Source organism: Atopomonas sediminilitoris, from assembly GCF_022601735.1.
GTDB lineage: Bacteria > Pseudomonadota > Gammaproteobacteria > Pseudomonadales > Pseudomonadaceae > Atopomonas > Atopomonas sediminilitoris.
In genome coordinates this window covers 114,004-227,881 of the sequence record NZ_JAKUMM010000005.1, presented here as the reverse complement: position 1 = coordinate 227,881, position 113,878 = coordinate 114,004, and the positions used below count along the sequence as shown (strand labels likewise).

The following is a 113,878-nucleotide window of genomic DNA, read 5'->3' as shown; positions in this document are numbered from 1 at the left end:
CGATACGCTGGGACATCAGCAGTTACTCAACTGGCACGGTCGGCGTTACGAGCTCAATGTCGCCCCGCTGCGCGACGGCGCACATCAACTGCAAGGTCATACCTTGGTTTTGCACGACCTGCACGAGCGCCTCACCCTAGAAGCGCAACTGCGCGCGCGCAATGACGAGCTCGAACAAGCCTATCGCCACCTCGAGCAAACCAGCCTCACCGATCCGCTGACTGGCCTGCGCAATCGGCGCTTTGTGATGCAGCAAATCGGCCGTGACTTACAGCGCTGTCGTGAGCGTTATCTGAGCTGGCTGGCCGAACCGGAGCAAGCCGCGCCGGAGGATGCCGATTTAATCGCCTTCTTAGTCGATCTCGACCACTTCAAACAGGTCAATGACCAGCATGGTCATGCCGCTGGCGACGAGCTGCTGCAGCAAGTCCAAGCGCGCTTGCAAAGCGTGTTCCGTGAAGATGACTACTTAGTGCGCTGGGGCGGCGAAGAGTTTTTAGTGGTCACGCGCCACGTGCCACGCGGCCTTGCCCCGCAACTGGCCGAGCGCTTGCGCTTAGCCTTTGCCCAGGCGCCGTTCCCCCTCAGTAACGGCACGCAACTGCATAAAACCTGCTCGATCGGCTTTGCCTGCTACCCCTTTCTCGCCAGCGAGCCGCACGCCCTCAGCTGGCCGCAAGTGATCGATTTAGCCGACCAAGCGCTGTATCAGGCCAAACAGCAAGGCCGTAATCGCTGGTACGGCTATCAAGCGGCTCACGACAGCCGTGGTGAAGCCATTCGCCAGTTCTTGCAGCAGCCTGATAGTAGCGCCTCGCCGCTAACCCTCATCAGCCAAGCCCACATCGCCGAGTAGTCCGCATGCCCTTCACCCCGCTTCACCTTGGCCCCGGCTTAGCCTGCAAAGCTTTGCTCGGTCGGCACTTCAGCGTGATGGTGTTTGGCGGCACGCAAGTGTTGATGGATATCGAGCCGCTGATCGGCATACTGCGCGGCAGCAGCGTGCTGCACGGCCCCAGCCATACCTTGCTCGGCGCGCTGCTGATTGGCCTTATCGCAGGGCTCAGCGGCAAACCCATCAGCAGCTGGGTACTGCAGCGCCTACACATCCCGCACTACCCGCTGAGCTGGCGGGTTGCCTTCGCCAGCGCTTGGTTGGGCAGCTTCTCCCACATCGCCCTCGATGCGGTGATGCACAGCGATATGCACCCCGCCTGGCCGCTGAGCCTGCACAACCATTGGCTACACGCCTTGCCGCTCGATGTCTTACACGGCCTGTGCTTAGGCCTTGGCGTGCTGGCGTTACCGATCATTGCTTGGCGCTGCGCAAGCAGCTCACGCCGGTAACGCGCGCATAACTCGCCGATAAACGGCTGCGCTTGCCTATCGCCACCTCAACGCGTAACCCCTGCAGCAAAACGGGCGACCTGATGGCCGCCCGCTTATGTATTACTGCCCGTAGACCTGCTGCGGCAGCCACGTGATGATTTCAGGGAAGAGGTAAGCAATCACCAGCATCAGCACTTGTATGCCAATAAACGGGATGACCCCACGGTAAATCGCCGTGGTGGGGATCGACGGTGGCGTCACCCCGCGCAAGTAGAACAAGGCAAAGCCAAATGGCGGGGTAAGGAAAGAGGTCTGCAGGTTGAGGGCGATCATCACGCCGAGCCAAATCGGGTCTAAGCCCATGGCCAGCAAGATCGGGCCGACGATAGGCACAACCACGAAAGTGATCTCGATAAAATCGAGGATGAAGCCCAGCAAGAAGATCACCAGCATCACCACGAAGAACGCCCCGAGTACGCCGCCGGGCAAGCTGGCGAGCACGTCTTCGATCAGCACTTCGCCACCGAAGCCGCGGAACACCAGCGAGAACAGCGACGCGCCGATCAGGATCAAGAACACCATGCTGGTGATCTCGGTGGTGCTTTGCGCCACCTCACGCAGTTTGCTGATGTTGAATTGGCGCTTGAACACCGCCAACAAGCCCGCACCCACCGCGCCCAAGGCCGCCGCTTCGGTCGGGGTGGCCGCCCCGGCGAGAATCGAGCCCAATACGGCACCAATCAACGCCAACGGCGGTACTAAAGCGCGCAGCAACTGCGACCAATCGATGGCTTCGCGCTGATCTTTGGGGATCTGCGGCAGCTTGTGCGGCTGCAAGAAGGCCACGGCGACTAAGTAGGCAATGTACAAGCCTACTAGCATCAACCCCGGGATCAGCGCGCCGACAAACAAATCACCCACCGACACCGTTTTCGGCGAGAAAATGCCCATCTTCAATTGCGCTTGCTGGAAGGCGCTGGACATCACATCGCCGAGCAAGACCAAGACGATCGACGGCGGAATGATTTGCCCCAAGGTGCCGGTAGCGCACAAGGTGCCGGTGCAAATGGCGGGGTCGTAGCCACGGCGCAGCATGGTCGGCAACGCCAGTAGACCCATAGTGACCACCGTGGCGCCCACGATGCCGGTGCTGGCCGCCAGCAACGCCCCGACGATGCACACCGAAATCGCCAAACCACCACGGATACCGCCAAACAGCTTGGCCATGGCTTCGAGCAAGTCTTCGGCAACGCGGGATTTCTCCAGCATTACGCCCATAAAGACGAAGAACGGCACCGCCAGCAAGGTTTCGTTGTTCATGATGCCGAACAAGCGATTGGGCAGCGCCGTGAGGTAGGTCGGATCAAAGGTGCCGGTGGCCACGCCGAAGCCGGCAAACAACAGCGCCATACCACCCAAGGTGAAGGCCACGGGGTAGCCGGCCATTAAGGCCAGGCAAATGCTGACGAACAGCAGAATCGACATCAACTCAGCCATGCTGGCTATCCTCCGTGGTCAAACCCAGCACGGTGTAGCCGTGGCGAATAATCTCGGCGATGCCTTGCAGCACCAAGCTCACCACCAAGACCAAGATGATGCTTTTTTGCAAGTAGACAAAGGCTAAGCCACCGGCCTCGCGCGAGCGCTCGTGCACTTGCCACGCCTCGGCGACATAGCCCCAACTGTTAATGCCCAAATACAAACAAATCGGCAGCAAGAACAACAGCGTGCCGAGCAGATCAACCAAGGCTCGGCGGCGTGGGCTCATCTTTTGATAAAAGATGTCGACGCGCACATGGGCATTGCGCTGAAGCGTCCACGCGGCAGCGCCCATAAACACCAGCGCATGCAGGTACATCACCGACTCCTGCGCGGCGATGGCGCCGGTATCAAAGCCGTAACGCAGCACCACAACCACCGCGGTGACCAGCACCATGGGCACGGTCAGCCACGCACACCCAGTGCCGAGGCGATGATTAAGCGCATTGATCAAATGAGCCACGCGCAATAGCGCGGGCGGAGCGGTTGCAGACATAGCGGGGCGTCCCTTGTTCTTGTACGTGGCCACCCAAGGGTGGGCGGGGCGGAGACATTCTAGTAAGTTGGCCTGACCAGTCACAATGTCACTGCAACTTTGGTCGTAGAGTCTAAGCTTGCCCGCAAGCCTATGCTAACGCGACCGTTGGGTTGGCCAACGTACGCACACATTGAGCCACCTGCATAGCGCGTGCTGGTTGCCGGCGATCCCGGCGAGACAAAACAACAACAAAATGGAGATACCGCATGAAACGTCGTGACATGCTCACCGCGGCCGGTTTAGGCCTTACCGCTGTTGCTCTGGCCGGCTGCCAAAAGCAGGAAGCCAATTGCGACACCGCAGGCGCTGCAGCCCCGCAAGCCGAACAGCAGACCTTTAACTGGAAGTTAGTGACCTCGTGGCCGAAAAACTTCCCCGGTGTGGGCGTCGGTGCCGAGCGCTTCACTGAACTGGTCAAGGCCATGAGTAACGGCCGTCTGAACATCAAGTTGTTCGCCGCAGGCGAGCTGGTGCCGGCACTGGAAGTGTTTGATGCGGTATCACGCGGCACCGCCGAGATGGGCCACGGCGCCCCGTATTACTGGAAGGGCAAAATCCCCGCCACGCAATTCTTCACCGCGATTCCATTCGGCCCTACCGCCGAAGAAATGAACGCTTGGTTATTCCAAGGCGGCGGCATGGCGCTGTGGGAAGAAATTTATAAGCCGTTTGGCGTTGTGCCGCTGGCGTGCGGTAACACCGGCGTGCAAATGGCGGGTTGGTTTAATAAAGAAATCAACAGCTTGGCCGACCTCAACGGGGTCAAGATGCGTACTCCCGGCTTAGGCGGCGAAGTGCTGTCGAAGGTCGGCGTGACCGTGGTCAACCTGCCGGCGGGTGAGATTTTCACCGCCCTACAAACCGGCGCTATCGACGCCACCGAGTGGATCGGCCCGTACAACGACCTCGCGCTGGGGCTACATAAAGCCGCCAAGTACTACTACACCCCGGGCTGGCAAGAGCCGAGCGTGGCGTTTGAGCTGTCAATCAATGAGCAGGCCTGGCAACAGCTGCCGGATGACCTCAAGGCCATCGTCAAAGTCGCCGCGCGCGAGATCAACAGCTCGATGTTGGATGAGTACAACGCCCGCAATATGGACGCCATGGAGAAGCTCAAAGCCGAAGGCGTTGAAGTTCGTCGCCTGCCGGATGAAGTGCTCGCCAAACTCAAAGAAATCGCCGCCGAAGTGGTGGAAACCTCCGCCGCCAGCGACCCAGCCAGCGCCAAGGTCTGGGCGGCGCAGAAGGACTATCTGGCCCGCCTGCGTGGCTATAACGACGCAACCGTGCGCGACATCCTTAACGTGCGCGAATAAGCACGGCGCGCTTAAACCACAGGGTCGGCTTGCCGGCCCTGTGGCGTTTTTGCCCCCAGCGGCACGGGTTCAAGGCATACTGCTCGCTGATATCGCCGAGCACTGCCCATGAGCCCAACTCACCAGCCGCCTCACCACAACGCTAACGACACACCGACTAACAGCAACCCGCTGCACGGCGTAACGCTGGAGCACATCGTCACCCAACTGGCCGCCCACTACGGCTGGGCTGAGCTGGGCACGCGAATCAAAATTCGCTGCTTCACCCACGAGCCATCGGTGAAATCCAGCCTGAAGTTTTTACGCAAAACCCCGTGGGCCCGCAGCGAAGTAGAAGCCTTATACGTACGCACCCTGCCAAAACTGGCCCCGCCGCCTAATGCGTAGGCGATAAAAAAGGCGAGTCGCACAGACTCGCCTCTTAAGTAGCAAACAACCGCCACAGCGCGACCAGCCACAATGCGCCTTACAGCTGCTTCAGCGCTGCCTCTAAGCTGGCCACGCTGCGAGCCACGTTGTGCAGCTTATCGAGGCCAAACAAGCCAATGCGGAAGGTCGAGAAATCCGCGCCTTCGTCGCATTGCAGCGGTACGCCACCGGCCACTTGCAAGCCAATCGCAGCAAACTTGCTAGTGTTTTTGATTGCTGGGTCGCTGGTATAGCTGACTACCACGCCCGGCGCCTCGAAGCCTGGCGCGGCCACGCTTTTGTAGCCGTGTTCGGCCAATAAGCGGCGCACTTCGCGGCCCAACTCTAATTGCTCGTTGCGCACTTTTTCAAAGCCGTAGTCGGCGGTTTCGCGCATGATGTCCGCCAGTTGTGCCAAACCGTCGGTTGGCATGGTGGCGTGGTACGCGTGGCCACCGTTTTCATAGGCTTGCATGATCTCCAGCCACTTGCGCAGGTCGCAGGCAAAGCTGTTGCTGGTGGTTTGCTGGATACGCGCCAGCGCCCGCTCACCGAGCATCACCATGGCGCAGCATGGGGTGGCGCTCCAGCCCTTTTGCGGCGCGCTGATCAGCACATCCACGCCGGTGGCGCGCATGTCCACCCACACACAACCGGAGGCAATGCAGTCGAGCACAAACAAGCCGCCAACCTCATGCACTGCATCGGCCACCGCTCGCAGGTAGTCATCCGGCAGCAACATGCCCGAGGCGGTTTCAACGTGCGGGGCAAAGACCAGCGCCGGCTTCTCGCGGCGAATAGTGGCAACCACCTCGTCAATCGGCGCAGGGGCAAAGTGCGGGTTAGCCCCTTCTTCAACGGGGCGCGCTTTGAGCACATCGACCTGCGAGGGCAGCTTGGCCATGTCGAAGATTTGGCTCCAGCGAAAGCTGAACCAGCCATTGCGGATGACCAAGCAGTGCTGGTCTTGCGCAAACTGACGGGCCACGGCCTCCATACCAAAGGTGCCGCTGCCGGGGACGATGGCGCAGGCCTCGGCGCCATACACCTGCTTAAGGGTGCTGGATAGCTCACGCATCACGCCCTGAAAGCGCTGTGACATGTGGTTGAGCGCGCGGTCGGTGTAGACCACCGAGTATTCCAACAGGCCGTCGGCATCGGGTTGCGGCAACAGTGCAGGCATGGCGTGGTTCCTTGTACGTAAGCAAAGAGCGCCAGCTTAGCAGACCTCGCGCGCAGGCTTTAAGCGCTTAAGCCCTGCGCGCGCCACAGCAGCACGTAACCCCAACTGAGCAGCGGCCACGCCAGCCATGGATGAAACACCCAGCGCCATGGCCGACTAACAGGATCAAAGCCGACGCCGTGCACAATCGCGCCGCTCAACCCCAGCATCACGCCCATCAACGCGCCGTGGGCGTAGCGACCATCGGCGTGCACAAACAAGCCCGGGTGCAGCAATAAAATCAGCACCAAGGGCGTGGCCAGCAGGCACGACAACAGCCGTGCCAGCGGGTGCGTCCACGGTTTAAACATCGTCCTCGGCGTCGCTGTCGAGGTTTTGCGTGGTTTCTAACCACAGCGCGTTAATGATGCCGAAGCTACAAGCCAGCAACACGCCAAGTACCCAAGTGAAGTACCACATCGTTCAGACTCCTCAGTACAGGCCGTGGGGGTTGTTTTGGATATGCTCGGTACGCACCTTGCCCCACATTTTCACGTAACCCCACAGCGTGTAGCTGAGGATCAGCGGCAGAAAAATACACGCCGCCACCAACATGATGCCCAAGGTTTTTTGACTGGAGACGGCATCCCAGACCGTGAGACTGGCGGCCAAGTTCAGGCTCGACGGCATCACGAAGGGAAACAAGGCAAAGCCTGCCGTGCACAGGGTGCCGATGATCGCGAGGCTAGAGCCAGCAAACGCCAAGCCCGCCCAGCGCGCGCTCGCCGCCAGCCCAGCCAACAGCGCACCGGCAATGCCGAGCAGCGGCGCCCAGCGGGTTTCTGGGTACAGCTGATAGTTAGCCAGCCAACCGGAGTTGCTCGCCTGCACGGTTTTATTCAGCGGGTTAAGCGCGCTATCGGCTGCCCCCATTTGGCTGATCTGCAAGCCAACAATGTCGCCCTGCCACAGCCACAGGCCGCACCCGATGAACGCCAGCAAAAACAGCAGCGCCAGCCCTTGTGCGGCGTGGCGGCTGCGCACGGCAATTGCGCCGTCGCTGCGCATCATCAACCACGTGGCACCGTGCAGCGTCAGCATGCTCAAGCTGACCACGCCGGCCAGCAAAGCAAACGGGCTGAGCAGCTGCCAGAAGTTGCCTTGGTAGGTCGAGCGCAGGGTGTCATCCAAGCTAAAAGGCAAGCCGAGGAACAAGTTGCCAAACGCCACGCCAAACACCAGCGAGGGCACCACGCCGCCGACAAACAGGCCCCAATCCCAACTTTGCCGCCAGCGGGTGTTGTCCAGCTTGCTGCGGTAGTCAAAACCCACCGGCCGCACAAACAGCGCGAACAACACCACCAACAAAGCCCAGTACAACCCCGAAAACGCCGCCGCGTAAACTAACGGCCACGCGGCAAACAACGCGCCGCCTGCGGTGATCAACCACACTTGGTTGCCATCCCAATGCGGGGCGATGGTGTTAATCACCACTCGGCGCTCGTCATCGGTTTTCGCTACCACCGGCAACAACGCCGCGGCACCCAAATCAAAGCCATCGGTGAGGGCAAAGCCAATCAACAACACCCCCACCAACACCCACCACACCAGCTTGAGCACTTCGTAATCAAACATGGCAAAACTCCTTAGGCGTGAGCCTGCTCAAAGTGATAACGACCGGTGTGCAAGCTCGATGGCCCAAGGCGCGCGAACTTGATCATCAAGTACATTTCAATCACCAGCAGCACGCTGTAGAAGGCGATCAGTGCCAGCAACGAGCCCCACACATCGCCTTCGCTGACGCTGGAGGCGGATAGGTACGTCGGCAACACTTCGGCAATCGACCACGGCTGACGGCCATGCTCGGCAACAAACCAACCGGTTTGAATCGCCAACCACGGCAACGGCAGGCTGAACAGCGCCCACTTGAGTAGCCACGGTTTGCGCTCTTCGTTTTTACGCGCCGAAGCCCAGAAAGCGCAGGCAAACAACGCCAGCAGCAAAAAGCCCGAGCCGACCATGACGCGGAAGCTCCAGAACAAGCTGAACACGTTAGGAATGGTGTCCAACGTGGCCTGTTGGATCTGCGCCTCGCTGGCATCGACCACATTAGCGGTGTACTTCTTCAGCAGCAGGCCGTAACCCAAGTCGTCTTTCACCGCGTCGAACGCCGCTTTGGTGGCCGCACTGTCGTCACCTTCGCGTAGCTGTTGCAGCAAGCCATACGCCGTCATGCCGGTGCGGATCCGCGCCTCGTGCTGCACCAGCAGATCTTTGATGCCCGAGACCTGCTTATCCAGCGAACGCGTGGCAATGATGCCCAGCGCATAGGGGATTTTGATCGCGTAATCGGTGCGCTGCTCCGCCTGATTGGGCCAACCGATCACAGTGAACGAGGCCGGTGCGGGGTGGGTTTCCCACTCAGCCTCAATCGCCGCCAGCTTGGTTTTTTGCACATCGCCGACTTCGTAGCCAGACTCATCGCCGAGCACGATCACCGACAGAATCGAGGCCAAACCGAACGCCGAAGCAATCGCAAACGAGCGCCGCGCAAAGCCTTGGTCACGTTTTTTCAGCAGGTAATAGCTGGAGATCGCCAGCACAAACACCGCGCCGGTGACATAGCCCGCCGCCACCGTGTGAACAAACTTGACCTGGGCCACGGGGTTAAACAGCAGCGCGCCAAAGTCGACCAACTCCATGCGCATGGTTTGATAGTTGAACTCCGCGCCCACGGGGTTTTGCATCCAACCGTTGGCGATCAAGATCCACAGCGCCGACATGTTCGAGCCAATCGCCACCAACCAAGTCACCGCGAGGTGCTGCAACTTGGACAGGCGATCCCAGCCAAAAAAGAACAAGCCGATGAAGGTCGACTCCAAGAAGAACGCCATCAACCCTTCGATCGCCAGCGGCGCGCCGAAGATGTCGCCCACGTAGTGGCTGTAGTAGGCCCAGTTGGTGCCGAACTGAAACTCCATGGTCAGCCCGGTGGTCACGCCCAGCGCAAAGTTAATCCCAAACAACTTGCCCCAGAATTTGACCATGTCTTTGTAGACCTGCTTGCCGGTCATCACATAGACGGATTCCATGATCGCCAGCAAAAAAGCCAAGCCGAGCGTCAAGGGCACGAACAAAAAGTGATACATGGCCGTCATGGCAAATTGCAGACGGGATAGATCCACCACCGCTTCTGAAATCATTGCGGTTGTTCCTCATGGCTAACGGGAGATTCGGCGGGTACGCGGCTGAGCAGGCGCTCGGCGACGCGCTCGGTGCCATCGACTGGCACCACGGGTTGATCAAACCAATAGGCACGAATGCCCAGCAGCAAGGCGAGTTTGAGCAACAAAATGACGGCTAATTCGCGCACCAAGGGGATGCGCCACCAGGCTCGATCAGGGGACGGCAGTGCAGGCATGGCCGCACTCCTCGGGCAATGCCCTGTGTACTTCAGTAACAAAATCTTACGCCGATTAGCTGTCAGCTAACCTGCGGCTAAATGTCGCAGCAGCGCCGATCTTGATTCTGCGCATAGACAGGTTAGTCACATTCTAGAAGCGGCGCTGACCATCACCACCATGACTCTGCGCGCGCATTCTGCGCACGAGTACCGACAGCCTTGGCCATAGTGGGCTACAGTGCGCGCTGGGCGAGGAGTGCTCCAAGGATAACCATGAGCGAAGTGACCCGCGAACAAGCGCAGCAACGGGCTGCACAAATACAAGCCTTTCATGACGAACTCAGCCTGCTTGAGCGCCAGCAGGTCTTGAACCTGTCTGAGGGGCAGCGCCAACAATTGGCGCAACATCATCAACAGTTGCTGCAGCGCTTTGCCGAGCAACTGGATATCGATACCAACCTACACAGCCAGCAGCTCTCGCTGGGAATGCGGATTGCCTCGCTGTTTGGCGCGCTCACGTTGGCCTGTGCGCTGTTCTTTTTGTTTTATCGTTTTTGGGGCGTCTTCAGCACGCCACTGCAAGTCGCCGTGTTGATTGGCACCAGCGTGGCCAGTCTTGCCCTGACCTTGGGCATCAGTCGGGTGGATCGCAGCGGTTACTACAGCAAGCTCGCGGCGTTGCTGTGCTTTACCGCGTTTGTGCTCAACCTCAGCTTGCTGGGGCAAATGTTCAACATCACCCCCAGCGACAAAGCCTTGTTGCCGTGGGGGGCGCTCGCCTTGCTGCTGGCCTATCACTGTCGTCTGCGCTTGTTATTGGTCGCTGCCATTGTGTGCGGCACAGCGTTTGTCGCCGCGCGCGTGGGCGCTTGGGCCGGTATCTATTGGCTGAGTTTGGGCGAGCGGCCAGAAAACTTCTTCCCTGCCGCCGCGCTGCTGTTGGCGATCCCCAGCCTGCTGAGCCAACAGCGCTGGCATGGCTTTGCCGCCACGTACCGCATCAGCGGCCTGCTGTGTCTGTATCTACCGCTGCTGGTGCTGGGCTATTGGGGCGATGGCAGTTACCTGACATGGCATGCCGCCGCGATTGAGTACGGCTACCAAATCGCCGCCTTTGTGCTCAGCGCGCTGGGCGTTGCCGCCGGTATTCGCTGGCAGTTGACCGAGGTACGCAACACCAGCTTGGTGTTCTTGCTGTTGTACCTGTACACCAAGTTCTTCGATTGGTGGTGGGAGTTACTGCCCAAGTACTTGTTCTTCTTGCTGCTGGGCTTGGTGTCACTGCTGTTGATCGTGGTGTTTTCACGCTGGCGGCGCGTCAGCCAAGGAGGTCAATCATGACCCCTCGCAAGCCCTGGCTCACCGGCAAACGCACGCTGCTGCTAGCGCTGGCGCTCATGCTCGGCTGCAATGCCCTACTCTTAGCCGGCGTGGCCTATAACCGCAGTGGCGTCCCCGACAGTGTATTAACGCTGAGTGAGCGCGAGTTAATGCGCGATAGCAGCCGTCTGCTCGATGAAGGCGACGACAGCAGCCTGCGCCTAGAGCTGCAATGGCGTTATCCACACGACAGCGCTCAGCGCGGCTACTACCTCAGTGACTGGCTGAGCCGCGAACGCCTGCACGAGCTCGGCTTTAGCGTGCCGGCCGCCCACGACCGCCCTGCCCGCCGCCAGTATCAGCGCCAGCTCAGTCGCACAGCCTATTTAGTGCTGGAGTTCGACGGCCCCGCGTACCAAGCCTTGCTGCAACATGCCCACGACAAACTCAGCGAAGCCAAGGCAACGCTGGCCAAGCAAGGGCAGAAAAAACGCTGGCAAGACGAACTCGACGCAGCCGAAGAGCACCATCAAGCGCTGCACCAGCGCCACAGCCGTTTAGTGTTGATCGATGCTGACCTCAGCGCCCAACGCTTGCGCCAGCGCTATGCCGATCGCAGCCGCTACTTGATCGTGCCGGGGCAGCTAGCGCCGCGCTTATTGCACCCCGATCGCGCGCCGTATTACAGCGCCCAAGCCACTCTGCTCAACCCGCACATACAGATCCCCACCGAGCTACACGCTGCATTGCAGGATTGGCCCGAGCGCTGGACCAAGAACCCCTTGCCACAGCGCGTGCAGATCAGCACGGGGCAGCGCTATGAGTCATGGCTCAGCGCCGTGCTGAAACCGCCCAAGCCAGCGCCATAACCGCTTAACTCTTTTCATCGATAACAGGACCATCGCCCGGCAGGACGCCGCAGTACCAAGAGCCTATTGCCGTATGTTGCACCGTGTATTGTTGTTCCTCAGCGCGCTGGCTGGCCTGATGTGTTTCGGCGCGCACGCCGATCACACCGGCTTGACCCTGTATACCGAGAACTTTCCGCCTTACAACTACCAAGGCGAACAAGGCACCCCGGACGGTTTTAGCGTGGCGGTGCTCAATGAAATCAGCCGCCGTTTAAAGCAGCCGGTGCATATTCGCGTGGTGCCGTTTAAGCGCGCCATGAAGGACGTGGAAGATCAGCCCAATCGCGGCGTTTTTTCTCTGTATCGCACCGAAGATCGTGCTTTTCGCTACAAATGGGTTGGCCCGCTGACCAGCGCCAATGTGGCCTTGTTGGCACACCGCGATAACCCCATCACCCTCGGCAGTCTGACCGACGCGCGGCGTGTCGGCAGCATCGGTGTGCAAGAAGGCAGCGCCTACCACTACCAGTTAATGAGCCTCGGCTTTGCCAATCTCGACACCACCGCGGCGGCGCTACCCGACATGGCCGGCACCCCCAATATCCACCGCTTGTACAAGCATCGCATTGACCTGTGGCTGGCCACCGTCAGCAGCGCGCGGGCAAAGGCCCGAGCCATGCACTACGACCCCAACGAGATGCAGATCGCCTGGGTAATCGCCCGCGATGACTTGTATCTGGCCTTTAACTTAGACACCGAAGACGCGCTGATCCGCGACTGGCAAGCAGCACTGGATCAGCTGAAACGCGAGCCGTTGTGGCTGCAGTGGGAGCAGCAGTATCTGCACTGAGTGCAACCTAAGATTGCGCCGGCAGTAAGCGAAACCAGAAACACGTGCCATGTTCGGCATCGCTGCTAAAGCCGATTTCACCGTGCATCGCTTCGACCAAAGCGCGGCTGATACTCAGGCCAAGTCCGGTGCCCTGCCGCTGGCGCACATCACTGCCATCGGCTTGGCGAAATGGCTGGAAGATGTGCTCACGAAACGCCTGCGCAATCGGCTCACCTTGGTTGCGCACCGCCACTTGCACGCACTCATCCTGCGTACCGGGTTGATGCACGCTCAGACTCAGCTCGACCTCGCTGTCGGTGCTGGCAAATTTGGCGGCGTTGGACATCAAGTTGCTCAGTACTTGCTGCACCCGCAGCTGATCACCCAAGGCATACAACGGCGCCTGCGGGGGCGTAAAAGCAAAGCGCACTTGATACTTCTGCGCGTAGGGCTGCAGGTTGCTCAAGCTTTCAGCAATCGCAGCGGCCATATCCATGGGCTCGACTTGTACCTCCAAACGGCCGGCGCGCAATTTTTCCAAGTCCAAAATCAGGTTGACCAACTCGCCTAAGCGCTTGGTGTTACGGCTGGCAATCTCCAACAAATTGCGCCCCGCCTCTGGCAACTGTTCGCCTTGGGTGTGCTCAAGCAGGTCGAGAGCCCCGCGCATGGCGGTGAGCGGTGTGCGCAGCTCATGGCTCACTGTGGCGACAAACTGGCTCTTGAGCTGATCCAACTCTTTTTGCGCGGTGATATCCCGCACCACGCCCCACCAGCGCTGCTGCCCGGTGCCACGCGATTCAACCCGGCCGAGCACCTGCACAATGCGCCGAGCCTGCCCGGCGGGGCAGTACTCCAGCTCCAGCTCCCAGGGTGCGCCGCTGACGCTGGCTTTTTGCAGTGCGCGCGCCAATAGCTGGCGGCTACTGAGGGCAAAGCTGGGCAGCAGTGACTCCCAGCTGCACGGCGTTTTCAGGGCCAAAATATGGCTGAGCTGCGCCGACCAATACACCTCGCCACTGGGCCACTGCTGCTCCCACGCGCCCAGGCTGGCTAAGCTGCCGGCTTCTTCCAGCAGCATGCCTTGGTGAGCGAGCGCCCGCTCGCGCTGCCGACCCTGTTCCAAGGCGCAGGCCAACAACAAGGGCGCCAACACCAAGGCAATCATGGGCAAGAACAGCCACAAGTTTTGCCAGTGGGTAGTGATCGGCGGCGGCACAAACTCACCCAGCGCCAGCAACAGCGCCATGCTCAGCGTCACCAGCCAGACCGCCAAAGCGGTTAATAGCACCGGCGCTAACATGGCACACAGCAATAAAGGCAACAGGACAAAGGCAAAAGGGAACGGCAATTGACTGAGCGCCAGCACCGCCACCGCCACGCTCAACAAGCACAGGCTGGCGCACTCCAACACACCAAAACGCTGTAAGCGCTCCAGCTGAATACGGTTAAAGCCTAATAACAGCGGTAACAGGGTGATCATGCCCAGCGCATCGCCTAAGTACCAACGCAGCCACAGCTCGTCGTAACCGAGGGTCGCATTGAGCGACAGCACCGCCGCACCGACCGTCGCACCCAGCAAGGGCAACAGTAGCGCGGCCACCGCCAACACCGCCAACATGGCTAAGGGGCTGCTCCACAGCTCTTCCACTTTGCCGCTGCGACGCAATAACCACGCCGCACACAACACTTCCAACAGATTGCCCGGCACAAACTGCAGTGCACGCAACCAGCCACTGCCCATCACGGCATTACTCAGCGCATTGCCCAACGCGATAGCGGCCAGCAGTAGCCACCACTCACGCTGTGGGTAGGCCAACAACAAGGCCACCGCCAAGGCATTGGCAAACCAGAACCCCGCCACCGAGCTCGGCTGTGCCGATAGCTGCATGCTCAACACCGCCAGCAGGGCATAACCGCCACAAGCCAGCAAGGCCGCCGCAGGGCGTGCCAGCCGCAACGCGCTGCCGCGCATCACATGCCCACCTGACGCCGCTGCCGGTGCCACAGAGCCAGCGCGCCGAGCAGCACGGCCAGCACCAGCGTCAATAAGCCCAGCGTTTCTAGGCTCAGGCCGCGCTGCTCCTGCCGTGGCACGCCATCGTCGGGCATCCAGCGCTGCAAAATTTGCAGACGTTGCACTTGGTCGATAGCCGCCAAGCCTTGCTCCAAGGCCTCACCTAGGGCTTGATCCTCTTTGCGATAGGCCATGCTGAGCGGGTAGTCAAAGCCCACCGGCGCACCAATCAGCAAGCCTTGCATGCCTTCTTGGCTGGCGATGAAGTTAACGCTGGCGATGTCCATCACCACGGCGTCGACCGCACCATTAAGTAACTGCTTGAGGCCGACGCTGTCTGAAGGCACGGTCTGCCATTGAATCTGCGGATAGGCTTGGCGCACAAAGGCTTCAACCGCGTAGCCCTCACCCACGGCCACCTGCGCCTCACCTAAGGCGCCCAAATCTAGCCGCTGCGAGCTGTCATAGCGCCCCACTACCACCGCCGGAATCTGCACATACGGCGCAGTAAAACCCAGGTATTTAGCCCGTTCAGGGGTCGGCCGCAGCGAGCTGACCACATCCACGTCGCCCGCAGCCACGGCTTGCATGATTTTCGCCAACGGCTGCGGTTCAAGGGTGAGCAGGGTTAATCCGGCATTGCGGCTGATTTGCTCGAGAAACTCCAACGACAGACCGGCGATCTGCCCTTGTTGATTTTGATAAATGAATGGGCCGTAGTCCGCCTCGGGCGCAAAACGCACGGTTTGCCCCTGCGCCACAGTGACCAGTACGCACGCTAGCAACACGCCCAGCGCTGCTTGTTGTACCCGTTGCCACCTTGTCATGCCTGACTCCTTGCCTAATTTGCCGCGCAGCGCAGAACGCTTTTCCTCATCAACTATAGGCAGGCTTGGGCCAGACAACAAAAAATCCCTGCCGCATTAACGGCAGGGCTTAGCGCAGCGCGGGGCTAACTTAGGCGCCGATCACGCCACCATCTTCGCGAGTGATGACGATCACCGAGGAGCGCGGCATGCCGCCATGCGGGAACGTCGACGGTGCTTTTTCTTCGCCCGGATGCTGAACACCAACAAACAGGGCGGTTGAGTCGGGGCTAAAGGTCAAACCGGTGATTTCACACGCCACCGGCCCCGTCAGGAAGCGTCGTAACTCGCCGCTGTTGGGATCAGCGCAAAGCATTTGGTTGTTGCCCATGCCAGCGAAGTCGCCTTGGTTGGAGTAATCACCGTCGGTTTGAATCCACAGCCGGCCGGCTGCATCAAAACCGATACCGTCTGGGCTGTTAAACATCAGCTCGGCGTTGATGTTGCTGGTGCCGGCGTACGCGGTGCCCGGATGGACCTTAGGGTTGCCAGCCATAAGGAACAAATCCCAGCTAAAGGTATCGCTGCTATGGTCAGCCGCTTGCGGCGCAAACCGCAGGATTTGCCCGTAATGGTTAGCCGCACGCGGGTTAGGCCCACCCACCGGTTGGCCTTCCGTGCCACGGTTTTTGTTATTGGTCAGGGTGCAGAACACTTGCTTGCCGCTGGGATGCACGGCCACCCACTCGGGGCGATCCATGGTGGTAGCGCCCACTTGGGTGGCGGCCAAACGTGCGTGAATCAACACGCTGGCTTGATCGGCAAAGCCATTGGCGGCGGTAAGGCCGTTCTGCCCGTGAATCAAGGGCAACCAACGGCCCTCACCACGAATCTCGCCGTCTTTGGCAGTGAACTGCGCCACGTACAAGGTGCCGTCATCCAGCAGATCGCGATTGGCCTTGGGGTTTGCGCGGTCCAACGCCTTGGCCGAGACAAACTTGTACAGGTGCTCGCCGCGCTCATCGTCGCCCAAATACACCACGACACGGCCATCGGCATTGATGTGGATAGCGGCGTTTTCATGCTTGAAGCGGCCCAAGGCCGTGCGCTTGACCGGTACCGACTGTGGATCATGCGGGTCGATCTCGACGATCCAGCCATGGCGATTGCACTCGTTGGCCTCTTTGGCCAGATCAAAGCGCGGATCAAACGCGTGCCAGCCAAAGCCTGCATCCACCGCTGCAACGCCGTAACGCTGCTGCGCGGCGCTGGGCGTCACCGCGGCAGCGCTGCCGAAGTAACCGTTAAAGTTCTCCTCACAGGTGAGGTAAGTGCCCCACGGAGTCATCCCGTTGGCGCAATTGTTGAACGTGCCCAGCACTTGACGGCCGCTCGGGTCCGCTTGGGTTTTCAACAAGGCATGCCCAGCCGCTGGGCCGCTGATGTGCATCGGTGTGTTGGCGGTGATGCGACGGGTGTACCGGCTGTCCAGCACGCGCTGCCATTGCCCGTCTTGTAGCGCGATCTCGATGATGGAGACACCGTGCGCCGCTTGATCCGCGCGCACATCCGCCAAGCTCTGCACTTTGCCGGCGGCGAACAGGTATTCCTGATTGGTGTATTCGTTGTTGATCGCCAGCAGCGCGCGCGTGTCGCTCAGCGGGAAAAAGCTCATGCCGTCGTTGTTATCGCCAAACTGGCGACTTTGTGCCGCTTCGCTGCGCTCGGTTTCACTGAAGGCCGGTGCATCAGCAAACAGCGGATCACCCCACGACACCAGCACTTGCCAGCGATAACCCGCCGGCAGCTGGATGGTATCCGCCGTCGAGGCGGCAATGCTGTTAAAGCCCAACAGTGGACTACCAGCACTGGCGGCCAGCGCTTGATTCAGCGGATTTAAGGTTAAGAAACTGGCCGCGCCAGCGGTGGCACCCACGCCTAAAAAGCGCCGGCGACTCAGGGCACGATCAATCAAGCCAGTCAGTGCAGGGGTGGCGTGGCGGGGATGGTTTAATTCGTCTTGCAGATCAAACTGGCTCATCGGGCGTCCTTTTAATTAGGCCATCTAAGGCGCCCAACGATGGCGAGCCTTGATGACAGTTAAACGACAAACCGATGTGTTTTTAGTGACTGGTCAATCACCACCGACGGCAAAATTGGGCAAGCTGTTAACCGGCTGGCTGAAATCGAACGGAATCGACTCCACCGCCATGCCGACATTGCGCTGCACCACAAAGTGCAGATGCGGGCCCGTGCTGTTGCCGGTATTGCCCGAGCGTGCCAATTGCTGACCACGCTTAACCCGCTGCCCCTCCATCACCGCAACCGAGCCGCGCATCAAGTGCAAGTACACGCTCATGGTGCCGTCTTCATGCAGCACGCGCACATAGTTGCCGGAAGGATTGTTACCGCGTCCGCTTTGCTGGTTTTCAGTTTTTACCACCACCCCGCCGCGCGCCGCCACGATGGGCGTGCCGACCGGCATGGCGATGTCCATGGCGTAGCGACCTTTGGCGGTGAAGTGGCTGTACTTACCATTGGCGCCTTGGGTTAAGCGAAACGGCCCACCCTGCCACGGCAACGGGTAGGCAAAACGTTTTGGCAGCAGGCGCGGATCACCCAAGGCCGTTTTTAGCCGTGGCTTATAGCGCATGGGCTGGCTGGCATCTTTAGGCGCTAAGGTCAGCAGGCGGATCTTGCTGCGCGGCGGCAGCACCCAATTGAGCGCCTTATCCGGCGCACCACTGACATTCGCCAGAGCACTCAAGCTGAGTTCGATTTGCACCGGCGCATGCAGTTGGTTATCCACAATCAGGGTATGCCCGGCCTCATGCTTTTGTGTGCTGAGTTTGACCTGGCTGTCGATGCGCTCAACCATGCGGTCACGGAACTGGAACACTTCCGCGCCCGGTGCCGCTTCATCGCTGTAGGTCACTACGCCGTTCTTATCGACGTACTTATAAACGGTCAACGCCGCCGCGCTACTTGCGTAGGCGAACAAAGAACAACTGGCGAGCATGACAACAAGCGAACGCAACATGGCCGTGAAACATCAACAAAGCATGGACTAAAAAGCCTAGCAGGCCACAGCCTGCGCGGCGAGGCGAGTTTATCAAGCTGTGAAACAGTCTGCGCCTAAGCCGTGCGGTGTTGCGCACAAAAGGCTTAATCAACCCGCTTACGCGCCTGGCGAGTAATGCTTTTGCACCGAGCCGCGGGCAATCAGGCGCGACAAGTAGTCGAGCTTCTGTGGATCTTTATCGACAAATCGAAACACCACCACCAGCCACTCGCTGCTGGGGGTGTTTTCCATCGCCGCAACGCTGTGCAAATAGCCATTGAGGCGTGCCACTTCATTGTCCGCGCCTTGCTGTAAGTCCAATACGGCGGACTCCAACACCTGCGGCAGCTGCTCTTGCACCTTCACCACCAGTTGCGCCTCTTTAAGGCTCAACGCCTTGATCACGCAATCACAGCTGCTGTTAGGCAACCGCAAGGTGCCCTGCCCACGCCCTGCCGGGGGCGCTTTGCTCGCCGAGCTGGCGGCTTTGGCCGCAGGTTTTGCCGCAAATGCCTCAGCCGCCACAGGCGGCGGGGTGTTGACCACCGGCGCTTTACCACCGGTCAAGGCATTTAGCGAATCATTACCAAACGCCGACGCTGCAGTGGGCTTGCTCGCTTGCTGAGCTAACAGTTGCAGCTTGCCCGCTTTGTTCAGCGCTTTTTTAACTTTGGTGATCAGCTGGTCATTGGAGAACGGCTTGCCGATGTAGTCCGACACACCGGCTTGAATGGCTTGGACGACATTCTCTTTATCGCCGCGGCTGGTCACCATCACGAACGGCACTTTGGCCGTACGCGGCTCGCTGCGTACCCAGGTGAGCAGTTCGAGGCCGCTCATCTCGGGCATTTCCCAGTCACACAACACCAAGTCAATATCGACCCGCGCGAGGATTTGCTGGGCTTTGCGACCGTTGATGGCCTCTTCAATTTGTACGCCGGGTAAGTGCGAGCGCAGGCCCTTCTTCACTAAGTCGCGAATGAAAGCAGCATCATCGACCACCAACACAGTTACTTTGCTCATGCAGCACTCCTAAAACCTGTTTCAAGCATAGACGCTGGCTCTCATGGCGCACGCGCAATGCGACAACCTGCCGCGCCATTTCCCCCTGATGTGCGTGCTAGAGTTTGCGTTTATTCCCTTTTTTGAGACCGCGATGAAAAACCCCATCCGCTTAGTCCGACTCATTGGCCTGCTCGGCCTACTGGCCACCTCAGGCGGCGTGCTTGCGCACGACTACAAAGCCGGTGAGCTGCACATCATGCATCCGTGGGCACGGCCACTGCCGGCTGTCGCCCCTAATGGCGGCGCGTTTGTCACCATCATGAACCATGGCGCACAAGCAGACCGACTGCTTGGCGCTCGCACCGAGCGAGCTGCCGTCACTGAAATCCATACCATGGAGCACCACGACGGCTTGATGAAAATGCGCCAGTTAGAGGCGGTGGACATTCCAGCCAACGGCCAGGTGCAATTACAGCCAGGCGCCCAACACCTGATGCTGATGGGGCTAAAACAACCGCTGGAGGCCGGCACCAGCTTCCCATTGACCTTGATCTTTGAGCACGCTGGCGAAGTCACCGTCGAGATCAAAGTCGAACAACCTGTCGATGCGCCAGTCGCTGACAGCAACGACGCGCATCAAAACCACTAATGGCTACGCGCCGGCTTGCCGGCGCTGCCATAGTTGGCTAGCGTGGGCGCATTGCTTGCATCAAGACAAGGAAGCGTATGCGCCCACTGCTCTCTCTCTCCACACTTCTTCTGGCTGCCGCGCTACTAAGCGCCTGTGACAAACCCGCAGAGGAGCTGCGCGCGCCGCTGGCCGATGCTGCGCCTAAGCAGCTGTGGGCGTTTATCCACTTTAACGTGCCCAGCGAAACCGGCATGGACAGCTATTACTACTACGGCCGCATCGCCCAGCCCTTGTACCGCCTGATTAAAAATAATCGCGCGCAACGCGGCTTTATCACCCTTGAAGAAGTGCGCTACTGGGGGAATGACGACAAAATTCACGCTTACGCCGACCGTGAAAACACCGGCGAAGTGGTGTTTCGTATTGAAGACATCAAGCAGATCGAGCTGATCGCCAACGCCCCGCAAGTGGGCTTGGGGTATGAGCAATACCGCGAAGCGAAACCGCTGCCGACGCCCGAGGACAACAGCCGCGAACAAGCTGGCAACGAGCCCACGTCAAGCAGCGCAAGCAGCCAACAAAATGGGCGCTTCCCCGCCAAGCCGCAAACGACTGAATAGTGGCGCAATGCCCCTTAAGCGTCAGCCTCGGCCGCTGCGGCCGGCTGACGCTGAGGTAGCCACACCGTGAAGCGACTGCCCTCACCCACCACGCTATCGACCGTCAAGCGCCCGTGATGCTTGTTGATGATGCTGTAGGCCAGTGACAAGCCCAAGCCGGTGCCTTTACCCACCGGCTTGGTGGTGAAAAACGGCTCAAACAACCGATTAAGATTGTCTGGGTCGATGCCGCAGCCGTCATCACGCACCTCAACAAACACCTCACCATCCTGCGTGCCGGTGCGCAGCCAAATATGCCCGCCTTCACCTACGGCGTGCGAGGCATTGATAATTAAGTTCATAAACACTTGATTAAGCTGCGCGCCGATGGCCTCAACGGCGGGTATGTCGCCGTACTCTTTGATGATCTCGACACGGTATTTGATCTCGTTCCAGATCACGTTCAGGGTGCTGTCTAGGCCATGGTGCAGGTCAGCCATGTTCCATTCGCTGCTGTCCACGTGCGAAAAATCGCGCAAGTCCACCACAATCCGTTTAACCCGATCTAAGCCACCTTGGGATTCGCGAATCAGCTCGGCAATGTCTTGGGTGAGAAAGTCCACATCGGCTTTTTTATTCAACGCCTGCACGGCGCTGTCTAGCTCTGGATTCCCTTGTGCCGCGATTAACGTTTGGTACTCGGTGAGCACGGCAAACACTTCATCGAAGTAGCCTTTGAGTGAGCCCAGGTTAGAGTTCACAAAGCCAACCGGGTTGTTAATTTCATGCGCCACACCGGCGGCCAGCTGGCCGATAGCCGCCATTTTTTCTGATTGCAGCAACTGGGCTTGGGTTTCTTCCAAGCGTTTGATCAGCCGTGTTTGCTCGTCTTTTTCCGCCTGCAGCAGCTGGTTAAGCTCGGCTAAGGCTAATTGCTGGACGGCAATGTCGGTCGCATCAGTTAGCGCCAAACACACCAAGGTGATCGCGCCGCCTTCTTCACGCAGCGGAAAAAATGTCGCGTTCTGAAACATTTTTTGCGCTTGCCCCGTGATGGGGCGACTGCCAGCAAAATCAAACAGATGGGGCCGCTGTTGCCACGCGCTAAAGGCCATGTTCTCAAGGGTGAAGACACTTTCGAGTTTTTTCTTAATCCAGAGTTCGGGCACTTCCGGGCACAACTCAAACAGCAACTGGCCGACCGCAGTCTCCGCCCGGGTGCCGCTGTTAACGGCCATAAAGTCATTCCAGAAATGCACCCGCGCCTCGGCATCCAACAACACCACGCCGAGGTTGATCTGTTGCAGCACCGAAGCCAGCGTCGGCATGCCCACGGTGGCCATTTAGAAATCACTCAAGAGTTGGTCTACCGCCTCGATCACCACGGCCGCTGAGTCGTCGGTGATGCACACCAGCAGATCGCACATAAAGCTGTGCGACTCCACCTCAAAGCGCACCTCCAGCACCAGCGACTGATAGCCCTGTAGGATTTGCTCTTGCAGTACCTCGCGCAGGGATTTGGCCCGCGCCATCAACGACGGCGAGCCGTAGCTGACCATGGTCTGAATCTGCTGGGCCAAGCCGTTGATGCAAGCGCCGGTAAGAATGTTGGTGACGTCCATCAGCAGCTCATCTTGGGTGCTGGCGTCCACGTCATCGCCGTACCCCATAAGCCCTGACAGCTCACTGGCCCCTTGCTCGCCAAAGCACACCAGCACCTCGCCACGGAGCTTGCCCAAAAAAGACTGACGCGTGACCAACATGGCTTCTTTGCCCAGCCCCAGTAAATCCAACACCTTGTCCAGCGTGTCGGTAACGGCATGCACGCGCGGCACCGACAAGGTGACAAATGTGCTGGTCAGCCGCGCTAAACGATCAGCGCTTTGCCCCATGGCCACGTTCATCAACTCTTGCAGCGCGTCGCGCTGGTCTTCGCTTAATACAGTCAGTTGGCTCATCAGATCAGACCTACATCGAACAGCGCCTGCTCCATGGCCTCAGGTGTGATGGGTTTTTTTACAAATGCGGCCGCGCCTAAGTTGCGCACACGCTCTTGTGCAATCGGCTGAATATCCGCGCTGATTACGATCACAATCGCGTTGGCATCTTCTTTTTTCAGGGCTTCAAGGGTGTTGAAACCATCCATGACTGGCATGGTTAAATCGAGAAAAATCACTTCAGCGGCACCGCTGTGGAAAGCCTCCAGCGCTTCGACGCCATTGCCCGCTTGGGTAATTTGCGTAGCAAAATCTTCGGGCAAGGCACGCATCACCAGTTTGCGCGACATGCTTGAATCATCGACGATCAGTACTTTCACGGCACTCCTCCAGCGCGGCCTGTGCTAGGCGAAACTGATCTAAGTAAGGTTGGTTTTTTGCGCTTTTGCCAGTTATGTGACGATTTTTCTTCTCATGCTAACGACAATGTTTTGGCTCGGCGTTGCACCGAGCCAAAACCTGAAGCGTGATGCGCGCTATTGCAGCTGGGCAATGCGCTCGGTCAGCGCGCGTGAGTGGCGGTCGACAATCAAGGGCGCATACGGCCGCCCAGAGCGCGTGCCCACCATGACGGCACCGTCATCGGAGTTCATGTCACTGAGCGCCACCTTAAGAAACTTCCAACGCGCTTGCGCTTTACCGTCTTGCAGTTGCGGATTTTTCGCCTTATCCGTTAAGGCCTCTTCGATACTGGCAATCAATACGGTATCGGTCTGCCCTAAGTACAAATCAGGCCGCTCGCGTAGGGCTTCAAACAAACCAAAGTAGGCCCGGTACAAGTACTGCACGGTCAGGTATTCGATGCGCTGTGAGAGGCCGTTAACCGCTTCGCCGCCGCTGGCCTCGATGGTCGCCAGCAAGGTTTGGCGCAGGGCTTCGGCAAGGTCTTCAGGGTAGGCCCACGGCATATCTTCTTCGCTGGGGCCAAAGGTCAAACCCTGCCGCAGCAAGCGCTCCAACTCGGCATGTTTGCTCGCCAGTTTGCTGGTGCTCGACGGCAAGCCGGCAAGCTGCGTGCTCAGTGTTTGCAGGTCTTGCTGCAGCCGCTCCGCATGTTTGGCTTGCGTGCCTTCACCGCGATACAGCAGCAGGCTGTTCACTGCTTGGCAGGCTTCGGCTTGAAATAAATCGTAAGGGGTATCCGCGCTGTGGGCTGCAAACGTCAACACGCTTAGGGCGATAGCCACACAGCAACGCCGTACTGCATACAACATTGCTTGCTTCCTTTTTGTTGTTGTTGGAAGGCTGTACTGAGGCACAGCACAGGCAATGTAACTGTATTCAAGGCACGAATGCTGTGCACTCGTCAGGAAGAGTGATTTTTTGACGTCAATGACATGCAGGCCGATGCAGCAGACTGGGAAACGTTTCGTTCCGTGACATTGTCTGCATCAGGGTAGAGAAAAAGGCGGGGCTTTGATCGAAAAAGACCCCGGTCCGCAAGCCGACACACAAAGTTTGGACCGGGGTGGATCTGGTGCGGCTACGCCATCGGTAGCCGGCTTAAGACAACTAAAACCATTAACGGCCGCGCTGAACTTCTTCTTCCATGCGGCTTAAGCCGATGTGGCGCACGTCGGTGCCCTGCACCAAGTAGATCACCAGCTCGGCAATGTTGCGAGCATGGTCGCCGATGCGTTCCAGCGAGCGCAACACCCAAATCACGCTCAGCACGCGGGAGATCGAGCGCGGATCTTCCATCATGTAGGTGACTAACTCACGCAGCGCGCTTTTGTATTCTTGGTCGACGGCTTTGTCTTGCTGCGCCACCGAGAGTGCCAGCTTGGCGTCAAAGCGGGCGAACGCGTCCAGTGCTTCTTGCACCATCTTGCGCACTTTGTCGCCAATATGGCGGATTTCAACGTAACCCTTGGAGTTATCGTTGCCGCCTTCGCTCAGCTCGATCGCGCGCTTGGCAATTTTCGACGCCTCGTCACCGATGCGCTCAAGATCGATCACCGACTTGCTGATGCTGATGATCAGGCGCAGGTCAGAAGCCGCCGGTTGGCGACGCGCCAGAATGCGCACGCACTCTTCGTCGATGTTGCGCTCCATCTGGTTAATCTGATCGTCAATTTCACGCACTTGTGCAGCCAAGCCGGTGTCGGCGTCAATCAGCGCGCTGATGGCGTCATTGACTTGCTTCTCGACCAATCCGCCCATGCCCAGCAGGTGGCTGCGCACTTCTTCCAGCTCTTCGTTGTATTGCTGGGAAATGTGGTGAGAAAGCCCTTCTTTATCAATCATGGTTCGCTCCGCGAAAGCCGCCTGCTGTGTGCGGCAAAAAATAGGGTCTGTCGACGCAACTGTAGACTAAGGCAGGGCTGGTTTATCCCAGCCCGCACTCACTTAGCCGTAGCGACCGGTAATGTAGTCTTCGGTCTGCTTATGCACCGGGTTGGTAAACAGGGTGTCGGTGTCGCCAAATTCCACCATCTTGCCCATGTACATGAACGCGGTGTAGTCCGACACACGCGCCGCTTGTTGCATGTTGTGGGTCACGATGGCGATGGTGAACTTGCTCTTAAGTTCGTAAATCAGCTCTTCAACCTTCAAGGTTGAGATCGGGTCCAGCGCCGAGCAAGGCTCATCCAACAACAGCACTTCAGGCTCAACGGCGATCGTGCGCGCAATCACCAAGCGCTGCTGCTGACCACCGGAGAGACCCAGCGCCGACTCGTGCAGACGGTCTTTCACTTCATCCCACAGCGCCGCGCCCTTGAGCGCCCACTCGACGGTTTCATCGAGCACGCGTTTCTTGTTGATGCCCTGAATACGCAGGCCGTAAACCACGTTCTCATAGATGCTTTTGGGGAACGGGTTAGGCTTTTGGAACACCATGCCGACACGGCGACGCAGCTCGGCAACGTCAACGCCCTTCTCATAGATGTTGTCGGTGTCGAGCAGAATTTGGCCGTCGATGCGGCAACCGTCGACCAGGTCATTCATGCGATTGAAGCAACGCAGCAGCGTTGATTTACCGCAGCCGGAAGGGCCGATGAACGCGGTCACGCGCTTGCGCGGAATACTCAGACGAATATCGTGCAGCGCTTGTTTGTTGCCATAAAACAGGTTGAGGCCCGGCACATCCAGCGCCACGGTTTCATCTTCCAGACGCAGGGTCTGCTTGCCACGCCCGAGGGCCGCCATGTCGATGCCGCGAGCTTGAGATTGCTGTTGCATGTTGGACTCCATAAAACAAAAGGCGGCGACGCTCGGCGGCGTCGCCCGCTGAAATTAGTGTTCGAGCGCTTTGTACTTTTCGCGCAGGTGATTACGAATCGCCACCGCCGAGAAGTTCAGCGTGGCAATCACAATCACCAGCAGCAACGCGGTGGCGTAAACCAAGGGGCGCGCGGCTTCAACGTTGGGGCTTTGGAAGCCCACATCATAAATGTGGAAGCCCAAGTGCATGATCTTCTGATCCAAGTGCAAATACGGGTAGTTGCCATCCAACGGCAGGCTGGGGGCCAGTTTAACCACGCCCACCAACATGAGCGGAGCCACTTCACCCGCGGCACGCGCCACCGCCAGAATCAAACCGGTCATCATCGCCGGGCTGGCCATGGGCAGAACCACTTTCCACAAGGTTTCAGCCTTGGTCGCACCCAGCGCCAGCGAGCCTTCGCGCACCATGCGTGGGATCCGCGCCAAGCCTTCTTCGGTGGCCACGATTACCACCGGCACGGTGAGAATCGCCAAGGTCAGCGAGGCCCACAGCAAGCCACCGGTGCCTAAGGTCGGCGCCGGCAGGGCTTCAGGGAAGAACAAGCGGTCGAGCGAGCCACCCAAGACATAGACGAAGAAGCCCAAGCCAAATACGCCGTAAACAATCGACGGTACGCCCGCCAGGTTGTTCACCGCGATACGGATAACCCGTGTCATCGCGCCTTGTGAGGCATATTCACGCAGGTACACCGCCGCCACCACGCCGAACGGGGTGACGAACACGGTCATCAACATCACCATCATCACGGTGCCGAAGATCGCCGGGAAAATACCGCCCTCGGTGTTGGCTTCACGCGGATCATCGGCGACGAATTCCCACAGCTTGCTGCCGTAATGGCTGAACTTAGCGCTCAAGCTCATGCCGTTGGGACGGTAGGCCCGCACCATTTTGCCGAGGTTAATTTCGATTTCACGCTCGTCGCTGGTCACAAACACGGCGCTGTCGCGGTTGAACTCGCCATGCAGGGCGGTCAGCTCAGCCTCCAGCACCTTGTATTGCGCGTCCAGCTCGGCGCGCTGCGCATCCAGATCGGCTTGCGCTTGGGCATTAAGTTGCCCCTTCAGCTCTAAGCCACGCTGCTTTAGGCGCAGGTCTTCAAGGCCATAGTTGATGCGGCCAATGTCTTTTTTCTCCAGCTTGACCACATCGCTGTGCAGGTCATCGACACGGGCTAGGCGGGCTTTCAGCTCATCCCACGCGGCTTCGCCTTCGGCGACCACTTGGCCATTCTCTTTAACCTGCTTGAGGCGGCCGTAGAAGTTGCCCCACTCGCGGCGCTCGACTGCCACCAACTCTGCGGGATAACGCTTGTTTTGCAGCCAATCGTCGACAATCCAGCTGAAATCGGCACCAAACACTTCACGGTTGCCGACTTTCATCAGCTCGCGGGTCATGAACTCCGGCGCTTCTTCCGTGACGGGATAACCAGCACCGCGCAGACGCGCACTGGGCACCTCTTCTTGCTGCACCACCTCACCGATCAATACTTTGGCGCTTTGCCCTGGGATCACGTAGTCGGCTTCGAGAATGTCCGCCGGCCAGAAGTGACCCAAGCCGCGCACCGCGATCAGGGTGAGCAAACCAATGGTCATGATGATGGCGATAGCCACGGCACCGCCGTTGAGCCACACCATCGGCGCGCCGCTTTTAAACCAGCTGCGCACGCTTTGTTGTTTACGCTTCAGAGACATGCTTTGGCTCCCTTACAGCGAGGCGTATTTATTACGCAGGCGCTGACGAATCAGTTCCGCGAGGGTGTTCATAGCAAAGGTGAACATCAACAGCACCATCGCGGCCATAAACAGCACGCGGTAGTGGGTACTGCCCACCTCGGATTCCGGCATTTCGACGGCGATGTTGGCCGACAAGGTGCGCAAACCTTCGAAGATGTTGAACTCCATGATCGGCGTGTTGCCGGTGGCCATCAGCACGATCATGGTTTCACCCACCGCACGGCCCATGCCGATCATCAGCGCCGAGAAAATACCGGGGCTGGCGGTGAGGATCACCACGCGAGTCAGGGTCTGCCAAGGCGTTGCGCCCAGCGCCAACGAGCCGTAGCTGAGGCTCTTCGGTACGCTGAAGATGGCGTCTTCGGCGATGGAGTAAATGTTGGGGATCACCGCAAAGCCCATGGCCAAACCGACCACCAAGGCGTTGCGCTGGTCAAAGGTGATGGCCATATCGTTGGTCAGCCACAGGCGCATGTCGCCATCAAAGAAGGCGTTTTCCATCACCCCACTCATGCCGATACTGAACCAGCCCACCAACAGCACCACCGGAATCAGCATCGCTGCTTCCCAGCCATCCGGCACGCGCAGGCGAATCGACTCAGGCATGCGGCTCCAGACAAAGGCGGCCAGCAACATGCCTAGCGGCATCAAGATCAGCAAACTGAAGATGCCGGGTAGATGGTTCTCGACAAACGGCGCCAAGAACAAGCCCGCAAAGAAGCCCAAGATCACCGTCGGCAGAGCTTCCATCAGCTCGATCACCGGCTTGACCTTGCCGCGCATTTGCGGGGCCATAAAGTAAGCCGTGTAGATCGCGGCGCAGATGGCCAGCGGGGCCGCCAACAGCATGGCGTAGAAGGCTGCTTTCAACGTACCGAAGGTCAGCGGAGACAAGCTCATCTTCGGCTCAAAATCGTTGTTAGCCGCGGTGGACTGCCAAATGTACTCGGGCTGGTCGTAGCTCTCGTACCACACCTCTTCCCACAGGGCACTCCACGACACCTCAGGGTGCGGGTTATCCAAACGGAAGGGCTTGAGCTGGCCGTCGCTTTCAACCAACACACGGTTGGCACGCGGCGACAAGGTAAACACCGCGGCGGCATCGGCCACGTTTTCTGTTAGCAAGGTACGGTGCGCGGTGCTGTGGAACACGCCCAGCTCACCGGCATCGTTCATCACCACAAAGCCTTTACGGCGCGCTTCGGCGACGATCTGCCGGACCGGGCTGCTACCCAGCTGGAAGCTACGAATTTCTTTCAGACCGGCCACGCCGTCTTTATCGCGCGCCATAAACCACTGACTGATGCCGCCAAGGTTGTCACCGATTAACAGGGAGATACCACCCAGTAACGGCGTGGCCGCGGTCACTTCGGTGTTGCCGTCGCTTTCGAGCTTGTAGCGGCCATTAAGCTTATTACTGCGCAGATCAAACACGTCAGCGGTGGCACGGCCATTGATCACGTACAACCACATGTGGCGCGGATCGATAAACAGCGACTTAATCGGCGCGGCAATCTGCGGCAGGCTAATGCGTTCTTCTTCAACACTGGTTTCGCCGGTGAGGAAGTTTTCTTCTTCCACCAGACTCAACAGCATCAGCTCTTCGCCAACGCTGGCGGCCAACAGTTTGGCATCGCCTTTGTCGCTGTAAGCCACGTGCTCCAACGGACGGCCTTGGCTGTCGATGGTGATCGGTGCTTCACCCAGCGGGAACGCCAACTCAGCACTGATGGTTTTAACGTTGTTGGGGTAAGTCACCTTGTACAGGTGCTTGAACACCAACGCCTGACCGTTGGACAAGCCCAGCACCACGCGGTCGCTGCCCGGCTGATCTTCCGCATGCGAAACAATGCTCACGCCTTCTGGCAGCGCTAATTGAAAGCGCTTGCGCTCGCTGCCGTCTTTGACGTTAAAGAACACCACTTGGCCGTCGCTGCCTAAGCGCATAGCCACCTTGTTTTGCTCTTCTAGCGACAGCAACAAGGGCGCCGCAGCGTCATTCAGCCAAGCCGGTTGTTGCGCTTTTTTGGCCTCCAGCTCGGCGCCGGAGAACACCGGCAACACCACCCAAGCCAGATAGAAGAAGATCAAGGTAATCGCCGCCAGTACTGCCAGACCACCTAAGGTCACGTACCAACGGGCCATACGGTCTTTCAGAGCTCGCAGTTTGCGCTTGCGCTTGAGGGCGGGCGTATTGAAGTCGATACGCTTAGCAGTGCTTTGTGCAGTCATGGAAGTTTCGGCCAGATTGTTCATGCGGGCATACCCTAACGGGCTTGTATTACAGAAACATTACAGCGTAGTGACGCGACAAAGCCCACTGACGAGTGACCGTCAGTGGGCTTGGCTTCCGTGCCCAACCTAGCGGGTGGCTAGGTTGTCGGTCTTACAGACCCAGATCCTTCAGCGTCTTCTCAACCACTTTAGCCGGTACAGGGATGTAGCCGTCTTTAACCACGATCTCTTGGCCAGACTTAGACAGCACCATCTTCACGAACTCAGCTTCCAGCGGGCTCAGCGGCTTGTTCGGCGCCTTGTTCACGTACACGAACAGGAAGCGCGACAGCGGGAAGTTGCCAGACAGGGCGTTGGCTTCGTTAGCGTCGAACGCTTCGGCGCCTTCTTTCTTAGCCAGCGGTACAGTCTTAACCGAGGCAGTCTTGTAACCGATACCGGAGTAACCGATGCCGTTCAGCGACTGGCTTACCGACTGCACAACAGAAGCCGAACCTGGCTGCTCGTTGACGTTGGCTTTGAAGTCACCCTTACACAGCGCTTCTTCTTTGAAGTAACCGTAAGTGCCAGATACCGAGTTACGACCGAACAGCTGGATTGGCTTGTTAGCCATGTCGCCAGTCAGGCCAACTTCGCCCCAAGTCTTAACGTCTTTAGCGCCGCCACACAGACGAGTGCTGGAGAAGATCGCATCCACTTGAGCCATGGTCAGGCTCTTGATTGGGTTGTCTTTGTGGACAAACACCGCCAAGGCATCAACGGCAACCGGGATAGCAGTCGGCTTGTAGCCATGCTTCTCTTCGAAGGCTTGCAGCTCGACGTCCTTCATCTTGCGGCTCATCGGGCCCATGTTGGCCGTGCCTTCGGTCAGCGCTGGCGGCGCAGTAGAAGAGCCAGCTGCTTGAATCTGAATGTTCACGTTGGGGTAGAGCTTTTTGTAGTCTTCAGCCCACAAAGTCATCAGGTTGGCCAGTGTGTCAGAGCCGATGCTCGACAGGTTGCCTGATACGCCGCTGGCTTTTTCATACATTGGCAGTGCTGGGTCAACGCCGGCAATCGCACTGGTCGCAGTTCCTGCGGCAACCATCGTCAGGGCAGCCATCAAACGCTTCAATTTCATTCCATTGCTCCTTGGTAGCAAAGGTGGTGGGTTTGTTGGGGAGCAGTCTCCCCTGAACGTGTGACCAGTCTATGAAGCGTATATGACAGTTAGATGAACGCAGGGCCGCTGATCGCGTAAACCCAGTCAGCCCTAACACTGCCAACATGTCACCACGCAAGGGACATAGAAGCTGATTTATCAAAGGGTTATAGCCGCGCCTTGTGACAGTCTGAGGAAATAGCGCGCCTACGGACTGAATTATTTCGCCGCAAACCGGTCACAACAGCATGCAAAAGCTTGCACAGGTAGCCAAAAGCCGGGTCGTGCTTAGACTCGTCGGTCGGTATACTCGCCGGCATAACCTCATAACAATATGTACACCGCGACCATGCTTGAAGATCTCGAACACGATCAAGACCTTGATCAGGACCAAGACGAACCTTGTCCACAGGGTAACCTTGCCCTGCAAGTGACCGCGTTACCGCGCGATACCAACGCCTTTAATGACATTTACGGTGGCTGGTTGGTCAATCAAATGGATCTCGCCGCGACGGCCACCGCCAGCCGCTTGGCAGGCGGGCGCGTCGCGACGGTGGCGATTGATCGCATGGCCTTTATGGTGCCGGTCAATGTTGGCGCGGATTTAGCCTTTTATACCCAGGTCGAAGACATCGGCCGCAGCTCGATCAAAGTGCAGGTCGAAGTCTGGAGCGATGATCCGATGGCGGTCGAGCGGCGCAAAGTTACCGAAGCGCTGTTCGTGTTTGTCGCCATTGATAGCAGCGGCCGCACGCGCTCGCTGCCGCAGCGCTAAAGCGCACTGCAAGCGCCGCTCACACACTGCTGGTAGGTCAAGATCAACGCCACCAGCAGCACCATGAGCACAACCACGTGCCGCATCGCTTTAGCCCGTTAGCCTTCTAGCGCGGCTAAGCGCGCCTCTAACTCAGCCACGCGCGCCTCCAACTGGGCGAAACGCTCGTCGTCGACGGCGCTATTGCCGCGAGCGTCATGACTACTAGCCGTCTGGCTGCTGGAGCTCGCCATCTGTTGACTGGCTTGCTCGACGGCCTCGGCACCACAGGTTAAGTGCATATAGCGATCTTCACGCTGGCCGCTTTGCCGCTCCAGCAAGCACACCATCTCGCGCTGCATAAGCCGCTCAAGGTGGTGCTGTAGCTCGTCGCCATCATCAAAGTTATGCAGCCGCGAGCTGCGGCTCAGCAATTCGCCCACGGTTTGCGGGCCACGCAGCTGCAACAGCGCCAGCAGCACCAATTGCGCGTGCACCAACTCCAATGCTTTATCGCCGCGTTGCTCCCAGCGATCGGCACGACTGCCCATCACCAAACGCACTAAGCCACGGTTCTCCAACATGCGCAGGGCATGGCCTAACTCGCCGGTCTGCACATTCATCACAGGCTCGCGGCTGGTCTTTTGATTGCACGCCAGTTGCAGGGCGTTGAGCGTTAAGGGGTAGCTTTCCGGCGTGGTGGCTTGCTTCTCCACCAAACAGGCCAACGCCCGCGCCTCAATCGCACTTAGGGGTTCTTCGGCGAACGATACCGTGCTCATAGCCTGACTCCAGCCAATATTGGTGCTTGAACTTTACCGCACAATCACCGACAAACAGACCTGCCTTCTGGAGACCACTATGCGCCCCCTCGTAACCTTACTGCTGCTACTGAGCCTCAGCGCCCCTGCCTTGGCCGAGGTAGCCGAGCTGGATTGGCTGGAACTGATGCCCGCCGACGATCGCATCGCCCTAGAAAATATGCCCAGCATCGATCACGGCAACGTCCCAGATCGCCCCGGCGATTTCGCCGCGCCCGGCGGGCTCAAGCAAAGCGAAGGCTTGCCCGCGGTGATGTACTCGGCAAGCACCGTGCCCGCCCTGCACCAACAACGCATCCGTTTGGCCGGCTACCCCGTGCCGCTGGATAGCGACAGCGAAGGCCGCAGCCAATCGTTCTTTTTGGTGCCCTATGCCGGTGCTTGCATTCACGTGCCGCCGCCACCGCCGAATCAAATCATCTTGGTCAGTTTTGCCGAAGGCTTTACCGTCACCGACATCAACATGCCGATCATGGTCGAGGGCGTCTTGAAGATTGAAAGCGTCAGCGACCCGCTCGCCGATGCCGCCTACGTGATGGACGCCGAACAGATCGACCTGTTAATCGACGACGAGCAATGAACCTCAGCCTGACCCATATCGCCTTGCTGCTCATCGGTGGCGCCGCCGTCGCTTGGTGGCTGCGCGGCCTGAGCTTAAAGCAAGCCGCGCTAAGCGCCGCCCGCCGTCGCTGCCAACGGCTCGACGTGCAACTGCTCGACCAAACCATCGCCCTGAGCCGTATTCGCCTCAAGCGGGCAGATAACGGGCGTTGGTTTATGCAGCGTATCTACCAGTTTGAGTTCAGCGCCGACGGCAGCGACCGCTACCAAGGTCGCGTCGAGTTACGCGGTGCCCGCCAAGGCAGCATCGAGATGGACGCCCACCGCCTGCCCGAATAACGCACCAAAGCCGCCCACAACGCGCGCCTCGCGCCCACAAACGCAGCAAGCCCCTGCCCCTGTTTAGCCCGCGCGCCCTTTATCGGCGCAGGCGTACGCCACATCCTAGGGCTGGCACAGTTTTCGCTCTGCTAGGCTAAAGCCATTCGCGCTTTTAGCCCTGATGAGTGCCCATGAACGATACCGCCCACCAGTTATCCATGACCGTGCTAATGACGCCGGACAAATCCAATTTCTCCGGCAACGTGCACGGCGGCACCCTGCTGAAGTACCTCGACGAGGTCGCCTACGCCTGTGCCAGCCGCTACGCCGCCAGCTACGTGGTCACCCTCTCGGTAGATCAAGTCATGTTCCGCCAGCCCGTGCATGTCGGTGATTTGGTCACCTTTCACGCCTCGGTCAACTACACCGGCCGCAGCTCGATGGAGATCGGTATCAAGGTCACCTGTGAAAACATCCAAACCCGCGAAAAGCGTCACAGCAACAGCTGCTATTTCACCATGGTGGCGCTGGATGCCAACGGTAAACCAACCGCCGTACCGCCACTGGTGCCGCAAGACGAACTAGAACGCCGGCGCTTTGAAGCCGCCCGCCTACGCCGCCAACTGCGCGAAGAAATGCAGCAGCGGCATAAAGCGATCAAACAAGCGGCGCTATTACGCGAGCCGGCGGTCACCGCGCAGCCCTGAGCGGGTGCTGTGTATGGCGCTGGTCGAGGCTGAATCCGTCGTAAGACGCATCCATCAGCGCGGGTTCAGCCTTCCCCGCCACACAAAAACGCCAACACCCGTTGTGCACTATCGCTGGGCTGCTCTTGCATAAAACAGTGCCCGCCCGGCACTTGCAGGCCACGGACCAAGGGGTTGATCGCGCGCCAACGCTGCACCGCCTCGCCAACAAACGGATAGGTGCGGTCGCCATAGATGACTTGCACTGGGGTCTGCACTTTTTTCAGGCTTGACCACAAGCGCCGTGGGAATGAACCAAACACCTCGGCCTCGCGGCTGGGGCGGCATTTCAGCTCGACCTCGCCGTTGTCGAGATCGCGCAATGCATGCTCGGCGAAGGCCCACAACGCCTCATCGGTCCAACCTTTGAACATGCCGCGCCCGCGCAAGCCTTCCACCACGGCGGCCCGATTGGGCCAATGGCGGCGGCGTTTACGCGCGGCGGTGGCCATTTTGTTGCGCGAATACAGACCGACCACATCCGACAGCGCCATCACCCTGATCAGCTTGGGGGTGAACAACACGGGGTCCATCAGCACGGCACGCTGAAACAAGCTCGGGTGCTGCGCCATGATCAGGCTAGTCAGCACGCCACCAAAACTGTGCCCCACCGCGTAGACAGGCACGCCGGCGTACTCCTCGGCGAAGGCCTGCCACGCTTCAACACACAGCTCAGCGGTGCGGTTCCAGCCATGAAAGCGGCCGCCGTGGTCGCTGTCACCATGGCCCTGCACATCGCTTAAAAACAGATCGAAGTGCTCGGCCAGCAGCGCCAGCAACGGCGAATACACCCGCCCACAAAAGCCATTGCCATGAAGAAAGTGCAACACCGGCTTGCCGCTGGGTACGCTGCGCTGGCCGCGCACCGTAAAACCCGCTGAGCAGGCGTGCGACCAAGAAATTAGCTGCATGATCAAACGCTCGTTTTATTCCAAAGAAGCAGTTTAGTGAGCCTAGTCGTGCGCCGCAAATAGCCCAATAGCCACACCAGCAAAGCCAGCCCAGTGTTTGCTCGCCCCCGTCAGCGCGCTGCGGTGGCAAGCGTGGCGCTAAGCGCTGCTGTTAAAGCTTGCGCATCGCCGGCTTGAGCCAATATTAGCTCCACGCGTGAGTCTTTGGCCCACGCGCTGGGCTGCCAGCGCAGCGGTTGCGGCGGCAGGACATTGCACGAGAAGGCGCCATCGGCGGTTTGCACGATGCCTTTGGCGCGCACCACCGATTGCTGGCTGAGCCATTCGCCGAGCCGCGTCAGGTCAAAGTGCTGGCTGGGGTGCCAGCGCCAGCCAATGCTCCAACCCTCGGCCGCTAAGTGGCTAACGCACTGCGGCTGTTGCGGGTTGAGCCAGACGCTGGGCAGATCATTTAAACGCGTCTTCACCTGGGGTAATGCTGCCGGCGCGGTGCTGGCCTCTGGCGCGGGCAGTGGCGCGGGGCACGGCACGCGAGCGTATTGGCAGGTTTGCGTGTGCGCAGGCAGCTCGGCCAACAGCGCCTGAACTTGCTCGCTGCTTAAGCCATCGGTTTTGTTCAGCAGCACCACACCGGCGGCGGCCAGACTGGCGGCTTGGATGTCGCTCAGCGCTTCGCCACGCTGCAAGCGCTGCGCATCCAGCAGCATGATCAAGGGTTGTAAGGCCAACACACCCTGCCACGGCGCTTGGTCGAGCTGCTTCAGCAGCGTGAGTGGGTGGCCAAGACCTGAGGTTTCGATCAACAGCCGGTGCGGTTTGGCTTCGCGCAGCAAACGCGTCAGGCCGACCTGCAGCGGCACGCCATTGACGCAACACACGCAGCCGCCGGCCACCTCACGCAGGTGCACGCCACGGGTGCTATCACTGCCGACAGCGGTATCGAGCAACGCGGCATCCAGCCCCAGTTGACCAAACTCATTGATCAACAGCGCCCAGCGCTCATCGCTGGGCTTGTGCGCCAACCAATGCTGCAACAGGCTGGTCTTGCCCGCGCCCAAAGGACCGGCCAACAGGTAAGTGGGGATGTGTTGCAACATCGGCGTGTGACTCCACCGCTTTTCGTCGACAAGGCCGACGATTATCCTCGATAAACACCGCAAAAGGACGCGCCGTGATGCCCACACCCCACTCTACGATCACCCTACGCCCCGCCACCGAAGCCGACTTAGCCAGCATCTGCAACTTTGCGCAGTCCGCCGAGGAGCTGTTTTACTTCTTCCCCCGTGCCCACTACCCGCTCACCGTGGCCCAGTTAGCCGCGGCCATGGCCAGCCGCCAAGGCGCGCACGTCGCCTGTGTAGAGGGCGCGGTGGTCGGCTACGCCAACTTCTTTGCCGTGCAACCCAACGCCTACGCAAGCTTGGGTAACTTAGTGATTGCCCCGCAAGCACGCGGCCAAGGCGTGGCGCGCGCCTTGATTGATCACTTAGGGCAGCTGGCGGCCCAGCAATTTGCCGCTACTGAACTGCGCGCCAACTGTTTTAACCACAACACGCAAGGCTTACTGGTGTATCGCCGCTTGGGGTTTAGCCCCTTTGCCCTAGAACCGCGCGAAGACTGGCAAGGCCAGCCGGTGATGCTGATTCAGTTGCGCCGCGCTTTACGCATATAAAGTGCGACTTACTGCGCAAGAAATTGTCTTCTACCTGCCCTTTGTGATAACAATTTGCCTGCATCTCAGGGAAGAGAAGCTGTTGCCTATTCCCTGTGTTTGTTTTTGCTCATCACACAGGGACCTCCGATGAATTACACAAAAAAAGCCAGCAGTTTGTTGCTCGGTGCTTCCATTGCCTTCTCTTCAGGCTGCGCAAATCTCTCTGAAAATGAATGGGTCAATAAAGAGAACATCGGCACACTCGTCGGTGCCACGGCCGGCATTTTGCTCGGCAGTCAAGTCGGCAATGGCAGTGGCCGCACGGCGGCAATGATTGCCGGCGCTCTGGCTGGCGGTTATTTGGGTAAAACCATTGGCGCTAAGTTAGACGACCAAGACCGTCAAGCTCTGGCGCTGCAAACCCAACAAGCCCTGCAATACAGCCAAGATGGGCAAAGCAGCCAATGGAGCTCAGCCCACAGTGGCGCTACCGCAACCATCACGCCGGTTAAAACAGAAACCGTTGAACGCCAGGTTGCGGTTAAGCGTGCCCCGCAAGTGCAGCCGGTGGCCAACATGACGCTGATTAATAAGCCTTACCGCGCTATTAAGTCAGCCAATGTGCGCAACGCCCCCAACCTAGAAGGTCAGAAGGTCGCCGGCCTACCGGTAAACACCACCTTCACCGCCGTGGGGCGCACCGATAATGACTGGATCATGGTAGGTCGTCGTGGCGTCACCATCGGCTATGTCTACGCCCCCTTAGTTGAGCAAGTCACCAATACCCAGCCCGCGCAAACCAATGCTAGTCAAACCATCGCCGACAATGCGACCGACCTTGACTCGCTTGAAGTGGCAAATGCCGCTAGCAAGGGCATCGACCTTGACGCCATTGACCTCGACGCTGCGCCAGTGGAACAACAAGTCGTCGCGCAAACCACCTGCCGTACCGTGAACTACAACGTCACCGCGAAGGGCAGCCAAGAGTCACAGAACGTGAAAGCCTGCCAAGCTGCCGATGGCGCGTGGGAGTTGATTTAATGAAGCCTGTATTTCGCCAAATTATTCCCTTGAGCCTACTGGCTTTAGCCATCGGCGCCGACGCTGCCGAGCATCGCCTAGCCTACTCCAAAGCAGAAAACGTCGAAGTGTTTGTAGAGCACGCCGACGGCCAGCCGTGGTGCAGTGCCAACTTGCAGCTACGCTTTGCCTTTAGCGCTGCGAGCCCAGATACCTCTGCCGTGAGCCGCTTACTGCCCAAGCTAGGTGGTTTGATTGGCTCGCAGTGCGCCAGTGCCAACCAACTCAGCTGGTATAGCAGCAATAATGCTGGGCAACGCTTAGCCAACGGCACGGCTAACCAAGCCGGCGGATGGCAGGCGCAGATTGCCAGCGCACCGGCAACACAGCCTGCGGAGCCTGCTGCGGTGGCGGTGGCCACTGCGCCCGCCAGCGCTCCAGCTCCAGCTCCAGCTCCAGCTCCAGCTCAATCCAGCGCTGAACCGGCTGCTAACGCAACCCTTAATGTCGCGCCTGACGCACCCACACAAGTAACTGCACCAGTGGCGACTACAGAGCCTGTTGCAGAACAGCCTGCAGCAGCCGTTTCAGCCATCCCTGCCAGTACCGACTTTGCCGTCAGTGGTTGGCAGCCGCTTCTACAGAAAGAGGCACTGGCCAACGCCAACTTTCTAACCGAAATAGCCGACCAAAACGGCTGCCGCTATCGACTCACTAATAAGTTTGAAGATGGCGTAGAAAATGCCAGCGCCAAAGCTGAAAACGTGAGCTGTGGGCCCGATGGTTACGCCCAAGGCAAAGGCCAGCTGGTGATTCAGCGCACCGACGGCGTGTTGTTGCATAAGTTTTCTGGCAACTTCTTATCAGGCCTTGCGTTAACCGGAGACCAAATCCCAAACCTACCGGTTGTCGGCTTCGATGACAGGCAGAATCTTTTATTGCTGTTACTTAGCGAGCCTGCAAGTAAGGTGCATTACCTGCTTCGCTTAAGCCGCAACTACGGCGAGAGCTGGAATGCAGACAACGGCCTGTTGCTGGCGGTCACCGAGAACCGCGATCTGTTCCGCAGCGCAGAGAGCATTCGCCACACGATTGAGTTAGCAACCACTCGCTTAGATCAGGCTGCACCCAACATCGATCGCCTCAACTTTCTTGCTATGCGAGACCTCAAGCAAGGGCTGTTTCAAGGCGACCGCGACTTTTGGATGTATGAAATTACGCTCGATCGCAAATATCGAACCAGAGAATGGAAATACAACCTTCAACACGCAGATAACTATCTCTTTACCTTTGAACGCAAAGAGGCAGAGCAACAGCGCCTAGCTGAACTGCAGCGTGCACGCGAAGCACAGCGACAACGCGAGCTACTGGCACTACAAGCCGAACAACAACTCAGACTTTACGAGAAGCTCAACAAAGAAACCCGTAAACCTGAAGAACTGTATGCACGCTTAACCCAAGATGCCAGCTTCACCCCGCCGATGAGTGGCAGTTACGCCAGCATGCTGCGGGGCAAATCCGTGGATTACCGGCAAATCGTTTTCATCAAGGGCAAAACCGACGACGGCTGGGAGATCGAATACCCCTATCAAGCGATCTTGAACACCGATGATAGTGACCAAGATGCGGCCGAAGGTTGGTTTGTGGTCAAAGGCACAGCCAGCCTAGATGACCAGCACTTAGACGAACAAAACCTACCTCTCACGCTAGTCGCTGCCACCCAAATTACCGCCTGTGAAGAAAGCGCCTGCGCTGACTTGCGCGACCCATTAAAACTGATTCGCCAAGAACTAGGCGACCCAAACTGGACGCCTGAGACAGCAAAAGAAATCGTTCTTGCAGCTAAGTCCGAGCACGCTACACGCCAAGGAGATGACCAATGAAACAGCTTGCAATGATTGGCAGCGGCGTCGCACTGACACTGGCCGCCGGCTACTTTGGACTCAGCACCTACAACGCAAATCAAGCTGAACAACAGATCCAGGATTGGGTCTATGACATGGCGTTGGATGACAAGCTGAGCTGGGAATCCATCTCCTCCAGCCCATTTGGCGGCCGCATCAGCCTGCATAACGTAGCGCTTGAGTTAGGCGATGCAGAGCCTGCTTTGCAAGTCGCCAAAGTGACGTTAAGCGATGTCATCGATGATGAATTGCAGACCCAATTACGCCTTAGCCTTAAAGGCATCACGACCAGCCAACAAGCCTTAGAGAGCGCCAGCACCATTAGCTATTGGGTTGGTGGCAATCTTGGCCGAGCAGCACGTGAGGTCGGCCCTAACCTCACCGCACTAAAACCGTTTGATACAGAGTTGTTTTTTAATATCAATGACGATGAAGGTAGCCTGCAGGCTGAATTCGCTGTCGACATACCAGAGCTATTTACTGGGCGTATCAATCAACGCATTAGCAATCAGCGAAACCTTAATCGAAAACTACGCGATGTCTTCGTTGAAGTGGCTGATGCGGATAACCCCAATGAAATTTTGGCCCAGCTACTGAGCCTAGAAAAATCTATTAACCGCGCTGCCTTAGATGAGTTTTCAGTTTCCATCAAAGATCGCGGCATGCTTGAGCGAAGCATCGCCCTTTTCCAGCGCTACAACACCCCGCTTGACCCAACTGCTGGCGACGTCGGTGCGCAGCGCCAAGCCCACTACGAGCGCTTGGTGACTCGCGAAAAAAAGAAATGCTCACGCGAAAAAGTTGACACGTATATCAGCAGTGCCTGCGATGTCCTTGAAGAGCTATTACTCGGTAAGGCCAATGGCATTGAGTTGAGTTATGAGCCTGAAGGTCCAGTAAAACTTCAAGAAGTCCTTATTTTTTCTGACTTTAAAAACAATAAGCGCCTCTGGCGACGTATGAACGCACAGCTAAGGACTATCTGAGCTTAAAGCCCCTGCGCAGACTAATGATTAGATAGCGCAGGGGCTCACCGCGTCGACGGTGCCCAACCCAACCATGTCTGGAGACATCAATGGCTTACGATTTTGGCTCGCAAACACTGGGGATCCGTAACCCCTTCCGTGTTGAGGGCGCACTGATTGCCTTGCGCGGAGGTTTAACCCTCGCACTCGGCCTTTATTGCTTGCTTCAAGTGGCACAACTGGTCGATGGCCGGCGTGAAGTTGAAGGGTGGCTGCATGCAGGCGTTGGCTTGGGGCTGCTAATTTGGGGCTTGATTGCTACCGGAAATGGCTTACTGAAGGTTTTCCGCTTCTATGTTGGCCGTAATGTACCGGCTAGCCTCGCCAAAAATCAGGCTGACAGTGACGCTAAACATCACTTGAGCTATACCGCTAGCGAGCTACAAAGCATGCTGATGGGGCGCAAAAATACCACGTTCCAAGAGCCGCAAAGCTTGTTTGCACGCTTAGTGCACACCCTGATCCCACGCTTATTATTTTTGCCCCCAGCGTATCGCGGCTTAGCTGAAAACCTGTTGTTTGGTCTGAGCATGACGCTGTTCATGCTGATGACGTTTGCCTTGGCGTGGTTTGCAGGTGCCACTGGTTTAGCGCGCTTAGAAGGAACGCCGGTGATGGCCTGGCTGGGCTGCCTGCTGGCGCTGTATTTATTTAAGTTATGGTTTTCCATGCGCGATCCGCTGCGCCACTTTAGCCGCGGCGGTTTAGATATCGGCCTATCACGTATCGGCATCATCATTTTCTTAGCTATTCTGCTACCCGTCGCGCTGGTGTACGTGCACCATCATGTGCAACGCATTCCTGCCTTGCCGGTTAACCCCACACCACTTCTGTTAATGACGCTAACGATGGCGCTGTTGACCTGTGCTTTAGGGTTATTCCTTTTAGTCCAACGCTTAAGCACCGTTAATCCCAGCACTGAAGTCTCGGAGCATCGCGACAACTGGCAGCGTAACCTTGTGCCACGCGAGCTGTTTATCCGCCTTGAAACGCACATTTTGGCCAATCGCCGCCATCAAGAAATCCCCAACCGCCTGTATCAAAAATTCAGCCCTGAAATGATTGAAGAAGGCGGTCGCGACAAAGGCTCTTTTAAAGGCCGCACCTTGGTAGAAACCCAGCCAGTGGTGCAAGAAATGAAGCACTCAGCGGCGTTTCGCGCCATCCGCCTAGTCAGTTGCGTGATTGGTCAACTGCTACTTGCAGCGGGCGCTATTTGGCTGGTCAGTATTCTTGGCACCTTGGCAAAGGTAACGTACCAACCGCAAAACCTGATGTCATTAAGCTATCCCATCCTACTGTTTCTGTTTGGCCTACTGATCGGCCGCATGAGCAATCTGTTTTGGGCTGAGCTGCAATTTCGATCGCTATTGCTAGATCTTTCAATTGAGGGGACTTACACCGAGTCGAAACTCTCGACTGGGCAAAGCATTTACGACAGTACCCGCTCAGAAAATATCGTTGTGCGCTCAACCATCACGCCGTGGTTTTTGCTCAGCGAACTGCTCACCAGCACCTTTGCTCGCTCAGGCAATATGAACCTTGAACAGCCGCGTCATGTGCTGTCTTTTGAGAAAAGTAACGAAACCCTAACTGCCGTTCTGGATGAGATAGAGGATTTCTTTAAAACCCGCGAGGCTATTGCTGGAATTAACGAGGTAGACCTCAAATCGGCCAGCCAAATCTATCAAATGAACGAGCAAACCCGCGCCATTGGTCACCCCGCCAAAGCATCGTTAGAGCACGAACAAGCCGCCGCCTTTGTGCGCCACAGCACGGAAAACACCGACACTGAAAGCAAGCTTCCAGAGTCCTGATAACACTTCTAGACGCGCCCCCTTGGCCCCTGTGATGGGGCCAAGTTCCTTAACGAGTCCTTTCGCCTCCACGTAAATCGCATAGCCATGCTAGGCTGCGCGCAATCTTGGCGAGGTGACTGATTTATGCGTGCATGGTTAGTGTTAGCAGCGCTGCCTTCTTGGGTGTGGGGACAAGCCTGTGTGGTTGAGACCCCGATTGATGAGCACCAAAGCGTGCGCCTGTGCCAAGAGAACGTCAGCATTCCCAAGTCGATGTTTAGCGGGGGTTTCTGCCAGCCCCAACTGAAAGACAAGGTGGTGACCGTGAGCTTTGTCGAGCAGTGCCCCGCCGAAAGCTACGGCGTGTGCCGCAATGCGCAAGTGCAAGGCACGCCGTATCGCCAGCATATCCATTACTACGGACACGCCAGCGATGGCGTATACCTGCGCGTGGCTTGCGAGAAGCAGTACCACGGCCAATGGCAAGACTTAGCGCGCCCTTAAGCGAGCCAGTCCATTGTCAGCAATAACCGGCTTTGCCCTTTGGGCACCGCTGGCGAGCGATGGATAAGCCCCGCGCCTTCGTTCCCCAACCACTTTTCCCCTTTGGCGAGCGCCACCCAACCCGCTTGCAGGGCTTGTGCTTGATCGTCGCTTGGCTGATGAGCCGTAGCACCCAATTGACAGCAATCCATTGCGCCTTCGAGCAACCACTGACTGGCCGGCCCACTATAGGTGCTGATCAGGCGCAGCGGCACATGATCGACATGCCAACGCGGGCACATGGGGTTGGCTAAGCTGCGCAAGCGTACGCCAACGCGTCGAGCGCCGAGCAGACAAACAAAGGCATTCATCAGCCAATCCAGATCGGCGCAAAACTCGGCGTAACCGGGCAGCTGTGCGCCGGGAATGGCTTTGCCGAGTGGTACTAACAGACCTTCGCCATCCGCCTCGCAGGTAAACGCCAACGCCAGTTGCGGCTCGGCGATTAACAACTGCTGGGCAAAAGTGCGCAGCGCTGGGCTCAACTCACGCTGCCACACCGCCAGATTAACGCTGTCTTCCAATACGTCCGCGAGTCCAGCGGGAGTGGCGGCAAAACGCTGCGCGGGCGGCTGACGTAACTTGAGGGCGTACATCAAGCCGCCTCCTCTTGCCATGGCCCGAAGGGGTCAGGCAAGGCGCACCAGTAATCACTGCCCGCCGCGTATTCGTCGGCGCTGAGCAGACAAGCATCCAGCTCGGCGCGCAGGCGCACGAAGTCGATGTTCTGGCCGATAAACACCAGCTCTTGCCGGCAGTCGCCGTATGCACCGAGCGATTGCTGAGCAATCTGCGCGAGGCTTTCTTCGTCTTGCGGCCAGTGCTCGCGCGGCACATAGCGCCACCAGCGCCCGGCGTAGCCGTAACGCATCAGGCCACCGGCCTGCGACCAGCTGCCGGCTTCTTCGGGTTTGCTGGCCAGCCAGAAATACCCTTTGGAGCGCAGCAAGCGGCCGTTGCTCCAGGATTGATTCAAGAAGTTAAAAAAGCGCTCGGGGTGAAACGGCCGCCGGGCCTGATACGCCGTCGAGGCAATGCCGTACTCCTCACTCTCGGGCACGTGTTCGCCGCGCATTTCTTTAAGCCAGCCGGGAGCTGAGGCGGCGCGCTCGAAGTCAAAACGGCCGGTGTTGAGGATCTGCTTAAGCGGCACTTGGCCGAGCACCATCGGCACAATCTCGGCGTGGGTATTCAGACGGCGCAAGATGGCGCTGAGCTCATCGCGCTCGGCTTGGCTGATCAGATCAATCTTGCTGATCAGCAGCACATCGGCGAACTCCACTTGTTCGATCAGCAGGTCAGTGATCGAGCGCTCGTCGTCCTCACCTAAGGTTTCGCCACGGCTGGCGAGGCTTTCGGCGGCGTGAAAGTCGCGCAGAAAATTCACCCCGTCGACCACCGTAACCATGGTATCTAGCCGCGCCATGTCGGCCAGGCTCTGGCCTTGCTCATCGCGGAAGGTGAAGGTTTCCGCCACTGGTAGCGGCTCGCTGATGCCGGTGGATTCGATCAGCAGGTAATCGAAACGACCTTCTTGGGCGAGGCGGCTGACCTCGGCGAGCAAGTCTTCACGCAGGGTGCAGCAGATGCAGCCGTTGCTCATCTCGACCAGTTTTTCTTCGGCTCGGTTAAGGCTCACATCGCGCTGCACTGCGCTGCCGTCGATGTTGATTTCGCTCATGTCATTAACGATCACCGCCACGCGCAGGCCGTCGCGGTTTTTCAGCACATGATTGAGCAAGGTGCTTTTGCCGGCGCCTAAAAAGCCAGACAGCACGGTGACGGGGAGGCGGGTGTCCATGCAAAGGATCCTGTAGTTTGACCATGGGTGTTTTTTGTATTGTTATAACATAACATTTATAACGCAAGTCCCATTCGACAAACCGAGCTGCCCATGACCGCCGCCCTACCCGATATCGCCGCGCAACTTCACCCCCACGCACAGCCGCTAGATTGGGTTGGCATGCAAGGTATCGCCCTGCCCATTCAACTGCTGGGGCAAACCTTGGCTGCCAAAGTGGATGCCGGCGTGAGTCTAGATAGCCCCGACGTGCGCGGCATTCATATGTCGCGCCTGTATCTAGCCTTAGAGCTGCTTAGCCGGCGTGAGCTCAGCGTGCCGACCCTGCGCACTGTGCTGCAGCAGTTTCTCGATGAGCACGCGGGCATGGCGCAGCGGGCGTTTATCCGTCTGCACGGCGAGCTGCTGATTCGCCGCCCGGCGCTGGTCAGCCAGCTATCCGGCTGGCGTGCCTATCCCATAAGCCTGGCTGCCGAACTCGGCCCCATCGGTTTACAGCTGAGCTTGACGCTGGAGGTGAGCTACTCCTCCACCTGCCCATGCTCGGCGGCCTTGGCGCGGCAGCTGATTCAGGAGCAATTTGCAGGTGATTTTGCGGGCAAACGTCTCGATCACGCGGCGATCAGCGACTGGCTTGGCAGTGCTGAAGGCATCGTCGCTACACCGCACAGCCAGCGCAGTACCGCCACCTTGCAGCTGCAACTCAACCCCACGCTAGAGCATCTGCCGATTCAAGCCTTGTTGGATAGCGCCGAAGCCGCACTGGGCACCGCCCTGCAAACCGCAGTGAAGCGCGCTGACGAGCAGGCCTTTGCCTTGGCCAACGGACAAAATCTGATGTTTTGTGAAGACGCCGCGCGGCGTTTGCATAACGCCTTGGAAAATCACCCTGCCCTGCAAGGCTTTGCCCTCACCGTGGTGCATGCCGAAAGCCTGCACGCCCATGATGCGGTGGCGCGCAGTCGTTGGCAGCGCGCGAGCTGAGTCGACGTGCAACCCTCACCCCACTCAACACTCTGCACCCCCACAAAGAACAAAACCCCCGTAGGCCTGCGCCAATGGGGGTTTTCCTCTACTGCATAACGCGCTGGTAAGCGCGTGCGGTTGTCCGGCTTGTGGCCGTCCAGTCCTGATCGCTCAGGGGGAGTTGCCCGCGCAACTCCACAGTTCCAACGCCGGTTCAGCCGCTTGTGGCGGACCGAGCCAAACGCTGAAGGCTTGGCAGCGTCCATCGACGCATAATTGGTAATCGCCCGCCTCGGGGGTACGCCCCAGACGCAGCGGTTGCAAGGGTGGCACTTGGCGCCGGTATTGCCAAGCTCCCTCGCGCAGAATGGCGTCAGCTGGGATTTCCATACCAGCGCCACTGCCCTTTACCCGCGCCCAGCCCAGCTCTAAGCCAGTAGGCGTGACGCGGTAGTCTTCTTCCCAACGCACCTTTTCGATGCTGTGTTGCCAAGCGAGGGTGAACGCCGTGAGCGGCAATTGCGCCCAGATCACCCCGGCCAAGCCCATGCACAACATCAAGACGCGGCCACGCGGCGCTGTTGCCACAGGTGCACGCCAATCAACAACGCGGCCAACGCAAAACCCACTTCATCGGTGACCGGCAAAGCCACCACCAAGCTCGCGCCCGCGGCAAAGGCCAACAGGCGCATGCCCAAGCCCAACGGCGTCAGCCAATAACCAATCGCGGCCATGCCCCACAAACCAATCGCCAGCACGGCTTTGCCGATGAGATACAGGGTGGCCCACCACGACGCATCCCCCTGCAACATCAAAGCGGGGGCGTAGACGGCCATAAACGGGACGACGAAACCGGCAATGGCGATACGTACCGCCCACAAACTGATCTTCAACCCGCGTTCACCGGCAATCGGCGCGGCGGCAAAACAAGCCAGCGCCACCGGCGGGGTGAGATCGGCGAGAATGCCGAAATAAAACACAAACATGTGCGAGACCAACAACGGCACGCCTAAGTCCAACAAGGCCGGCGCGGCAATCGAGCTGGTGATGATGTAATTGGGAATCGTTGGAATCCCCATGCCCAACACCAAGCACGTCACCATGGTCAGCAACAGCGACAAGAACAGGTTGTCACGGCCGAGTTCCAGAATGTATCCGGCGAAGGTCGTAGCCACGCCGGTGAGCGAAATCACCCCGATGATCACCCCGACCAAGGCGCAGGCAATGCCCACCGGCACTGCATGGCGCGCCCCTTCGACCAAGCCGTGCAAGCACAGGGTGAGGGTTTCGCGGCCGCCTTTAACCCAAGCGCACAACGCGACCAGCACCGCGATCACGGCAAACACCAAGGTGATGCCGAGCTGAAAGAAGCCGGCGCAAATCAGCCCCAGCGCCAGCCAAAAGGCGATGCGTAACTTAAAGGCTGAGACTTGCAGGATCACCGCCGAGCCCAAAATCACAATCGCCGTCAGCGCCAACCCCACCGTGCCGGAGAACAACGGCGTGCGACCGGAAAACAGCAAGGCAATCAGCACCAGCAAGGGGATCAGCAAGTACCAGCGTTGTTTGATCGCCGCCCACGGATTGGGGCATTGCTCTTTGGGTAAGCCCACCAGCGCCGCGCGCTTGGCCTCAAGGTGCACCATCCAAAACACCGAGCCGAAGTACAACAGCGCAGGCACCAACGCGGCCTTGGCCACCTCGACAAAGGGCACGTTGATGGTTTCCGCCATGATAAAGGCCACCGCGCCCATCACCGGCGGCATCAGCTGACTGCCCATGCTCGCGGTAGATTCCACGCCGCCGGCAAACGCGGGGCTGTAGCCGAAGCGCTTCATCAGCGGAATCGTGAATTGTCCGGTGGTGACCACGTTGGCCACCCCGGAGCCGGTGATGGTGCCCATCAACGCCGAGGAAAACACCGACACCTTGGCCGGCCCGCCTAAGCGATGGCCAAACAAACCCATGGCGAAGTCGGTGAACAATTTGATCATGCCCGCTTGCTCTAAAAACGAGCCGAACAAGATGAATAAGAAGATGTAAGTGGCCGAGACATAGGTCGGCGTGCCGTACAGCCCTTCGGTGCCGAAGGCCAACTGGTTGACCACCTGATCCAGCCCGTAGCCACGATGGGCCAAATCACCGGGCAAATACTGACCGAATAACCCGTAGGCCAAAAACACACCGCAAATCAGCGGCAGGGCGGCGCCCATCACGCGGCGCGCCGCTTCAAACACCAAAGCAATCAACAGCAAACCCAGCCACAAGTCGGCGTCGGTTAGCTCACCGCTGCGTTGAATTAAATCGGCCTCAAACCACCACTGATAAAAGCCTGTGGCCATGCCGGCCACGCCCAATAACCACGCCAAGGGTTGCCAAGGTCGCGCACGGCCGGCCAGCGGATAGCAGAGAAAAATCACCAGCAACAAAAAACCCACGTGCACGCTGCGCAGCACTTGGGTGGAAACCGGATGGTAGGCCGCGGTGATAATTTGAAAGCTAGAAAATAACAGCGCCACCAGAAACAGGGCCTTGGGCCACTGCGCCGGGCTGGCACTTAAGATGCTCGGGGATTCACTCATGGGGGCTTAAACCATCCTTGCGGCGGAGTACCCAGCGCGCCACCTGACGCGCCAAGTGCAATAAAACGCTATCCCGAACAGCACCACGGTTGATGAGGGAAACCGTGGCTGTCCTCCCCATTCGGGATAGCCAGGCTTAGGGCAGTAAGCCCTGCTCCTTGTAAAACTGCTCGGCGCCTGGATGCAGCGGAATCGGCAAACCTTGTGCGGCGTTGGCCAAGGCGATGTCTTTAGCCGCCGAGTGGGCGGTCACCAAGCGCGGCAAATTCTCAAACATCAGCTTGGTCATCTGGTAAGCCAGTTGGTCTGACACCCCGCTGTGGCTCACCAGAATATTGGTGATCGCCACTGTCGCCACGGCTTGCTCTTGGCCATCGTAGGTGCCGGCCGGAATGCTGGCAGGCTGATACGCCGCATTGCCAATCTTTGCCACCACCTCAGCGGGCACGGCGACAAACTCAATCGGCATCACCGAGGCCAAATCACGAATCGCCGCCATGCCCAAACCGGCCGACTGCAAGGTGGCATCCAGCTGACGGTTTTTGATCAGTTCTACCGATTCGGCATAGGGCAAAAACTCGACCTTGCCCATGTCGTCATAACTCAAACCGGCCGCCTTGAAGATGGCGCGCGCGTTCAGCTCAGTACCGGACTTAGGTGCGCCCACCGAGATACGCTTGCCCTTAAGGTCGGCCAACGTTTTGATCCCGGACTCCGCACTGGCAACAATCTGAATGTAATTCGGGTAAGTGCCGGCAATCGCGCGCAGCTTACTTAGCGGCGCTTTAAAACCAGCTTCGGCATCGCCGGCCCAGGCATCCGACACCGAATCGCCCAAGGCCAGCGCTAACTCACCGCGACCGGCTTGCAACAGGTTGAGGTTTTCCACTGAGGCTTTGGTGGCTTGTACCGACGGTTTAGCGCTGTCGATATGCTCGCCATAGACCTGCGACAAGGCCACGCCGATGGGGTAATACACCCCGCTGGTGCCGCCCGTCAGAATATTGATAAACGTGGGTGCGGCGAGCACGGCGGTGCTGGCCGTCAAGGTGGCGGCGGCGGCCAATAGGCCGAGGCGCTTACGTAGACGCATGGGGGCTTCTCCCTGTCGTGTTGGATTTGTTGTTCGACACCACAGGTATTGCAGGGGTTGTGCCAAGGCCGTCAACACAACGTAGATCCGTGCGCGGCGGCCCGCCATCGGCGATAAGCCAGCGTCACAGCTTGTTGCACGGCATGCTTTGCGCCTTGATCGCACGCAAGTTTTGGCGAAAATCCGCCATTAGCCACCGTCAAGCTGGCGAAAATCCGCCAGTCAGTACAGCACAATGCCCCACGGCTTCAGCAGCCACGCCAACAGCGCAAAGCACAGCACGGTCACCACGCAGCAAGCCAGCAATGCCAGCCAAAACCCCAAACGCGGCAATAGGAAAGGGAACAGCAAAAACATCGGCAAGGTCGGCAGCACATACCAGAAGGTGTACCACGCATGGTTCTCGATCTTGCTCAGCGGCTGCTGCTCGACGTACAGCCAAATCAACGTCAGCAGCGTGACCAACGGCAACGCAGCGACCAAGCCACCGAGCTTGTCGCTACGCTTGGCCAGCTCCGACACCAGCACCACCACCAAGGCAGTGATGGCGTATTTACTCAGCAGGTACAACATAAGGCCTCCGCGCGAGATAACAGCGCTCTAGCGCCGCTTAATGCTGATGCAGCTTACCGTCTGGATGGATATGTTGTTCAGGATTTTGCGCAGGCTCGGGGGCTTCTGCCGTGGGCGCGACGGCATGGCCGGCGTGCTCATCCTGCTCGGCTTGCGGGTGATGGCTACCGGTGTGATCGTGCATCGCACTTTCACCGCCACCATGCTGATGACCTGCACTTTGCGCCACCAGCGCTTGGTATTCGGCAGGCGTGAGCGTAGGCAACCGCTGCATCAGCGCGACCATGCCCCAGATGTACTCATCGGCCATGCTCTTGCCCCACGCCGGCATGCCGCTGGCTTTGATGCCGTGCTTGATGATCCAAAAACTTTGCGCCGGATCGCGACGGCTTGTAGCCAACGCCAAATTCGGCGGCGCCGGATACAGGGCTTGATTCAACTCAGTCTGCGCCAGACCCGGGGCCAAATGACAACCAATGCACATGGCTTGATAGTTACCCGCGCCCTGCACCACCAACGCCGCATCATCGAGCGGCGGCACCACAATATCGGCTGCCCGCCGCGCCACCGATCGCTCGCGCGCCACCTCTAATAAACGATGCACCACATCGCTGTGCGGATCGTCGGCGCCGACATTAATCATCCCCGAATACACCACCCCCAGCACCGCCGCACTCACGGCAACCCCAGCCACTACCAAAGTCGCGACGATTTTGCGCATGCTGTTACTCCTACCTAAAAACCAGCACTGTGGGGCTTGCCCTTACGGCAAGGTCAAGGATGGGGTGGCTGATAGGCCACGCACGAATGGTAATTGTGGTGTAAAACAACACCACCGTTTTTACAGGTAGTTAGGCGTTATGCCTTTTATGGAGAGCGTATGAGGTTTTTCTCCGGATGGTTTGGAATCGTGTTCTTTGCTATCGGGCTACTCTCGATAATCTTCCAGTCGGAGCTACAGGAAGGCAGCCGATTGACCCCAGCCTCATCTTGGGTGCTGATTTTTGCGGGTGTGGCGCTCATGTATTTCGGACGTGAGTATCTGCCCGCTTGGCTGGGGTACCTCTTGAAACGCGACGACAATGCGGACTGAAGTACACGCATAACACGTGGCTCCAGTCTGCTGCGAGGCTAAAGACCCACCATCGGAATCCCTTGTCACCGCCTCGCTCTGCCAAGGCTGCATGGGGACGTATGAATTGATTGGCAGCCCCTGAGATACCTCAATTTTTAAACTACCTATCAGCGTGTAACGTGGGGCACTGATTTTGCCCCTCTTGGACGAAACAAGAAGGCTCCGCAAACTCGGCAATCGGCCTAACCCTACAACGTAAAAGCGCGCCGCTTGGCAGACCAACTCCAGTCGCTGCCTTACTCCACCGTCACGCTCTTAGCCAAATTGCGTGGCTGATCCACATCTGTGCCCTTGAGCACCGCCACGTGATACGACAACAACTGCAACGGCACGGTGTACAAAATCGGCGCGAGGATGTCGTCGATGTGCGGCATGGCGATCACGCTGCTGCCCTCTTCATTGCGCATGCCGGCTCGCTCATCGGCAAACACAATCAACTCACCGCCGCGCGCGCGGACTTCTTGCAGGTTGGATTTGAGCTTTTCTACCAGTTCGTTATTCGGTGCGACGGTCACCACTGGCATGTCGCTATCGACCAGTGCCAAGGGGCCATGTTTCAGCTCGCCCGCCGGGTAGGCTTCGGCATGGATGTAGGAGATTTCTTTGAGCTTGAGCGCGCCTTCCATCGCCACCGGGTATTGCGTGCCGCGCCCCAAGAACAGGGTGTGATGCTTCTCGGCAAAGCGCTGACTGATGGCCTCCACCTCGTTGTCCATGGCCAAGGCTTCTTCCAACTTGCTGGGCAACTGACGCAAGCCGTCGACTAACTCGGCAATGCGTGCCACAGGCAAAGCGCCGCGTAATTGCGCCAAGGCCAAGGTGAGTAACTGCAAGCCCACCAACTGGGTGGTGAAGGCTTTGGTCGAGGCTACGCCAATCTCAGGGCCTGCGTTGGTTAGCAGGGCCAAATCTGACTCGCGGACCAAGGAGCTGGTGCCGACGTTACAGATGGTTAGACTGGCCAAGTAGTTCAGCTCTTTAGCCATACGCAGCGCTGCCAAGGTGTCGGCCGTTTCACCCGATTGGCTGATGGTGAGGAACAAGGTGCCGTCTTGCACCACCACGGGGCGGTAACGGTATTCACTGGCCACCTCGACTTGGCACGGTACTTTGGCCAAATCCTCCAACCAATAACGCGCCACCATGCCGGCGTGATAACTGGTACCGCAGGCGATGATTTGTACGCTTTTGACTTGCTTAAACAGCGCTTCTGCCTCGGCACCAAAGGCGCTGCTGAGAACTTGTTGCTTGCCCAAGCGCCCTTCTAGGGTGCGCTGCACGACGGCGGGTTGCTCGTGGATTTCCTTGAGCATGTAGTGGCGGTAGTTGCCTTTATCAGCCGCTTCAGCGCCCTCGTTGAACTGCACGACGTCGCGCTCTACCACGGCACCGGCGCTGTCCCACAGTTGCACGGAATCACGATGCAGCTCGACGATGTCCCCTTCTTCGAGATAAACAAAGCGGTCGGTCACTTGGCGCAGGGCGAGTGGATCGGAGGCGAGGAAGTTTTCACCAATGCCTAAGCCAATCACCAGTGGACTGCCGCTACGCGCAGCGAGCAAACGATCGGGTTGCGCCGCCGAGATCACCGCCAAGCCATAAGCGCCGTGCAACTCCTGCACCGCAGCCTTGAGTGCGCTGGTCAGGTCGCCCAGTTGCTTCAATTTGTGGTTCAACAGGTGCACGATCACTTCGGTATCGGTCTGCGAGACAAACACGTAACCCAACGCGGTTAGCTCATCGCGCAGCACTTCGTGATTCTCAATGATGCCGTTATGCACCACCGCCAAGCTGTCCCCAGAGAAATGTGGGTGCGCATTGGTTTCATTGGGTACGCCGTGGGTAGCCCAACGGGTGTGGGCGATACCGATGTGGCCCGGCAGTGGGCTGTGGCTTAGCGCATTTTCTAACTCTGCCACCTTGCCTGCGCGGCGCAAGCGCTTGAGCACGCTCGCCTCATCAATCAGCGCCACGCCAGCACTGTCATAGCCGCGATACTCTAGGCGCTTTAAGCCTTCAATCAGGATCGCGCTGACGTTACGTTCGCCAATGGCGCCGACAATTCCACACATGGTTTAGCTCCTGTTATGCACCGGCGATGATTAACTTCACCCCGTGACTGCGGATTTGCTCCGCCGCCGCAGGGGTAATACCGGCATCGGTAATCAAGGTCTGGATGCCGGCCCACGGCAACTCCAGATTGGGTATTTTGCGGCCGATCTTGCTCGAGTCAGCCATCACCACCACTTCCCGCGCCACTTCGGCCATCACGCGCGATAGGCCTAAGAGTTCATTGAACGTGGTCGTACCACGCTGCAAATCAATGCCATCGGCGCCGATAAACAGCTGATCAAAATCGTACGAACGCAGCACTTGTTCGGCCACTTGACCTTGAAAGGACTCGGAATGTGCATCCCAAGTGCCGCCGCTCATTAATAAAGTAGGCTCGTTTTCCAACTCGCGCAGGGCATTGGCTACCGCCAGCGAATTGGTCATCACCAACAAGCCGCGCTTGTGCGCCAGTTCCGGGATCAACGCTGCCGTGGTGCTGCCGTAATCAACAATGATGCGGTTGTGTTCGCGAATGCATTGCGCCGCCGCACGGGCGATCTGCAGCTTAGCCGGCGCCACCACGGGTTCATGCACCAACTCGCTGGGCAAACTGACCGCGCCACCGTAACGGCGCAATAACAGCCCGAGCTTTTCCAGCTCAGCGAGATCTTTGCGGATAGTGACTTCAGAGGTGTCAAAGCGCGCAGCCAGCGCATCCACCGCCACCTCACCTTGGTCATTAACCAAGGCGAGAATGTTGTGGCGACGTTGCGCTGTGTTGCGTTTCGACATGGATAAGTTTCGATTCGTAAGTTAAGTGCGCGAATCAAAACATAAGTGCTGGTAATGTCGCAAGCGTTGGGCGACGGTTATTGCTTACTCGGACGCTTCCAGTTGCCGATATTGCGCTGCTTGGCGCGACCTACCGCAAGGTTAGCCTCTGGCACATCTTGGGTGACGGTCGACCCTGCCCCCGTCGTTGCGCCATGGCCAATGGTGACCGGTGCTACTAAGGCGTTGTTGGAGCCGATAAACACATCATTGCCCAACACGGTTTTAAATTTATTCACGCCGTCGTAGTTACAGGTGATCGTGCCGGCGCCAATGTTGCAGTTCGTGCCCACCTCAGCATCACCGATGTAGGACAGGTGATTCACCTTGGAGCCTGCGGCAATCTGGGCTTTTTTGGTTTCAACGAAGTTGCCGACCTTAACCCCGTCCGCCAGCGTTGTTCCCGAACGTAAGCGTGCATACGGGCCAATATCGCAGTGCGCGGCCAATTGTGCGCCCTCGATATGGCTGAATGGCTTAACCACCGTCCCAGCACCGATGCGACAGTCTTTGAGTACGCAATGCGCGCCAATTTCAACGCCATCGGCTAACTCGACACGCCCTTGCAGGATCACGTTGACGTCGATCAGGACATCTTTGCCTACCGTGACCTCGCCGCGCACATCAACGCGCGCCGGGTCTAGCAACGTCGCACCGGCACGCATGAGTTTTTCGGTTTCGCGCTGCTGATAAAAGCGTTCGAGTTGTGCCAACTGCACGCGATCATTGGCACCCAGCACTTCTTGCTCGCTGCTGGGTTGCTCTGTAGCTACCACCAAACCATCGCCCACGGCCATGGCGATGACGTCAGTGAGGTAATACTCACCTTGCGCATTACTATTGGATAAACGACCTAACCACTCGCCAAGACGCGCCGCCGGCATGGCTAAGATGCCGGTATTGCCTTCACAGATGGCCTTTTGCGCCTCGCTGGCATCTTTCTGCTCAACGATGGCCTGCACTACGCCGGCGCTATCACGCACGATGCGGCCATAGCCGGTTGGATCGGCCAAGTTAACGGTCAACAGTCCAATCTGCTGCGCAGACACTAGCGTCAGCAAGCGCTCTAGTGTTGCGGTCTGAATCAACGGGACATCGCCGTACAGCACCAGCACGGTGCTCGCAGCATCAACAAACGGCTGCGCTTGTGCCACGGCATGGCCGGTGCCGAGCTGTTCGGTCTGCACCACGAAATTAATATCGTCCGCCGCGTGGCGCTCACGCACCAACTCGGCACCGTGACCTATCACCACATGAATCTTGCTCGGGTTAAGCGCGCGCGCGGCATCAATCGCATGGGCAACCATGGCTTTACCCGCCACCGGATGCAGAACTTTAGGCAGTGCCGAACGCATACGCGTGCCTTGGCCGGCCGCGAGAATAATCACTTCAAGAGTCATAGGTAGGTTTCACGTGAAACAAAAGGTGGAAGAAAGACAATAAAAAAGGGATAGCCCGTTAAGGCTACCCCTTTCTTACAGCAGGTTGAAGTGCTGCCGAGCTGACGCTCGAGCAAACCTTAACCGCCGAACTTCTTGCGCAGTTGTTGAACAGTACGCAGCTGTGCAGCGGCCTCAGCCAACTGTGCAGCAGCATTACCGTAATCGAACTCGGCGCCTTTCTCATTCAGTGCTTTTTCGGCATCTTTCAGCGCCTGCTGTGCAGCCGCCTCGTCGATGTCGCTGGCACGAATGGCGGTGTCGGCCAAAACCTTCACCATGTTCGGCTGGACTTCAAGGAAGCCACCGGAGATGTAAATCACCTCGGCTTCGCCGCCCTGCTTAATCACACGGATCGGACCCGGCTTCAGGTCGGTGATCAGCGGTGCGTGGCCCGGAGCGATACCAAGATCACCCAAGTTACCGTGCGCCACGACCATTTCGACCAGCCCGGAGAAAATCTCCGCTTCCGCACTAACGATGTCGCAGTGGACTGTCATAGCCATAGTACTCGCCTCAAGTAGGCGCCCGCGAACGGGCGCACTCAATTACAGTTTCTTGGCTTTCTCGATAGCTTCTTCGATGCTACCTACCATGTAGAACGCTTGTTCTGGCAGGTGATCGTAGTCGCCATTGAGGATACCTTTGAAGCCGCTGATGGTGTCCTTGAGGGAAACGTACTTACCAGACGCGCCGGTAAATACTTCAGCCACGAAGAACGGCTGGGACAAGAAACGCTGCATCTTACGAGCGCGGTTCACCAGCTGCTTATCCGACTCGGACAGTTCGTCCATACCCAGAATCGCAATGATGTCCTTCAGCTCTTTGTAGCGCTGCAGAACGTACTGAACCTGACGGGCTACGCTGTAGTGCTCTTCACCTACAACCAGCGGATCAAGCTGGCGAGAGGTGGAGTCCAGTGGATCTACCGCTGGGTAAATACCCAGAGAGGCGATGTCACGAGACAGTACAACGGTGGCGTCCAAGTGGGCGAAGGTGGTCGCCGGGCTCGGGTCAGTCAAGTCATCCGCAGGTACGTAGACGGCTTGGATCGAAGTGATCGAGCCTTTCTGCGTGGAGGTAATACGCTCCTGCAGAACACCCATCTCTTCGGCCAGAGTCGGCTGGTAACCTACCGCTGAAGGCATACGGCCCAGCAGTGCGGATACTTCAGTACCGGCCAGGGTGTAACGGTAGATGTTGTCCACGAACAACAGTACGTCACGACCTTCGTCACGGAACTTCTCGGCCATGGTCAGGCCAGTCAGGGCGACGCGCAGACGGTTGCCTGGCGGCTCGTTCATCTGACCGTAAACCAACGCTACCTTGTCCAGTACGTTGGAATCCTTCATCTCGTGGTAGAAGTCGTTACCCTCACGAGTACGCTCACCCACGCCGGCGAACACGGAATAACCGCTGTGCTCGATGGCGATGTTACGGATCAATTCCATCATGTTAACGGTCTTGCCGACACCGGCACCACCGAACAGACCAACCTTACCACCCTTAGCAAACGGGCAAACCAAGTCGATAACCTTGATGCCGGTTTCCAGCAGCTCATTGCCGCCAGCTTGCTCAGCGTAGCTTGGCGCAGCGCGGTGGATTTCCCACTGCTCTTCTTCGCCAATCGGGCCAGCTTCGTCAATCGGGTTGCCCAGCACGTCCATGATCCGGCCCAGAGTCGCTTTACCGACCGGTACGGTGATGGCCTTGCCAGTGTTATTAACATTCAGGCCACGCTTGAGGCCTTCAGTCGAACCCATGGCAATCGAACGAACGATGCCGTCGCCCAGCTGCTGCTGAACTTCTAGGGTTGTTGCTACGCCTTCAACGTTCAGGGCGTCATAGACGTTCGGCACCTGATCACGGGCAAACTCCACGTCGATCACGGCCCCGATGATTTGAACAATACGTCCACTACTCATCATTTGGTTCCTCTAAGAGACTGAAACCTGTGCTTAAACCGCCGCAGCGCCGCCGACGATCTCGGAGATTTCCTGGGTAATCGCAGCCTGACGCGCCTTGTTGTAGACCAGCTGCAAATCGCTGATCAAATCACCGGCGTTGTCGGTTGCGTTCTTCATTGCAATCATCCGTGCGGCTTGTTCGCAGGCACTGTTCTCAACCACAGCTTGATATACCTGAGACTCAACGTAGCGCACCATTAAACCATCGAGGATGGCCTTGGCGTCGGGCTCGTATAAGTAGTCCCAGTGATGCTTAAGCTCTTGATCTTCATCCGCTACCAGCGGAACCAATTGGTCCACGGTAGGCTTCTGAGTCATCGTGTTGATGAACTTGTTGCTCACTACGAACAGGCGATCAATACGACCTTCCAAGTAGGCGTCGAGCATTACCTTGACGCTACCAATCAGATCGCCGATCGAGGGTTCTTCACCGAGATGGCTAATCGCAGCCACCACGTTGCCACCGTAGTTACGGAAGAAAGAAGCACCCTTGCTACCCACCACACACAGGTCGATTTCCGCGCCTTGTGTCTTCCAAGAAGACATATCGCGGACCAGCGACTTGAACAGGTTGATATTTAGACCACCACACAGACCACGGTCGGAGCTGACCACGATATAACCAACGCGCTTAACTTCGCGCTCCACCATAAACGGGTGGCGGTATTCGGGGTTGGCATTAGCCAGGTGACCAATCACCTGACGGATGCGCTCCGCGTAAGGGCGGCTAGCAGACATGCGCGATTGTGCTTTGCGCATCTTGCTAACAGCCACCTTTTCCATGGCGCTAGTGATCTTTTGCGTGCTTTTGATGCTCGCAATTTTCGTGCGAATCTCTTTTGCGCCTGCCATGTATCACCTATCGGTTTAGACAGCCGGGGGCTTTCGCCCCCGCTGCGGCTTACCAGGTCTGGGTGGCCTTAAACTTCTCGATGCCTTCTTTAATGCCGGCTTCGATATCGTTGTTGTAGTCACCCGCTTCGTTGATCTTGGCGATCAGATCGGCCTTCTCGCGTGCGAAGAAAGCCAACAGGCCTGCTTCAAACGAGCCAATCTTGTCCAGCTCAACGTCGGTCAGGAAGCCCTTTTCCGCGGCAAACAGGCTGACAGCCATCAGACCGATGGACATCGGCGCGTACTGCTTCTGCTTCATCAGCTCGGTTACGCGCTGACCATGCTCAAGCTGCTTACGGGTGGCTTCGTCCAGGTCAGAAGCAAACTGGGCGAAAGCCGCCAGTTCACGGTACTGAGCCAGAGCGGTACGGATACCACCAGACAGCTTCTTGATGATCTTGGTCTGTGCCGCGCCACCTACACGAGATACCGATACACCGGCGTTAACGGCCGGACGGATACCTGCGTTGAACAGCGAAGATTCGAGGAAGATCTGACCGTCAGTGATCGAAATCACGTTGGTCGGTACGAAAGCAGACACGTCACCAGCTTGGGTTTCAATGATTGGCAGAGCGGTCAACGAACCGGTCTTACCCTTCACAGCACCCTTGGTGAACTGCTCAACGTACTCTTCAGAAACACGCGAAGCGCGCTCCAGCAGACGGCTGTGCAGATAGAACACGTCGCCTGGGTAAGCTTCACGGCCTGGCGGACGGCGCAGCAGCAGGGAGATCTGGCGGTAAGCCACAGCCTGCTTGGACAGATCATCATAAATGATCAGTGCGTCTTCACCGCGGTCGCGGAAGAATTCACCCATGGTGCAACCCGAGTACGGCGCGATGAACTGCAGAGCAGCTGATTCGGACGCACTGGCGGCAACGATGATGGTGTTAGACAGAGCACCGTGCTCTTCAAGCTTGCGTACTACGTTAGCGATGGTCGATTGCTTCTGACCGATCGCGACGTAAACACACTTAATGCCGCTGTCTTTTTGGTTAATGATCGCGTCAACCGCCATCGCGGTTTTACCGATCTGACGGTCACCGATGATCAGCTCACGCTGGCCACGGCCGATTGGGATCATGGCGTCAACGGCCTTGTAACCAGTCTGTACAGGCTGGTCTACCGACTTACGCCAGATCACGCCCGGAGCAACCTTTTCTACCGCATCGGTAGCTTCGGCGTTCAGCGGGCCTTTACCGTCAATGGGGTTACCCAGTGCGTCGACGACACGACCCAGCAGTTGCGGACCAACCGGCACCTCAAGGATGCGGCCAGTACACTTAGCGGTCATACCTTCGGCCAAACCAAGGTAGCTACCCAAAACAATGGCGCCTACGGAGTCTTGCTCGAGGTTCATGGCCATGCCGTACAGGCCGCCTGGGAACTCGATCATTTCGCCGTACATCGCATCGGCTAAGCCGTGGATGCGGACGATACCGTCGGAAACGCTGACAATAGTGCCTTCGTTACGCGCCTGAGAAGACACATCGAGTTTCTCGATGCGCTGCTTGATGATGTCACTGATCTCGGAAGGATTCAGTTGCTGCATGCTCAGCCCCTTCAAACTCTTGATTTCAACGCTTCGGCTAATTGAGCAATCTTGCCGCGTACGGAGCCGTCAATGACGAGATCCCCTGCACGAACAATAATGCCCCCGATCAGGCTGGCATCTTCGCTGGTGTGCATACGCACTTCCCGGCGGAGCCTTGCACTGAGTGCCTTGGCGAGTTTGTCTTGCTGGTCAGAACCCAACGCAAAGGCGGAAGTCACCTCAACGTCAACGCTCTGTTCCTGTTCAGCCTTGTATTGCTCGAACAGCGCTGCAATTTCCGGCAACAAAGCCAGACGCTTGTTTTCCGCCAACACGCCAACAAAGTTGCGTGCGGCTTCGTCCAGCTGCTCAGCACAGACTTGCGTAAAGGCTTGGGCCTTTTGCTCGTCGGTCATCTGAGGCGCGCTTAGAAAAGCTTGCATTGTGCTGTCAGCGGCTACAGCTGCGGTCAACGACAACATGCTGGACCATTGGCCCAGCTGTTGAACGCTTACTGCATGCTGAAAAGCCGCCTTAGCATAAGGACGCGCCAGTGTGGTCAGTTCTGCCATGGTCGCCCCCGCTTAGAGTTCGGCTGCCAGTTTGTTGACCAGCTCCGCATGTGCATTTTGATCGACGGAAGCGCCGAGGATCTTCTCCGCACCAGCAACAGCCAGGCTACCCAATTGGGCGCGCAAGGCGTCTTTGACTTGGTTCAGTTCCTGCTCGATTTCCGCTTTAGCCTGCGCTTTTAGGCGGTCGCCTTCAGCACGGGCCTGATCGCGAGATTCCTCGACGATCTGGTTAGCGGTTTTCTTCGCTTGCTCGACGATTTCGGCTGCCTGAGTCTTGGCTTCGCGCAGTTGCTGGGTCACTTTTTCTTGAGCCAGCTCTAAATCACGCGATGCACGGTTGGCAGCGTCCAAGCCGTCTGCGATCTTCTTCTGACGCTCTTGCAGAGCCTGAATGACCGGAGGCCATACATACTTCATGCAGAACATCACGAACACAAAGAACGCTACGGATTGGCCAATCAGAGTTGCATTGATATTCACGCCAACACCTCGCTCGTTCGTTGTTCTTTAGTTAAACCAATCACCCGAAGGTTGATTAGCCAGCTACCTGAGCAACGAAGGGGTTAGCGAAGGTGAAGAACAGTGCGATACCAACACCGATCATGGTTACGGCGTCAAGCAGACCGGCAACGATGAACATTTTAACCTGCAGCATTGGCACCATTTCTGGTTGACGCGCAGCGCCTTCCAGGAACTTGCCACCCAGCAGACCAAAGCCAATCGCGGTGCCCAGTGCACCCAGGCCAATCAGCAGAGCTACAGCAACAGCGGTCAGACCTACTACAGTTTCCATTTTTCCTCCCGACTCTCGTCGATGATTAAAGGTTGTGGTTAGTTGTGGTTAAAGGGTGAAGCAAAAATCAGTGGTTATCTTCGTGAGCCATCGACAGGTAGACGATGGTCAACATCATGAAGATGAACGCTTGCAGCACGATGACTAGGATGTGGAACACGGCCCACGCCCAGTGCAACGCCACGCCGAACAGACCCAGTACCCAACCGGCACTGAAGACAACGGCGATCAGAATGAAGATCAGCTCGCCAGCGTAGAGGTTACCGAACAGACGCAGTGCCAGAGAGATTGGCTTGGCGATCAGGGTGACAAATTCCAACAGGAAGTTCACCGGGATCAACAGCGCCTGGACCAGCTTATTGCTGGAACCGAACGGATGCAGGGTCAGTTCACCCAGGAAGCCGCCAATGCCTTTCACTTTGATGCTGTAGAAGATGATCAAGGCGAAGACAGAGAAAGCCAGACCCAAGGTTGCGTTCGGGTCAGTGGTGGGTACGACACGGAAGAACATGTGCTCGTTACCGGCAACCGCTTGTGCTGCCAGCGGCAACCAGTCTACGGGGATCAAGTCCATCAAGTTCATCAGGAAAACCCAGACGAAGATGGTCAGTGCCAAGGGAGCAATAAGGGCGTTACGACCATGGAAGGTGTCTTTGACGCTGCCGTCAACGAACTCAACCATCACTTCCACGAAATTCTGTAGGCCGCTTGGCTGACCAGAGGTCGCTTTTTTAGCCGCTGCACGGAACAGGAAGATGAAAATAAGACCCAGAACAACGGACCAACCTAGGGTATCAACGTGGAAAGCCCAGAAGCCCATTTCTTTGGCTTCTTGCGCAGTGTGCGCAAAGCTCCAACCGTTGACCGGGTGGTTGCCGTAGGTCAAGTTCTGCAAGTGGTGCTGGATGTACTCCGACGCGGTGCCTGCCATGATTTGCCTCGAACGTTTTAATGTTTTTTAAGTTTTAGCAGTAAGGGTGCGAACCAACTGATCGCCTGCGTGAGCACTAGTCCGATGAAAAACATCGGCGCATTCAGTGGTTTCACCCCTACAAAAATCATTGCCATCAAGGCTGCGCTGAACAGCAGCTTACCGGCTTCCCCCGCATAAAACCCGCGGACTATTTCTCGTGCTGCTCGCGCGCCTTGGTAACGAAAGGCTTTCCGTGCGAGGTATACATTCGGCAGGGCAATCACTAACCCACCTAACAACGCTGATTTGGCGGCCAAACCATCAATCGCAAAAAAACACACCGCCGCCAACAACAAAGCAAAAACAAACTGCGCCACTAACATGGGGAACACTGGCAGTTTGTGTAAGGGCAGAATCTCCGGTGTTCTGGTCGTCATTCTTACCCCAACCCCGCACTAAAACAGGGCAAAACGCTTACTAAAAAATGGCATGAAAAGTGCCGCAAAAAAGCGCGCAAAGTATAGGGAGCTTTGCCTGTAGCTTCAACCGTTGGTCTGACTTTTCCGACATCCCGCGCACCAAACTTGGTCAGCTTAGCGAATATGTGCCAAAACGCCTTGTAATTCATCCAAGCTGGCGTAGCGAATAATCAGCTGCCCTTTGCCTTTGCTGCCATGTTTGATTTGTACGCCTGCGCCTAGTTTTTCTGCCAGGCGCTGTTCAAGCCGCTGTATGTCAGGGTCTTGAGCGGTTGTTGCTTTGGCGGGGGGCTGATCTTTGAGCAGCGCGCGAACCAGTGCTTCGGTCTGGCGCACGTTCATGGCTTCGGCAACAACCCGACGAGCGGCATCCACTTGGCCTGCTTCAGGCAGCCCTAACAAGGCCCGTGCATGACCCATTTCGAGGTCACCATGGCTAAGTAAGGTCTTAATTTCTTCTGGTAGCGCAATCAAACGCAGCAAATTAGCCACACTGGCGCGGGATTTACCCACCGCATCAGCCACTTGTTGCTGGGTAAGTTCAAACTCTTGCTGCAAGCGTTGCAGGGCTAGGGCTTCTTCAACCGGGTTTAAGTCTTCACGTTGGATGTTCTCGATCAGGGCCATGGCAATGGCGGCTTCATCGGGCACATCACGGACTACCGCGGGGATGGTTTCTTGTCCAGCTTGTTGGCTGGCACGCCAGCGGCGCTCACCAGCAATGATCTCGAAGCGGCCACCAGCAATCGGGCGCACCACAATCGGTTGCATCACCCCTTGCGCCTTGATCGACGCCGCGAGCTCTTCTAGTGCTTGCGGGTCCATATCGCGGCGGGGTTGGTATTGGCCACGCTGGACCAAATCCAGCGGCAATTCACGCAACTCACGCTCATTGGCGGATCCTGCGTTTTCATGCAGCGATGCGTTAACCGAACTACCCAACAGGGCATCCAAGCCTCGGCCGAGGCCGCGTTTTTTGCTGGCCATGCGAATCCTTACAGTGCGGGAGCGGGAATGGCTTTGTTGGCAATGTCGTGGCGGCGGTTGATTTCACCCGCCAAAGCCAAATAAGCAATCGCGCCTTTGGATTGTTTGTCGTAGCTAAGCACCGGCATGCCAAAACTAGGGGCTTCTGCCAGGCGCACATTGCGCGGAATAACCGTGTGGTACAGCTGATTGGGGAAATGCTGCACCAATTGCGCCGATACATCGTTGGTTAGGCTGTTGCGTGGGTCGTACATAGTACGCAACACGCCTTCGATTTTCAGATTAGGGTTCAGTACAGCGCCAATGCGCTTGATCGTGTTGACCAAGGCGGACAGGCCTTCTAGCGCGTAATACTCGCACTGCATGGGAATCAAAACGCCATCGGCGGCGACTAACGCATTGACGGTCAGCATATTCAGCGACGGCGGACAGTCGATCAGGATGTAGTCGTATTTATCCCGCGCCGCACTCAGGGCGTAACGCAGACGACTTTCCTTCATTTTCATTTCGAGCAGCTGTACTTCGGCGGCGGTTAGATCGCCGTTAGCCGGCAGCACGTGATAACCGCCGTGCTCAGACGTTTGCACCGCGTCGTCGATCTCGCATTCATCCAGCAAAACGTCGTACACCGAGCGTTGTAACGTGTGCTTATCCACACCACTGCCCATGGTGGCGTTGCCTTGAGGATCTAGATCGACCAGTAAGACTTTGCGCTTGGTCGCCACTAAAGACGCGGCAAGATTGATGCAGGATGTGGTTTTACCCACGCCACCTTTCTGGTTGGCGACTGCCAATACCTTGCCCATGTACGGTTTCCCCTCAGTCCTTGCGCTGCAATATCAACAAGTGGCGCTGCCCTTGGCAACCCGGTACATCCAACGCATGACTGTCGGTTAAATGAAAATCATCGGGTAGCGCAGCGAGCTCATCTTGTGGATAAAGCCCCTTCATGGCCAGCCACTGGGTTTGATTATCCCCCAAATGACGTGTCCAGTTGGTGAAGTCATGCAACGAGCTAAACGCCCGCGACACAATACCATCGAACGCTGGCAACTCGAGTTGTTCGACTCGGCTATGCAGCACGGTGACATTGCCTAAGCCCAGTTCCATTTTCACTTGCTGCAAAAAACGCGTTTTTTTGCCGTTGCTATCAACCAAGGTGAATTGGCGCTCAGGTGCCAAGATGGCCAAGACAATACCGGGCATGCCGCCGCCGCTGCCAATATCGGCCCAACGTTCACCGCTGATGAACGAGGCGATGCTTAAGCTATCGAGCAAATGACGCTCGATCATTTCTTGCGGATCACGCACGGCGGTGAGGTTATAAGCCTTGTTCCACTTCACCAACAGGCCGTGATAGGCCAGCAACTGGGCTTGCGCCTCGGCGCTCACAGTCAAATTGAGCGCAGCAATACCGCGTTGCAACGCACCTTGGTAGCGGTTATCCACAGCCGACATCAAGCACTCTGCTCCAACGGCTTACTGGCCGAACGTTTTTTCAGATGAATCAACAACAACGAAATCGCTGCCGGCGTCACTCCGGGGATGCGCGATGCCTGGCCTAAGGTGGCCGGGCGTGCCTCGTTGAGCTTGTGTTGAATCTCTTTGGACAAGCCCGAAATTCCGCTGTAGTCCAGCGTCTCAGGTAAAGCCACCGCTTCGCTGCGGCGCAAACGATCGATTTCTTCTTGCTGACGATCGATGTAGCCGGCGTACTTGGTTTGAATCTCTACTTGCTCAGCCACTTGCGCGTCGACTTCGGGGCTGTTGGTCAATGTCGCCAGCGTGGCGTAATCCACCTCGGGACGGCGCAGCAAGTCTTGCAGGTTGTACTCATGGGTCAACGGCGTGCCGAAGTGCTCACTGATGGCATCCCCCATAACGGTTTTGGGCTGCACCCAGGTGCTCTTCAAACGCTGTTGTTCTTGCTCAATGGCTTCGCGTTTAGCGCTAAACGCAGCCCAATGCGCATCGTCAATCAAACCCAACGCACGGCCCTGTTCGGTTAAACGCAGATCGGCGTTGTCTTCGCGCAAAATCAGACGGTATTCCGCCCGTGAGGTGAACATGCGGTAGGGCTCTTGGGTGCCCATGCTGATCAAGTCATCTACCAACACGCCGATGTAGGCTTCATCGCGACGCGGGGTCCACGCGTCTAATTCTTGAGCACGGCGCGCGGCGTTGATACCGGCGAGCAAGCCTTGTGCACCGGCTTCTTCGTAACCGGTGGTGCCGTTGATTTGTCCTGCAAAAAACAATCCGCCAATCACTTTGGTTTCAAGGCTGTGCTTGAGATCGCGCGGATCAAAGTAATCATACTCAATGGCATAACCGGGGCGCACGATGTGGGCGTTTTCCAAGCCACGCATGGAGCGAACAATGTCCAGCTGTACATCAAACGGCAGTGAGGTGGAAATGCCGTTGGGATAAAGCTCGTGGGTGGTTAAGCCTTCTGGTTCGATAAACACCTGGTGCTGATTTTTATCCGCAAACCGGTGGATCTTGTCTTCAATCGACGGGCAGTAGCGCGGACCAACCCCTTCGATAACCCCTGAATACATCGGCGAGCGATCAAGGTTGTTGCGAATAATCTCGTGCGTGCGCTCATTGGTATGGGTGATGAAGCAACTGATCTGCCGAGGGTGGTCCGCCAGTGAGCCACGGAAAGACATCACCGGTAACGGTGTGTCACCGGGTTGTTCCGTCATCACGGAAAAATCCACTGAACGAGCATCAATGCGCGGTGGGGTGCCGGTTTTTAAGCGACCAACGCGCAGTGGCAGTTCGCGTAGGCGTTTGGCTAAAGCAATCGACGGTGGATCGCCAGCGCGCCCGCCGGAGTAATTCTGCAAGCCGATGTGGATAAGTCCACCGAGGAAGGTACCGGTGGTCAGAACGACGTTATCACTGAGAAAACGCAGGCCCATTTGCGTCACAACGCCTTTGACTTGATCGTTTTCCACGATGAGGTCATCGGCCGCCTGCTGAAAAATCCACAGATTGGCTTGGTTTTCTAAGGTTTCACGGATGGCGGCTTTGTACAGCACGCGGTCTGCTTGTGCGCGGGTAGCGCGGACTGCGGGGCCTTTACGGCTGTTAAGTACGCGAAATTGAATGCCACCTTTATCTGTCGCCAGCGCCATAGCACCGCCGAGGGCATCAATCTCTTTAACCAGATGGCTTTTACCGATGCCACCAATGGCTGGGTTGCAGCTCATTTGCCCGAGTGTTTCTACGTTGTGCGTTAGCAATAGGGTTTTCACCCCCATGCGGGCAGCAGCAAGCGCTGCTTCGGTGCCGGCATGGCCACCGCCGATTACGATTACGTCAAAACGCGTGGGATAGTCCACCGAACACCTCTGCCTAGGGCAGTTTGAAAATAGCCGCGCAGTATACAGGCTTCACTAAGGCTTGAAGAAGCGCATTTGACTAAAAAATGATCAACGCGTGTGCTTTGGGTTCGTTGTACCGCCAATAAAAATAAAAAAAGAGATATATATTTTTTCTTATTTTTATTTTTACTATTAGCGCCGCTATTTTCTGTGGATAACCTTCTGTAAGGCCCATTAATAAAGGCTCTACGTAGTCTAGTAAAGCTGTGACTTAAGCGGGGGTAGGCTCGGTGTAAGCTGTCCATGAGCTGTGGATGAAAGTGCTGGTTATCCACAGGCGTGTTTACCCCCAGCTTTTTGGTCAGCTTATGGGCAGGGCTTAGGCTGGGTTTTCCACAGGCCTTAGGCAGGTGATTGACGCAGGCCTGCGCTAAAAATCACAGGCGTGATGAGGCCACAGCGCTTAGAAGAGCTAAGCACTGGCACTTAAAAAAGGTAGATCGGGAATAGGCGGCGTTACTTGCCGATGCAGAAGCTTGAAAAGATGCGCCCCAGCAAGTCGTCTGGGGTGAATTGGCCGGTAATTTCACCAAGGGCCTGTTGGGCTAAGCGCAAGTCTTCAGCTAACAACTCACCTGCGCCACTACCGAGCAACTGAGCACGACCGACGTCCAAGTAATGGGCCGCTTGTTGTAAGGCTTGTAAATGGCGATTGCGAGCACTGAAGCCGCTTTCTGCGGTTTGCTGGTAGCCCATGCAGGCTTTGAGGTGCTCGCGTAGCAAATCGAGGCCTTGATCTTGTTTGGCGGACAAGCGCAGCAAAGGCCCGTGCGCGGTTTCTTCAATGCCTGCGGATTCACCTTTAAGGTCGATCTTATTGCGGATTAGAGTGACCTTACTGGCATCCGGTGCTTGATCGAGAAACTCTGGCCACAGGGCCCACGGGTCATCGCCTTGTGGGTCAGTGGCGTCCACCATCAGTAAGATGCGGTCGGCTTCGGCAATCGCTTTTAATGCCCGTTCGACGCCGATTTTTTCTACCGCGTCATCGGTGGCTCGCAGCCCAGCGGTATCGATCACGTGCAAAGGCATCCCATCGATGTGGATATGTTCGCGCAAGATATCCCGCGTGGTGCCTGCTATGTCGGTCACAATGGCGCTTTCGCGACCGGCTAAGGCATTCAATAAGCTCGACTTCCCGGCGTTTGGGCGGCCGGCAATCACCACATTCATCCCATCGCGCAGTAAGGCGCCTTGTCCGGCCTCACGCTGCACCGCAGCGAGCTTGGCGGTGACTTCATCCAACTTATTCAGGACATGGCCATCAGCCAGAAAGTCGATTTCTTCCTCGGGAAAATCAATCGCAGCCTCAACGTACATGCGCAGTTCAATCAGTGCGTCGCACAGGCTATTCACGCGCTGGCTGAACGCACCTTGCAGCGAACGTAAGGCGTTTTGCGCGGCTTGGACTGAGCTGGCTTCGATCAAGTCGGCGATCGCCTCGGCTTGGGCTAAATCCAGTTTGTCGTTAAGAAACGCCCGTTCACTGAATTCACCTGGCTTGGCTAAGCGTGCTCCGGCTTGTACGCAAGCCTCGAGCAGTAGGTTAAGCACTACGGGGCCGCCGTGGCCTTGTAGCTCCAGCACGTCTTCACCGGTGAAGGAGTTGGGGCCAGCAAAGAACAGGCTTAATCCTTCATCGAGCACCTGCTCATCGCGGTAGAAAGGACCGTAATGCGCCATGCGCGGCGTGAGGTGGCGTCGACACACGATCTTGGCGATGTCCGCCGCTTTTGCGCCTGAGACACGCACGATGCCCACGCCGCCTCGACCAGGCGCGGTGGCAATTGCGGCGATGGTATCGGTGTTTAGCTGCATGTCAGGCTCCAATGCAAAACGCCCCTCACGAGAGGGGCGCTTGTGTGGCAGGTTGTCGGGTTACGCTTTGTTAGCCATGGCCGCTTCAATCTGACGCGTAATGTACCACTGCTGTGCGATCGACAAGACGTTGTTGACCACCCAGTACAGCACCAGACCGGCGGGGAACCACAAGAAGAAGAAGGTGAAGATAATCGGCAACATCTTCATGACCTTGGCCTGCATTGGGTCCGGCGGAGTGGGGTTGAGCATTTGTTGCAAGAACATGCTCACGCCCATGATGATCGGCAGGATGAAGTACGGGTCCATCACCGCCAAGTCATGGATCCAGAACATCCAAGGGGCTTGGCGCATTTCAACGCTTTCTAGCAGCACCCAGTACAAGGCCAAGAAAACCGGCATCTGCACCAAAATAGGTAAGCAACCGCCCAGTGGGTTGATCTTTTCCTTTTTGTACATCTCCATCATGGCTTGCGACATTTTCTGCCGATCATCACCGTGCAACTCGCGCAGTGACTGCATTTTCGGCGCTAAGGTGCGCATCTTCGCCATCGAGCGATAACTGGCTGCAGACAGCGGGAAGAAAGCCAATTTGATCAAAATGGTCAGCACAATGATTGACCAACCCCAGTTGCCGAGCAGGGCATGGATATGCTCCAGCAACCAGAAGATTGGCTGGGCTAACCACCAGAGGAAGCCGTAATCAACGGTGAGTTCAAGACCTGGGGATAACTGCCCCAACACTTCTTGAATTTTAGGACCCGCGTACAGGGTGACATTCACACTCTGATGGCTACCAGCAGCAACACTGATGGTTTGCCCAGTGAAACCGATGATGTAGTTGCCTTTGCTGTCTTTGCGGGTTTGCACCACATTTTGACTATCCGCCGAAGGAACCCAAGCGGTGACAAAATAGTGCTGCAGCCAAGCAACCCAACCGCCATTCACATCAACACGCAGCTTTTCATCGTCCATGTCGGACATGGCGAGCTTGCGATAAGGCTCATCAGGGGTCCATAGCGCAGCACCCAAAAAGGTCGCCATGCCGGTGGGGCTGTTGGAGGACGGATCACCGCTGTTGTCGCGTTTAATTTGGGCAAACAGGTTACCGTTCCAAGCTTGCTGGCTTTGGTTGTCGATCAGGTATTCAACATCGACTTGGTAGCTGTCACGGGTAAAGGTGAAACGCTTGGTGTAATTAACCCCGTTTGCACTGTGCTTGAGGTCTACGACCAGTTGGTCGTCGCCTTCAGCGAGCTCAAACTCAGCCTTGCTTGCGGTGAATAAAGGACGACCATCCGCGCTGGCGTCGGGGCCATTGGCGCCAATCAAACCACTTTGCGCTTCATACACGCGCTCTTGGCCGTTATCGAACAAGGTAAACGGCACGTCTGGGTTTTGCAGGCTGCGTGGGTATTTCGGCAGATTGAGGTGAACCACATCACCGCCACGCGGATTAATCGCCATCTGCAACGCGCCAGTATTCACACGAATCAATTGATTAGCGTTTTGGCTAACGGCGGTCGGCGCTTCTACGGCATTGGCGATAACAGGCACATCATCACTGGCAGCGGTGTTGTTGAGGGCAGGAATATCCTGCGCCATCGCGTTATCAAGCGGTTGAGCAGTAGAGGCAGCTGGTGGCAACTGAGGCTGACCGTAATCTTCATTCCATTTCAGAACCAAGAAATACGAAACCAGCGCTAAGGCGACGAGCAGGACGGAACGTTGGATATCCATGAGCTATTCGGCCATCGATGAAGAACGGGAAGGGTTTTCAGGCACCGGATCATACCCTCCGGGGTGCCATGGGTGACAGCGCGACAAACGGCGAACTGTCAGCCAGCCGCCATGCACAACACCATATTGTTCAATGGCCTCTTGTGCATAACAGGAGCAGCTGGGATAGAAACGGCAATGGCTCGCCATCATCGGACTGATGGCATAACGGTAAACACGGATTAGGCCTAGAGCCAGACTACGCATGAGGGCGATCGTCAGAGGGTTCAGCTAAAGCAGGCGTGTTTTTGCGTAATTTTGAAAGGCGTTTCCATAACTTAACGAAGTGCGCATGCAGCTCGTCATTGTCTTGGTCAGCCATGCCTTTGCGAGCCAGAACGATGATGTCCCAACCAACCAATTGCTCTTGGTGGCGGCGAAAACTATCGCGGATAACGCGTTTAAGGCGATTACGCTGAACAGCTAGACGCACACTCTTTTTGGCAATAACAAAACCAATGCGAGGGTGGTCCAGCTGATTCTCGCGGGCAAGCAGTAAAACCTGCTTACCAGGAACCTTACCGGTGGTGCCATCAAAGACTGTCTTGAAGTGTCGCGGCGTCAGCAAACGCTTATCGCGACTAAAGCTCTGATCAGTCACCGGTAGATTCAATTAGGCGGTCAGACGCTTACGGCCTTTAGCGCGACGGCGAGCAATAACCTGACGACCATTTTTGGTGGCCATGCGAGCACGGAAACCGTGGTTGCGCTTACGCTTCAGGACGCTGGGTTGAAAAGTACGCTTCATGGTGATGTACCTAGTGAATAAGTTATGGCGAGCCTAGCTATCCAGACCCCCCTCCAAAGGACCGGCAATTCTAGAGAAAGGTATTGCCTAGGTCAATTTCCATCGTGTGCTTTTCGTCAGATAGGCCGCGAGTAATAAAAATAAGAAATATGAATTTTTAAAAGATTGTGTTTGTTAAAGCTATTAAGCAGCGCTTCTTCTGTGGATAACCGCTTCTAGGGCTTTAAACCAAAGGCTTGTAGAGTTTAGGAACACTGTGCGTAAGGTGTCATCGGCTTGCGAGTAAGCTGCGCGTAGCCTGTGGGTTAAATGGCGGTTTTTCCACAGACGAGTTATCAACGCTTTCGCACACAGGGTTATGCGCCTGGTTTTTCAGTAGTTTTCCACAGTGCTTAGGTTTGCTCACAGGGCCTGTTCGCGCTTCGTAAGTGGCTGATTGTCAAGCACAATAAATCTGCTTTTGGGTGTGGATAAGTGACTGAGCGGAAGGCTAGAATGGCTAGCCTTGTTGGCTGACCTCTAGATAGGAGAAGGCGTGTCCGTAGAACTTTGGCAGCAGTGTGTAGACCACCTGCGTGACGAGTTGCCTAGCCAGCAGTTCAACACTTGGATACGTCCGCTTCAGGTTGAAGGTGATCTGGAAGAGCTGCGCGTGTTCGCGCCCAATCGCTTTGTTTTAGATTGGGTTAACGAAAAATACCTATCGCGCATTCTTGAGCTGATGAGCGAGATGGCCGTTGAGCATGTCCCTGCGCTGTCTCTGTTGATCGGCAGCAAGCGCAGTGCAGCGCGTGTGGCCCCTGCTCGCCCAACGCCTGCTGTAGCAGAACCCAGTCGAAGTCACGCACCTCATGCGGTGAGTAATCCGGCATTATTAGAAGTGGCGAGTAGCCCAAGCCCAGACACTGCGCGTGATACGGCGGTGGCTAATGGCACTGCGGCAAAGCCAGCCCCTGCCGAAAGCGTGGTTAAGCACACCAGCTACCTAAACCGTGGTTTTACCTTCGAAAACTTTGTTGAGGGTAAATCTAACCAGTTGGCCCGCGCCGCCGCGTGGCAAGTGGCAGATAACCCCAAGCATGGTTACAACCCGCTGTTTTTGTACGGTGGTGTGGGTTTAGGTAAAACGCACTTGATGCACGCGGTGGGTAATCACCTATTAAAGAAGAACCCCAACGCCAAAATCATCTACCTGCACTCTGAGCGCTTTGTCGCCGACATGGTCAAGGCACTGCAGCAAAACGCAATCAATGAATTTAAGCGCTACTACCGCTCGGTAGACGCACTGCTGATCGACGACATTCAATTTTTTGCGCGCAAAGAGCGTTCGCAAGAAGAATTTTTCCACACCTTTAATGCGTTGTTAGAAGGTGGCCAGCAGGTCATCTTGACCAGCGATCGTTACCCCAAAGAAATCGATGGCCTTGAAGAGCGCCTTAAATCGCGATTTGGCTGGGGCTTAACCGTAGCTGTTGAGCCTCCTGAGTTGGAAACGCGGGTAGCGATTCTGATGAAGAAAGCCGAGCAAGCGCGGATCGATTTACCGCCTGATGCGGCGTTCTTTATTGCGCAACGTATTCGTTCTAATGTGCGTGAGCTAGAAGGTGCATTGAAACGCGTGATTGCCCATGCGCATTTTATGGGCCGAGAAATCACTATCGAGCTGATCCGCGAGTCCTTAAAAGACTTGCTGGCACTGCAAGATAAATTGGTTAGCATCGACAATATTCAGCGCACCGTGGCCGAGTATTACAAAATCAAGATTTCCGATTTGCTATCCAAACGGCGGACGCGTTCGGTGGCACGTCCACGCCAAGTGGCGATGGCGCTGTCGAAAGAGTTAACCAATCACAGCCTGCCGGAAATTGGTGATGCATTTGGCGGCCGTGATCACACCACGGTTTTGCATGCTTGCCGCAAAATTGCCGAACTGCGCGAAGCCGATGCGGATATCTGTGAAGATTACAAAAACTTGCTGCGTACCCTGACCACCTGATCGCAGCTACAGCGAAGGAAGAGACAACATGCATTTCACTATCAATCGAGAAGCCTTGTTGAAGCCGCTGCAGTTGGTGGCGGGTGTGGTTGAACGTCGGCAGACGTTGCCTGTGTTGTCTAACGTGCTTTTGGTGGTTGAGGGCGATCAGCTCTCGCTCACAGGTACTGACCTAGAAGTGGAACTGGTTGGCCGTGTGCATCTTGAAGAGCCCGCACAACCGGGTGAGATCACCGTACCGGCGCGTAAGCTGATGGACATCTGTAAGAGCTTGCCCAGCGATGTGATGATCGATGTGCGCTTGGATGAGCAAAAACTGCTGGTTAAAGCAGGCCGTAGCCGCTTTACCTTATCGACGCTCCCGGCCAATGACTTCCCTACTGTTGAAGAAGGCCCAGGCTCGCTGAACTTCGCTGTCGGTCAGGCCAAGCTCAAGCGCTTGATCGATCGCACCGGTTTTGCCATGGCGCAACAAGATGTGCGTTATTACCTCAACGGCATGCTGTTAGAAGTTGCACAAGGCAAACTGCGCGCTGTGGCCACTGATGGTCACCGTTTGGCCATGTGTACCTTGGATGCCGGTATCGACTATCAAGACAAGCATCAGGTTATTGTGCCGCGTAAAGGTATTTTGGAGCTGTCTCGCCTGATGAGTGAGCCGGATACCGAAGTCCGCATTGTGCTGGGAACAAACCACATTCGTGCTACGACCGGCAGCGGCGACTTCACCTTCACCTCTAAGTTGGTTGATGGCAAGTTCCCGGATTACGAGCGCGTTTTACCGCGTGGCGGCGACAAGTTAGTGGTCGGTGATCGTAATGCGCTGAAAGAAGCCTTCAGCCGCACCGCCATTCTGTCGAACGAAAAGTATCGCGGTATTCGTCTGGGCTTGTCTGAGTCGCTGCTGAAGATCCAAGCGAACAACCCCGAGCAAGAAGAAGCGGAAGAAGAAGTGGCCGTCGATTATGCCGGCGGCTCGTTGGAGATTGGCTTCAACGTTAGCTACTTGTTGGATGTGATGGGGGTGATGGGCAGTGAAACAGTGCGCATGACCTTGAGCGACTCCAACAGCAGCGCACTGGTACAAGAAGGTGATAGCGACGATTGTCACTACGTTGTTATGCCAATGCGTCTGTAAATGTCCCTTACCCGCTTGTCCGTCACCGCGGTGCGTAACCTGCACCCGGTGACGCTCTCTCCCTCTCCCCGCATCAATCTGCTCTACGGCGCCAACGGCAGCGGTAAAACCAGCCTGCTCGAAGCCATCCACCTGTTGGGCTTAGCCCGATCATTTCGCAGCACACGGCTGCATCCGGTGATTCAACATGAGCAGCCGCACTGCGTTCTTTTTGGCGAGGTTGCGTTAGCCGGTGGCTTGCGTGCGCAACTGGGTGTGCAGCGCGATCGTGCAGGCGAGTTTGTGATTCGCCAAGATGGTAAAAACTTACGTAGTGCAGCAGCGCTGGCGGAGTGCTTACCACTGCAGCTGATTAATCCAGATAGTTTTCGCTTGTTAGAAGGTGCGCCTAAAGTTCGCCGGCAGTTTTTAGACTGGGGTGTGTTCCACGTGGAACAACACTTCTTGCCGACGTGGCAACGACTGCAGACTGCCCTGCGGCAGCGAAACTCATGGCTGCGCCATGCTAGAATGGACGCCGCTTTGCAAGCGGCATGGGATCGCGAACTGATCGCTGCCAGCGAGCAAATCGATGCGTTACGCCAAGCCTACTTACTGCAGCTCAAGCCGGTTTTTCAATCGGTATTGGGTGAGTTGATTGAGCTTGATGGTCTAACCCTGAGCTATTCACGCGGCTGGGATAAAGAGCGCTCGTTAGCTGATGTGTTGGCGTCGTCTTTGTCGCGCGATCAACAACTGGGTTACACCCAAGCGGGTCCGCAGCGGGCTGATTTACGGTTGCGTATTGGCGGTCACAACGCCGCGGATGTGTTGTCGCGGGGGCAACAAAAACTGGTTGTCTGTGCCTTGCGTATTGCCCAAGGCCATTTGTTACAAACAGTTAAACGCGGACGCTGTGTGTATCTGGTGGATGATTTACCGTCAGAGCTCGACGAGCAGCACCGCAAGGCACTCTGTCGGTTGTTAGAAGCCTTGGACTGCCAGGTATTCATCACCAGTGTGGATGCCGACTTTGTTAAAGATTTTTGGCGTGAGGACACGCCGCTTGCCATGTTCCACGTGGAACATGGACGAATAACACAGACCTTAGCCCATCAGGAGTGAAGGCATGAGCGAAGAAAGAACGTACGACAGTTCCAGCATTAAAGTGCTTAAGGGGCTGGATGCCGTACGCAAGCGTCCGGGCATGTATATCGGTGATACCGATGATGGGACGGGTCTGCACCATATGGTGTTTGAAGTCGTCGATAACTCGATCGACGAAGCGTTGGCGGGCTTCTGTTCGGAAATTCTGGTGAGCATTCACCCTGATGAATCGATCAGCGTGCGCGATAACGGTCGCGGCATTCCGGTGGATATGCACAAAGAAGAAGGTGTATCCGCGGCCGAAGTGATCATGACCGTACTGCACGCCGGCGGTAAGTTTGACGACAACACCTACAAGGTTTCCGGTGGTTTGCACGGTGTGGGCGTTTCAGTGGTTAACGCGCTCTCAGAAGAGCTGCAACTGACCATTCGCCGCGCGGGCCAAGTGTGGGAACAAACCTATCACCATGGCGTGCCCCAAGCACCGCTGTCGCCAGTGGGTGAAACAGAAGGCACGGGAACCGAGATTCACTTCAAGCCCTCCCCGGCCACCTTCACTAATATCCATTTCAGTTGGGACATTCTGGCCAAGCGCTTGCGCGAGTTGTCATTCCTCAACTCGGGTGTGTGCATTGTTCTGAAAGATGAGCGCAGCGGTAAGCAAGAGACTTTCCACTACGACGGTGGTTTGCGCGCCTTCGTTGAGTACCTCAACCACAATAAAACCGCGGTCAATAACATCTTCCACTTCACCTACCAGCGTGAAGAAGATGGTGTCGGCGTAGAAGTGGCGATGCAGTGGAATGACAGCTTCAACGAGAACATTCTCTGCTTCACCAACAACATTCCGCAGCGCGATGGCGGCACCCACTTGGCGGGCTTCCGCTCAGCGTTGACGCGTAACCTGAACACCTACATCGAGCAGGAAGGCCTGCTGAAAAAGATGAAGGTCAACACCACCGGTGACGATGCGCGTGAAGGCTTAACCGCGATTATCTCGGTTAAGGTGCCGGACCCGAAATTCAGCTCGCAAACCAAAGACAAGCTGGTGTCTTCAGAAGTGAAGACGGCTGTTGAGCAAGAAATGGGCAAACACTTTGCCGATTACCTGCTAGAAAACCCCAACGAGGCTAAGCAGGTCGTTGGCAAGATGATCGACGCCGCCCGCGCCCGTGAAGCGGCCCGTAAGGCCCGTGAAATGACGCGCCGCAAAGGTGCGCTGGATATCGCCGGCTTGCCAGGCAAACTGGCTGACTGCCAAGAAAAAGACCCTGCGCTGTCTGAACTCTACATCGTGGAGGGTGACTCAGCCGGTGGTTCTGCCAAGCAGGGCCGCAACCGTAAAACTCAAGCCATTCTGCCGCTCAAAGGTAAGATCCTGAACGTCGAGAAGGCGCGCTTCGACAAGATGTTGTCTTCGCAAGAAGTCGGCACTTTGATCACCGCGCTGGGCTGTGGCATCGGTCGTGAGGAGTTCAACCTCGCTAAACTGCGCTACCACAACATCATCATCATGACCGATGCTGACGTCGACGGTTCGCACATTCGTACCCTGCTGCTGACGTTCTTCTTCCGCCAAATGCCGGAACTGATCGAAAACGGCTACATCTACATTGCTCAGCCGCCGCTTTACAAAGTGAAGAAAGGTAAGCAAGAGCAGTACATCAAAGACGACGAGGCCATGGATGAATACATGACCCAGTCGGCCTTGGAAGATGCCAGTCTGCACGTCAACGAGAGCGCACCGGGCTTATCCGGTGAAGCCTTGGAAACCTTGGTTAACCAATACCGTGGCGTGATGAAAACGCTGAAGCGCTTGGCGCGGTTGTACCCGCAGGAGCTGACCGAGCACTTCATCTACTTGCCGCGTTTGAGTGTTGAGCAACTGGCTGATCAAAGCGCGATGCAAACCTGGTTAGACGCCTTCCAAGGGCGTTTAAGCAGCGCAGAAAGCTCGGGCTTCACCTACTCTGCCAGTCTGCGTGAAGACAAAGAACGCAATTTGTGGCTGCCGGTGGTAGAGACCGTGGCGCATGGCTTGTCGAATTACATCACCTTCAACCGTGATTTCTTCAACAGCAATGACTACAAAGCCATCGCCAATTTGCGCGATGCGTTACACGGCTTACTGGAAGACGGCGCGTACATTCAGCGCGGCGAGCGGACTAAACCGGTGACACGCTTTAAAGATGGTCTCGAATGGCTGATGACCGAGAGCACCAAGCGGCACAGCATTCAGCGCTATAAGGGTCTCGGCGAGATGAACCCAGACCAGCTGTGGGAAACCACCATGGACCCCAATGTACGCCGCATGCTTAAAGTCACCATTGAAGACGCGATCGGCGCCGACCAAATCTTCAACACCCTAATGGGTGACCAAGTAGAACCGCGTCGTGAATTTATCGAGAGCAACGCCTTGGCGGTGACCAACCTCGATATTTGATATCTTGTCGATGGGCAGATTAATTGGCATGTTTGTGCGAGTTATTGTCATGCCGAAATCAGCCACTACCCCGGCCTAGCGCCGGGGTTTTTCTTTTTGGATCAGGCTGTTAAGTATAGGTACAGAGCCCAACGTAGGCTGGTCGTGTAGTGAAACTACAGAGAAAAGCCGGAAAATCTCGTTTTGGCACGGGTGAATTCTGGGAGATTCTTAGGCTGGGCTGATAGCTCCAATTCACGCCAATCAAAATAGCATCGCCCACCACCAGAAACCGCTGACGGGCATGACGATGCGAAACACTTGCGGCTTCTTTAAAACAATCCGCATGCGGATGTGCCTGCCACCCTGCTGTAGGTGAGCAAGGTTAGTTCCCTACCCCTTCCCTGAAGAACCCCGGCCTACCGAAAGGCGAGTCGGGATTTTTCATTTCTGAATAGGCCATAAGAATTACTCACCCACTGCAACCCTGCCTGAGGGGACAGGCAGATTCTCTTGGCACCAGCGGCAACCACTGTGTTTTGGTTTAACGCCCGTAAATTGGATTTCTCAATCGCATTAAGATTTTTCCGATGAAATCGACGCCAAAGAAAGCTTTAATGGCCTAATGGTGAAGCGCTGATTTATCGGCGTTATAGCAGGCTAGGGAGGCTGATACAGAGCACCCGGCTTCACGATAGGGATGAGGGAGTTGCATGGCAAGACGAGCGACTCGCAAAATCATTAACAAAAACGTTAATAAATTCCCGAGCCGTGCGGTGCGTATATCGGACGCTATGTTCAATGACGCCACGCTGCGGACAGGATGCTGGCGACCACTTCAGCATTATGTGACTACTGGGCACCTGGGCTGTGGTGCCGTAGTCAGGAGACACTTGGTCGGTGTATTACTGGCGGGGGTGCCAACCCGCTTGCCAAACGACGGCTACCCTGTCACTGTAAATACGAATGTCATTACAGTGAGGGCCGCACCATGGCGTCCATCAATATCCGCATCGACGACGAGCTTAAGGCGCGTGCTTACCAGGAGCTGGAAAAGCTCGGCGTCACCCCCTCTGAATTGATGCGCCAAGCTTTGCAGTATGTGGCCGAGCGCGGTCAGCTTCCCTTCCGACCGGTACTGATGACCGAGGAAGACGAGGCCCTGATCGCCACAGTACGGGAACGCCTTGCGGCTCCACAGCGCGTGAAGGTCTCGCTGGATGACCTATAGCCTTGAATTCGATGCACGGGCACTGAAGGAGTGGCACAAGCTGGGGGATACCGTCCGCGAGCAGCTGAAGAAAAAGCTCGCTGAGGTATTACTGAATCCACGTGTCGAGGCGAATCGAAGCCAACCGGCTCCATTCGTTGCCTGACTGCTACAAGATCAAACTGCGTAGCAGCGGCTACCGCCTGGTTTACCAGGTGATCGACCATGAGGTGGTGGTGTTTGTGGTGGCGGTTGATCGCCGTGAGCGTGAGCAGGCGTATCGCAAGGCAGCCGAGCGTCTCAAATAGCGGGTTAGGCCGACTGTTTCCCAACACTAGCTGAATACATATCACCACTTGCCGTGCTTTTCGTTAGAAAGCAACTTGGTAAGACGCAGCAAGCCAGTTATCTGGCATTTCACCCTCGGTCGTTCGGTTGAGCATTACGCTGCCCTTTCCGCCTCCAAGTCGTCCATCAAAACCAAGACTAAAGCGCATCCAGTTTTGGTCGTAACTTTGGCCCGGCATATCAAAAGCGGAGATGCCTATCACCTCTCCTGAAACGGATGCAGCTTGGTCGTCAAATCGGTGAACACCCTCCACAAGACTGATCAGATTGAAGCCTGTGTCAAATAGGGGCAGGCTACCCTGAATACCCATGCGCAGATCTGTGGTGTGCTCTGAGTAGCCATCATAGTTAGTGGGCATTCCACCGCTTTTTTCTTGATAGCTTTCCTGCTGATTACGTTGGTACGTTAGATCAATGAAAGGGCTGGCCGATAATCTGCCCAAGTGCGCAGCATTCTCCCAGTCAACCCTTGCTCGTAATCCGTAGCTTTTAGTGTCCGGGTCGCCATAGGAGTAGTCTTGGTTGGTGCCGTTCACATACCCTCGCCGAATATTGTTATTTCCCCAAGAGGCGAAGCCGCCCAGTGTAGTCCACAGGCCCATAACCTCATTGATTGGAATAATGCCTTCAGCTAAAACATAGGTGCTGTCAGCCTCAATATATGAGTCATAAATGTAATTTTGTCGCGCCCAAGTTTGGCCTACGGCTAAGTTCACTTGCGCCAGGCCAAAATTTTGACCGCCACCTATTTCTGTCATTCCGATGTCACCACTATGCTGCCCGTGGTTATCTGTACCCCAGTCGCCGGCTAACCATAGAGTTGACTGCCCCTTCTCTACTCGGCGGGAAAGTGGCCGGCTGTGTGCTCCATTAATCAAGGTAGAACCACTCCGCTGGGCTGCTCTTACGGCTTGAGAGCTGGAGTTCAGGCTGCTTGCAAGATCGTTGATAGTGATGAAAGTGCCAGCACGGGCAATAAAGGCTTCAGCGTTACCGTCTTCGTTGTAGCCAAAGCCAGTCACGGTCAAGCCGTCAGCAGAAATGCTATTAGCACCTTGTAAAATCCATGAAGTCGGAGCAACGCCTGCCCACTCAGCTAGCGACTGCATACCTGTTGCGCTAGTCCAGCGGAAAGCTTCACCGCCCCTACTTGAGTCGCTATAGCCAACGACCACGCTTCCATCATATGAGGTGGCATATGCAGAACTGTGGAGGCTTTCACCGGGGATCGATACAGGACTTAGAGACCCGAGAGAATCGTTCGGACTGAGTAAGTATCTAGGCGAAGCAACTGCCCCGGATAAGTAACCAAGACCTACCATGCCTGTTGAGCTAGTCCAGCGAAAAGCTTCAGTGCCATTGTCTGTAGTACCACTTCCAACAATAACGCTACCATCTGCCGAGGTACCTAGTGCGACACTATTGAAAGTGCCGCCAGTTAGGTCGCCTAGGCCGACCATACCTGTGCCGCTAGCCCAGCGAAAAGCTTCGTGGCCATTGCTTGAGTCGCTATAACCGACGATTACGAGCCCGTCTGCTGATATGCCTTTGGCAGAACTGCTTGGGGTGCCTCCAGTCAAATGGCCAAGGCCTGTCATACCTGCGTCGCTTGTCCATCGAAAGGCTTCAATTCCGCTATTGCTGGAATATCCATCACCAACAACTACGCTGCCATCGGCAGACACAGCGCGAGCATTACTATTACTCCCGCCAGGCAGCTGACCAAGTCCCACCATTCCGGTAGAGCTAGTCCAGCGAAATGCTTCTTGGCCATCGATTGAATCGCTATTCCCTACCACGACACTACCATCAGCCGATGTAGCGAAGGCATCACCATGCCAGCCGCCACCCGGCAGATAGCCAAGGCCTATCATGCCGCTGGCTCTGCTCCAGAGAAATGCTTCGTGGCCATTGGCAGAGTCGCTATAGCCAACCACCACATTACCATCGGCAGATATACCTTCAGCGATGCTATCTGGATAGCCTTCAGGTAGTTCACCAAGCCACTCAACAGATGCAAGAGCTTGATGGCTCGCAATTGATGAGGCGATGCAAAGAGCAAGAAGGGTGTAACGGCATGGCAAAGCAAGCTGACTAGGCAACATCCATGTGATCTCAAAATTCCAAATAAGGAAGGAACCTTACAGTCATTGCGTTTTGGTTAGTAGATGTATCTTCGAATGGCCTATCTTCGATGATGTAGCCACTCAATAATTTGTAGTACACGGTGAATTGCCCCCCATACAAACGGGTCGGCTGGTGACCGGCGAAATGCGTGGTGTGTGCCAGGTGGATGGTGTCTAGCGTACCTAAACTTGCCCGTATGGCTTCGCCAAGGTGTAACTTGGTGAGCTGAAGGAGTCCAACCTGGGGACAGGTGTGGGTTCAGAGTTACCTCGCTAGCGTCACGGCAATAGCTGACCTTCAAGGTTATAGGCTTTGTCTGTCAGCATGACATTCAGCCTTGTGCCATCACAAATAGTGACTAATTCACCGCCACATCCTGGGTGGGTGAAACCGATGGGTTTTGGCGTGGACGCCATGTCGAAATAGTCTTTTTCGTGATGCGGAAGCGGGGCCCACTCTTCAGAGCTACAACGCATGCAACGTCCTTGACTTGTCCGTTTTGAAAGGGCCGCTCGGCGTAGTCGGTATGTAGCTAAGTCCTCCTCCGCAGATTTGATTTCGGACTCAAGCCTTATCTGTTTTATGCCTTTCCTTGCGTGAAGCTGCCACCAGCGCCTTTTGGGTGAGGAGTCGGTGAGTTCTTCTTGAAGCGCTATGCATAGGGCATCCAGTTGTTGTTGAAGGTCAGCCTCACCGAGTGCGGTGGGCAATACTTCAACCGCTGACAAACCATTGCAGAGATGACACCAGCCTAGCGTGACCGCCATCCTGACTTTGCTTTCGCTATATAAATAGTAGCGGTAGCCCCAGGTAGCAGCGTCCCAGCTTCTGTAATCGCAAGCGGTACATTGATAAGTCGTAACGGGCATCGACATGGGGCCTTCCTTGGTCTGATTGGCTAACGCTCAGAATATCCGGTGCAGGCAGCTAGCGCAGCAGTGCGTCGAACTCGCCATTTGCATGCCATAAGTTATGGCGAATGGCTTACATAAGTTAATGGCGTTTGCCGCTATCTGCTCTTGGCGCTCAGTATTAATCTGCTTACATCCACAGAGCGAAGGAATCGCTCGGAATCATGGACGATTGACCATCGCTAGGACGCACTGACAGGATGTCAGATGGTTAGGAGCGAAACCCGCCAAGGCGGGTTTTTTATTGTCTTGGAAAAAGCTCAGGCATCCTGCCCGCTGATTCGCTTGCCCTCTCATACAGTTATCAGGCTCCGTCCGTCGGAGGTGGAAAGTGACTGTTTCCTACTCGGTGGATTCGCCGTAATCTGATTCGCATTGACAGGTTGTCAATCTAAACGTGCCTTGAGGCCTGTCTTCGAAACGCATCCTGTACCACTGAAATGTAGTGCCGATTAAAGCCAGTTTCAGATGTTTGCGGAAAATGACACTTAATATGGCTCAATCATGCCAATAATTGCGCCCAATTCGCCCGTAAGTCATTGATTTATATAGAGTGGCGAATGTCAGGTTTATCGCCCGTGGACATCAACTGTCGACGCTGGATCTTTGGCATGCTTTCACCCGTGAATGCCATGCCAATGACTATGATTACCCCGGCCTAGTGCCGGGGTTTTTCTTGGTGAGTTAGGTAGGCGTTTAGCTTTAGCGACTGAGCCCAGTGCAAGCGGCTATCGGCCCTATAGAGGAGTCTGATTATTCAAACGCTTGAAGCGCGGTCACACTGTCTCGGTTGATGGTGAGCGCGTAAGGAGCCTCAGATGAAAAAGACAGCCAGTTTTGCCGTTGTGCACTTTTCTGTGGCCTTTAGCATGGCTTATGCCTTGACCGGCAGTGCTTGGGTGGGCGGCGCGATTGCGGTGTTAGAACCGGCGGTGAATACGGTGGCGTTTTACCTTCATGAGCAGATTTGGCAACGCCGGCAAGCGCAGAAGGTTGTCGCCACTGCTGCGCCTACCGAGCTGCCCGCCTACGACCACAATTGCATGGCCGGTTACTGCATACCGGCTTAAGCGCTGTGCCCCAGACTGATCAGCAAAAAAAGCAGCAGTCCTAACGGGCCAAACATCAGTGCCAGTAGATAGCAGGGGATCAGCCACACATGACCGATGCCCTGCATGGCGCCTTGCTGCTGGATGTACAGCCCTGCCAGTAGATCGAAAGCCAGAATATGAATCCAAGCGGCTAATACGGCTTTGGGGTTGCTGAATAAAGCCAGCACGCCGCGCAGGCTAAAAAAACCTGGCTTGCCGGCATCGGCAGCGCCGCGTGAGGTCAGCGCGGCTTTCAGTGCCAGCGCGTACAGCGCACACAACAGGACTAAAGCCACGCCTAAAACAAACTGTGGGCCGCTACTCCACTGTGGCAATGCGATTAACACCAGCCACCCACTCAGCGCGGTAAAGCTCGACAGTTGAAATAAACGCGGTTGGCTTAGTGCAAACATAAAAGACTCCTGCCTCGGTGAGGGATCAATGTGCCTGATTGCACATTGCGCGGCAGCAATCAGTGATGGCCTGAATACTGAGTTATCGCCCGGTAGACGTTATTCGCCGTGATCGTTAACCCCGCGCCGACTACGACGGTATTCCACTGGGGTTTGATCAGTCCAACGGCGAAAGGCGCGATAAAATGTGCTCGGTTCGGAGAACCCGGTTAGGTAGACGATTTGGTCGATGGACTCATCAGTACCTGCGAGTAAGCGTTTGGCTAAACGGCAGCGATAATCCCCGAGGATTTGGTTGAAGCTGCTGTCGGCATTGGCTAGGCGTGAGCGCAACAAGCGCGGGCGCAAGCCCAGCTGCTGGGCTACGCATTCCAGGCTTAACTCGCCGCTTTCTAGGTGCTCACCAATCACGCGGCGCACCGCGTGGATTAGGTCTTGCCGTTCCAGTTCGGCTACCCGTTCGCTAGCGACTTGTTCGTGCAAGGCTAACAGCTCAGGCTCAGCATGCGGGCTGGGTGTATCCAGCCAGTGCGCGGCGAAATGTAGGCTGTTTTCGGTGCTGCCTAAGCTCACGGGGCAGCCATACAAGGCTTGGTAGCGCTCACCGCTCGCCCCTTGGCTAAAGGTGAAGTGCAATGCCGTGGGGTGAAAGCTGCTATCGGTGATCTTTTGGAAAAAAGTAATCACCCCATGTGCCAGCAGTTCGATAAAGGGACGCTGGCTATCGCTGGGTAAATTAAGGCTCAAAATCGCTTGGTCGCCCTCACGTCGTAGCCGGCCTTGCAGCGCGTCACTGAGCAAGCGTTCGTAGTTGATTGCGCGGCGCAGCCCTTCACCAAAGTTGGGACTACTTAAAAATAAGTACTCCAGCACTTGCCCATGATAGGGCGGTAAATGGCTGGCCAAGGTGAGGCCAATATCGGGGTCTTGCGTGAGCTCTTGTAACACTTGCCAAAATTGCTGCTGCGCAGCATGTGGCGTGCGTAGGCGCTTGTCTTGCAAGTCACTCAAGCGTAAGCCGCAACGCTGAATCAACGTGGCAACATCCACGCCGGCGCTGGTCATGGCTTGCAAAATCAGACGAAGTAACACCCCAGAATCGGTTAACACATCTAGACTCTTTGTTGTCGTGAAAGCGCCATCCTACTGGCTTAGGCCGGTGCTGCAAAGCAGCTAAAGGCGTGGCTTTGGCCAACCTTTTGGGCAGTAGGGCGCATACATGCATTTATGGTTTTCTAGCCATCTGCAAACTCGGTGTGAATAGGGTTTGCGCAGTGATGTAGTAGAAAGAGGAGCAAAGCATGTCGGCCGATAATGTAGTCCGTTTAGAAAAAAGCCCAGCGATGAGCGGCTTGTATGTGCGCGCTTTGCTGCGCCGTACCGACGGACAACAAGACTTACCCACACTGGCGGTGGAACTCGATGACCAGCGTGTCGACATGCGCCATGTCCAGCATTACCGGCATATCTGCGGCTTTTCGGGCCAAGGCCCTTTGCCGATCAGTTATCCGCATATGTTGGCGTTTCCGTTACATCTGGCGTTGATGACTGATAAAGCCTTCCCCTTCCCGCTGTTGGGTTTAGTGCACGTCAGCAATCGGATTGAGCAACTACGCCCCGTGTGGCCGCGCGAAGTGCTGCGGGTGAAGTGTTATTTGGGCGAGCTCAAGGCGCACCCCAAGGGACAAACCTTCAGTATTCATAGCGAGATTTGGTCAGGGCGCGAATGCTGTTGGCGCAGTGAAAGTGTCAACCTGTTCCGCGGCGCACCAGTGAGCGGCCCTCAAGCGGTAAAGAGCAACTCAATCGATACGTTGGACGGTTTAGTCGAGACCGATCGCTGGCCGTTACCCAGCAGTTTAGGCCGTGCCTATGGGCGGATTTCCGGCGACATTAATCCGATCCACTTGCACCCGTTGAGCGCCAAGCTGTTTGGCTTTGAGCGCCACATTGCCCACGGCATGTGGCTTAAGGCGCGCACCTTGGCCAAGCTGCTACCGACCGAAGAGCGCCGAGCGGTGCAGGTGGCGGTGGAGTTTAAACGTCCGGTGTTCTTGCCGGCGGAGCTAAGCCTGCGTGAAGCCTCCCGCAGCGAGACGAAAAAAACGTTTGCGTTGTACAGCGCCGATGGCAGCGAACTGCACCTGCAAGGCCAGTTGGATTACCTGCGTGGCGTTTAAAGCCTGCCGTTCATTTCCCTAAAACCGCTTAAGTAAAAGGTGACTAACAAGTCACCTTTGAGCGTCTGCCCCTTGTTGTCTTTATTGTCTTAAGCCACAAGGAATACGGTATGGCGCAGGCCGCCCGCTATTTAGAAGCCATTCTTCACCACGACATCCCCCTCACCCGCGCCATGGGCCTCAAGGTGCTCAGCTGGGAGGCGCGACAATTGCGCTTGGGTGTGCCCTTGGCTGCCAACATCAATCACAAAAGCAGCATGTTCGGCGGCAGTTTGTACTGTGCGGCGGTGTTGGCAGGTTGGGGCTGGTTGCATTTGCGCTTGCACGAGGCCGGCATCAGCGATGGGCATATCGTGATTCAGCAAGGCAAGGTGGATTACCCCGTGCCAGCCCTTGGGGATGTGATCAGCGAGTGCAGCGACCCCGGTGATGCGGCGTGGGATAAGTTTGTGAAGGTGTATCAGCGACACGGCCGCGCACGAATCAACTTGCACAGTCGTGTGCTGTTTGAAGACAAAGAAGTGGTGACCTTCAGCGGCCAGTTTGTCCTGCACCGCTAAAGATCCGTGTGGTTAGACGTTTGTCGCGCGTAATAACGCCTCGCGCCACGGCGCATCAGCAGGCAGGGCGATGAAATGCGGGTTGAGATAACTTTGCGCGGCCGGGTACTCCAGCACGCTGCCATCGAGCCGTAATACGCAGCCGTCGGCGCCTTCTAACACGGCCTGCGCCGCCGCAGTATCCCATTGTGAGGTGGGTGCCAAGCGCGGATACAAATCGGCTTTGCCTTGAGCCAGTTGGCAGAATTTCAGTGAGCTACCGACACTGACTAACTCGTAAGCGCCGACATGTTCATTTAACTGCGCTAACAGTGCTTCTTGTTGCGGGCTGCTGTGGCGTTTGCTGGCCACGACTTGCAGCGGCGTGTGTGTTTGCCGCGCGGCAATTGCCTGCGCTTCGCCGCCGTCGGCTTCGCGCCAAGCACCTTGGCGTAAGCCGCCGAAGTACAACAGCGCTTGCGCGGGCACACCGACCAAACCGAACAGCACACGGCCTTGCTCGATCAGCGCAAGGTTGACGGTGAACTCATCGCTGCCGCTGATAAATTCTTTGGTGCCATCCAGTGGGTCGATCAACCACCAGCGTCGCCACGCTTGTCGTGTGGCTAATGCAATATCGCAGGACTCCTCAGACAGCACCGGAATATCCGGCGTGAGCGTGGCTAAGCCGTCGAGCAAAATGCGATTAGCGGCTAGATCAGCGGCGGTCACCGGCGAGTCATCGGCTTTACGCTCTACCGCGACGCTGTCGCACCAAAAGGGCAAAGTGGCAGCGCCCGCCTCGCGCACCAGTTGTTTTAAGGCGTCTAGCGGCAGTTCATTGAGCATTCAGCCCACCTCGTTCGGTCAAAATATCGCGGGCCAAGTACAGCGCAGCCAAGGCACGGCCTTCGCTAAATTGTGGGTGGTTAATCAGTTGGCGTAGCTGCGCCAGTGCAACGCTGGACAGCCCCATTGGCTCTGGCTCATCGCCGGGCAGCTTTTCTTCGTACAGATCCCACGCCAGCACAACGTGGATGCGTTGGCTCATGTAGCCGGGCGATAACGACAACTCACCGAGCAATTCCAAGTGATGCGCGCCGAAGCCCGCCTCCTCTTTGAGCTCGCGATTGGCCGCCGCAAGTGGGCTTTCCCCCGGCTCGATTAACCCTTTGGGAAGCGATAACTCGTAGGCGTCGGTGCCGGCGCAATACTCTTCAACCAACAGCGCGTTGTGCGCATCGCGCATGGCCACCACCATCACTGCCCCGTAACCGTTGGCTTTACCGGCTAGACGCTCGTAGGTGCGCTCGACGCCGTTGCTGAACTTCAGTTGCAGCTCCTCGACGGCAAACAGCCGGCTGCGGGCAACGATTTCACGGTTTAGTACGGTTGGTTTGGCGCGCATGCGAGTTCTCCCTCATTCTGCGGCTATCATACGCAAGTTTTGTAAAAGGGCTGTGGCATGCAATTACCTTGGCACCAGATCGACACCGTGCTGCTCGACATGGACGGCACTCTGCTGGATTTGCACTTTGATAATCACTTCTGGCTGGAGCACTTGCCCGCGCGTTATGGCCAATTGCATGGCCTAACGTTGCAGCAGAGTAAGGACGAGTTGTACCCACTGTTTGCCGCCCAGCAAGGCCAGCTCAGTTGGTACTGCCTGGACCACTGGAGTCGCGAGCTCAAGCTATCGATCCCTGATCTTAAGCGCGAAATCATGCACTTGATTGCCCTGCGTGAAGACGCGGCGGAGTTTCTCAAGGCGCTGGCAGCAAGCGATAAGCGCGTGCTGTTGATCACCAATGCGCACCGTGACTCGCTATCGTTGAAGATGGAGCGAGTCGAGCTAGCGCCCTATTTCGAGCGCTTGATCAGTGCACACGACTACGGTTACCCCAAAGAGCAACAAGCATTTTGGGATGCCCTACAGGCCGATGTCGGCTTTGCCCCAGCTCGCAGCTTGTTTATTGATGACAGCCTGCCGGTGCTGCGCAGCGCGGCGCAGTACGGTGTGGCGCACCTGCTGGCCGTGCGCCAACCCGATAGCCGCAAAGGGCCCAAAGACACCGATACCTTTGCCGCCGTAGAGGATTACCGCCAGCTATTGCCGGGCCTTAGCGCGGCGAGTTAACCGCGTTGTGGGGCGGGTTGCTGCTGGGTGATGCAGTGGATATTGCCACCGCCAAGGAGAATCTCGCGGCCGGGCACCATCACCACGTCGTGCTCAGGGAATATGCGCTTGAGGGTGGCTTCGGCCTCGGCGTCTTTTGGGTCATCAAAGCGGGGCGCGATGATGCCGCCGTTGACGATCAAGAAGTTCACGTACGAACCGGCCAAGCGAATCGAGGGATCGCGCGGCTGGCTGCTGGCCGCCAAATCAACACCGGCACATTCTTCAGCGCTGGCATGCAGCGGCCCGGGGATGGCGATTTTGTGCACGGTGAGGGCGCGGCCTTTGGCGTCGCGGCTGTTTTCGAGCACCTTGAGCGCCGCCTGACAGCGCGCGTAATTAGGGTCGCGCTCATCGTCAGTCCACGCCAGCAGTACTTCAGCGGGGCGCACGTAGCAGCAGAAGTTATCCACGTGGCCGTCGGTTTCATCGTTAAACAAACCGTCGGGCAGCCAGATCACGGTGTCGATGGCCAAATGCTCGGCCAGCAGTGCTTCGATCTGCTCGCGGTTAAGGTGCGGGTTGCGGTTGGCGTTGAGCAGGCACTCCTCGGTGGTGATCAGCGTGCCTTCGCCATCCACATGGATTGAGCCGCCCTCGAGCACAAAGCCCTCGGTGCGATAGCGCGCGCAACCTTCGATCTGCAGCACCTTGCGCGCCACTTGGTCGTCTCGCTGCCAGGGGAAGTACAAGCCGCCATTGAGCCCGCCCCAGGCATTGAACTGCCAGTCCACGCCGCGCACTTCGCCTTGGTTATTCAGCACAAAGGTCGGGCCGGTATCGCGTACCCACGCATCGTCGCTGCTGATTTCGACAACGCGAATATTGCGCTGGCCGGCTAAGCGCTCGGCGGCGTTCTCATACTGCCCCGCATTGACGCACACGGTGACCGGCTCAAAGCGCGCGATGGCCTCGGCCACGGCGCTAAAAGCAGCTTGCGCGGGCTTGCCACCTAAGCGCCAGTTATCGGGGCGTTCGGGCCACACCATCCACGTTTGCGTGTGCGCCTCCCACTCGGCAGGCATGCGAAAGCCATCGGCGCGGGGTGTGCTGGTCAGTGTGGTCATGAGGTCACCAATGCGAAAGCGGGAATAACGAAGATCAATCGGCCAGTAGCGCGTGTCGGTGTACCCAGCACGCGCTTGGAAGAGGCTTACTCAGAGGCCATCTCGCCGTCTAAGGTGCCCAACGGCCAGTACAGATTAGGACGACGATCGCGGAACACGCCCCACGCGGTGCGGGTTTTTTCCAGCGCCGTAAGGTCAAAGCTGTGGACCAAGATGCCTTCTTCGGTCTGGTTTAGCTCTTGCACCTTCTCACCAAACTCGTTGGCGATGAAAGACGAGCCGTAGAAGGTGATGTCGTAGCCGTCTTGCTCTTCTTTGCCGATACGGTTGCTGGCAATCAGCGGCATCAGGTTGGCACCGGCGTGGCCTTGCTGCACGCGTTGCCAATGCTCGCGCGAGGTGATGCTCGGGTCGTGCGGCTCGCTGCCAATGGCGGTGGGGTAGAACAGAATTTCTGCGCCCATCAGCGCCATGCTGCGCGCGCACTCTGGGAACCATTGGTCCCAGCAGATGCCGACGCCGATTTTCGCAAACGCGGTATCCCAAACCATAAAGCCGGTATCACCCGGGTTGAAGTAATACTTCTCGCTGTAGCCGGGGCCGTCTGGAATATGGCTCTTGCGGTAGGTGCCTAGATTGCTGCCGTCGGCATCGATGATGGCGATACTGTTAAAGCGGGCGCGGCCAGCGCGCTCGTAAAAGCTGATCGGTAGCACCACGTTAAGCTCGGCGGCGACTTTGCTGAAATGGGCAATGGCGGGGTTTTCTTCCACGCTGGTGGCCAGCTGGGTGTAGTCGGCGTTCTGCTTTTGGCAGAAGTACGGGGTTTCGAACAGCTCCTGAATCAGGATGATCTGCGCGCCTTTGGCAGCGGCTTGGCGCACCAGCTTTTCGGCGTTGGCGATATTGGCCTGTGAATCCCACGAGCACGCCATCTGGGTGGCGGCGACGGTAACCATGCGTGACATAGAGCACCTCGAAAAGTCGGTGGATGAGCGTTATCTGAGGCTAGCAGATGTTGCGAGTGGGGATTTTATAACCGATAAATATCGATTTTGATAGGTGATTATTTTCGTTTGTCGGTTTTATTCGGCACTAAGGCCGATAAAGATCGGTATATGGTGGCGGGGTTTGTAGGCCGGGTTAGTCACAGGCATAACCCGGATGGCAGGGCGCAGGCCTGCTGGGGAGTGCAAAGCGGTGGGTTTTGACCTACTGCGCCAAGCTGACTGCTGAGTGTATCGAGCCCTCTTGTTCCGCCCTTGCCGGGCGGCGCACTTTTGTCTTGGCAAAAGTACGCAAAACCGCTCGCCCCGACTATCCGGCTCGGCTGCGCCGAGTCCCATCGCTCCGGCAGGCTTACGTGGGGCCACGGCGAAGGGCTATCCCTAGCCCATCGCCGCTTGCGCCGCATCCCTGCGGCTTACCCCACTACAGCCAGCCTGCGCTCAGTCGGATAAAAGGGGCGATTGGTGCAAGTCGCACCATAAGTGATGGCTTCGCCAAAAAGCTTTTCGTAGTTTTAATCTGCAAACCGCCAAACTACAGACCTGCACCAATGCCTCCTCCAGCAGCACGCGCAAAGCCCGATGGGCTTATGGACGACGGCATAGATGCAGGAGGCTGAGGGCGATGCAGGGGAGTTAGCGTTAACTTCTGTAGCTCAGTCACTACGGTGTGATTGCGGCACCAAATACACCGGCAAATACAAGCCCAAATACGCTTCAAACACCCGCATGCCCTCTTCGGCATAGTACGGGGTGATATGCCCGTGCAGTTGCACCGAGCGGGCGTACACGCGGTCGCCCAGTTCTAGGGCGAGGGTGAACAGGTCGACGGGGTTGTCGAGTGCCGGCAGTTGAAAGCGCTGGTTAAACAACTGATACAAGCGTTGGCCGAGTTGTTCGTCGTGTTGGCGGTCGGCGGCGGTGATGTCGGCTTGCGCGTGGCTGGCGAGGATTAGCTGACAGGCGGCGGGGTCTTGGCGGTACACCGTGAGCATGCGTTGCTCGATCACACGCGCCAGTTCGCGCCAGGTGGCGTGGGCGGGCAAGTCGATTGGTGCTTCTAAACAGGCGCGAAAGGCGGCATGCACTTCTTCGGTTAGGCCCTGACACAGCGCCGCGACGTTAGGGAAAAAGTGGTACACCGAGGACGGCGGTATGTCAGCGCGTTCGGCCACGGTATACATGCTCAACTGCGTCAAGCCGTGCTCGCTCAGCAAGCTGCGGGCGGCGCTAAGAATGTGCTGAATGCGTGCTTGGCTGCTGGCGCGTGGTTTACGCGGGTTGCTCATCGAAGCCTCAAACCGGGCGGTGCAAACGGGAACGACTGGTTATTGGACGGCAGTATGGCCGCCGTGCGCAAGTGTTATAGCCCGAGCGCATCGCGCAGCTGATACCAAGCCACCGCACCTAAACGTGCAGCGGTTTGCAGGTGACTGCCGGGCGGCACGGGGCTGTGCGGTAGGCGGCTAAACAGATCAAACCGTTGGCTGTCGCAGGCGATGGCCTCGGCCATCAGTAAGCCCGCTAAGCCGGACAGTGCGACTCCTTGGCCGCTGTAGCCTTGGGCGTAGTACACCTGTGTCCCCAAGCGGCCAAATTGCGGCGCACGGTTGGCGGTCATGGCCAGCAGGCCACCCCAGAGGAATTCGAAATCGTAGCCGGTCAGTTGTGGGAAGACCGTGTGCATGCGCCGGCGCAGGGTGGCGCGCAGATCACGCGGTTCGCGCCCGGTGATCGAGGCGCGGCCGCCAAACAGTAAGCGGTTATCGGCGGACAGGCGGTAATAGTCGATCACAAACTGCATGCTGCACACCGCCGCGCGGCTAGCGATCAGTTGAGCGGCTAGCTCAGCTGGCAAGGGGGCGGTGGCGCCGATAAAACTGCCGACCGGCATGCTGCGCTGCTGCTGCCAAGGGATGAGGTCGCCGATGTAGGCGTTGCCGGCCAAGATCACCTGCTGTGCTTGTACATGCCCGCCGTTGACGTGCACATCGACATGTTGGCGCTGCGGACGAAGCTGCTGAGCGCGGCTGTGCTCAAAAAAACGCACACCGGCGGTGCGGGCGGCAGTGGCAAGGCCGAGCAGGTAATTGAGCGGGTGCAAGTGCCCGCTGTATTGATCCAGCACGGCGCCCTGATACAAGGGGCTGCCAACCGCTGCTTGCAGTGCATCGCCATCTAAGTAGCGCAGGTGTGGGTAGTGATAGTGCTGTTCTAAGTCGCGCTGCCAGGCGTGCAGGTCGCGCACTTGGCGCGTGGTGGCGGCGGCCAGCAGGCAGCCGTCGGTGAGGTCGCAGTCGATGTTGAATTGCGCCACTCGCTGGCGCAGCAAGGCCACCCCTTCCACCGAGAGCTGCCACAGCTTGTCGGCATCTTGGGCGCCGACTTTGCCGCGCAGGGTGCTCTGTTCGCAGGCCAGCCCGACATTGATTTGCCCGCCGTTGCGCCCGCTAGCACCCCAGCCCAGTTGTTCGGCCTCCAGCACGATGACCTGATAGCCGCGCTCGGCCAAGGCCAGTGCCGCACTGATGCCGGTATAGCCGCCGCCAATGACACACACATCGCAGCGTTGCCAGCCTTGCAACGGAGCATAGGTTGGCCGCGCTTGGGCGCTGGCTTGGTAGTAGGAGTGGGCGTGGCTGCTGAGCATCAAGGCTTCCTTTTCAGTGCCTAGAAACAACAGCGCCGACTCAAGGAGTCGGCGCTGTGGACAACGGGGGCTTACACGGTGTGCAAGTACCAGTTGTATTCCAGATCCGAGATGGTGGTCTCGAACTCTTCCAGCTCGGCTTCCTTACAGGCGACAAAAATGTCGATGTAATCCGAGTTGATGTACTGGTTGATCACTTCGCTTTCATCCAACTCGCGCAGGGCATCACGCAAGTTGTTCGGCAGCGAGGGTTCGTGCTGCTCGTAGGCGTTGCCTTCGGTGTCTTCCGGCGGCTGGATCTTGTTGACCAAGCCGTGGTGGATACCGGCCAGCACGGCCGCCATGAGCAAGTAAGGGTTGGCGTCGGCACCGGCCACACGGTGCTCCACGCGCAAAGCGTTTGGCGTACCGGTGGGGATACGCAGTGCCGTGGTGCGGTTGTCGATGCCCCAGCTCGGCGCGTTGGGCACGTAGAACTGCGAGCCAAAGCGACGGTAGCTGTTCACGTTGGGGCAGAAGAAGGCCATGCTCGCGGGCATGGTTTCTACCAGACCCCCTACAGCGTTGAGCAGCGGTTGGTTTTCCAGCGGGTCTTCGGCGGCAAAGATGTTGTTGCCGTCTTTATCGATCAGCGACACGTGGACGTGCAAACCATTACCCGCTTGGCTGGGGTACGGCTTGGCCATGAAGGTGGTGTCCATCTCATGGTCGTAGGCCACGTTTTTGATCAGCCGCTTGAGCAGCACCGCGTGATCGCAGGCTTGGATGGCGTCTTCAACGTGAATCAGGTTGATCTCGAACTGGGCTGGCGCCGACTCAGAGACAATCGCATCGGCCGGCAAATTCTGCCCGCGTGCGCAATCAATGATGTCCTGCAGGCAGTCAGAGTACTCATCCAGATCGTCGATGGAATAAACCTGTGTCGATTGCGGACGTTTGCCGGAAGTCGGCGAACGCGGCGGCTGCGGACGGCCGTTAATGTTCTCCTGATCGATCAGGTAGAACTCCAGCTCAAACGCGGCACACACTTTCAGGCCCATTTCATCGAAGCGCTGTACTACTTGGCGCAGAACTTCGCGGGGGTCAGCGAAGAAGGGTTCGCCTTCGTGCTCGCCTTCTTTTTCATGCATGGTCATTAGCAGCTGCGCGGTGGGGCGCTTTTGCCAAGGCTCGACACTCAAGGTGCCGGGGATGGGGAAGCAGACCATATCGGCGTCGCCGATATCCAGGCCAAGGCCTGTGCTTTCTACAGTACTGCCGTTGATGTCGAGGGCGAATAAAGACGCCGGTAAGTTGATGCCTTTCTCATAAACCTTGACCAGATTATTCCGGTCAACCCGTTTACCGCGTACCACGCCATTCATATCCGCAATCAAAAGATCGACGAACTGAATATCCGGATGCGCTTTGAGGAAGGCTTCGGCTTCTTCGCGACGGACGAGAGAAGGAGGAACCGCCATGATGGATACACTCAGTTGTTGTTAAAAATTTTCATCATTTAATGCACTAAGCGCGAGTGAATCCCAAAGCCTTGGGGAAGTCAACTGCACACTTGGTTGCACTCATAGGGTGCAGTATAGGCTAACTAGCGCCTAAAACAGGGCCTTTTTAGCCGTGCCGCGCAGGCGCCGCTTGGGCTTGCTGGGGTGTTCAGAATATTTCACAAAACCCGGTTGTGAAAAAAAATGAACAAGGCTAAGCTCGGCTCACATTCAGCAAAAGCCCTCGAGGCCCTTGGATCATGTCAGCCACTCGCCTACCCGTTATCGGCGTTACTGCGTGCACTAGCCAAATTGGCAAGCACCCCTTTCATATAGCAGGGGATAAGTATGTACGCGCGGTCTCTTTGGGTGCCGGTGGTCTGCCGTTAGTGATTCCAGCGCTCAGTGATTTGCTGCCAACCGCGCAATTGCTGGCGCAGCTCGATGGTTTGCTGTTTACCGGCTCACCGTCGAATGTTGAGCCGCACCATTATAAAGGCTCGCCCAGCGCGGAGGGCACCCAACATGACCCCGCGCGTGATGCGACCACCCTGCCCTTGATTCGTGCCGCCATTGCCGCGGGCGTGCCGGTGCTGGGGATTTGTCGTGGCTTCCAAGAGATGAACGTCGCCTATGGCGGCACCTTGCATCAAAAAGTGCATGAAGTGCCGGAGTTGATGGATCATCGCGAACCGCAAGATCAACCGCTGGATGTGCAATACGGTCCGGCACACGATGTTCATGTTGATCCCGGAGGGGTCATGGCGGGCCTTGGTCTGCCGGAGACATTCCGGGTCAACTCGATTCACGGCCAAGGGGTCGATCAACTCGCCCCTGGTCTGCGCACTGAGGCTCGCGCTCCCGACGGTTTGATTGAGGCCTTCTCAATCGCGAACGCACGCACTTTTGCTTTGGGCGTGCAGTGGCATCCGGAATGGAAAGTCACCGAAAACCCGAATTACCTGGCCATTTTCCAAGCCTTTGGTAAGGCTTGTCAGGAACGTGCCAGCCAACGTTGAGCCTCTGTTATGGATATTGCGATCAAACAATTAAGCGAATGGCTTAAGAGCAACCAGATCACCGAAGTGGAGTGTCTGGTCAGCGACTTAACCGGCATTCCGCGCGGCAAGATTTCCCCGACCAATAAGTTTCTCGATGAAAAAGGCATGCGCTTACCTGAAAGCGTGCTGCTGCAAACCGTGACCGGTGACTACGTCGAAGACGACACCTATTACGAGTTGCTCGATGAAGCGGATATCGACATGGTCTGTCGTCCGGACGAAAACGCCGTGTACCCGGTGCCATGGGCGATCGAGCCAACGGCGATGGTGTTTCACGACACCTTCGATAAGCAGGGCAACCCCATCGAGTTGTCGCCGCGCAACATCTTAAAAAAGGTGCTCAAACTCTACGCCGATAAAGGTTGGCAGCCGATTGTGGCGCCGGAGATGGAGTTTTACCTGACCAAGCGCAGCAGCGATCCGGATTTCCCACTGGAAGTGCCGATTGGTCGCTCGGGTCGCCCAGAAACCGGCCGTCAGTCGTTCTCGATTGAGGCGGCCAACGAGTTCGACCCGCTGTTTGAAGACATGTACGACTGGTGTGAGCTGCAAGGCCTCGATCTGGATACCCTAATCCACGAAGAAGGCCCTGCGCAGATGGAGATCAACTTCCGTCACGGCGACCCGTTGCAGTTGGCCGACCAGATCTTGGTGTTTAAACGCACCATGCGCGAGGCCGCGCTCAAGCACGATGTAGCGGCGACCTTTATGGCTAAGCCGATCACCGACGAGCCCGGCAGTGCCATGCACTTGCACCAAAGCATTGTCGATATCGCCACGGGGCAAAATATCTTCGCCGCAGAAGATGGCGGTATGAGTGAGTTGTTCCTCAACCACATCGGCGGCCTGCAGAAATACATCCCCGCGATGCTGCCGCTGTTTGCGCCTAACGTGAATTCATTCCGGCGCTTTTTGCCGGACACCTCCGCGCCGGTCAACGTGGAGTGGGGTGAAGAAAACCGCACCGTCGGCTTGCGCGTGCCAGATTCCAGCCCACAAAACCGTCGGGTCGAAAACCGCTTAGCCGGCGCAGATTGCAACCCTTACTTGGCGATTGCGGCCAGCTTGCTGTGCGGCTACATCGGCATGGTTGAAGGTTTAAAGCCTAGTGCGCCGGTTAAAGGTCGCGGTTACGAGCGCCGCAGCTTGCGCCTGCCGCTGACCTTAGAGGCCGCGTTGGAGCGCATGGAAGACAACAAGACAGTGAAGAAGTACTTGGGCGAAAAATTCGTCACTGGCTTCGTCGCCGTCAAACGCGCTGAGCAAGAAAACTTCAAGCGCGTGATCAGCTCTTGGGAGCGCGAGTTCCTGCAGTTCTCGGTGTAACCCACACCTAACGCCGCACTGGGATGTGCGGCGCCGTTTGTTCCGCGGGTGCTGGCCACAAGCCAAGCCTCGCAGCCCCATCTCACGAAGAGTCCGGCGGCGCCCCAAAACAACAAAGGCCACGAGGTGCCCTATGAGCCAGAAGGCTGCGGTATCGACCCAAACCCTACAAGCGCAATGCCGCGAGCATGTGCTGCCGCCGTTCACTGACTATCAAGCGTTGAACGCTAAGGGCGCGCGGGTGATTACCCGTGCCGACGGCATTTATATTTGGGACAGCGAAGGGCACAAGATTCTCGACGGCATGGCCGGCTTGTGGTGCGTCAACGTCGGCTACGGCCGTCAAGAGTTAGTCGACGCCGCCGCCAAACAAATGCAAGAGCTGCCGTTCTACAACCTGTTCTTTCAAACCGTGCACGTGCCGGCGATTGAGCTGGCCAGCGAAATCGCCAGCGTGGCGCCCAAGGGCATGCGCAAGGTGTTTTTTACCGGCTCAGGCTCGGAGTCCAACGACACGGTGTTGCGCATGGCGCGCCATTTTTGGGCATGCCAAGGCCAGCCTGAAAAGAAATGGATCATCGGCCGCGAAAACGGCTATCACGGCTCTACCGTGGCTGGCGCCAGCTTAGGTGGCATGAAAGCCATGCACAGCCAAGGTGATCTGCCGATTGCTTACATCGACCATATCCCGCAGCCGTATTGGTATGGCGAAGGCGGCGATATGACCCCCGATGAGTTCGGCGTGTGGGCGGCCGAGCAGCTGGATAAAAAGATTCAACAGATCGGCGCCGACAAGGTGGCCGCTTTTATTGCCGAGCCGATTCAAGGCGCGGGCGGCGTGATCATTCCGCCGGACACCTACTGGCCGACGATCAAAAAGGTGCTGGCCAAGTACGACATCCTCCTGGTGGTCGATGAAGTGATCTGCGGCTTTGGCCGCACCGGCGAATGGTTTGGCAGCCAGTACTATGACCTGCAGCCGGACTTGATGCCGGTGGCCAAAGGCATGACCAGTGGTTACCTGCCCATGGGCGCCGTGCTGGTGGGCGATCGCGTGGCTAACGTGCTCACCGAGCAAGGCGGCGAGTTCTATCACGGCTATACCTATTCAGGGCATCCCGTGGCGGCGGCGGTGGCGCTGGAGAATCTGCGCATTCTCAAAAGCGAAAAAATCGTCGAGCGGGTTAAAGCTGAGACGGCACCCTATTTGCAGAAGAAATGGGCCGAGTTGGCCGATCACCCGTTGGTGGGTGAAGCCCGTAGCGTAGGCCTAGTGGCTGCGCTCGAGCTGGTCAAAAACAAGCAAACGCGTGAGCGTTTTGCCGGCGGCAACACAGGGATGCGCTGTCGTGAACATTGCTTTAGCAGTGGGCTGGTGATGCGAGCGGTGGGCGACACTATGATTATTTCGCCGCCACTGGTGATCACCTGCGAGCAGATTGATGAACTGGTTGCGTTGGCGCGCCAAGCCTTGGATGCCACTTGGGCAGAACTGAACGCTTGAGCAACGCCACGCGGCTTGCCAGACTTGCGCGAGTGCGTAGGCCAGGCTCACGGTAGGTGACCCCACGCACACCTGCTGGACATAGCAACAATAACGAGGAGCTACCTGCATGAAAATGTTTGCCAAGACCCTGATGGCACTGTCGCTCACGGCAGCCGCCGCTACTGCGGCGCAAGCCGATGAAAAAGTGCTGCACGTTTATAACTGGTCTGACTACATCGCCGAAGACACGCTGGATAACTTCCAGAAAGAGACCGGCATTCGTGTGGTCTACGACGTGTTCGACTCCAACGAAGTGCTAGAAGCCAAGCTGCTTTCTGGCAGCACCGGCTACGACGTGGTGGTACCGTCGGGCCAGTTCTTGGCCAAGCAAATCAAGGCGGGTGTCTTCCAGAAGCTGGACAAGTCCAAGCTGAGCAATTGGGACAACCTGAACAAGGACCTGCTCAAAGCCTTGGACGTCAACGATCCGGGCAACCAATACGCTTACCCCTACCTGTGGGGCACCACCGGTATCGGCTACAACCCTGCCAAGGTCAAAGCAGCGCTGGGCGTCGACACCATTGATTCGTGGGATGTGATCTTCAAGCCGGAGAACATCGAGAAGCTGTCCAAGTGCGGCGTGGCCCTGTTGGATGCCCCAACGGAAATCGTCCCGGCTGCCCTGCACTACTTGGGTCTGGACCCGAACAGCACCAACAAGGCCGACTACAAGAAGGCCGAAGAGTTGCTGCTGAAGATTCGTCCGCACGTGACCTACTTCCACAGCTCCAAGTACATCTCTGACTTGGCCAACGGCAACATCTGCGTGGCCGTGGGTTGGTCGGGCGACGTGTTCCAAGCGCGTGACCGTGCCGAAGAAGCCGGTAACGGCACCGTGGTTAACTACGTGATTCCCAAAGAAGGCGCGGCGTCTTGGTTCGACATGCTGGCCATTCCGGCAGACACCAAGAACAGCGAGTCGGCGCACTTGTTCTTGAACTATCTGCTCCAGCCAGAAGTGATCGCCCCGATCTCCAACTACGTGTCGTACCCCAACGGCAACAAAGCGGCGACCCCGCTGGTGGATGAGCCGATCCGTAACAACAAGGCGATCTACCCAGACGACGCCACCATGGCCAAGCTGTACACCTTCGCGGAGCTGCCGCAGAAGATTTACCGCGTGATCACGCGCAGCTGGACCAAAGTGAAGTCGGGCAAGTAAGCCCTGAGTACCGCGGCCGCGTTGTGCGGCTGCGGTGCTTACCGATTCAGGATTGTTCTGCACTGAACACGAACCGTTAACGCAACCCATGCCTGCCGCCGCAGTCATGGTGGGAGGCCGGATGCAACAGGGTTCTTATACCGCCCTGCCCGCTGCCTGTGGGCTAAAAAACACCGTGCTGGCGATGCAGTCACCACGGCGCTGCGGCCTATTCTGGGATTGTGTGCACGTGCCTTGGGCCTTAGATCCGCCCGCGTTGGCTGCTTGTTCGGTGCTGTTACCGGTGTTTTCTCCGGTTTCGGCGGTTAAATTATCCCGCCCCCTCTTCGATTTTTCTCTGGCTGCCGCTACTATCCGCGCCGCCGCCGTCGACCTCGACCGCCGCGCTGCCGTCGCACCCTCTGCACTCAGCGGGCTTAGCCAGAACGACCCATTGTTTCCTGCCGCATCCCCCCGCGCTGCCACCTTGTGGCGACGGGCTGTGCCTGTGGCTGGAACAACCGCTCCGCGCGCCGCCCGTGCGTCGGGCTTGCCGCATCGCGGTGACACGTTGCAACGAAGCAACAGGCTTCGTACCTTTTCGACCGCTCGGCCAGTGCTGGGCATAGTTAGTCTTGGGAGTGAGTGATGGCTATAGCCACCGGTGCCAACAATAATGCCCCTGCGGGCCAAGCCAGCCAGAAAGAAGTGCTGGTGAAAATCGACCGGGTAACGAAGAAGTTCGACGAGACCGTGGCCGTGGACGATGTGTCCCTGACCATTAACAAGGGTGAAATTTTCGCCCTGCTCGGCGGTTCCGGTTCGGGTAAATCCACCCTATTGCGCATGTTGGCCGGCTTCGAACGCCCCACCGACGGGCGCATTTATGTCGACGGTCAGGACATCACCGATATGCCGCCCTACGAGCGGCCGATCAACATGATGTTCCAAAGCTATGCGCTGTTCCCGCACATGAGCGTGGAGCAAAACATTGCCTTTGGCCTCAAGCAAGACGGCATGCCCAAAGCGGAAATCGCCGAGCGCGTGGCGGATATGCTCAAGCTGGTGCACATGACCCAGTACGCCCGCCGCAAGCCGCATCAGTTGTCGGGTGGTCAGCGTCAGCGCGTGGCCTTGGCGCGTTCGTTGGCTAAGCGCCCCAAATTGCTGCTGCTCGATGAGCCCATGGGCGCGCTGGATAAAAAGCTGCGTTCGCAAATGCAGTTAGAGCTGGTCGACATCATCGAAAACGTCGGCGTGACCTGCATCATGGTCACCCACGACCAAGAAGAAGCCATGACCATGGCTCAGCGCATCGCCATCATGCACATGGGGTGGATTGCGCAGGTGGGCAGTCCGGTGGACATCTACGAGAGCCCCAGCAGCCGTTTGGTCGCCGAGTTTATCGGTAACGTCAACCTGTTCGACGGCGAAGTGGTGGTCGATATGGAAGACCACGCCATCATCCAGTGTCCACAACTGGAGCGCCCGATTTTTGTTGGTCACGGCGTCAGTACGTCGGTGCAGGACAAGAGCATCAGCTATGCAATTCGCCCGGAAAAGCTGCTGATTACCGCGCAAAAGCCAGACTGCGAACACAACTGGTTCACCGGCAAAGTGCACGATATCGCCTACTTGGGCGGCCACTCGGTGTACTACATCAAGCTGCAGTCGGGCATGTTGGTGCAGTCGTTTATTGCCAACACCGAGCGCCGCGCGGGTCGCCCGTCGTGGGGCGATGAAGTGTTTGTCTACTGGGAAGACGACAGCGGGGTGGCACTGCGCTCATGAACATTAAATCCCTCACGCGTCGCTTGCCCAAGGGCCGGCACTATGTAATCGGCATGCCGCTGCTGTGGCTCGGCTTGTTCTTCTTAATGCCGTTCATCATCGTACTGAAAATCAGCTTTGCTGAAGCGGAAGTGGCGATCCCGCCCTATTCCGAGGTGTTCTCCTACGTTGATCAGGTGGTGCAAGTCACCCTCAACTTGGGCAACTACATCTTTCTTACCGAAGATGAGCTGTACATCGCCGCCTACCTAGGCTCGATCAAGATCGCCACCATCAGCACCCTGCTGTGCTTGCTGATTGGCTACCCGATGGCTTACGCCATTGCGCGGGCCAATAAAGAACAGCAAACCGTGTTGCTGTTGTTGATCATGATGCCAACGTGGACTGCGATCCTGATTCGCGTGTACGCGTGGATGGGCTTGTTGTCGAAGAACGGGCTGATCAACAGCACCTTGATGAGCATAGGCCTGATCGATAGCCCGATTCAGATGCTCAACACCGACTTTGCGGTGTACTTGGGCATTGTCTATTCGTACCTGCCGTTCATGATCTTGCCGCTGTACGCCAACTTGGTGAAACACGACATGAGCCTGCTGGAGGCGGCCAGTGACCTCGGCGCGAGCCGTATCACCAGCTTCTGGCGCATCACGGTGCCGCTGTCGAAAAACGGTATTTACGCGGGCTGCATGCTGGTGTTTATCCCGGCGGTGGGCGAGTTTGTGATCCCTGAGCTGCTTGGCGGCCCCGAGACTCTGATGATCGGTAAGGTGTTGTGGCAAGAGTTCTTCAACAACCGTGACTGGCCGGTGGCATCGGCGCTGGCGGTGATCATGTTGGGCATTTTGATTATCCCCATCATCTTGTTTAACCGTAATCAGCAGAAAGAACTGGAGGGCCGGCTATGAAGCGCTGGGACGTACCCAAGGTCATGCTGCTGCTCGGCCTGTTCTTCATCTACTTACCGATGGTGATCTTGGTCATCTACTCGTTCAACGCCAGCAAGCTGGTGACCGTGTGGGGTGGCTGGTCGATCCATTGGTATGTGGGCTTGCTGGATAACACCCAGCTGATGAACTCGGTGTGGCGCAGCTTGCAGGTGGCGTTTTTCACCTCCTGTTCGGCGGTGATCATCGGCACCCTCGCCGCCTTTGTGATGACGCGCATGCGCCGCTTTCGCGGTAAGACCTTCTTCTCCGGCTTAGTCACCGCCCCCTTGGTGATGCCTGAGGTGATTACCGGTCTGTCGTTGCTGCTGTTGTTCGTCGCCATGGGCCAACTGATTGGTTGGCCGGGTCAACGGGGTCTGACCACCATCTGGATTGCGCACACCTCGTTCACGGCCTCGTATGTGGCGGTGGTGGTGTCGTCGCGGCTGAAAGAGCTTGATCTGTCGATCGAGGAAGCGGCGATGGATTTGGGTGCGCGGCCGTGGAAGACCTTCCTGCTGATCACCGTGCCGATGATTGCGCCGTCCATCGCGGCCGGTTGGATGATGGCCTTCACCTTGTCGCTGGACGACTTGGTGCTTGCCAGCTTCGTGTCCGGCCCAGGCTCGACCACCCTGCCGATGGAGATCTTCTCCGCCGTGCGCTTAGGGGTTAAGCCGGAGATCAACGCCGTGGCCAGCTTGATTCTGCTCTCGGTGTCGCTCGCCACCTTGATTGCTTGGTTCCTGATCCGCCGCAGCGAAAAGCGTCGGCAGAAGGCCATGCAGCAAGTGTTTGCCAGTGAGGCGGAAGAGGCCGCCGGTAGCCGTCAACGCATGGCGTAAGCCGGCTGCGTGCGCAAAAAAGCCCCGTCATTTTGGCGGGGCTTTTTTTATTTGGATTAGGTCGGTGCGCCGCGATAGTAATGCCACAAAAACAGCGCGCCGACGCTGCGCCACGGCGCCCAGCATTCGGTCAGTGCGCGCGCGTGTTTGGGGGTCGGCTTATCCGCCAAACCGCGTAAACGGCCCAAGGCCACGCGTAAGGCCAGATCATCGGCGGGGAACAAGTCTTGCCGGCCCAGCGAGAACATCAGGTAAATCTCCGCACTCCAGCGCCCAAAGCCGCGCAGTGCGCTGAGCTGGGCGATGGCTTGCTCATCACTGAGGCTGTCCAGCGCGTCGAGGGCCAAATCGCCGCTGACCACGGCCAAGGCTAAGCCCTGTACGTATTCGACTTTGCGCTGCGACAGTCCCGCATCGCGCAGTGCCTGCGTGGGCGTGGCCAGCACGTTGGCCGCGTTGAGTTGCGGTAACAACGCGTGCACTCGCCCCATAATGGCCGCTGCTGCGTGGGTGGATATTTGCTGGCTGACAATGGTGCTGACCAAGGTTGCCATGCCGGCTGGGCGGGTGCGCGGCGGTGGCGGGCCGAGCTGTTCGAGCGCGGCGGCCAGCGCGGGATCGGCTAGGCGCAGACAGACTAAGCCTTGCTCGATCTGCTGCGCGTTCATGCCATGGTCAAAATACTGCGGCCACGACGTGGGCAGGTTTCGAGATGATCTTGCGCGGCGGCCACGTGCTCGAAGGGGAACTCGCTCTCGATCGGCGCGCTTAACTGCCCAGCATCCAGCAGACGATGAATGGCGGCGTGCGCGGCGAGTAACAACTCAGGTTGGGCGGCAATGTTGAGTTCTGGGCAGCCGCTGTAATCCATGATGCAGTGGCGCAAAATTTGGAGGTGCTTTTGAAAGGTCACGCAGGCGGGAAAGGCCGCCTCGTTGCCACCGTTGTAGCCGTACAGCACCAGCTTGCCGCAGGTGCCGAGCGCTTCGGCAAGCAGGCACAGGTTGGTGCTGCACTGGCCGTCCAGCGCGATATCCAGGCCCAAGCCATGGGTAAAGCGTTCGCTCTCTAGCAGCAGATCATGTTCTTCGCAGTTAATTACTCGATCGGCGCCGAGCTGCAACAGCCAGTCCTGATCATCGCTGAACTTGCTCGCCGCCAGCACCCGCGCACCCAAGGCTTTGGCCATTTGCACGGCGGCCGGGCCGTGGCATTGGCTGGCGGCGGTGACCAGCACGCTTTGTTCAGGCTTGAGGCGCACCAGCTCGGTCAGGGCCAAATACATGCTCAACATCGGCGTGTAAAAGCCGGCGGCTTGGTTGTCACGCAGGCTGTCATGCACAGGCAATAAGGCCGCCCGCGGGATCAGCGCTTGCTCGCCGTAACCCGGATACAGATTAAGGTCGTGTGCGGGAATACTCGCCACCCGTTGGCCGACGGTTAAATCGCTGACCTCAGGGCCGACCGCGCGCACGATGCCGCACACTTCATAGCCCATGCTGGCCGGCAGCTGTACCGAGTCGCCGGAGAGGTTTTGGCGACGCAGGATGTCGCCCCAGTTCAGCGCGATGGCACGCACATCCAACAGCACTTCACTGCCGCGCGGCGCTGGCAGGCTGATGTCCTCTAAGCGCAACTCGGCGCTGGTGCCAAACTGATGAAAGCGAATCTGACGCGGCATGACGCAATAAACCTCTACAACCAATGCGAGTGTGCACTGTAGCTGCGCGCGGCGTAGGCGGCCAAGCATTGTCAGTGATAACGGCTATGCCTGACGGTGATTGGGCCTGTTTTACTCGCCGCGGCACAGTGTGATGCCCAAGTGTTAGCCAGCTGTAGCGCAGGCTTTGGCGCACCGGCTGCTAGTGTGACGTGGACGAATACGCAGACCAGTTAAGAGGCAAGACCCGTGAGGACTATGTTGCGCACATTGCAGGCGCTGCCAAGGCAGGCAGATTGGTTGGCGCCATTATTAGCCGGATTTGTCACGGTGTTGGTGGGCTACACCAGCTCTGCGGCGGTGGTGTTTGAGGCTGCCCGCGCCTTGGGCGCCAATAGCGCGCAGATCGCCTCGTGGCTACTGGCCTTGGGCGTGGGCATGGGTGTGGGCGCGCTGTATTTATCGATCAAGTACCGCGCGCCGATCAACGTGGCGTGGTCCACGCCTGGGGCGGCGCTGTTGATTGCCGCTGCTGGAGATGTCAGCTTGGCGCAGGCCACGGGCGCGTTTCTATTCAGTGCCCTGCTGATTTGGCTATGCGGGGTGACGGGCGTGTTTGCGCGGCTGCTGGAGGTGATTCCGCAGTCTCTTGGCGCGGCGTTGCTGGCCGGTATTTTATTGCAATTCACCCTGCATGCCTTTGAGCTGCTGCCCCAAGCGTGGACGTTATTGCTGCCGATGCTGGCGGTGTATCTGCTGATGCGTCGGCTCCAGCCGCGCTATGCCGTGGTGTTTAGTTTTGCCGTAGGCGTGTTGTTAAGCGCCAGCCAAGGGACATTGCGCAGCGAGTTACTCAGCATCCAGCTGGCCACCCCAGTGTGGGTCACACCGGAGTTTGCATGGCCGGTGCTGTTGGGCGTGGGTCTGCCACTGTTCTTAGTCACCATGGCGTCGCAAAACTTGCCCGGCGTTGCCGCGCTGCGTGGCGGCGGCTATCCGGTGCCGGTGTCGTCTTTGATCAGCACCACCGGTGGCTTGAACCTGTTGTTGGCCCCGTTCGGTGCGTTTAGCTTGAACTTGTCCGCCATCACGGCGGCTCTGTGCATCAGCCCGGATGCCCACCCTGATCCGCGTAAGCGCTACTTGGCCAGTAGTTTTGCCGGGGTGTTGTACTTGCTCTTGGGCGTGCTGGGCGCTTCCGTCGGCGCGCTGTTTATGGCCTTTCCGCGCGAGTTGGTGCTGGGTATCGCCGGCATCGCCTTACTGGGCAGCGTCGGCAATGGTCTGCATCAAGCCTTGGTCGATGAGCGCCAGCGTGAGCCGGCGCTACTGACCTTTGTGGTGACGGCTTCAGGCGTTAGCCTGTGGGGTATCGGCGCGGCGTTTTGGGGCATTGTGTTGGGCGCATTGGCGTTGCTAATCCAGCGCCGTTAAGCAGATGGGTCTAGGCTGATGATTCCCCTATCAGCAAGGAAGCCCCCTGCCATGGCACTCACGCGCGAGCAAATCCAACAGGTACAAACCAGCTTTGAACAGGTTGAGCCCATCGCCGACCAAGCGGCGGTGATCTTTTACGACAAACTGTTTGAGTACGATCCGGCTCTACGTGCGCTGTTTAAAGGCGATATGCATGAACAAGGGCGCATGTTGATGAGCACGCTAAAGCTTGCCGTGCGAGGCCTGAGCGATCTAGACAGCCTCGTGCCGGTGCTGCAAAAGCTGGCGGCGCGGCATGTGGATTACGGCGTGAAAGCCGCAGATTACACCCCCGTCGGCAATGCCCTGCTCTACACCTTAAAGACAGGCCTCGGCGAGCACTGGAATGATTCGCTGCGCGAGGCCTGGCTCGAGGTCTACCGCACTATGGCACAGGTGATGAAAGCCCACGCGCATTGAGCGTGCGCAGTATCAGCCCGTTAGGCAAAACGCTCAGCCAAGCCGCTGGCGCGCTCGGTGCGGGTGGCGGCGGCACTGGGTAGCAAGCTGGGGTTGGCGGTCAGCAGGGTGAAGCGCTGTCGTGCGCGGGTGATGCCGGTGTAGAGCAGTTCGCGGGTCAGTAGCGGGCTGGGTTCGGGCGGTAGCACCAAGGCGGTGTGGTTGAACTCCGAGCCTTGCGACTTGTGCACGGTCATGGCGAACACCGTTTGCGCTTCGGGCAAACGGCTGGGGCGCACCAGCTTCAGCGCGCCGTCGACCTTAAACGCCACGCGCAGGCCCTCGTCGCGCCAGTTCAGGGTAATGCCGACATCGCCGTTCATCAGCCCTAGGCTGTAGTCGTTGTGCGTCATCAGCACGGGGCGGCCGGCGTACCAACCTTGGGCGGCGCTGAGTAGGCCGGCATGCAGCAAGCTGTTGGCGATGCGCAGGTTGAGCCCTTCGACGCCCCACGGCCCTTGGCGGAGCGGGGTCAGCAGTTGAAAACGGCCAAAGTCGTTTAGGCGCTGCAAGGCCCAATCGTGCCATTGAGCCTCATCCGCATCGTTGCCAGGGGCGTGGCGCAGGGCGCTGAGATAGCCGCGATAGCCGTCCTCGGCCAAGCACAGTTGTTCGAGTTGCGCGTCGTGCTCGCCGCTTAAGGTGATTAAGCGGGCGTCGTCGCTGTTGAAGGCGGATAACGTCAGTCGGCCTTGGTTGACCGCGCTGGCCAGTTGGCCGATGCCGCTCTGGCTATCAAAACGGTGGCTGTGCCGCAGCATGGCGACTTGTTGATCCAGCGCACGCGGGGTGTGCGGCGCTTGCCAAGGCTGGATGTCTGCAGCGCAGGCCTCCGCCACCCACGCGCAGGTGGCGGCGCTGTAACCGCCGGCCTCGGCGGCGGCGCACAAGTCGCCCAGTACCGCGCCGGCCTCCACCGAGGCTAACTGGTCTTTATCGCCTAACAACACCAAGCGGGCGCTGTTAGGCAGGGCGGCGAGCACGTGCGCCATCATTTCTAGGTCGATCATTGACGCTTCGTCGATCACCAACACATCCAGATGCAGGGGATTGCCGGCGTGGTGGCGAAACTGCCGGCTGTCGGGCAGCGGGCCGAGCAAACGGTGCAAGGTGCTGACTTCAGCGGGAATGCTGGCGCGGATCGCTGCGCTGACTGGCAGGGCGGCGATAGCCCCAGCAATCGATTCATTCAAGCGCGCCGCAGCTTTGCCGGTGGGGGCCGCCAAGCGGATGCGCAGTTTGCCGCTGCCGCTGGCCAGTGCTTGCGTTTGCAACACGGCGAGCAGGCGCACCACGGTGGTGGTTTTGCCGGTGCCGGGGCCGCCGGTGATCACCGCGAAGGCACTGCGTGCGGCCAGCGCACAGGCGATGTGTTGCCAGTCCGGTTGCTGAGCGCTGCCGTTAAACAGCGGTTGTACCTGTTCGCGCAGCACGGCGGCGGGTAGCGGCTCGGCGTGCAGGCGTTGCTCGATGGCGGCAGCAATGTGGCTTTCGTACTGCCATTGGCGGCGCAAATACAGGCGCTGACCGCACAGCACCAGCGGACGATCAGGGTGCGCGTCAGTAAAGGCATCGGTGGCTGTCGCCACCACGCGGGAGGCGCTGAGGGCGGCGCACCACTGCGCAACGTTCCAGTCGGGCAGCCAGTGCGCTTGCTCGGGGCTGGGCGGCTGCTCGGCGTACAGCAGGCGCTCGCTGTCACGCAGGGCGCGGTTGAGGTCGAGGCAGGTGTGGCCGTGGCCCAGTTGTGCGCTGGTCAGCGCGGCGGCCAGCAGCACTTTCGGGTCTTGCTCACCTTGATCGGCAAGAAATTGCGCCACGGCGCGATCTAGCCGGCGCAGGCCGCGGCAAGCCAAGGCCTGCTCGAACACGGCGGTTAAGGCTTCAGGCAACATTCTGTGGCTCCTCGGCGGCAAACAGGGCGTCCAACGCTTCGATCAGCGGCTCGGGCGGCAGTACGTGGTACAGACCGTTGCCTTGCTCGTCGAGACCGCGCAAAAACAAATACACCGCGCCGCCCATGTGCTCGGCATAGCGGTAGTCGGGCAGGCGGGTTTTTAACAGTCGGTGCAGGGCCAAGGTGTACAGCAGGTATTGCAGGTCGTAGCGTTTTTCCAGCACCACGGCGCGCATGGCCTCGGTAGCGAACCCCGGCAGGCGGTTGGATTTGTAGTCGGCCACGTAATAGCGCCCATCGTGCATAAACACCAAGTCGATAAAGCCTTTGAGCATGCCGTTGAGGGTTTCTCGCGCTAGCGCTGGGCGGGCGATGCCTGGGTGAATGTGTTGGCAGATCAGTTGGTCGAGTTGCTGGGTGTCGACGTGCTCGATACCCAGCCAGAACTCCATTTCCACCTGATAGTGCGGTGCTTGCAGTTGCGCTAAACACAGGGTGCTGGCGCCCAGCGGCAAGGCTTGTTGGCGCAGCTGGTCGAGCCAGTCGCCCAGCGGCGCGATCCACTGTTGCCACTGGCGGTTATGGCAGCGCTTGGCGATTTCGTCACGCAGCGCCGACGCCGGGCTGGCAAAGCCGGTTTCGCCAAGCCATTCCAATAGTCCGTGTAAGAAGGTGCCGGGCTGCGGGCCAGCGGGGAAGTCTGCCAGCGGCCCGGTGTGCGGCAGACTGGTCGCCGGCAGCTCGCGGGAGTCGAGCAAGGTTTGCGCTTGGGCCGTGTCGGGGCTGTCGCCGGTGAGCTCGCCGCCGATGCGTTGTTCGCCCTCGATCGCGTGCACCAGCGCACTGTAACTGGCCACCCACCAGCGCGGCGGTTGCCAGGCGGTGAGGGTCAGTGGCGCGAGCAGGGCGCTATTGGCTTGCTGGCCGTGCCATACGCTGTGGTTAATCTCCGGCAGCGCGGCGATGGCGGTGTGCGCCGCGGGCAGGGTATCCAGCGCGGCCTTAAGGCTGGCGTCATCCAAGGCTTGGCCGTGGCCGAGCAGATAGCCGATGGCGCTTTTGTGCACGCTAGAGCTCTTGGTATTGCCCACGCGCAACGCCGCCAGTCCCAGCCAGCAAGCGTGGCGCGCGCGGGTCAGGGCCACATACAGGAGGCGCAAGTCCTCTTGCAGGCGCTCGGCTTCGGCCTGTTGGCTGGCCTCGGGGTGATGGCTGTCGAGCTCCAGCACTTGCTGGCCGTTGTCTTGGTGATAGCGCCAACCGTTATGGCCCGTGGCGCTGCGGTAGCTGGCGATAAAGGGCAAGAACACCAAGGGATATTCCAAGCCTTTGGACTTGTGGATGGTGATGACTTGTACCAAGTCGGCCTCGCTTTCGAGGCGGACTTGCGTCTCGTCACCGCCGCTTTGGCCGCTGTGCGCCAGCTCGATGTGCTCGCCCAAATGGCGCAGCAGCGCGCCCTCGCCTTCTAAACCGGCGGCGGCTTGCTGCAGGAGTTCGGCCAATTGCAGCACGTTGGTCAGGCTGCGCTCGCCGCCGCGTTGGGCATTGGCCAACAGCCGCTCGGGCACGCTGAAGTCGCGCAGTAGGCGGTACAGCATGCTCAGCACGCCTTGGCTGCGCCATAGGCGGTGCAAGTCGGCAAAACGGCTGAGCTCGACCTCCCACAAGTCTTCGTTGTGATTGAGCGCATCTAACTCGGCCCATTGTCGCCCCAATAAGCCGCAGCCGAGCGCGGCGCGCAAGGCACGTGGATGGCTGGGTTCGGCGGCCGCACGCAAGCACAGCAGCACATCGTGCGCTTCGGCGCTGGCGTACACCGAGTCGCGCTCGGACAAATACACACTGCGCACGCCGCGCACGCGCAAGGAGTCGCGCACTCGGGCGGCTTCGCGGCCGGTGCGCACCAAGATGGCGACGTCGCTGGGGCGCAGCGGTGTCAGTTGGCCCGCGCGCATAAAGCCCGCTCGGCCTTGCTCGGCCAAGCTCAGCAAGCGGACGATTTCGCTGGCGCAGGCTTCGCTCATTTGCTGCAAGTAATGTTCTTTGTTGGGCTGCTCGCCTAAGTGCCAGCAGGTCAGCGCGGCTGGGGTGTGGCCATCGACATGCCAGACATCCTCACGACCGTGGGCTTGCACCGCATGAAACGGCAGACCGTGATTGGCAAAGTTGAAGGCGCCGTCAGGCAGCTGGCTTTCTGCTTGGGTAAACAGCGCATTGCAGGCGTCGACCATGGCTTGGCTGGAGCGATAGTTGGTGCCTAGGGTGTAGTGCGGCTGTAGCGCTTGCTCGCGGGCGTGCAGGTAGGTGTGAATGTCGGCACCGCGAAAGGCGTAAATCGCTTGTTTGGGATCACCAATCAGCAGCAGCGCCGTGCGGGCGCGCTGTTGGTAGATGGCGTTGAACAGGCGCAGTTGCACGGGGTCGGTGTCTTGGAATTCATCGATCATCGCCGCCGGAAACTGCTCGGCCATCGCCTGAGCCAAGCGTGCGCCGGCAGGGCTGCGCAGGGCGCGGTCGAGGCGGAGCAGCAAGTCATCAAAGTCGAGTTGCGCTAGGCGCTGCTTGTCGCGCTCGATGCGTTGACCAATCCAGCGCGCGGCATGCAGGCGCAGTTCGGGCCAGAACACCGGTTGTTCGGCGAGCAATGTCAGCAGGCGGTCGAGCTTGGCCAGCGGCAGCGGCGCGGCGAAGGTCTTGCCCTTTTTCAGCGCGCTAGCGAGGTAGCTGGGGGTGAGTTTATCCAGCGCGTCTAAGGTGGTTTTATCCAGCGTGCCGCCCTCGCTCGTCCAACGCTCAAGGAGGGCTAAGCGGCTATCAAGGTACGCGTCTTTCACTTTGTTGCCGTTGAACACGCCCTGCTCCACGCCTTGATACAGCTGCGCGCGCACCTCGACGGCGTGTTGCTGCCAGCTGTGTTGCCAGTCGTGCATGGCGCTGCTGGCGCGGGCTTGCCAGTCGAGCAAGGGGGCGAGCAGCGGCTCAATGCTGGCGCTGTCGGCGTGGGTTAACGGCTGGCCTTGATGCTGTACCAGCAGTTCGGGGTTGAGCAGCGGGCGCACCGCGCTGAGCAGCGTTTCGGGATTGGCGCACTCGCCTTGAATCGCGCTGGCGAGCGCACTCGATAGCGGATAAAAAAAGCTGCGCCAATAATCGCGCGCGGCATCCAAGGCGAGCGTCTGGTCGTCGCTGTCGAGCTCTTGGGTGAACAAGCTGCCGCTGTCGAAGGCATGCTCGCGCAGCATCCGCTGCGCCCAACTGTGGATGGTGAACACCGCCGCTTCGTCCATGCTGTCCGCGGCTAACTGCAGTTGTCGCCCGGCACCGGCGCACGCGGCCACAGGGTACTCGTCGAGCAGGCCTTGCAGCAGGGCATCGGCGTTGCTGGGTTGGCCGGCTGCTTTGGCGCGAAAGGCTTGTGCCGCGTGTTGCAGGCGCTCGCGAATGCGCCCGCGCAATTCTTCGGTGGCGGCTTTGGTGAAGGTCACTACCAAGATTTGTCGCGGCTGCAATGCGGGCAGTTGTTCGCTATCGGCGACTTGCGGGCCGAGCACCAAGCGCAAATACAGCGCGGCGATGGTGAAGGTTTTGCCGGTGCCGGCGCTGGCTTCAATCAGGCGATTGCCCAGCAGCGGGAAGGTTAACGGGTTGAGTAGTTCGCTCATGCGCGAGACTCCCATTCGCTGGGGTTGATGCTATGGGCGCTGGTCAATAACGCGCCGTAGAGTTGCTCGGCCAGTGCGGCAAAGCGCTCGCTGGCGTTGAGCGCGGCAAAGTCCGGATAGGCGTGGCTTAAATAGGCGCAGCGGCCGACTTCGCCGCTTTGATGACCGTTGTCGTAGGTGCTGGCGGCCTTGCCCAGAGCGTATGGCTCATCCTTTTCGGCGAGCTGTGCGAGGTAAACCAGCGCGCTGTGTTGCGCCACGGGCAGCGGTTCGCACAAGCCTTGCTGGTACAAGTCCAACAGCTGTGTGAGGTAGTCGCGCGCCATGGCTTGTGGCAGCGGGGTGAGTTCGACCAGGGTGTCGGGGCTGGCAATCCACGTGCTTAAGGCTTGGCCTTGGGCGTGACTTAAGACGTGCGCGAGCCACGCATCGAGCAGTTTTTCTACACGCAGGCTGCCTTTGTTGAGTAGCCGGCTCAGGCTGTGCAGCAGGCGCGCGCGCTGCTGGTCAGGGCTTTGTTGGCAATGCTCCAGCCAGTCTTCAACGCGCCACGCGCCGTGCTCAAACAGCAGCTCTTGTGCGGGCAGTGGTTGCGGCCAGTGCTGACACAACAACTGCCAGTGTTCGAGTAATTGGCTCAGCGGGGCGTGCAGGCTGTCGCGGTTGAGTTCGGCAAAACCG

Annotated in this window: 107 protein-coding genes and 1 pseudogene (2 of these 108 running past the window's edge); 39 read left to right on the top strand and 69 right to left on the bottom strand. The window is 57.7% G+C overall.

The window, feature by feature from the left end; all coding sequences use genetic code 11:
• Nucleotides 1-856 carry the 3' portion of a histidine kinase N-terminal 7TM domain-containing diguanylate cyclase gene (locus MKI83_RS09440; RefSeq protein ID WP_241585155.1) on the top strand. 902 nt of this gene lie to the left of the window's left edge, so 856 of the gene's 1,758 nt are visible here — the last part of the coding sequence; its start codon lies off the left edge, out of view; its stop codon occupies nt 854-856.
• Nucleotides 857-861: 5 nt separating this feature from the next.
• Nucleotides 862-1,347 (top strand): hypothetical protein, encoded by a 486-nt coding sequence (locus tag MKI83_RS09435; protein WP_241585154.1) that lies wholly within the window; start codon nt 862-864, stop codon nt 1,345-1,347.
• 102 nt (nt 1,348-1,449) lie between these two features.
• On the opposite strand, the gene MKI83_RS09430 is transcribed toward MKI83_RS09435, so the two are convergent.
• A complete protein-coding gene (locus MKI83_RS09430; RefSeq protein ID WP_241585153.1) occupies nt 1,450-2,826 on the bottom strand; it encodes a TRAP transporter large permease in 1,377 nt (458 codons plus the stop codon).
• The gene (locus MKI83_RS09425; RefSeq protein WP_241585152.1) at nt 2,819-3,364 is read right to left on the bottom strand and encodes a TRAP transporter small permease subunit; all 546 of its coding nucleotides are present in this window, start codon (nt 3,362-3,364) and stop codon (nt 2,819-2,821) included. The genes MKI83_RS09430 and MKI83_RS09425 overlap by 8 nt, the downstream gene beginning before the upstream one ends.
• Before the next feature lie 248 nt (nt 3,365-3,612).
• Between MKI83_RS09425 and MKI83_RS09420 the strand changes: the two genes are divergently transcribed.
• Together MKI83_RS09420 and MKI83_RS09415 are read left to right on the top strand one after the other, a co-directional pair.
• Nucleotides 3,613-4,722, top strand: coding sequence for a TRAP transporter substrate-binding protein (locus MKI83_RS09420; protein ID WP_241585151.1), 1,110 nt, complete (start codon nt 3,613-3,615; stop codon nt 4,720-4,722).
• Between the two features lie 108 nt (nt 4,723-4,830).
• Nucleotides 4,831-5,109, top strand: coding sequence for a VF530 family protein (locus tag MKI83_RS09415; RefSeq protein ID WP_241585150.1), 279 nt, complete (start codon nt 4,831-4,833; stop codon nt 5,107-5,109).
• A 79-nt stretch (nt 5,110-5,188) separates the two neighbouring features.
• Here the strand turns inward: MKI83_RS09415 and MKI83_RS09410 are convergent, their stop codons facing one another.
• Genes MKI83_RS09410 through cydP form a run of 6 tightly spaced genes read right to left on the bottom strand, consistent with a single transcriptional unit; the run spans nt 5,189 to nt 9,713 of the window.
• Nucleotides 5,189-6,313 (bottom strand): pyridoxal-phosphate-dependent aminotransferase family protein, encoded by a 1,125-nt coding sequence (locus MKI83_RS09410; RefSeq protein WP_241585149.1) that lies wholly within the window; start codon nt 6,311-6,313, stop codon nt 5,189-5,191.
• Between the two features lie 59 nt (nt 6,314-6,372).
• The gene (locus MKI83_RS09405) at nt 6,373-6,663 is read right to left on the bottom strand and encodes a cyd operon YbgE family protein (protein ID WP_241585148.1); all 291 of its coding nucleotides are present in this window, start codon (nt 6,661-6,663) and stop codon (nt 6,373-6,375) included.
• On the bottom strand, nt 6,656-6,772 hold the full coding sequence (gene cydX / locus MKI83_RS09400) for a cytochrome bd-I oxidase subunit CydX (protein WP_241585147.1): 117 nt from the start codon (nt 6,770-6,772) through the stop codon (nt 6,656-6,658). Before cydX ends, MKI83_RS09405 begins: the two co-directional genes overlap by 8 nt.
• A gap of 12 nt (nt 6,773-6,784) precedes the next feature.
• A complete protein-coding gene (gene cydB, locus MKI83_RS09395; RefSeq protein ID WP_241585146.1) occupies nt 6,785-7,927 on the bottom strand; it encodes a cytochrome d ubiquinol oxidase subunit II in 1,143 nt (380 codons plus the stop codon).
• An 11-nt stretch (nt 7,928-7,938) separates the two neighbouring features.
• On the bottom strand, nt 7,939-9,495 hold the full coding sequence (locus MKI83_RS09390; RefSeq protein ID WP_241585144.1) for a cytochrome ubiquinol oxidase subunit I: 1,557 nt from the start codon (nt 9,493-9,495) through the stop codon (nt 7,939-7,941).
• Nucleotides 9,492-9,713, bottom strand: a complete 222-nt coding sequence (gene cydP, locus MKI83_RS09385) for a cytochrome oxidase putative small subunit CydP (RefSeq protein WP_241585143.1) — start codon at nt 9,711-9,713, stop codon at nt 9,492-9,494. Before cydP ends, MKI83_RS09390 begins: the two co-directional genes overlap by 4 nt.
• A 255-nt stretch (nt 9,714-9,968) precedes the next feature.
• Between cydP and MKI83_RS09380 the strand changes: the two genes are divergently transcribed.
• From MKI83_RS09380 to MKI83_RS09370, 3 genes are all read left to right on the top strand, one after another.
• A complete protein-coding gene (locus MKI83_RS09380; protein ID WP_241585142.1) occupies nt 9,969-11,036 on the top strand; it encodes a DUF2157 domain-containing protein in 1,068 nt (355 codons plus the stop codon).
• Complete coding sequence (locus tag MKI83_RS09375; protein ID WP_241585141.1) at nt 11,033-11,884, top strand: DUF4824 family protein; 852 nt, start codon at nt 11,033-11,035, stop codon at nt 11,882-11,884. The genes MKI83_RS09380 and MKI83_RS09375 overlap by 4 nt, the downstream gene beginning before the upstream one ends.
• Nucleotides 11,885-11,957: 73 nt before the next feature.
• The gene (locus tag MKI83_RS09370; RefSeq protein WP_241585140.1) at nt 11,958-12,716 is read left to right on the top strand and encodes a substrate-binding periplasmic protein; all 759 of its coding nucleotides are present in this window, start codon (nt 11,958-11,960) and stop codon (nt 12,714-12,716) included.
• A 7-nt stretch (nt 12,717-12,723) separates the two neighbouring features.
• Here the strand turns inward: MKI83_RS09370 and MKI83_RS09365 are convergent, their stop codons facing one another.
• From MKI83_RS09365 to MKI83_RS09345, 5 genes are all read right to left on the bottom strand, one after another.
• The gene (locus MKI83_RS09365) at nt 12,724-14,673 is read right to left on the bottom strand and encodes a sensor histidine kinase (RefSeq protein WP_241585139.1); all 1,950 of its coding nucleotides are present in this window, start codon (nt 14,671-14,673) and stop codon (nt 12,724-12,726) included.
• A complete protein-coding gene (locus tag MKI83_RS09360; RefSeq protein WP_241585138.1) occupies nt 14,673-15,542 on the bottom strand; it encodes a transporter substrate-binding domain-containing protein in 870 nt (289 codons plus the stop codon). The genes MKI83_RS09365 and MKI83_RS09360 overlap by 1 nt, the downstream gene beginning before the upstream one ends.
• A gap of 130 nt (nt 15,543-15,672) precedes the next feature.
• Nucleotides 15,673-17,562: a PhoX family protein gene (locus tag MKI83_RS09355; protein ID WP_241585136.1), complete on the bottom strand. Its 1,890-nt coding sequence runs from the start codon at nt 17,560-17,562 to the stop codon at nt 15,673-15,675.
• A gap of 93 nt (nt 17,563-17,655) precedes the next feature.
• Entirely contained in the window at nt 17,656-18,540 is an 885-nt protein-coding gene (locus tag MKI83_RS09350) for a peptidoglycan DD-metalloendopeptidase family protein (protein WP_370867379.1), read from the bottom strand.
• 159 nt (nt 18,541-18,699) lie between these two features.
• Nucleotides 18,700-19,605: a response regulator gene (locus MKI83_RS09345; protein ID WP_241585133.1), complete on the bottom strand. Its 906-nt coding sequence runs from the start codon at nt 19,603-19,605 to the stop codon at nt 18,700-18,702.
• Nucleotides 19,606-19,648: 43 nt separating this feature from the next.
• Here MKI83_RS09345 and MKI83_RS09340 point away from each other — a divergent pair, with 43 nt between their 5' ends.
• Together MKI83_RS09340 and MKI83_RS09335 are read left to right on the top strand one after the other, a co-directional pair.
• Nucleotides 19,649-20,236, top strand: a complete 588-nt coding sequence (locus MKI83_RS09340) for a copper chaperone PCu(A)C (protein ID WP_241585132.1) — start codon at nt 19,649-19,651, stop codon at nt 20,234-20,236.
• Between the two features lie 77 nt (nt 20,237-20,313).
• Nucleotides 20,314-20,838 carry a hypothetical protein gene (locus tag MKI83_RS09335; RefSeq protein WP_241585131.1) on the top strand — a complete coding sequence of 175 codons (525 nt, stop codon included), beginning with the start codon at nt 20,314-20,316 and terminating at the stop codon, nt 20,836-20,838.
• Between the two features lie 14 nt (nt 20,839-20,852).
• Here the strand turns inward: MKI83_RS09335 and MKI83_RS09330 are convergent, their stop codons facing one another.
• The 9 genes from MKI83_RS09330 to MKI83_RS09290 form a co-directional block, all read right to left on the bottom strand.
• Nucleotides 20,853-22,160, bottom strand: a complete 1,308-nt coding sequence (locus MKI83_RS09330; protein ID WP_241585129.1) for an ATP-binding protein — start codon at nt 22,158-22,160, stop codon at nt 20,853-20,855.
• Nucleotides 22,161-22,775, bottom strand: coding sequence for a chemotaxis protein CheC (locus MKI83_RS09325; RefSeq protein WP_241585127.1), 615 nt, complete (start codon nt 22,773-22,775; stop codon nt 22,161-22,163).
• Nucleotides 22,775-23,134, bottom strand: a complete 360-nt coding sequence (locus MKI83_RS09320) for a response regulator (protein WP_241585125.1) — start codon at nt 23,132-23,134, stop codon at nt 22,775-22,777. The genes MKI83_RS09325 and MKI83_RS09320 overlap by 1 nt, the downstream gene beginning before the upstream one ends.
• Nucleotides 23,135-23,290: 156 nt before the next feature.
• Nucleotides 23,291-24,028, bottom strand: a complete 738-nt coding sequence (locus tag MKI83_RS09315; protein ID WP_241585122.1) for a hypothetical protein — start codon at nt 24,026-24,028, stop codon at nt 23,291-23,293.
• 307 nt (nt 24,029-24,335) lie between these two features.
• Entirely contained in the window at nt 24,336-25,061 is a 726-nt protein-coding gene (gene phoU, locus MKI83_RS09310) for a phosphate signaling complex protein PhoU (protein ID WP_241585121.1), read from the bottom strand.
• A gap of 102 nt (nt 25,062-25,163) precedes the next feature.
• Entirely contained in the window at nt 25,164-25,997 is an 834-nt protein-coding gene (pstB, locus tag MKI83_RS09305; protein WP_241585119.1) for a phosphate ABC transporter ATP-binding protein PstB, read from the bottom strand.
• 54 nt (nt 25,998-26,051) lie between these two features.
• A complete protein-coding gene (gene pstA, locus MKI83_RS09300) occupies nt 26,052-27,728 on the bottom strand; it encodes a phosphate ABC transporter permease PstA (protein ID WP_241585381.1) in 1,677 nt (558 codons plus the stop codon).
• Nucleotides 27,729-27,746: 18 nt separating this feature from the next.
• Nucleotides 27,747-30,032, bottom strand: coding sequence for an ABC transporter permease family protein (locus MKI83_RS09295; RefSeq protein WP_241585118.1), 2,286 nt, complete (start codon nt 30,030-30,032; stop codon nt 27,747-27,749).
• 130 nt (nt 30,033-30,162) lie between these two features.
• A complete protein-coding gene (locus MKI83_RS09290; RefSeq protein ID WP_241585117.1) occupies nt 30,163-31,131 on the bottom strand; it encodes a phosphate ABC transporter substrate-binding protein PstS family protein in 969 nt (322 codons plus the stop codon).
• Between the two features lie 370 nt (nt 31,132-31,501).
• Between MKI83_RS09290 and MKI83_RS09285 the strand changes: the two genes are divergently transcribed.
• On the top strand, nt 31,502-31,927 hold the full coding sequence (locus MKI83_RS09285) for an acyl-CoA thioesterase (protein WP_241585116.1): 426 nt from the start codon (nt 31,502-31,504) through the stop codon (nt 31,925-31,927).
• A gap of 98 nt (nt 31,928-32,025) precedes the next feature.
• On the opposite strand, the gene MKI83_RS09280 is transcribed toward MKI83_RS09285, so the two are convergent.
• Complete coding sequence (locus tag MKI83_RS09280; RefSeq protein ID WP_241585115.1) at nt 32,026-32,688, bottom strand: YceH family protein; 663 nt, start codon at nt 32,686-32,688, stop codon at nt 32,026-32,028.
• A gap of 79 nt (nt 32,689-32,767) precedes the next feature.
• Here MKI83_RS09280 and MKI83_RS09275 point away from each other — a divergent pair, with 79 nt between their 5' ends.
• The 3 genes from MKI83_RS09275 to MKI83_RS09265 all read left to right on the top strand — a co-directional run bounded on the left by MKI83_RS09275 (nt 32,768) and on the right by MKI83_RS09265 (nt 34,316).
• Nucleotides 32,768-33,307 (top strand): DUF3299 domain-containing protein, encoded by a 540-nt coding sequence (locus MKI83_RS09275; protein WP_241585114.1) that lies wholly within the window; start codon nt 32,768-32,770, stop codon nt 33,305-33,307.
• Complete coding sequence (locus MKI83_RS09270; protein ID WP_241585113.1) at nt 33,304-33,627, top strand: DUF3301 domain-containing protein; 324 nt, start codon at nt 33,304-33,306, stop codon at nt 33,625-33,627. Before MKI83_RS09275 ends, MKI83_RS09270 begins: the two co-directional genes overlap by 4 nt.
• Nucleotides 33,628-33,800: 173 nt before the next feature.
• Nucleotides 33,801-34,316, top strand: coding sequence for an acyl-CoA thioesterase (locus tag MKI83_RS09265; RefSeq protein ID WP_241585112.1), 516 nt, complete (start codon nt 33,801-33,803; stop codon nt 34,314-34,316).
• A 65-nt stretch (nt 34,317-34,381) separates the two neighbouring features.
• On the opposite strand, the gene MKI83_RS09260 is transcribed toward MKI83_RS09265, so the two are convergent.
• Together MKI83_RS09260 and MKI83_RS09255 are read right to left on the bottom strand one after the other, a co-directional pair.
• Nucleotides 34,382-35,266: an alpha/beta fold hydrolase gene (locus tag MKI83_RS09260; RefSeq protein ID WP_241585110.1), complete on the bottom strand. Its 885-nt coding sequence runs from the start codon at nt 35,264-35,266 to the stop codon at nt 34,382-34,384.
• Between the two features lie 110 nt (nt 35,267-35,376).
• A complete protein-coding gene (locus MKI83_RS09255; RefSeq protein WP_241585108.1) occupies nt 35,377-36,363 on the bottom strand; it encodes a CobW family GTP-binding protein in 987 nt (328 codons plus the stop codon).
• Nucleotides 36,364-36,440: 77 nt separating this feature from the next.
• Between MKI83_RS09255 and MKI83_RS09250 the strand changes: the two genes are divergently transcribed.
• From MKI83_RS09250 to MKI83_RS09225, 6 genes are all read left to right on the top strand, one after another.
• Nucleotides 36,441-36,938 (top strand): GNAT family N-acetyltransferase, encoded by a 498-nt coding sequence (locus MKI83_RS09250; protein ID WP_241585106.1) that lies wholly within the window; start codon nt 36,441-36,443, stop codon nt 36,936-36,938.
• 129 nt (nt 36,939-37,067) lie between these two features.
• On the top strand, nt 37,068-37,961 hold the full coding sequence (locus MKI83_RS09245) for a YMGG-like glycine zipper-containing protein (protein WP_241585104.1): 894 nt from the start codon (nt 37,068-37,070) through the stop codon (nt 37,959-37,961).
• The gene (locus MKI83_RS09240) at nt 37,961-39,823 is read left to right on the top strand and encodes a hypothetical protein (protein WP_241585102.1); all 1,863 of its coding nucleotides are present in this window, start codon (nt 37,961-37,963) and stop codon (nt 39,821-39,823) included. The genes MKI83_RS09245 and MKI83_RS09240 overlap by 1 nt, the downstream gene beginning before the upstream one ends.
• Nucleotides 39,820-40,830: a hypothetical protein gene (locus tag MKI83_RS09235; RefSeq protein ID WP_241585100.1), complete on the top strand. Its 1,011-nt coding sequence runs from the start codon at nt 39,820-39,822 to the stop codon at nt 40,828-40,830. Before MKI83_RS09240 ends, MKI83_RS09235 begins: the two co-directional genes overlap by 4 nt.
• Nucleotides 40,831-40,919: 89 nt before the next feature.
• Entirely contained in the window at nt 40,920-42,686 is a 1,767-nt protein-coding gene (locus MKI83_RS09230; RefSeq protein ID WP_241585098.1) for a hypothetical protein, read from the top strand.
• 126 nt (nt 42,687-42,812) lie between these two features.
• Nucleotides 42,813-43,172 (top strand): NADH:ubiquinone oxidoreductase, encoded by a 360-nt coding sequence (locus tag MKI83_RS09225; protein WP_241585096.1) that lies wholly within the window; start codon nt 42,813-42,815, stop codon nt 43,170-43,172.
• Here the strand turns inward: MKI83_RS09225 and MKI83_RS09220 are convergent.
• Together MKI83_RS09220 and zigA are read right to left on the bottom strand one after the other, a co-directional pair.
• The gene (locus MKI83_RS09220) at nt 43,169-43,807 is read right to left on the bottom strand and encodes a DUF1826 domain-containing protein (protein ID WP_241585094.1); all 639 of its coding nucleotides are present in this window, start codon (nt 43,805-43,807) and stop codon (nt 43,169-43,171) included. The two genes, MKI83_RS09225 and MKI83_RS09220, sit on opposite strands and share 4 nt — an antisense overlap.
• Nucleotides 43,807-45,012: a zinc metallochaperone GTPase ZigA gene (gene zigA / locus MKI83_RS09215; protein ID WP_241585092.1), complete on the bottom strand. Its 1,206-nt coding sequence runs from the start codon at nt 45,010-45,012 to the stop codon at nt 43,807-43,809. The genes MKI83_RS09220 and zigA overlap by 1 nt, the downstream gene beginning before the upstream one ends.
• 93 nt (nt 45,013-45,105) lie before the next feature.
• On the opposite strand from zigA, the gene folE2 reads away from it, so the two are divergent.
• Nucleotides 45,106-45,996: a GTP cyclohydrolase FolE2 gene (gene folE2, locus MKI83_RS09210; RefSeq protein WP_241585090.1), complete on the top strand. Its 891-nt coding sequence runs from the start codon at nt 45,106-45,108 to the stop codon at nt 45,994-45,996.
• Nucleotides 45,997-46,149: 153 nt separating this feature from the next.
• Here folE2 and MKI83_RS09205 read toward each other — a convergent pair whose 3' ends face one another.
• The 26 genes from MKI83_RS09205 to rpmH all read right to left on the bottom strand — a co-directional run bounded on the left by MKI83_RS09205 (nt 46,150) and on the right by rpmH (nt 71,562).
• A complete protein-coding gene (locus tag MKI83_RS09205; RefSeq protein ID WP_370867378.1) occupies nt 46,150-46,536 on the bottom strand; it encodes a DUF1850 domain-containing protein in 387 nt (128 codons plus the stop codon).
• On the bottom strand, nt 46,536-48,560 hold the full coding sequence (locus MKI83_RS09200) for a TRAP transporter permease (protein WP_241585089.1): 2,025 nt from the start codon (nt 48,558-48,560) through the stop codon (nt 46,536-46,538). The genes MKI83_RS09205 and MKI83_RS09200 overlap by 1 nt, the downstream gene beginning before the upstream one ends.
• 136 nt (nt 48,561-48,696) lie before the next feature.
• Nucleotides 48,697-49,653: a TAXI family TRAP transporter solute-binding subunit gene (locus MKI83_RS09195; RefSeq protein WP_241585088.1), complete on the bottom strand. Its 957-nt coding sequence runs from the start codon at nt 49,651-49,653 to the stop codon at nt 48,697-48,699.
• Nucleotides 49,654-49,875: 222 nt separating this feature from the next.
• Nucleotides 49,876-50,226 carry a DUF3147 family protein gene (locus MKI83_RS09190; protein WP_241585087.1) on the bottom strand — a complete coding sequence of 117 codons (351 nt, stop codon included), beginning with the start codon at nt 50,224-50,226 and terminating at the stop codon, nt 49,876-49,878.
• A gap of 37 nt (nt 50,227-50,263) precedes the next feature.
• Nucleotides 50,264-50,947, bottom strand: coding sequence for a c-type cytochrome (locus MKI83_RS09185; RefSeq protein ID WP_241585086.1), 684 nt, complete (start codon nt 50,945-50,947; stop codon nt 50,264-50,266).
• 650 nt (nt 50,948-51,597) lie between these two features.
• Entirely contained in the window at nt 51,598-53,433 is a 1,836-nt protein-coding gene (gene glmS, locus MKI83_RS09180; RefSeq protein WP_241585085.1) for a glutamine--fructose-6-phosphate transaminase (isomerizing), read from the bottom strand.
• Between the two features lie 13 nt (nt 53,434-53,446).
• Complete coding sequence (locus tag MKI83_RS09175) at nt 53,447-54,205, bottom strand: DeoR/GlpR family DNA-binding transcription regulator (protein ID WP_241585083.1); 759 nt, start codon at nt 54,203-54,205, stop codon at nt 53,447-53,449.
• 77 nt (nt 54,206-54,282) lie between these two features.
• Nucleotides 54,283-55,644 carry a bifunctional UDP-N-acetylglucosamine diphosphorylase/glucosamine-1-phosphate N-acetyltransferase GlmU gene (gene glmU, locus MKI83_RS09170; RefSeq protein ID WP_241585081.1) on the bottom strand — a complete coding sequence of 454 codons (1,362 nt, stop codon included), beginning with the start codon at nt 55,642-55,644 and terminating at the stop codon, nt 54,283-54,285.
• Between the two features lie 119 nt (nt 55,645-55,763).
• Nucleotides 55,764-56,189: a F0F1 ATP synthase subunit epsilon gene (locus MKI83_RS09165; protein ID WP_241585080.1), complete on the bottom strand. Its 426-nt coding sequence runs from the start codon at nt 56,187-56,189 to the stop codon at nt 55,764-55,766.
• Nucleotides 56,190-56,231: 42 nt separating this feature from the next.
• Nucleotides 56,232-57,608 carry a F0F1 ATP synthase subunit beta gene (gene atpD / locus MKI83_RS09160; protein ID WP_241585079.1) on the bottom strand — a complete coding sequence of 459 codons (1,377 nt, stop codon included), beginning with the start codon at nt 57,606-57,608 and terminating at the stop codon, nt 56,232-56,234.
• Between the two features lie 33 nt (nt 57,609-57,641).
• On the bottom strand, nt 57,642-58,502 hold the full coding sequence (atpG, locus tag MKI83_RS09155; protein ID WP_241585078.1) for a F0F1 ATP synthase subunit gamma: 861 nt from the start codon (nt 58,500-58,502) through the stop codon (nt 57,642-57,644).
• 49 nt (nt 58,503-58,551) lie between these two features.
• On the bottom strand, nt 58,552-60,096 hold the full coding sequence (gene atpA / locus MKI83_RS09150; protein WP_241585077.1) for a F0F1 ATP synthase subunit alpha: 1,545 nt from the start codon (nt 60,094-60,096) through the stop codon (nt 58,552-58,554).
• An 11-nt stretch (nt 60,097-60,107) separates the two neighbouring features.
• Nucleotides 60,108-60,650 carry a F0F1 ATP synthase subunit delta gene (locus tag MKI83_RS09145; RefSeq protein WP_241585075.1) on the bottom strand — a complete coding sequence of 181 codons (543 nt, stop codon included), beginning with the start codon at nt 60,648-60,650 and terminating at the stop codon, nt 60,108-60,110.
• A 12-nt stretch (nt 60,651-60,662) separates the two neighbouring features.
• Nucleotides 60,663-61,133 carry a F0F1 ATP synthase subunit B gene (locus MKI83_RS09140; protein WP_241585074.1) on the bottom strand — a complete coding sequence of 157 codons (471 nt, stop codon included), beginning with the start codon at nt 61,131-61,133 and terminating at the stop codon, nt 60,663-60,665.
• 55 nt (nt 61,134-61,188) lie between these two features.
• Nucleotides 61,189-61,446 carry a F0F1 ATP synthase subunit C gene (gene atpE, locus MKI83_RS09135; protein ID WP_067035513.1) on the bottom strand — a complete coding sequence of 86 codons (258 nt, stop codon included), beginning with the start codon at nt 61,444-61,446 and terminating at the stop codon, nt 61,189-61,191.
• Nucleotides 61,447-61,513: 67 nt separating this feature from the next.
• Nucleotides 61,514-62,380, bottom strand: a complete 867-nt coding sequence (gene atpB / locus MKI83_RS09130; RefSeq protein WP_241585379.1) for a F0F1 ATP synthase subunit A — start codon at nt 62,378-62,380, stop codon at nt 61,514-61,516.
• A gap of 14 nt (nt 62,381-62,394) precedes the next feature.
• Entirely contained in the window at nt 62,395-62,796 is a 402-nt protein-coding gene (locus MKI83_RS09125) for a F0F1 ATP synthase subunit I (protein ID WP_241585073.1), read from the bottom strand.
• 156 nt (nt 62,797-62,952) lie between these two features.
• On the bottom strand, nt 62,953-63,825 hold the full coding sequence (locus MKI83_RS09120) for a ParB/RepB/Spo0J family partition protein (protein ID WP_241585072.1): 873 nt from the start codon (nt 63,823-63,825) through the stop codon (nt 62,953-62,955).
• 8 nt (nt 63,826-63,833) lie between these two features.
• Nucleotides 63,834-64,631 (bottom strand): ParA family protein, encoded by a 798-nt coding sequence (locus MKI83_RS09115; protein WP_241585071.1) that lies wholly within the window; start codon nt 64,629-64,631, stop codon nt 63,834-63,836.
• A 13-nt stretch (nt 64,632-64,644) separates the two neighbouring features.
• The gene (gene rsmG / locus MKI83_RS09110; RefSeq protein WP_241585069.1) at nt 64,645-65,283 is read right to left on the bottom strand and encodes a 16S rRNA (guanine(527)-N(7))-methyltransferase RsmG; all 639 of its coding nucleotides are present in this window, start codon (nt 65,281-65,283) and stop codon (nt 64,645-64,647) included.
• Nucleotides 65,283-67,175: a tRNA uridine-5-carboxymethylaminomethyl(34) synthesis enzyme MnmG gene (mnmG, locus tag MKI83_RS09105; protein ID WP_241585067.1), complete on the bottom strand. Its 1,893-nt coding sequence runs from the start codon at nt 67,173-67,175 to the stop codon at nt 65,283-65,285. Before mnmG ends, rsmG begins: the two co-directional genes overlap by 1 nt.
• Nucleotides 67,176-67,673: 498 nt before the next feature.
• Nucleotides 67,674-69,035: a tRNA uridine-5-carboxymethylaminomethyl(34) synthesis GTPase MnmE gene (gene mnmE / locus MKI83_RS09100; RefSeq protein WP_241585065.1), complete on the bottom strand. Its 1,362-nt coding sequence runs from the start codon at nt 69,033-69,035 to the stop codon at nt 67,674-67,676.
• A 60-nt stretch (nt 69,036-69,095) separates the two neighbouring features.
• A complete protein-coding gene (yidC, locus tag MKI83_RS09095; RefSeq protein ID WP_241585063.1) occupies nt 69,096-70,775 on the bottom strand; it encodes a membrane protein insertase YidC in 1,680 nt (559 codons plus the stop codon).
• A gap of 3 nt (nt 70,776-70,778) precedes the next feature.
• The gene (yidD, locus tag MKI83_RS09090; protein WP_241585062.1) at nt 70,779-71,021 is read right to left on the bottom strand and encodes a membrane protein insertion efficiency factor YidD; all 243 of its coding nucleotides are present in this window, start codon (nt 71,019-71,021) and stop codon (nt 70,779-70,781) included.
• A complete protein-coding gene (rnpA, locus tag MKI83_RS09085) occupies nt 71,014-71,415 on the bottom strand; it encodes a ribonuclease P protein component (RefSeq protein WP_241585061.1) in 402 nt (133 codons plus the stop codon). The genes yidD and rnpA overlap by 8 nt, the downstream gene beginning before the upstream one ends.
• A gap of 12 nt (nt 71,416-71,427) precedes the next feature.
• Nucleotides 71,428-71,562: a 50S ribosomal protein L34 gene (gene rpmH, locus MKI83_RS09080; protein WP_241585060.1), complete on the bottom strand. Its 135-nt coding sequence runs from the start codon at nt 71,560-71,562 to the stop codon at nt 71,428-71,430.
• Between the two features lie 535 nt (nt 71,563-72,097).
• Between rpmH and dnaA the strand changes: the two genes are divergently transcribed.
• The 6 genes and pseudogenes from dnaA to MKI83_RS09050 all read left to right on the top strand — a co-directional run bounded on the left by dnaA (nt 72,098) and on the right by MKI83_RS09050 (nt 79,722).
• Nucleotides 72,098-73,558, top strand: a complete 1,461-nt coding sequence (dnaA, locus tag MKI83_RS09075) for a chromosomal replication initiator protein DnaA (protein WP_241585059.1) — start codon at nt 72,098-72,100, stop codon at nt 73,556-73,558.
• A gap of 28 nt (nt 73,559-73,586) precedes the next feature.
• Entirely contained in the window at nt 73,587-74,696 is a 1,110-nt protein-coding gene (gene dnaN, locus MKI83_RS09070; RefSeq protein ID WP_241585058.1) for a DNA polymerase III subunit beta, read from the top strand.
• Nucleotides 74,697-75,800 carry a DNA replication/repair protein RecF gene (gene recF / locus MKI83_RS09065; RefSeq protein WP_241585056.1) on the top strand — a complete coding sequence of 368 codons (1,104 nt, stop codon included), beginning with the start codon at nt 74,697-74,699 and terminating at the stop codon, nt 75,798-75,800. It begins immediately after the preceding gene.
• 4 nt (nt 75,801-75,804) lie between these two features.
• The gene (gyrB, locus tag MKI83_RS09060; RefSeq protein WP_241585054.1) at nt 75,805-78,225 is read left to right on the top strand and encodes a DNA topoisomerase (ATP-hydrolyzing) subunit B; all 2,421 of its coding nucleotides are present in this window, start codon (nt 75,805-75,807) and stop codon (nt 78,223-78,225) included.
• 970 nt (nt 78,226-79,195) lie between these two features.
• Complete coding sequence (locus MKI83_RS09055; protein ID WP_170050294.1) at nt 79,196-79,435, top strand: type II toxin-antitoxin system RelB/DinJ family antitoxin; 240 nt, start codon at nt 79,196-79,198, stop codon at nt 79,433-79,435.
• A pseudogene (locus MKI83_RS09050) lies at nt 79,425-79,722 on the top strand (type II toxin-antitoxin system RelE family toxin). The gene MKI83_RS09055 and the pseudogene MKI83_RS09050 overlap by 11 nt, the downstream one beginning before the upstream one ends.
• Before the next feature lie 63 nt (nt 79,723-79,785).
• Here the strand turns inward: MKI83_RS09050 and MKI83_RS09045 are convergent.
• Nucleotides 79,786-81,867, bottom strand: a complete 2,082-nt coding sequence (locus MKI83_RS09045) for an autotransporter domain-containing protein (RefSeq protein ID WP_241585052.1) — start codon at nt 81,865-81,867, stop codon at nt 79,786-79,788.
• A 300-nt stretch (nt 81,868-82,167) separates the two neighbouring features.
• Complete coding sequence (locus MKI83_RS09040; RefSeq protein ID WP_241585050.1) at nt 82,168-82,764, bottom strand: hypothetical protein; 597 nt, start codon at nt 82,762-82,764, stop codon at nt 82,168-82,170.
• An 854-nt stretch (nt 82,765-83,618) separates the two neighbouring features.
• On the opposite strand from MKI83_RS09040, the gene MKI83_RS09035 reads away from it, so the two are divergent.
• Nucleotides 83,619-83,870 carry a DUF2061 domain-containing protein gene (locus tag MKI83_RS09035; RefSeq protein ID WP_241585049.1) on the top strand — a complete coding sequence of 84 codons (252 nt, stop codon included), beginning with the start codon at nt 83,619-83,621 and terminating at the stop codon, nt 83,868-83,870.
• Here the strand turns inward: MKI83_RS09035 and MKI83_RS09030 are convergent.
• Together MKI83_RS09030 and MKI83_RS09025 are read right to left on the bottom strand one after the other, a co-directional pair.
• Nucleotides 83,867-84,304 carry an abscisic acid-deficient protein Aba4 family protein gene (locus tag MKI83_RS09030; protein ID WP_241585048.1) on the bottom strand — a complete coding sequence of 146 codons (438 nt, stop codon included), beginning with the start codon at nt 84,302-84,304 and terminating at the stop codon, nt 83,867-83,869. The two genes, MKI83_RS09035 and MKI83_RS09030, sit on opposite strands and share 4 nt — an antisense overlap.
• Before the next feature lie 99 nt (nt 84,305-84,403).
• On the bottom strand, nt 84,404-85,414 hold the full coding sequence (locus MKI83_RS09025; protein ID WP_370867377.1) for an AraC family transcriptional regulator: 1,011 nt from the start codon (nt 85,412-85,414) through the stop codon (nt 84,404-84,406).
• 191 nt (nt 85,415-85,605) lie between these two features.
• On the opposite strand from MKI83_RS09025, the gene MKI83_RS09020 reads away from it, so the two are divergent.
• Nucleotides 85,606-86,484 carry a MaoC/PaaZ C-terminal domain-containing protein gene (locus MKI83_RS09020; protein ID WP_241585047.1) on the top strand — a complete coding sequence of 293 codons (879 nt, stop codon included), beginning with the start codon at nt 85,606-85,608 and terminating at the stop codon, nt 86,482-86,484.
• Nucleotides 86,485-86,594: 110 nt separating this feature from the next.
• Nucleotides 86,595-87,044, top strand: a complete 450-nt coding sequence (locus tag MKI83_RS09015; RefSeq protein ID WP_241585046.1) for a thioesterase domain-containing protein — start codon at nt 86,595-86,597, stop codon at nt 87,042-87,044.
• Nucleotides 87,045-87,056: 12 nt separating this feature from the next.
• Here MKI83_RS09015 and cysQ read toward each other — a convergent pair whose 3' ends face one another.
• Complete coding sequence (gene cysQ, locus MKI83_RS09010) at nt 87,057-87,872, bottom strand: 3'(2'),5'-bisphosphate nucleotidase CysQ (RefSeq protein WP_241585044.1); 816 nt, start codon at nt 87,870-87,872, stop codon at nt 87,057-87,059.
• Entirely contained in the window at nt 87,862-88,431 is a 570-nt protein-coding gene (gene nudE, locus MKI83_RS09005) for an ADP compounds hydrolase NudE (RefSeq protein ID WP_241585042.1), read from the bottom strand. Before nudE ends, cysQ begins: the two co-directional genes overlap by 11 nt.
• 57 nt (nt 88,432-88,488) lie before the next feature.
• On the opposite strand from nudE, the gene yrfG reads away from it, so the two are divergent.
• Nucleotides 88,489-89,160, top strand: coding sequence for a GMP/IMP nucleotidase (gene yrfG / locus MKI83_RS09000; RefSeq protein WP_241585040.1), 672 nt, complete (start codon nt 88,489-88,491; stop codon nt 89,158-89,160).
• Here yrfG and aguA read toward each other — a convergent pair.
• The 5 genes from aguA to MKI83_RS08975 form a co-directional block, all read right to left on the bottom strand.
• Nucleotides 89,157-90,266 (bottom strand): agmatine deiminase, encoded by a 1,110-nt coding sequence (aguA, locus tag MKI83_RS08995; RefSeq protein ID WP_241585038.1) that lies wholly within the window; start codon nt 90,264-90,266, stop codon nt 89,157-89,159. The two genes, yrfG and aguA, sit on opposite strands and share 4 nt — an antisense overlap.
• 86 nt (nt 90,267-90,352) lie before the next feature.
• Nucleotides 90,353-91,234, bottom strand: a complete 882-nt coding sequence (aguB, locus tag MKI83_RS08990; protein ID WP_241585036.1) for an N-carbamoylputrescine amidase — start codon at nt 91,232-91,234, stop codon at nt 90,353-90,355.
• A gap of 695 nt (nt 91,235-91,929) precedes the next feature.
• On the bottom strand, nt 91,930-92,562 hold the full coding sequence (locus MKI83_RS08985; protein ID WP_241585034.1) for a TetR/AcrR family transcriptional regulator: 633 nt from the start codon (nt 92,560-92,562) through the stop codon (nt 91,930-91,932).
• Between the two features lie 74 nt (nt 92,563-92,636).
• Nucleotides 92,637-93,923 (bottom strand): NAD(P)/FAD-dependent oxidoreductase, encoded by a 1,287-nt coding sequence (locus MKI83_RS08980; protein ID WP_241585032.1) that lies wholly within the window; start codon nt 93,921-93,923, stop codon nt 92,637-92,639.
• A 71-nt stretch (nt 93,924-93,994) separates the two neighbouring features.
• Complete coding sequence (locus MKI83_RS08975) at nt 93,995-95,383, bottom strand: glutamine synthetase family protein (RefSeq protein ID WP_241585030.1); 1,389 nt, start codon at nt 95,381-95,383, stop codon at nt 93,995-93,997.
• A gap of 281 nt (nt 95,384-95,664) precedes the next feature.
• Between MKI83_RS08975 and MKI83_RS08970 the strand changes: the two genes are divergently transcribed.
• The 7 genes from MKI83_RS08970 to MKI83_RS08940 all read left to right on the top strand — a co-directional run bounded on the left by MKI83_RS08970 (nt 95,665) and on the right by MKI83_RS08940 (nt 104,040).
• Nucleotides 95,665-96,423 (top strand): gamma-glutamyl-gamma-aminobutyrate hydrolase family protein, encoded by a 759-nt coding sequence (locus tag MKI83_RS08970; RefSeq protein ID WP_241585028.1) that lies wholly within the window; start codon nt 95,665-95,667, stop codon nt 96,421-96,423.
• A 9-nt stretch (nt 96,424-96,432) separates the two neighbouring features.
• Nucleotides 96,433-97,791: a glutamine synthetase family protein gene (locus MKI83_RS08965; RefSeq protein ID WP_241585026.1), complete on the top strand. Its 1,359-nt coding sequence runs from the start codon at nt 96,433-96,435 to the stop codon at nt 97,789-97,791.
• Between the two features lie 133 nt (nt 97,792-97,924).
• A complete protein-coding gene (locus MKI83_RS08960) occupies nt 97,925-99,295 on the top strand; it encodes an aspartate aminotransferase family protein (RefSeq protein WP_241585024.1) in 1,371 nt (456 codons plus the stop codon).
• Between the two features lie 109 nt (nt 99,296-99,404).
• On the top strand, nt 99,405-100,499 hold the full coding sequence (locus MKI83_RS08955) for a polyamine ABC transporter substrate-binding protein (protein ID WP_241585022.1): 1,095 nt from the start codon (nt 99,405-99,407) through the stop codon (nt 100,497-100,499).
• A gap of 627 nt (nt 100,500-101,126) precedes the next feature.
• Nucleotides 101,127-102,269: a polyamine ABC transporter ATP-binding protein gene (potA, locus tag MKI83_RS08950; RefSeq protein WP_241585020.1), complete on the top strand. Its 1,143-nt coding sequence runs from the start codon at nt 101,127-101,129 to the stop codon at nt 102,267-102,269.
• Nucleotides 102,266-103,174 (top strand): ABC transporter permease subunit, encoded by a 909-nt coding sequence (locus MKI83_RS08945; RefSeq protein ID WP_272493035.1) that lies wholly within the window; start codon nt 102,266-102,268, stop codon nt 103,172-103,174. The genes potA and MKI83_RS08945 overlap by 4 nt, the downstream gene beginning before the upstream one ends.
• The gene (locus MKI83_RS08940; RefSeq protein ID WP_241585019.1) at nt 103,171-104,040 is read left to right on the top strand and encodes an ABC transporter permease subunit; all 870 of its coding nucleotides are present in this window, start codon (nt 103,171-103,173) and stop codon (nt 104,038-104,040) included. Before MKI83_RS08945 ends, MKI83_RS08940 begins: the two co-directional genes overlap by 4 nt.
• Before the next feature lie 56 nt (nt 104,041-104,096).
• Here the strand turns inward: MKI83_RS08940 and MKI83_RS08935 are convergent, their stop codons facing one another.
• A complete protein-coding gene (locus MKI83_RS08935) occupies nt 104,097-104,708 on the bottom strand; it encodes a DNA-3-methyladenine glycosylase family protein (RefSeq protein ID WP_241585018.1) in 612 nt (203 codons plus the stop codon).
• Nucleotides 104,705-105,721 carry a zinc-dependent alcohol dehydrogenase family protein gene (locus MKI83_RS08930; protein ID WP_241585017.1) on the bottom strand — a complete coding sequence of 339 codons (1,017 nt, stop codon included), beginning with the start codon at nt 105,719-105,721 and terminating at the stop codon, nt 104,705-104,707. The genes MKI83_RS08935 and MKI83_RS08930 overlap by 4 nt, the downstream gene beginning before the upstream one ends.
• 237 nt (nt 105,722-105,958) lie before the next feature.
• Here MKI83_RS08930 and MKI83_RS08925 point away from each other — a divergent pair, with 237 nt between their 5' ends.
• Nucleotides 105,959-107,134, top strand: a complete 1,176-nt coding sequence (locus MKI83_RS08925; protein WP_241585016.1) for a benzoate/H(+) symporter BenE family transporter — start codon at nt 105,959-105,961, stop codon at nt 107,132-107,134.
• A gap of 51 nt (nt 107,135-107,185) precedes the next feature.
• Nucleotides 107,186-107,596, top strand: coding sequence for a globin family protein (locus MKI83_RS08920; protein ID WP_241585015.1), 411 nt, complete (start codon nt 107,186-107,188; stop codon nt 107,594-107,596).
• Nucleotides 107,597-107,616: 20 nt separating this feature from the next.
• Here the strand turns inward: MKI83_RS08920 and recD are convergent, their stop codons facing one another.
• The 3 genes in view from recD to recC are tightly spaced (each overlapping or abutting the next) and all read right to left on the bottom strand, a layout consistent with a single transcriptional unit that may run on beyond the window.
• Nucleotides 107,617-109,530, bottom strand: a complete 1,914-nt coding sequence (gene recD, locus MKI83_RS08915) for an exodeoxyribonuclease V subunit alpha (protein ID WP_241585014.1) — start codon at nt 109,528-109,530, stop codon at nt 107,617-107,619.
• Entirely contained in the window at nt 109,520-113,197 is a 3,678-nt protein-coding gene (gene recB / locus MKI83_RS08910; protein ID WP_241585013.1) for an exodeoxyribonuclease V subunit beta, read from the bottom strand. Before recB ends, recD begins: the two co-directional genes overlap by 11 nt.
• Nucleotides 113,194-113,878, bottom strand: the 3' portion of a protein-coding gene (gene recC / locus MKI83_RS08905) for an exodeoxyribonuclease V subunit gamma (RefSeq protein WP_370867376.1). It continues 2,780 nt past the right edge of the window; 685 of the gene's 3,465 nt are visible here — the last part of the coding sequence; the start codon falls outside the window, past its right edge; its stop codon occupies nt 113,194-113,196. Before recC ends, recB begins: the two co-directional genes overlap by 4 nt.

Excerpts from the sequence above, each read along its gene's own strand:
- MKI83_RS09435 (WP_241585154.1), top strand. The coding sequence starts at position 862 with ATGCCCTTCACCCCGCTTCACCTTGGCCCCGGCTTAGCCTGCAAAGCT.
- MKI83_RS09430 (WP_241585153.1), bottom strand. The coding sequence starts at position 2,826 with ATGGCTGAGTTGATGTCGATTCTGCTGTTCGTCAGCATTTGCCTGGCC.
- MKI83_RS09425 (WP_241585152.1), bottom strand. The coding sequence starts at position 3,364 with ATGTCTGCAACCGCTCCGCCCGCGCTATTGCGCGTGGCTCATTTGATC.
- MKI83_RS09420 (WP_241585151.1), top strand. The coding sequence starts at position 3,613 with ATGAAACGTCGTGACATGCTCACCGCGGCCGGTTTAGGCCTTACCGCT.
- MKI83_RS09415 (WP_241585150.1), top strand. The coding sequence starts at position 4,831 with ATGAGCCCAACTCACCAGCCGCCTCACCACAACGCTAACGACACACCG.
- MKI83_RS09410 (WP_241585149.1), bottom strand. The coding sequence starts at position 6,313 with ATGCCTGCACTGTTGCCGCAACCCGATGCCGACGGCCTGTTGGAATAC.
- MKI83_RS09405 (WP_241585148.1), bottom strand. The coding sequence starts at position 6,663 with ATGTTTAAACCGTGGACGCACCCGCTGGCACGGCTGTTGTCGTGCCTG.
- cydX (WP_241585147.1), bottom strand. The coding sequence starts at position 6,772 with ATGTGGTACTTCACTTGGGTACTTGGCGTGTTGCTGGCTTGTAGCTTC.
- cydB (WP_241585146.1), bottom strand. The coding sequence starts at position 7,927 with ATGTTTGATTACGAAGTGCTCAAGCTGGTGTGGTGGGTGTTGGTGGGG.
- MKI83_RS09390 (WP_241585144.1), bottom strand. The coding sequence starts at position 9,495 with ATGATTTCAGAAGCGGTGGTGGATCTATCCCGTCTGCAATTTGCCATG.
- cydP (WP_241585143.1), bottom strand. The coding sequence starts at position 9,713 with ATGCCTGCACTGCCGTCCCCTGATCGAGCCTGGTGGCGCATCCCCTTG.
- MKI83_RS09380 (WP_241585142.1), top strand. The coding sequence starts at position 9,969 with ATGAGCGAAGTGACCCGCGAACAAGCGCAGCAACGGGCTGCACAAATA.
- MKI83_RS09375 (WP_241585141.1), top strand. The coding sequence starts at position 11,033 with ATGACCCCTCGCAAGCCCTGGCTCACCGGCAAACGCACGCTGCTGCTA.
- MKI83_RS09370 (WP_241585140.1), top strand. The coding sequence starts at position 11,958 with ATGTTGCACCGTGTATTGTTGTTCCTCAGCGCGCTGGCTGGCCTGATG.
- MKI83_RS09365 (WP_241585139.1), bottom strand. The coding sequence starts at position 14,673 with ATGCGCGGCAGCGCGTTGCGGCTGGCACGCCCTGCGGCGGCCTTGCTG.
- MKI83_RS09360 (WP_241585138.1), bottom strand. The coding sequence starts at position 15,542 with ATGACAAGGTGGCAACGGGTACAACAAGCAGCGCTGGGCGTGTTGCTA.
- MKI83_RS09355 (WP_241585136.1), bottom strand. The coding sequence starts at position 17,562 with ATGAGCCAGTTTGATCTGCAAGACGAATTAAACCATCCCCGCCACGCC.
- MKI83_RS09350 (WP_370867379.1), bottom strand. The coding sequence starts at position 18,540 with ATGCTCGCCAGTTGTTCTTTGTTCGCCTACGCAAGTAGCGCGGCGGCG.
- MKI83_RS09345 (WP_241585133.1), bottom strand. The coding sequence starts at position 19,605 with ATGAGCAAAGTAACTGTGTTGGTGGTCGATGATGCTGCTTTCATTCGC.
- MKI83_RS09340 (WP_241585132.1), top strand. The coding sequence starts at position 19,649 with ATGGCGCACGCGCAATGCGACAACCTGCCGCGCCATTTCCCCCTGATG.
- MKI83_RS09335 (WP_241585131.1), top strand. The coding sequence starts at position 20,314 with ATGCGCCCACTGCTCTCTCTCTCCACACTTCTTCTGGCTGCCGCGCTA.
- MKI83_RS09330 (WP_241585129.1), bottom strand. The coding sequence starts at position 22,160 with ATGGCCACCGTGGGCATGCCGACGCTGGCTTCGGTGCTGCAACAGATC.
- MKI83_RS09325 (WP_241585127.1), bottom strand. The coding sequence starts at position 22,775 with ATGAGCCAACTGACTGTATTAAGCGAAGACCAGCGCGACGCGCTGCAA.
- MKI83_RS09315 (WP_241585122.1), bottom strand. The coding sequence starts at position 24,028 with ATGTTGTATGCAGTACGGCGTTGCTGTGTGGCTATCGCCCTAAGCGTG.
- phoU (WP_241585121.1), bottom strand. The coding sequence starts at position 25,061 with ATGATTGATAAAGAAGGGCTTTCTCACCACATTTCCCAGCAATACAAC.
- pstB (WP_241585119.1), bottom strand. The coding sequence starts at position 25,997 with ATGCAACAGCAATCTCAAGCTCGCGGCATCGACATGGCGGCCCTCGGG.
- MKI83_RS09295 (WP_241585118.1), bottom strand. The coding sequence starts at position 30,032 with ATGAACAATCTGGCCGAAACTTCCATGACTGCACAAAGCACTGCTAAG.
- MKI83_RS09290 (WP_241585117.1), bottom strand. The coding sequence starts at position 31,131 with ATGAAATTGAAGCGTTTGATGGCTGCCCTGACGATGGTTGCCGCAGGA.
- MKI83_RS09285 (WP_241585116.1), top strand. The coding sequence starts at position 31,502 with ATGCTTGAAGATCTCGAACACGATCAAGACCTTGATCAGGACCAAGAC.
- MKI83_RS09280 (WP_241585115.1), bottom strand. The coding sequence starts at position 32,688 with ATGAGCACGGTATCGTTCGCCGAAGAACCCCTAAGTGCGATTGAGGCG.
- MKI83_RS09275 (WP_241585114.1), top strand. The coding sequence starts at position 32,768 with ATGCGCCCCCTCGTAACCTTACTGCTGCTACTGAGCCTCAGCGCCCCT.
- MKI83_RS09270 (WP_241585113.1), top strand. The coding sequence starts at position 33,304 with ATGAACCTCAGCCTGACCCATATCGCCTTGCTGCTCATCGGTGGCGCC.
- MKI83_RS09265 (WP_241585112.1), top strand. The coding sequence starts at position 33,801 with ATGAACGATACCGCCCACCAGTTATCCATGACCGTGCTAATGACGCCG.
- MKI83_RS09260 (WP_241585110.1), bottom strand. The coding sequence starts at position 35,266 with ATGCAGCTAATTTCTTGGTCGCACGCCTGCTCAGCGGGTTTTACGGTG.
- MKI83_RS09255 (WP_241585108.1), bottom strand. The coding sequence starts at position 36,363 with ATGTTGCAACACATCCCCACTTACCTGTTGGCCGGTCCTTTGGGCGCG.
- MKI83_RS09250 (WP_241585106.1), top strand. The coding sequence starts at position 36,441 with ATGCCCACACCCCACTCTACGATCACCCTACGCCCCGCCACCGAAGCC.
- MKI83_RS09245 (WP_241585104.1), top strand. The coding sequence starts at position 37,068 with ATGAATTACACAAAAAAAGCCAGCAGTTTGTTGCTCGGTGCTTCCATT.
- MKI83_RS09240 (WP_241585102.1), top strand. The coding sequence starts at position 37,961 with ATGAAGCCTGTATTTCGCCAAATTATTCCCTTGAGCCTACTGGCTTTA.
- MKI83_RS09235 (WP_241585100.1), top strand. The coding sequence starts at position 39,820 with ATGAAACAGCTTGCAATGATTGGCAGCGGCGTCGCACTGACACTGGCC.
- MKI83_RS09230 (WP_241585098.1), top strand. The coding sequence starts at position 40,920 with ATGGCTTACGATTTTGGCTCGCAAACACTGGGGATCCGTAACCCCTTC.
- MKI83_RS09225 (WP_241585096.1), top strand. The coding sequence starts at position 42,813 with ATGCGTGCATGGTTAGTGTTAGCAGCGCTGCCTTCTTGGGTGTGGGGA.
- MKI83_RS09220 (WP_241585094.1), bottom strand. The coding sequence starts at position 43,807 with ATGTACGCCCTCAAGTTACGTCAGCCGCCCGCGCAGCGTTTTGCCGCC.
- zigA (WP_241585092.1), bottom strand. The coding sequence starts at position 45,012 with ATGGACACCCGCCTCCCCGTCACCGTGCTGTCTGGCTTTTTAGGCGCC.
- folE2 (WP_241585090.1), top strand. The coding sequence starts at position 45,106 with ATGACCGCCGCCCTACCCGATATCGCCGCGCAACTTCACCCCCACGCA.
- MKI83_RS09205 (WP_370867378.1), bottom strand. The coding sequence starts at position 46,536 with ATGTTGTGCATGGGCTTGGCCGGGGTGATCTGGGCGCAATTGCCGCTC.
- MKI83_RS09200 (WP_241585089.1), bottom strand. The coding sequence starts at position 48,560 with ATGAGTGAATCCCCGAGCATCTTAAGTGCCAGCCCGGCGCAGTGGCCC.
- MKI83_RS09195 (WP_241585088.1), bottom strand. The coding sequence starts at position 49,653 with ATGCGTCTACGTAAGCGCCTCGGCCTATTGGCCGCCGCCGCCACCTTG.
- MKI83_RS09190 (WP_241585087.1), bottom strand. The coding sequence starts at position 50,226 with ATGTTGTACCTGCTGAGTAAATACGCCATCACTGCCTTGGTGGTGGTG.
- MKI83_RS09185 (WP_241585086.1), bottom strand. The coding sequence starts at position 50,947 with ATGCGCAAAATCGTCGCGACTTTGGTAGTGGCTGGGGTTGCCGTGAGT.
- glmS (WP_241585085.1), bottom strand. The coding sequence starts at position 53,433 with ATGTGTGGAATTGTCGGCGCCATTGGCGAACGTAACGTCAGCGCGATC.
- MKI83_RS09175 (WP_241585083.1), bottom strand. The coding sequence starts at position 54,205 with ATGTCGAAACGCAACACAGCGCAACGTCGCCACAACATTCTCGCCTTG.
- glmU (WP_241585081.1), bottom strand. The coding sequence starts at position 55,644 with ATGACTCTTGAAGTGATTATTCTCGCGGCCGGCCAAGGCACGCGTATG.
- MKI83_RS09165 (WP_241585080.1), bottom strand. The coding sequence starts at position 56,189 with ATGGCTATGACAGTCCACTGCGACATCGTTAGTGCGGAAGCGGAGATT.
- atpD (WP_241585079.1), bottom strand. The coding sequence starts at position 57,608 with ATGAGTAGTGGACGTATTGTTCAAATCATCGGGGCCGTGATCGACGTG.
- atpG (WP_241585078.1), bottom strand. The coding sequence starts at position 58,502 with ATGGCAGGCGCAAAAGAGATTCGCACGAAAATTGCGAGCATCAAAAGC.
- atpA (WP_241585077.1), bottom strand. The coding sequence starts at position 60,096 with ATGCAGCAACTGAATCCTTCCGAGATCAGTGACATCATCAAGCAGCGC.
- MKI83_RS09145 (WP_241585075.1), bottom strand. The coding sequence starts at position 60,650 with ATGGCAGAACTGACCACACTGGCGCGTCCTTATGCTAAGGCGGCTTTT.
- atpE (WP_067035513.1), bottom strand. The coding sequence starts at position 61,446 with ATGGAAACTGTAGTAGGTCTGACCGCTGTTGCTGTAGCTCTGCTGATT.
- MKI83_RS09125 (WP_241585073.1), bottom strand. The coding sequence starts at position 62,796 with ATGACGACCAGAACACCGGAGATTCTGCCCTTACACAAACTGCCAGTG.
- MKI83_RS09120 (WP_241585072.1), bottom strand. The coding sequence starts at position 63,825 with ATGGCCAGCAAAAAACGCGGCCTCGGCCGAGGCTTGGATGCCCTGTTG.
- MKI83_RS09115 (WP_241585071.1), bottom strand. The coding sequence starts at position 64,631 with ATGGGCAAGGTATTGGCAGTCGCCAACCAGAAAGGTGGCGTGGGTAAA.
- rsmG (WP_241585069.1), bottom strand. The coding sequence starts at position 65,283 with ATGTCGGCTGTGGATAACCGCTACCAAGGTGCGTTGCAACGCGGTATT.
- mnmE (WP_241585065.1), bottom strand. The coding sequence starts at position 69,035 with ATGCAGCTAAACACCGATACCATCGCCGCAATTGCCACCGCGCCTGGT.
- yidC (WP_241585063.1), bottom strand. The coding sequence starts at position 70,775 with ATGGATATCCAACGTTCCGTCCTGCTCGTCGCCTTAGCGCTGGTTTCG.
- yidD (WP_241585062.1), bottom strand. The coding sequence starts at position 71,021 with ATGCGTAGTCTGGCTCTAGGCCTAATCCGTGTTTACCGTTATGCCATC.
- rpmH (WP_241585060.1), bottom strand. The coding sequence starts at position 71,562 with ATGAAGCGTACTTTTCAACCCAGCGTCCTGAAGCGTAAGCGCAACCAC.
- dnaN (WP_241585058.1), top strand. The coding sequence starts at position 73,587 with ATGCATTTCACTATCAATCGAGAAGCCTTGTTGAAGCCGCTGCAGTTG.
- recF (WP_241585056.1), top strand. The coding sequence starts at position 74,697 with ATGTCCCTTACCCGCTTGTCCGTCACCGCGGTGCGTAACCTGCACCCG.
- gyrB (WP_241585054.1), top strand. The coding sequence starts at position 75,805 with ATGAGCGAAGAAAGAACGTACGACAGTTCCAGCATTAAAGTGCTTAAG.
- MKI83_RS09055 (WP_170050294.1), top strand. The coding sequence starts at position 79,196 with ATGGCGTCCATCAATATCCGCATCGACGACGAGCTTAAGGCGCGTGCT.
- MKI83_RS09045 (WP_241585052.1), bottom strand. The coding sequence starts at position 81,867 with ATGTTGCCTAGTCAGCTTGCTTTGCCATGCCGTTACACCCTTCTTGCT.
- MKI83_RS09040 (WP_241585050.1), bottom strand. The coding sequence starts at position 82,764 with ATGTCGATGCCCGTTACGACTTATCAATGTACCGCTTGCGATTACAGA.
- MKI83_RS09035 (WP_241585049.1), top strand. The coding sequence starts at position 83,619 with ATGAAAAAGACAGCCAGTTTTGCCGTTGTGCACTTTTCTGTGGCCTTT.
- MKI83_RS09030 (WP_241585048.1), bottom strand. The coding sequence starts at position 84,304 with ATGTTTGCACTAAGCCAACCGCGTTTATTTCAACTGTCGAGCTTTACC.
- MKI83_RS09020 (WP_241585047.1), top strand. The coding sequence starts at position 85,606 with ATGTCGGCCGATAATGTAGTCCGTTTAGAAAAAAGCCCAGCGATGAGC.
- MKI83_RS09015 (WP_241585046.1), top strand. The coding sequence starts at position 86,595 with ATGGCGCAGGCCGCCCGCTATTTAGAAGCCATTCTTCACCACGACATC.
- cysQ (WP_241585044.1), bottom strand. The coding sequence starts at position 87,872 with ATGCTCAATGAACTGCCGCTAGACGCCTTAAAACAACTGGTGCGCGAG.
- nudE (WP_241585042.1), bottom strand. The coding sequence starts at position 88,431 with ATGCGCGCCAAACCAACCGTACTAAACCGTGAAATCGTTGCCCGCAGC.
- yrfG (WP_241585040.1), top strand. The coding sequence starts at position 88,489 with ATGCAATTACCTTGGCACCAGATCGACACCGTGCTGCTCGACATGGAC.
- aguA (WP_241585038.1), bottom strand. The coding sequence starts at position 90,266 with ATGACCACACTGACCAGCACACCCCGCGCCGATGGCTTTCGCATGCCT.
- aguB (WP_241585036.1), bottom strand. The coding sequence starts at position 91,234 with ATGTCACGCATGGTTACCGTCGCCGCCACCCAGATGGCGTGCTCGTGG.
- MKI83_RS08985 (WP_241585034.1), bottom strand. The coding sequence starts at position 92,562 with ATGAGCAACCCGCGTAAACCACGCGCCAGCAGCCAAGCACGCATTCAG.
- MKI83_RS08980 (WP_241585032.1), bottom strand. The coding sequence starts at position 93,923 with ATGCTCAGCAGCCACGCCCACTCCTACTACCAAGCCAGCGCCCAAGCG.
- MKI83_RS08975 (WP_241585030.1), bottom strand. The coding sequence starts at position 95,383 with ATGGCGGTTCCTCCTTCTCTCGTCCGTCGCGAAGAAGCCGAAGCCTTC.
- MKI83_RS08970 (WP_241585028.1), top strand. The coding sequence starts at position 95,665 with ATGTCAGCCACTCGCCTACCCGTTATCGGCGTTACTGCGTGCACTAGC.
- MKI83_RS08965 (WP_241585026.1), top strand. The coding sequence starts at position 96,433 with ATGGATATTGCGATCAAACAATTAAGCGAATGGCTTAAGAGCAACCAG.
- MKI83_RS08960 (WP_241585024.1), top strand. The coding sequence starts at position 97,925 with ATGAGCCAGAAGGCTGCGGTATCGACCCAAACCCTACAAGCGCAATGC.
- MKI83_RS08955 (WP_241585022.1), top strand. The coding sequence starts at position 99,405 with ATGAAAATGTTTGCCAAGACCCTGATGGCACTGTCGCTCACGGCAGCC.
- potA (WP_241585020.1), top strand. The coding sequence starts at position 101,127 with ATGGCTATAGCCACCGGTGCCAACAATAATGCCCCTGCGGGCCAAGCC.
- MKI83_RS08945 (WP_272493035.1), top strand. The coding sequence starts at position 102,266 with ATGAACATTAAATCCCTCACGCGTCGCTTGCCCAAGGGCCGGCACTAT.
- MKI83_RS08940 (WP_241585019.1), top strand. The coding sequence starts at position 103,171 with ATGAAGCGCTGGGACGTACCCAAGGTCATGCTGCTGCTCGGCCTGTTC.
- MKI83_RS08935 (WP_241585018.1), bottom strand. The coding sequence starts at position 104,708 with ATGAACGCGCAGCAGATCGAGCAAGGCTTAGTCTGTCTGCGCCTAGCC.
- MKI83_RS08930 (WP_241585017.1), bottom strand. The coding sequence starts at position 105,721 with ATGCCGCGTCAGATTCGCTTTCATCAGTTTGGCACCAGCGCCGAGTTG.
- MKI83_RS08925 (WP_241585016.1), top strand. The coding sequence starts at position 105,959 with ATGTTGCGCACATTGCAGGCGCTGCCAAGGCAGGCAGATTGGTTGGCG.
- MKI83_RS08920 (WP_241585015.1), top strand. The coding sequence starts at position 107,186 with ATGGCACTCACGCGCGAGCAAATCCAACAGGTACAAACCAGCTTTGAA.
- recD (WP_241585014.1), bottom strand. The coding sequence starts at position 109,530 with ATGTTGCCTGAAGCCTTAACCGCCGTGTTCGAGCAGGCCTTGGCTTGC.
- recB (WP_241585013.1), bottom strand. The coding sequence starts at position 113,197 with ATGAGCGAACTACTCAACCCGTTAACCTTCCCGCTGCTGGGCAATCGC.